101 protein-coding genes (1 of these 101 only partly in view) are annotated in these 115,343 nt (G+C 36.3%); 48 read left to right on the top strand and 53 right to left on the bottom strand.

Annotated elements, in window-relative coordinates; genetic code table 11:
- Positions 1-353, bottom strand: partial view of a hypothetical protein gene (locus O4O04_RS18330; protein WP_272533298.1) — the 5' portion only. It extends 343 nt beyond the left edge of the window; 353 of the gene's 696 nt are visible here — the first part of the coding sequence; it begins with the start codon at positions 351-353; its stop codon lies off the left edge, out of view.
- A gap of 169 nt (positions 354-522) precedes the next feature.
- Between O4O04_RS18330 and O4O04_RS18325 the strand changes: the two genes are divergently transcribed.
- Complete coding sequence (locus tag O4O04_RS18325) at positions 523-1,914, top strand: DNA gyrase subunit A (protein WP_272533297.1); 1,392 nt, start codon at positions 523-525, stop codon at positions 1,912-1,914.
- Complete coding sequence (locus O4O04_RS18320; protein WP_272533295.1) at positions 1,899-4,028, top strand: toprim domain-containing protein; 2,130 nt, start codon at positions 1,899-1,901, stop codon at positions 4,026-4,028. Before O4O04_RS18325 ends, O4O04_RS18320 begins: the two co-directional genes overlap by 16 nt.
- A gap of 69 nt (positions 4,029-4,097) precedes the next feature.
- Here O4O04_RS18320 and O4O04_RS18315 read toward each other — a convergent pair whose 3' ends face one another.
- Complete coding sequence (locus O4O04_RS18315; RefSeq protein WP_272533294.1) at positions 4,098-4,754, bottom strand: TetR/AcrR family transcriptional regulator; 657 nt, start codon at positions 4,752-4,754, stop codon at positions 4,098-4,100.
- Positions 4,755-5,040: 286 nt separating this feature from the next.
- Here O4O04_RS18315 and O4O04_RS18310 point away from each other — a divergent pair, with 286 nt between their 5' ends.
- A complete protein-coding gene (locus O4O04_RS18310) occupies positions 5,041-5,691 on the top strand; it encodes a DAPG hydrolase family protein (protein ID WP_272533293.1) in 651 nt (216 codons plus the stop codon).
- A 256-nt stretch (positions 5,692-5,947) separates the two neighbouring features.
- On the opposite strand, the gene O4O04_RS18305 is transcribed toward O4O04_RS18310, so the two are convergent.
- Positions 5,948-6,892, bottom strand: a complete 945-nt coding sequence (locus O4O04_RS18305) for a tRNA dihydrouridine synthase (protein ID WP_272533292.1) — start codon at positions 6,890-6,892, stop codon at positions 5,948-5,950.
- Positions 6,893-7,061: 169 nt separating this feature from the next.
- Between O4O04_RS18305 and O4O04_RS18300 the strand changes: the two genes are divergently transcribed.
- Positions 7,062-7,538 (top strand): hypothetical protein, encoded by a 477-nt coding sequence (locus tag O4O04_RS18300; protein ID WP_272533291.1) that lies wholly within the window; start codon positions 7,062-7,064, stop codon positions 7,536-7,538.
- Positions 7,539-7,781: 243 nt separating this feature from the next.
- Here the strand turns inward: O4O04_RS18300 and O4O04_RS18295 are convergent, their stop codons facing one another.
- From O4O04_RS18295 to O4O04_RS18285, 3 genes are all read right to left on the bottom strand, one after another.
- Positions 7,782-8,915 carry an N-acetylneuraminate synthase family protein gene (locus tag O4O04_RS18295; protein WP_272533290.1) on the bottom strand — a complete coding sequence of 378 codons (1,134 nt, stop codon included), beginning with the start codon at positions 8,913-8,915 and terminating at the stop codon, positions 7,782-7,784.
- A 71-nt stretch (positions 8,916-8,986) separates the two neighbouring features.
- Positions 8,987-9,781 (bottom strand): 3-methyl-2-oxobutanoate hydroxymethyltransferase, encoded by a 795-nt coding sequence (gene panB / locus O4O04_RS18290; RefSeq protein WP_272533288.1) that lies wholly within the window; start codon positions 9,779-9,781, stop codon positions 8,987-8,989.
- 9 nt (positions 9,782-9,790) lie between these two features.
- A complete protein-coding gene (locus tag O4O04_RS18285) occupies positions 9,791-11,002 on the bottom strand; it encodes an MFS transporter (RefSeq protein WP_272533287.1) in 1,212 nt (403 codons plus the stop codon).
- A gap of 28 nt (positions 11,003-11,030) precedes the next feature.
- Here O4O04_RS18285 and O4O04_RS18280 point away from each other — a divergent pair, with 28 nt between their 5' ends.
- Positions 11,031-12,338, top strand: a complete 1,308-nt coding sequence (locus tag O4O04_RS18280; protein WP_272533285.1) for a pyridoxal phosphate-dependent aminotransferase — start codon at positions 11,031-11,033, stop codon at positions 12,336-12,338.
- Positions 12,339-12,515: 177 nt separating this feature from the next.
- Here the strand turns inward: O4O04_RS18280 and O4O04_RS18275 are convergent, their stop codons facing one another.
- Positions 12,516-13,109, bottom strand: a complete 594-nt coding sequence (locus O4O04_RS18275) for an OmpA family protein (RefSeq protein WP_272533284.1) — start codon at positions 13,107-13,109, stop codon at positions 12,516-12,518.
- A 98-nt stretch (positions 13,110-13,207) separates the two neighbouring features.
- Here O4O04_RS18275 and O4O04_RS18270 point away from each other — a divergent pair, with 98 nt between their 5' ends.
- The 8 genes from O4O04_RS18270 (at position 13,208) to O4O04_RS18235 (ending at position 20,049) form a co-directional block, all read left to right on the top strand.
- On the top strand, positions 13,208-14,140 hold the full coding sequence (locus O4O04_RS18270; RefSeq protein ID WP_272533283.1) for an RluA family pseudouridine synthase: 933 nt from the start codon (positions 13,208-13,210) through the stop codon (positions 14,138-14,140).
- Between the two features lie 71 nt (positions 14,141-14,211).
- On the top strand, positions 14,212-14,502 hold the full coding sequence (locus tag O4O04_RS18265; protein WP_272533282.1) for an LIC_11321 family protein: 291 nt from the start codon (positions 14,212-14,214) through the stop codon (positions 14,500-14,502).
- On the top strand, positions 14,481-15,440 hold the full coding sequence (locus tag O4O04_RS18260) for a patatin-like phospholipase family protein (protein WP_272533281.1): 960 nt from the start codon (positions 14,481-14,483) through the stop codon (positions 15,438-15,440). The genes O4O04_RS18265 and O4O04_RS18260 overlap by 22 nt, the downstream gene beginning before the upstream one ends.
- 189 nt (positions 15,441-15,629) lie before the next feature.
- Positions 15,630-16,106: a hypothetical protein gene (locus O4O04_RS18255; RefSeq protein ID WP_272533280.1), complete on the top strand. Its 477-nt coding sequence runs from the start codon at positions 15,630-15,632 to the stop codon at positions 16,104-16,106.
- Complete coding sequence (locus tag O4O04_RS18250; protein WP_272533279.1) at positions 16,107-16,283, top strand: hypothetical protein; 177 nt, start codon at positions 16,107-16,109, stop codon at positions 16,281-16,283.
- 161 nt (positions 16,284-16,444) lie between these two features.
- Entirely contained in the window at positions 16,445-18,991 is a 2,547-nt protein-coding gene (locus tag O4O04_RS18245) for a SpoIIE family protein phosphatase (RefSeq protein WP_272533278.1), read from the top strand.
- Positions 18,992-19,135: 144 nt separating this feature from the next.
- A complete protein-coding gene (locus tag O4O04_RS18240) occupies positions 19,136-19,573 on the top strand; it encodes a MarR family winged helix-turn-helix transcriptional regulator (RefSeq protein ID WP_272533277.1) in 438 nt (145 codons plus the stop codon).
- 95 nt (positions 19,574-19,668) lie between these two features.
- Positions 19,669-20,049 carry a nuclear transport factor 2 family protein gene (locus O4O04_RS18235; RefSeq protein ID WP_272533275.1) on the top strand — a complete coding sequence of 127 codons (381 nt, stop codon included), beginning with the start codon at positions 19,669-19,671 and terminating at the stop codon, positions 20,047-20,049.
- Positions 20,050-20,175: 126 nt separating this feature from the next.
- Here the strand turns inward: O4O04_RS18235 and O4O04_RS18230 are convergent, their stop codons facing one another.
- From O4O04_RS18230 to O4O04_RS18210, 5 genes are all read right to left on the bottom strand, one after another.
- Positions 20,176-21,189: an LIC11086 family outer membrane transporter gene (locus O4O04_RS18230; RefSeq protein ID WP_272533270.1), complete on the bottom strand. Its 1,014-nt coding sequence runs from the start codon at positions 21,187-21,189 to the stop codon at positions 20,176-20,178.
- A 62-nt stretch (positions 21,190-21,251) separates the two neighbouring features.
- The gene (locus tag O4O04_RS18225; protein ID WP_272533269.1) at positions 21,252-22,166 is read right to left on the bottom strand and encodes a hypothetical protein; all 915 of its coding nucleotides are present in this window, start codon (positions 22,164-22,166) and stop codon (positions 21,252-21,254) included.
- Positions 22,163-23,401, bottom strand: coding sequence for an MbnH family di-heme enzyme (locus O4O04_RS18220; RefSeq protein WP_272533267.1), 1,239 nt, complete (start codon positions 23,399-23,401; stop codon positions 22,163-22,165). Before O4O04_RS18220 ends, O4O04_RS18225 begins: the two co-directional genes overlap by 4 nt.
- Before the next feature lie 109 nt (positions 23,402-23,510).
- Positions 23,511-24,539, bottom strand: a complete 1,029-nt coding sequence (locus tag O4O04_RS18215) for an MbnP family copper-binding protein (protein ID WP_272533266.1) — start codon at positions 24,537-24,539, stop codon at positions 23,511-23,513.
- A gap of 263 nt (positions 24,540-24,802) precedes the next feature.
- A complete protein-coding gene (locus tag O4O04_RS18210) occupies positions 24,803-25,330 on the bottom strand; it encodes an LIC_11090 family protein (protein WP_272533264.1) in 528 nt (175 codons plus the stop codon).
- Positions 25,331-25,435: 105 nt separating this feature from the next.
- Between O4O04_RS18210 and O4O04_RS18205 the strand changes: the two genes are divergently transcribed.
- Entirely contained in the window at positions 25,436-25,765 is a 330-nt protein-coding gene (locus tag O4O04_RS18205) for an LB_289 family protein (RefSeq protein WP_272533262.1), read from the top strand.
- A 137-nt stretch (positions 25,766-25,902) separates the two neighbouring features.
- The gene (locus O4O04_RS18200) at positions 25,903-27,876 is read left to right on the top strand and encodes a SpoIIE family protein phosphatase (protein ID WP_272533261.1); all 1,974 of its coding nucleotides are present in this window, start codon (positions 25,903-25,905) and stop codon (positions 27,874-27,876) included.
- Between the two features lie 12 nt (positions 27,877-27,888).
- On the opposite strand, the gene O4O04_RS18195 is transcribed toward O4O04_RS18200, so the two are convergent.
- The 4 genes from O4O04_RS18195 to O4O04_RS18180 all read right to left on the bottom strand — a co-directional run bounded on the left by O4O04_RS18195 (position 27,889) and on the right by O4O04_RS18180 (position 30,139).
- Positions 27,889-28,323 (bottom strand): DUF1801 domain-containing protein, encoded by a 435-nt coding sequence (locus O4O04_RS18195; RefSeq protein WP_272533260.1) that lies wholly within the window; start codon positions 28,321-28,323, stop codon positions 27,889-27,891.
- Complete coding sequence (locus O4O04_RS18190) at positions 28,320-28,910, bottom strand: hypothetical protein (protein ID WP_272533258.1); 591 nt, start codon at positions 28,908-28,910, stop codon at positions 28,320-28,322. Before O4O04_RS18190 ends, O4O04_RS18195 begins: the two co-directional genes overlap by 4 nt.
- A 265-nt stretch (positions 28,911-29,175) precedes the next feature.
- Positions 29,176-29,463: a hypothetical protein gene (locus O4O04_RS18185; protein ID WP_272533257.1), complete on the bottom strand. Its 288-nt coding sequence runs from the start codon at positions 29,461-29,463 to the stop codon at positions 29,176-29,178.
- Positions 29,464-29,779: 316 nt separating this feature from the next.
- A complete protein-coding gene (locus O4O04_RS18180; RefSeq protein WP_272533255.1) occupies positions 29,780-30,139 on the bottom strand; it encodes a winged helix-turn-helix transcriptional regulator in 360 nt (119 codons plus the stop codon).
- A gap of 81 nt (positions 30,140-30,220) precedes the next feature.
- Here O4O04_RS18180 and O4O04_RS18175 point away from each other — a divergent pair, with 81 nt between their 5' ends.
- Positions 30,221-30,583 (top strand): DoxX family protein, encoded by a 363-nt coding sequence (locus O4O04_RS18175; protein ID WP_272533253.1) that lies wholly within the window; start codon positions 30,221-30,223, stop codon positions 30,581-30,583.
- Between the two features lie 124 nt (positions 30,584-30,707).
- Here O4O04_RS18175 and O4O04_RS18170 read toward each other — a convergent pair whose 3' ends face one another.
- The gene (locus tag O4O04_RS18170; protein ID WP_272533251.1) at positions 30,708-32,387 is read right to left on the bottom strand and encodes a Na/Pi cotransporter family protein; all 1,680 of its coding nucleotides are present in this window, start codon (positions 32,385-32,387) and stop codon (positions 30,708-30,710) included.
- A gap of 131 nt (positions 32,388-32,518) precedes the next feature.
- Between O4O04_RS18170 and O4O04_RS18165 the strand changes: the two genes are divergently transcribed.
- A complete protein-coding gene (locus O4O04_RS18165) occupies positions 32,519-32,944 on the top strand; it encodes a DoxX family protein (RefSeq protein WP_272533249.1) in 426 nt (141 codons plus the stop codon).
- Between the two features lie 9 nt (positions 32,945-32,953).
- Here the strand turns inward: O4O04_RS18165 and O4O04_RS18160 are convergent, their stop codons facing one another.
- A complete protein-coding gene (locus O4O04_RS18160) occupies positions 32,954-33,292 on the bottom strand; it encodes an arsenate reductase family protein (RefSeq protein WP_272533247.1) in 339 nt (112 codons plus the stop codon).
- Positions 33,293-33,570: 278 nt separating this feature from the next.
- Between O4O04_RS18160 and O4O04_RS18155 the strand changes: the two genes are divergently transcribed.
- From O4O04_RS18155 to O4O04_RS18115, 9 genes are all read left to right on the top strand, one after another.
- On the top strand, positions 33,571-34,392 hold the full coding sequence (locus tag O4O04_RS18155; RefSeq protein ID WP_272533246.1) for a glycine/sarcosine N-methyltransferase: 822 nt from the start codon (positions 33,571-33,573) through the stop codon (positions 34,390-34,392).
- Position 34,393: 1 nt separating this feature from the next.
- A complete protein-coding gene (locus O4O04_RS18150) occupies positions 34,394-35,230 on the top strand; it encodes an SAM-dependent methyltransferase (protein WP_272533245.1) in 837 nt (278 codons plus the stop codon).
- A gap of 16 nt (positions 35,231-35,246) precedes the next feature.
- On the top strand, positions 35,247-36,737 hold the full coding sequence (locus tag O4O04_RS18145; RefSeq protein ID WP_272533244.1) for a BCCT family transporter: 1,491 nt from the start codon (positions 35,247-35,249) through the stop codon (positions 36,735-36,737).
- Between the two features lie 62 nt (positions 36,738-36,799).
- Positions 36,800-37,174, top strand: a complete 375-nt coding sequence (locus tag O4O04_RS18140) for a hypothetical protein (protein ID WP_272533243.1) — start codon at positions 36,800-36,802, stop codon at positions 37,172-37,174.
- Positions 37,175-37,238: 64 nt separating this feature from the next.
- Positions 37,239-37,682, top strand: coding sequence for a hypothetical protein (locus tag O4O04_RS18135; protein WP_272533242.1), 444 nt, complete (start codon positions 37,239-37,241; stop codon positions 37,680-37,682).
- Positions 37,683-37,817: 135 nt separating this feature from the next.
- The gene (locus O4O04_RS18130) at positions 37,818-39,890 is read left to right on the top strand and encodes a DUF1800 family protein (RefSeq protein ID WP_272533241.1); all 2,073 of its coding nucleotides are present in this window, start codon (positions 37,818-37,820) and stop codon (positions 39,888-39,890) included.
- 18 nt (positions 39,891-39,908) lie between these two features.
- Positions 39,909-41,393, top strand: a complete 1,485-nt coding sequence (locus O4O04_RS18125) for a DUF1501 domain-containing protein (protein WP_272533240.1) — start codon at positions 39,909-39,911, stop codon at positions 41,391-41,393.
- 131 nt (positions 41,394-41,524) lie between these two features.
- Positions 41,525-43,699 carry an HD family phosphohydrolase gene (locus tag O4O04_RS18120; protein WP_272533239.1) on the top strand — a complete coding sequence of 725 codons (2,175 nt, stop codon included), beginning with the start codon at positions 41,525-41,527 and terminating at the stop codon, positions 43,697-43,699.
- A 75-nt stretch (positions 43,700-43,774) separates the two neighbouring features.
- Positions 43,775-45,133, top strand: a complete 1,359-nt coding sequence (locus O4O04_RS18115; RefSeq protein WP_272533238.1) for a dihydroorotase — start codon at positions 43,775-43,777, stop codon at positions 45,131-45,133.
- A gap of 58 nt (positions 45,134-45,191) precedes the next feature.
- On the opposite strand, the gene O4O04_RS18110 is transcribed toward O4O04_RS18115, so the two are convergent.
- From O4O04_RS18110 to O4O04_RS18065, 10 genes are all read right to left on the bottom strand, one after another.
- Positions 45,192-45,518, bottom strand: coding sequence for an LIC_10421 family protein (locus O4O04_RS18110; protein WP_272533237.1), 327 nt, complete (start codon positions 45,516-45,518; stop codon positions 45,192-45,194).
- 415 nt (positions 45,519-45,933) lie between these two features.
- Positions 45,934-47,952 carry a 7TM diverse intracellular signaling domain-containing protein gene (locus O4O04_RS18105; protein ID WP_272533235.1) on the bottom strand — a complete coding sequence of 673 codons (2,019 nt, stop codon included), beginning with the start codon at positions 47,950-47,952 and terminating at the stop codon, positions 45,934-45,936.
- 69 nt (positions 47,953-48,021) lie between these two features.
- Complete coding sequence (locus tag O4O04_RS18100; RefSeq protein WP_272533234.1) at positions 48,022-50,166, bottom strand: cytochrome c biogenesis protein CcdA; 2,145 nt, start codon at positions 50,164-50,166, stop codon at positions 48,022-48,024.
- The gene (locus O4O04_RS18095; protein WP_272533233.1) at positions 50,167-51,195 is read right to left on the bottom strand and encodes an LLM class flavin-dependent oxidoreductase; all 1,029 of its coding nucleotides are present in this window, start codon (positions 51,193-51,195) and stop codon (positions 50,167-50,169) included.
- An 80-nt stretch (positions 51,196-51,275) separates the two neighbouring features.
- Positions 51,276-52,862, bottom strand: coding sequence for a GH3 family acyl-acid amido synthetase (locus tag O4O04_RS18090; RefSeq protein WP_272533231.1), 1,587 nt, complete (start codon positions 52,860-52,862; stop codon positions 51,276-51,278).
- Positions 52,852-53,580 (bottom strand): hypothetical protein, encoded by a 729-nt coding sequence (locus O4O04_RS18085; protein ID WP_272533230.1) that lies wholly within the window; start codon positions 53,578-53,580, stop codon positions 52,852-52,854. The genes O4O04_RS18090 and O4O04_RS18085 overlap by 11 nt, the downstream gene beginning before the upstream one ends.
- Positions 53,571-54,707: a hypothetical protein gene (locus tag O4O04_RS18080; protein WP_272533228.1), complete on the bottom strand. Its 1,137-nt coding sequence runs from the start codon at positions 54,705-54,707 to the stop codon at positions 53,571-53,573. The genes O4O04_RS18085 and O4O04_RS18080 overlap by 10 nt, the downstream gene beginning before the upstream one ends.
- Before the next feature lie 4 nt (positions 54,708-54,711).
- Positions 54,712-56,115, bottom strand: a complete 1,404-nt coding sequence (locus O4O04_RS18075) for a B12-binding domain-containing radical SAM protein (protein WP_272533227.1) — start codon at positions 56,113-56,115, stop codon at positions 54,712-54,714.
- Positions 56,112-57,443 carry a B12-binding domain-containing radical SAM protein gene (locus O4O04_RS18070; protein ID WP_272533225.1) on the bottom strand — a complete coding sequence of 444 codons (1,332 nt, stop codon included), beginning with the start codon at positions 57,441-57,443 and terminating at the stop codon, positions 56,112-56,114. The genes O4O04_RS18075 and O4O04_RS18070 overlap by 4 nt, the downstream gene beginning before the upstream one ends.
- A 12-nt stretch (positions 57,444-57,455) precedes the next feature.
- Positions 57,456-58,052: a YybH family protein gene (locus tag O4O04_RS18065; protein WP_272533224.1), complete on the bottom strand. Its 597-nt coding sequence runs from the start codon at positions 58,050-58,052 to the stop codon at positions 57,456-57,458.
- Positions 58,053-58,222: 170 nt separating this feature from the next.
- Here O4O04_RS18065 and O4O04_RS18060 point away from each other — a divergent pair, with 170 nt between their 5' ends.
- Positions 58,223-59,155, top strand: coding sequence for a fatty acid desaturase (locus O4O04_RS18060; RefSeq protein ID WP_272533223.1), 933 nt, complete (start codon positions 58,223-58,225; stop codon positions 59,153-59,155).
- On the opposite strand, the gene O4O04_RS20500 is transcribed toward O4O04_RS18060, so the two are convergent.
- The 3 genes from O4O04_RS20500 to O4O04_RS18050 are packed head-to-tail and all read right to left on the bottom strand — an operon-like array spanning position 59,096 to position 61,605.
- The gene (locus tag O4O04_RS20500; RefSeq protein WP_442915913.1) at positions 59,096-59,719 is read right to left on the bottom strand and encodes a phosphatase PAP2 family protein; all 624 of its coding nucleotides are present in this window, start codon (positions 59,717-59,719) and stop codon (positions 59,096-59,098) included. The two genes, O4O04_RS18060 and O4O04_RS20500, sit on opposite strands and share 60 nt — an antisense overlap.
- 4 nt (positions 59,720-59,723) lie before the next feature.
- Entirely contained in the window at positions 59,724-60,638 is a 915-nt protein-coding gene (locus O4O04_RS18055) for a Rieske 2Fe-2S domain-containing protein (RefSeq protein WP_272533221.1), read from the bottom strand.
- 1 nt (position 60,639) lies between these two features.
- Positions 60,640-61,605: a hypothetical protein gene (locus O4O04_RS18050; RefSeq protein WP_272533220.1), complete on the bottom strand. Its 966-nt coding sequence runs from the start codon at positions 61,603-61,605 to the stop codon at positions 60,640-60,642.
- A 66-nt stretch (positions 61,606-61,671) separates the two neighbouring features.
- On the opposite strand from O4O04_RS18050, the gene O4O04_RS18045 reads away from it, so the two are divergent.
- A complete protein-coding gene (locus tag O4O04_RS18045) occupies positions 61,672-63,345 on the top strand; it encodes a B12-binding domain-containing radical SAM protein (RefSeq protein WP_272533218.1) in 1,674 nt (557 codons plus the stop codon).
- 84 nt (positions 63,346-63,429) lie between these two features.
- Positions 63,430-65,499 carry a 7TM diverse intracellular signaling domain-containing protein gene (locus O4O04_RS18040; protein ID WP_272533217.1) on the top strand — a complete coding sequence of 690 codons (2,070 nt, stop codon included), beginning with the start codon at positions 63,430-63,432 and terminating at the stop codon, positions 65,497-65,499.
- 11 nt (positions 65,500-65,510) lie between these two features.
- On the opposite strand, the gene O4O04_RS18035 is transcribed toward O4O04_RS18040, so the two are convergent.
- Positions 65,511-67,457, bottom strand: a complete 1,947-nt coding sequence (locus tag O4O04_RS18035) for a thiamine pyrophosphate-binding protein (RefSeq protein WP_272533215.1) — start codon at positions 67,455-67,457, stop codon at positions 65,511-65,513.
- Between the two features lie 319 nt (positions 67,458-67,776).
- On the opposite strand from O4O04_RS18035, the gene O4O04_RS18030 reads away from it, so the two are divergent.
- Complete coding sequence (locus tag O4O04_RS18030) at positions 67,777-69,732, top strand: adenylate/guanylate cyclase domain-containing protein (RefSeq protein ID WP_272533213.1); 1,956 nt, start codon at positions 67,777-67,779, stop codon at positions 69,730-69,732.
- Between the two features lie 68 nt (positions 69,733-69,800).
- Positions 69,801-70,793, top strand: a complete 993-nt coding sequence (locus O4O04_RS18025; protein WP_272533212.1) for an aldo/keto reductase — start codon at positions 69,801-69,803, stop codon at positions 70,791-70,793.
- Between the two features lie 13 nt (positions 70,794-70,806).
- Here the strand turns inward: O4O04_RS18025 and O4O04_RS18020 are convergent, their stop codons facing one another.
- Positions 70,807-73,605: a phosphoenolpyruvate carboxylase gene (locus O4O04_RS18020; protein ID WP_272533211.1), complete on the bottom strand. Its 2,799-nt coding sequence runs from the start codon at positions 73,603-73,605 to the stop codon at positions 70,807-70,809.
- Between the two features lie 132 nt (positions 73,606-73,737).
- Between O4O04_RS18020 and O4O04_RS18015 the strand changes: the two genes are divergently transcribed.
- Positions 73,738-75,828 carry a DUF2207 domain-containing protein gene (locus O4O04_RS18015; RefSeq protein ID WP_272533210.1) on the top strand — a complete coding sequence of 697 codons (2,091 nt, stop codon included), beginning with the start codon at positions 73,738-73,740 and terminating at the stop codon, positions 75,826-75,828.
- 6 nt (positions 75,829-75,834) lie between these two features.
- Here the strand turns inward: O4O04_RS18015 and O4O04_RS18010 are convergent, their stop codons facing one another.
- Positions 75,835-76,419 (bottom strand): hypothetical protein, encoded by a 585-nt coding sequence (locus O4O04_RS18010; RefSeq protein WP_272533209.1) that lies wholly within the window; start codon positions 76,417-76,419, stop codon positions 75,835-75,837.
- 208 nt (positions 76,420-76,627) lie between these two features.
- Positions 76,628-79,090 (bottom strand): hypothetical protein, encoded by a 2,463-nt coding sequence (locus tag O4O04_RS18005; protein WP_272533208.1) that lies wholly within the window; start codon positions 79,088-79,090, stop codon positions 76,628-76,630.
- A gap of 356 nt (positions 79,091-79,446) precedes the next feature.
- Here O4O04_RS18005 and O4O04_RS18000 point away from each other — a divergent pair, with 356 nt between their 5' ends.
- Entirely contained in the window at positions 79,447-80,394 is a 948-nt protein-coding gene (locus tag O4O04_RS18000) for a ZIP family metal transporter (protein ID WP_272533200.1), read from the top strand.
- Between the two features lie 167 nt (positions 80,395-80,561).
- Here O4O04_RS18000 and O4O04_RS17995 read toward each other — a convergent pair whose 3' ends face one another.
- The 6 genes from O4O04_RS17995 to O4O04_RS17970 all read right to left on the bottom strand — a co-directional run bounded on the left by O4O04_RS17995 (position 80,562) and on the right by O4O04_RS17970 (position 87,907).
- Positions 80,562-81,050 (bottom strand): L,D-transpeptidase family protein, encoded by a 489-nt coding sequence (locus tag O4O04_RS17995; protein ID WP_272533199.1) that lies wholly within the window; start codon positions 81,048-81,050, stop codon positions 80,562-80,564.
- 86 nt (positions 81,051-81,136) lie between these two features.
- Complete coding sequence (locus O4O04_RS17990) at positions 81,137-82,249, bottom strand: Lsa36 family surface (lipo)protein (RefSeq protein WP_272533197.1); 1,113 nt, start codon at positions 82,247-82,249, stop codon at positions 81,137-81,139.
- A 44-nt stretch (positions 82,250-82,293) separates the two neighbouring features.
- Positions 82,294-83,457 (bottom strand): Fic family protein, encoded by a 1,164-nt coding sequence (locus O4O04_RS17985; protein ID WP_272533195.1) that lies wholly within the window; start codon positions 83,455-83,457, stop codon positions 82,294-82,296.
- 231 nt (positions 83,458-83,688) lie between these two features.
- Positions 83,689-85,005: a hypothetical protein gene (locus O4O04_RS17980; RefSeq protein WP_272533194.1), complete on the bottom strand. Its 1,317-nt coding sequence runs from the start codon at positions 85,003-85,005 to the stop codon at positions 83,689-83,691.
- Between the two features lie 295 nt (positions 85,006-85,300).
- Positions 85,301-87,502 (bottom strand): heme lyase CcmF/NrfE family subunit, encoded by a 2,202-nt coding sequence (locus O4O04_RS17975; protein ID WP_272533193.1) that lies wholly within the window; start codon positions 87,500-87,502, stop codon positions 85,301-85,303.
- A 3-nt stretch (positions 87,503-87,505) separates the two neighbouring features.
- A complete protein-coding gene (locus O4O04_RS17970; RefSeq protein ID WP_272533192.1) occupies positions 87,506-87,907 on the bottom strand; it encodes a cytochrome c maturation protein CcmE domain-containing protein in 402 nt (133 codons plus the stop codon).
- Positions 87,908-88,153: 246 nt separating this feature from the next.
- Between O4O04_RS17970 and O4O04_RS17965 the strand changes: the two genes are divergently transcribed.
- Both O4O04_RS17965 and O4O04_RS17960 read left to right on the top strand, forming a co-directional pair.
- The gene (locus O4O04_RS17965) at positions 88,154-89,635 is read left to right on the top strand and encodes a pectin acetylesterase-family hydrolase (RefSeq protein WP_272533191.1); all 1,482 of its coding nucleotides are present in this window, start codon (positions 88,154-88,156) and stop codon (positions 89,633-89,635) included.
- Positions 89,636-89,640: 5 nt separating this feature from the next.
- Positions 89,641-90,327, top strand: a complete 687-nt coding sequence (locus O4O04_RS17960) for a DUF4334 domain-containing protein (RefSeq protein WP_272533190.1) — start codon at positions 89,641-89,643, stop codon at positions 90,325-90,327.
- Positions 90,328-90,411: 84 nt separating this feature from the next.
- Here the strand turns inward: O4O04_RS17960 and O4O04_RS17955 are convergent, their stop codons facing one another.
- Positions 90,412-91,179: a YdcF family protein gene (locus tag O4O04_RS17955; protein WP_272533189.1), complete on the bottom strand. Its 768-nt coding sequence runs from the start codon at positions 91,177-91,179 to the stop codon at positions 90,412-90,414.
- A gap of 119 nt (positions 91,180-91,298) precedes the next feature.
- Positions 91,299-92,135, bottom strand: a complete 837-nt coding sequence (locus O4O04_RS17950) for an alpha/beta fold hydrolase (protein WP_272533187.1) — start codon at positions 92,133-92,135, stop codon at positions 91,299-91,301.
- A 44-nt stretch (positions 92,136-92,179) separates the two neighbouring features.
- Between O4O04_RS17950 and O4O04_RS17945 the strand changes: the two genes are divergently transcribed.
- The 3 genes from O4O04_RS17945 (at position 92,180) to O4O04_RS17935 (ending at position 96,483) form a co-directional block, all read left to right on the top strand.
- Complete coding sequence (locus O4O04_RS17945) at positions 92,180-92,572, top strand: DMT family transporter (protein ID WP_272533186.1); 393 nt, start codon at positions 92,180-92,182, stop codon at positions 92,570-92,572.
- Positions 92,569-94,824, top strand: a complete 2,256-nt coding sequence (locus O4O04_RS17940; protein ID WP_272533185.1) for a sulfatase — start codon at positions 92,569-92,571, stop codon at positions 94,822-94,824. The genes O4O04_RS17945 and O4O04_RS17940 overlap by 4 nt, the downstream gene beginning before the upstream one ends.
- A gap of 465 nt (positions 94,825-95,289) precedes the next feature.
- The gene (locus O4O04_RS17935) at positions 95,290-96,483 is read left to right on the top strand and encodes a CaiB/BaiF CoA transferase family protein (RefSeq protein WP_272533184.1); all 1,194 of its coding nucleotides are present in this window, start codon (positions 95,290-95,292) and stop codon (positions 96,481-96,483) included.
- Between the two features lie 50 nt (positions 96,484-96,533).
- On the opposite strand, the gene O4O04_RS17930 is transcribed toward O4O04_RS17935, so the two are convergent.
- Positions 96,534-97,889 (bottom strand): DUF389 domain-containing protein, encoded by a 1,356-nt coding sequence (locus tag O4O04_RS17930; RefSeq protein WP_272533183.1) that lies wholly within the window; start codon positions 97,887-97,889, stop codon positions 96,534-96,536.
- 144 nt (positions 97,890-98,033) lie between these two features.
- Entirely contained in the window at positions 98,034-99,242 is a 1,209-nt protein-coding gene (locus O4O04_RS17925; RefSeq protein ID WP_272533182.1) for an adenylate/guanylate cyclase domain-containing protein, read from the bottom strand.
- A 108-nt stretch (positions 99,243-99,350) separates the two neighbouring features.
- On the opposite strand from O4O04_RS17925, the gene O4O04_RS17920 reads away from it, so the two are divergent.
- Both O4O04_RS17920 and O4O04_RS17915 read left to right on the top strand, forming a co-directional pair.
- On the top strand, positions 99,351-99,716 hold the full coding sequence (locus tag O4O04_RS17920) for a DUF2200 domain-containing protein (protein ID WP_272533181.1): 366 nt from the start codon (positions 99,351-99,353) through the stop codon (positions 99,714-99,716).
- Positions 99,717-99,840: 124 nt separating this feature from the next.
- Positions 99,841-100,470 (top strand): hypothetical protein, encoded by a 630-nt coding sequence (locus tag O4O04_RS17915; protein WP_272533180.1) that lies wholly within the window; start codon positions 99,841-99,843, stop codon positions 100,468-100,470.
- Positions 100,471-100,479: 9 nt separating this feature from the next.
- On the opposite strand, the gene lpxD is transcribed toward O4O04_RS17915, so the two are convergent.
- The gene (gene lpxD / locus O4O04_RS17910) at positions 100,480-101,502 is read right to left on the bottom strand and encodes a UDP-3-O-(3-hydroxymyristoyl)glucosamine N-acyltransferase (protein ID WP_272533179.1); all 1,023 of its coding nucleotides are present in this window, start codon (positions 101,500-101,502) and stop codon (positions 100,480-100,482) included.
- A 167-nt stretch (positions 101,503-101,669) separates the two neighbouring features.
- Here lpxD and O4O04_RS17905 point away from each other — a divergent pair, with 167 nt between their 5' ends.
- Together O4O04_RS17905 and O4O04_RS17900 are read left to right on the top strand one after the other, a co-directional pair.
- Positions 101,670-103,652 carry an OmpA family protein gene (locus tag O4O04_RS17905; protein WP_272533178.1) on the top strand — a complete coding sequence of 661 codons (1,983 nt, stop codon included), beginning with the start codon at positions 101,670-101,672 and terminating at the stop codon, positions 103,650-103,652.
- Positions 103,645-105,114: a potassium/proton antiporter gene (locus O4O04_RS17900; RefSeq protein ID WP_272533176.1), complete on the top strand. Its 1,470-nt coding sequence runs from the start codon at positions 103,645-103,647 to the stop codon at positions 105,112-105,114. Before O4O04_RS17905 ends, O4O04_RS17900 begins: the two co-directional genes overlap by 8 nt.
- Before the next feature lie 64 nt (positions 105,115-105,178).
- On the opposite strand, the gene O4O04_RS17895 is transcribed toward O4O04_RS17900, so the two are convergent.
- The 5 genes from O4O04_RS17895 to O4O04_RS17875 all read right to left on the bottom strand — a co-directional run bounded on the left by O4O04_RS17895 (position 105,179) and on the right by O4O04_RS17875 (position 108,687).
- Complete coding sequence (locus O4O04_RS17895; protein ID WP_272533175.1) at positions 105,179-105,502, bottom strand: hypothetical protein; 324 nt, start codon at positions 105,500-105,502, stop codon at positions 105,179-105,181.
- Positions 105,499-106,701 carry a serine hydrolase domain-containing protein gene (locus O4O04_RS17890; protein ID WP_272533174.1) on the bottom strand — a complete coding sequence of 401 codons (1,203 nt, stop codon included), beginning with the start codon at positions 106,699-106,701 and terminating at the stop codon, positions 105,499-105,501. Before O4O04_RS17890 ends, O4O04_RS17895 begins: the two co-directional genes overlap by 4 nt.
- A gap of 69 nt (positions 106,702-106,770) precedes the next feature.
- Entirely contained in the window at positions 106,771-107,178 is a 408-nt protein-coding gene (locus O4O04_RS17885; protein ID WP_272533172.1) for a SufE family protein, read from the bottom strand.
- Positions 107,175-107,519: a hypothetical protein gene (locus O4O04_RS17880; RefSeq protein WP_272533171.1), complete on the bottom strand. Its 345-nt coding sequence runs from the start codon at positions 107,517-107,519 to the stop codon at positions 107,175-107,177. Before O4O04_RS17880 ends, O4O04_RS17885 begins: the two co-directional genes overlap by 4 nt.
- Positions 107,520-107,655: 136 nt before the next feature.
- The gene (locus O4O04_RS17875; RefSeq protein ID WP_272533169.1) at positions 107,656-108,687 is read right to left on the bottom strand and encodes a hypothetical protein; all 1,032 of its coding nucleotides are present in this window, start codon (positions 108,685-108,687) and stop codon (positions 107,656-107,658) included.
- Positions 108,688-108,777: 90 nt separating this feature from the next.
- On the opposite strand from O4O04_RS17875, the gene O4O04_RS17870 reads away from it, so the two are divergent.
- The 6 genes from O4O04_RS17870 (at position 108,778) to O4O04_RS17845 (ending at position 114,256) form a co-directional block, all read left to right on the top strand.
- Positions 108,778-108,933: a hypothetical protein gene (locus O4O04_RS17870; RefSeq protein ID WP_272533168.1), complete on the top strand. Its 156-nt coding sequence runs from the start codon at positions 108,778-108,780 to the stop codon at positions 108,931-108,933.
- The gene (locus O4O04_RS17865) at positions 108,930-109,529 is read left to right on the top strand and encodes a hypothetical protein (protein WP_272533166.1); all 600 of its coding nucleotides are present in this window, start codon (positions 108,930-108,932) and stop codon (positions 109,527-109,529) included. Before O4O04_RS17870 ends, O4O04_RS17865 begins: the two co-directional genes overlap by 4 nt.
- On the top strand, positions 109,526-110,122 hold the full coding sequence (locus O4O04_RS17860) for an RsmD family RNA methyltransferase (RefSeq protein WP_272533165.1): 597 nt from the start codon (positions 109,526-109,528) through the stop codon (positions 110,120-110,122). Before O4O04_RS17865 ends, O4O04_RS17860 begins: the two co-directional genes overlap by 4 nt.
- A 276-nt stretch (positions 110,123-110,398) precedes the next feature.
- Entirely contained in the window at positions 110,399-110,815 is a 417-nt protein-coding gene (locus O4O04_RS17855; RefSeq protein ID WP_272533164.1) for an acyl-CoA thioesterase, read from the top strand.
- Between the two features lie 9 nt (positions 110,816-110,824).
- On the top strand, positions 110,825-112,126 hold the full coding sequence (locus O4O04_RS17850) for a PP2C family protein-serine/threonine phosphatase (RefSeq protein WP_272533162.1): 1,302 nt from the start codon (positions 110,825-110,827) through the stop codon (positions 112,124-112,126).
- A gap of 108 nt (positions 112,127-112,234) precedes the next feature.
- Complete coding sequence (locus O4O04_RS17845) at positions 112,235-114,256, top strand: sensor histidine kinase (protein ID WP_272533161.1); 2,022 nt, start codon at positions 112,235-112,237, stop codon at positions 114,254-114,256.
- Between the two features lie 122 nt (positions 114,257-114,378).
- On the opposite strand, the gene O4O04_RS17840 is transcribed toward O4O04_RS17845, so the two are convergent.
- Together O4O04_RS17840 and O4O04_RS17835 are read right to left on the bottom strand one after the other, a co-directional pair.
- Positions 114,379-114,684, bottom strand: coding sequence for an LIC_10421 family protein (locus O4O04_RS17840; protein WP_272533159.1), 306 nt, complete (start codon positions 114,682-114,684; stop codon positions 114,379-114,381).
- 169 nt (positions 114,685-114,853) lie between these two features.
- A complete protein-coding gene (locus tag O4O04_RS17835; RefSeq protein WP_272533158.1) occupies positions 114,854-115,249 on the bottom strand; it encodes a TIGR04452 family lipoprotein in 396 nt (131 codons plus the stop codon).
- Between the last annotated feature and the right edge of the window lie 94 nt (positions 115,250-115,343).

Raw genomic sequence — 115,343 nt, 5'->3', positions numbered from 1 at the left:
GCTTCTTCGAGAGAGTTGCCATAACCGAACTTACTCTGTAGAGTTTCATATTGCACGGTAAATCCTGTGGGTCCGGGACTTCCTTTTACTTTGCCAGAGATTTTGTTGATCTTTATGGAGAATGGTTTCGGCTGATTCTGAAAAAAATTATTCTGATCTGATACAAAGTCATCTTGGTATTCAACTATAACAAGCTCTGTTTTGTATATTTTGGAGTCTTCTTCAATGATTCTTACATCAATATAAGTCTGCGCAGATGAACCTTCTTTGAAGAATCTTGTGTTGAAATCTGTGAATCGTTGAGAGCTATAAGTTCCTGATAAACTGGAGGAATAATCACTGGAATTTCTCATTTTTATCGGTGAAATTGAACAGTGAGAAAAAAAAGTGAAAATGGCTAGGAATAGGCAATTGGTTGCAGTTTTCATGGGGTTGTGGTAGTTAACCGATCAGGCATTTCCAATGTCTCAAATGAAAAATCGTTGACAAGCGATTTCGCTGTTCTTTTCTGACCCCAAGGTCATGAAGAATAAAAATTCGAATCCTCCTCCCAAGGATAACTTTCCATCCAAGCCTTTTGAAGACCAAGTTCATGATGATCAGAGAAAATACTCTCGTTATGTATGTGACTCTCGTGCAATACCCAATGAAATTGACGGACTTAAGCCCGTTCAGCGTAGAATTTTATGGGCGATGTGGAACTCAGATGCTAGAAATCGTTACACGAAAACTGTAAAAGTTGCAGGTCTCGCAATGGGTTACCACCCTCATGGTGACAGATCCATCCAAGATGCGCTCTCGCAGATGGCTCAAAACTTCACTTTTGCAAATAATATCCCACTTGTTTCAGGTGAAGGTACCTTTGGTGACGTACTAGATCCGTCGGCGATCGCGAGTCCTCGTTATACAGAAGTTAAATTAAGTGATTTTGTTAAAGATTTAGGATTTTTTGAATCTCTTCCAGACATTGATTATGTCCAGAATTACGATGAGACCGAAGAAGAACCAATCCATTTTGTTGGGAAGGTTCCCGTTGTTCTTCTGAATAATATTCAAGGAATTGCAACTGGATTCAGATGCTTTATACCAGCGCACAAACTCTCAGATATTATTGATTCACAAGTAGCTTATCTAACCAAAGGAAAAGCGAAGAAAATCACACCGTGGTACCAAGGTTTCAATGGCAATGTTAGGTTGTATACCAATGACAACGGTTCAGAAATTCTCACAACATCCTTTGGATTTCGTAGAGAAAATGGAGTAATCTATCTTTCTGATGCGCCAATGAATTGGAACCGTGAGAAAGTAGTTGTCTATCTTGATGACATCATCGAAAGAAAAGACAACTGGTTAAAGGAATACATAGATCATTCGAGTCAGACTTTTAAGATTGAATTGATTTCTAGAAAAGGGGAAGAGCCAACGGATGCAGAAATCATGGCACTTCTCAACAAAGAAAACAATGAGACTCTTGCTTACAACGTAATCACTCATGAAGGGAAATTGAGAAATTTCTCGCCAGAAGAAATTATCAAAAGGTTCTGTGATTTTCGTAAACTGCATTTGATCAGAAGATTCAAACGACTTGCGGGACTAGAAAGCGAGAAAATTGAGAGAAATTCAGAATTAATCCGTTTCATAAAAGAAAGATGGAATGAGAAAGTTACAACCATCAAGTCTAAGAAAGAATTCGAAGATAAACTCAAAACAGCAAAATTTGTTTATTTTGAATGGTTGTCTACAATTCCAGTTTATCGGATGACACTTGAAGAAGTTCGTAAATGTGAAGAGGCGATCGTCGAAGCAAAAACGAAATTCACAGAATACACTGCATTGTACAAAGAAGACAAAAAGCTAACTAGCTTTATGACTGTAGAACTCGAGGAGTTAAAGACGAAATGGGATCCCAAGTGAAGAAGGCAGGCACTTCCTCAGAAAGAAATTTTAAGAAGTTATCGAATGTAGAACATGTTCGGATGCGAACTGGAATGTGGCTTGGACAGAACTCTATGTCCAATTTTCACCAACATTTTTTCCAGAAGAATAAAGAGGGAGTCTATGAAATTTTCCATGAGGAAATTTCTGATATTCCCGCAAAAATCAAATGTTTGGATGAGACTTGCATGAATGCGGTGGATGAATACCGCAAGAATCAGAATGATAAGGCGATTCCAGAAAAAGACAAAATGTCCAAGCTCATCGTGGGATTGTCTGCGGATCGTAAAAGAGTAACAGTATCTGATAATGGTCGTGGTATTCCTGCAAGTAACGCAGAAGGCGTCTATCTCCATCTAATGTATGGCGAAAACTTCGATGATAAAGTTAAAGAAGACCATGTAGCGGGACAAAATGGTGTGGGAATTTCACTTGTTCGTATGGTTTCTACCTTCTTTAGAGTGAAGACAGTCAACAAAGGTGTCGCATACAAGAAGCAATTTACACTGACCGAAGAAATCAAAAGAAATATTCGAGGATTCAAATATTCTAAAGATGAAACGGATCGTATTTATTTATATTTTGATGAGCATGGTAAATTTGATGAATGTCCTTTACTGACCGCTGACCAAATCTCAAAATTAGCCCCATTAATGAAGAAGAGTAATCTTCTCGAAGTGATTGAAAAGACTAAACCCGAAGATCATGGAACAACTGTGGAATTCGAATTGGATCCTCAGTATTTCAATAATTTGGATGTTTCATTCAATGCTGATTTGGTTAGACAATACGTTCAAGATATTGCTATGACCAACCCAGGTCTAGAAGTTCAATTTCATACTAAGCAAGGCAAAGAGAAATTCAAATTCAAGAAAGGATTGGATGAGATATTCGCTCAATCTGACCAAGTCTATTACAAAATGGATTATAATGACAAAGCTTCAGCTTCACAGATAAGCATGGAGAATTTTGTTGTTGTTGGTCAGAATAAAACTCTATCTTGGGTGAATTCGATTTTTGCTCCGTTAGGTGGTTCTGCAATCGAATATCTTGAGAATAGAATCTGTGATGAAGTGCGGAAGAAAGGATCGATTCTTGCACTTGAGAAAAAATTGAAAACACAATGTACGCGTAATGATGTTCGAAATTGTTTTCATATGTATACCAATCTACGAATTCTCAATCCACGATTTAAGTCTCAGGACAAATCGTACCTAATCAATGATTTGAATGAGGATATGAGAAATGCGGTTGATAAACATCTAGACAAAATGCTCAAGAAAACTGGGCTACTTGATGAGATCAAGATGCAGATGGAAAATCGTACTCAGATGAAGGCATTGGAAGATGCTCAAAAGGGTCTACGTAAAGCATCTAAGAACAATATTCCGAAATTAATTCCTCCTACTGGCAAGCCGAATGATGAGGGGAGAGTTTTGTTTGTTGCTGAAGGTGATTCCGCTATTGCAGGACTTCGTCCAGCTCGTAATCCAAAATACCATGGCCTTTTCCCACTTCGTGGAAAACCACTCAACTGCAAAGGCATGTCACTAGCGAAAGCTCTAGCGAACGAAGAATTAAAAAATATAGTTGCGATCATTGGATTGCCATTGAACGAAAAAGTAAAATCCATCTCTGAATTGAACTATGATAAAGTATCGATTATCACAGATGCGGATTTTGATGGTTATGCGATTCGATCTCTTATGCTATCATTCTTTTATGAATATTGGCCAGAATTGTATGATTTGGGTTTTGTTCATATTTCGAGTGCTCCATTGTTCGAGGTTGATATCAAGACTAAGGACAGCAAAAAAGAAACTATTTTCTGTATTGATGACGCAGAGTATGATAAGCTAATGGCTCGTCTCAAAAAAGACGGTGGTGAGATTACAAGAAAGAAGCGAAACAAAGGATTGGGAGAGACAGGTCTACCAGCTATGCGTTTTGCAGTGAATGAATGTATGACCAAAATTACTATTGGCAATAAGAAATCAGCTAAGAATATTCAAGATTTATGGTTTCATAAAGATTTAGCGGAAGATAGACGAAAAGCTATATCCGAATATTCGATGAGTGTAATACAAGACTAGAAATAGTTGAGCCATGGGTGCATGCCCATGGTTTTTTGAATTATCCTCACAAACTCTCCAAGGATAATTTTATTTTCGTTCGCCAATTCCTTGGATGAAGATATTGATTAGGGATAAAGCTTCGGCTTCATCAGTATGATCGATATCGATTCCAAGAGCGAATCGATATACTATAAAACTTGCCATAAGACTATAAGATGCTCTCGCAACAGCAGTAGGATCAAGCTCGCCTCTAATCTCGCCTTTATTTTGGAAATGTTCTATAGCCTTGACAGATGAATCAAATAGATTCTCCTTCCAAAGTTTGCCAAAAATCTTGGCGAAAGATTTCTCATGCAAAAGGGCATCGATGAGCAATTTGACTTTGTCTCGATTCTGAGATGCTGCTTGAAATCGTGCTCTAATAAGACTTAAATACCATTCTTTATAACTTCCTTCAATCTTAGTTAGTCGATCCTTTAGATCTTGCATATGATTCGGAAGAATGGTCATATACAAAAGACCTGACAGGATACGAAGGTAAAGCAACGATTTATTAGGAAAATATTTAAATAGAGTTCTTTCTGTTACGGAAGCTAGTTTAGCCAATTCTGCCGTTGTCGTAGCTGCATATCCTTTCTGTGAAAATAACTTTTCCCCTGCTTGGATGATAAGAATTTCCTTCTCTGACTGCGGATTTTTATATTTCTCAAACTCTTTCTTTAGTATTTTCTCAGTAATTTGCATGATTAGAGATTGCCATTTTCTCAGTAAAACGCTTACGTTCCTTGAAATCACGCCTTTTTTGGATCATTCTTTCAAAACCAAATCTTGAATCCAAGATTGAGTGTTTATAAATTCTAGTGAGTATAGTAATTACTATACATTTTGCTTGACTAGATTTGAAACTGTTATTTAGATGTTTTTATTGGTATAGTAAATACTATACCAATCCGGCGAGTAAAAATTCTCATAAATTGATAAATATTTATGAATAGGTAAAATTTTAAGATCTTGTGAAAAGGAGATTAATATGAAAAAAGTTGATATAGAATTAAAAGAACCACTTCCCGTTCAATGGAATCGTAAATCGGTTGATTCAGCAGAATCTGGAAGGCGAATACTTCCAGACGGTCGGATCGAATTCTGGATTAAGCATTCTATTGTAAAAAATGTCTCACCAAAAATGCTCGTGTGGTGGTTTAAAAATATTGAAGGTGATATTAGTTATAAAGGTGGAATCTACAATCGCTATCGAGTATGGCATCCAGAAGATCATGTCCACAATAGTTACCAAGAAAGACTACCGGATGGATCTATCGGTGTTGGTGCGGTCTTAAGGATAGTTGAATACTTGGGTCGCAACAAAAAGTACATTGTAAACATCACAACCAAAATTGAAAAGTTGGATGAAGAAGGTTTTATCCATAATCCTAAATTGCACGGGATACTTCCTATGGCTAAAATGGTTTACAGTTTTAAAGAAACGGAACAGGGGACCATCTATGAAAATTCTTTAATCTTGGGATGGAAAGGGTGGACATGGAAATTGCTTCGCTTTTTTATTGAGCCAGTATTTTTTCCACCTGTTAGAGGTTATGCGTGGATAAAACATAATATTGAAGAGGTTGGTCAATTTGAAGATTTTCTACCTGAGCTTTACAATAAAGAAGTGAGGCAATAATCTATCCTCAGCATTTTATTCTGAAAATTATGTAGATTGTGACAAATCACTTGAATTGCATAAATATTGCTGGCGATTGATAGTTGCTAGATTCGAATCAAATAAGGATGTTCTCCGAAGCGATTGTGAAGTTTCGGTTATAAGATAAAATCTGATATAAGATAGATAATATTCACTCAGCCAGGGGCTTAAGCCCATGGCTGAATTCTTTTGATATCAACACAAAATACTTTCCTGCTCAAGAACTGAAATTTCTCTACCCAATCAAAGATTGCGTTCGTAAAGATTCTTTGATATCGACTAAATTTGTTAGGCGTTTTACGTAATCAAACTCTTCTAAAGCTTGTGTGTATTGTCTTGAAAGATAATGGTACCATTGTTTAATCCGGCCTCCAATATTTTGAATATCTCCTGACTCTTCCATAATCAGATAGAATTCGAAAAGGAGGTTTTTCATTTCATGCCAAGAAAGTGGATCTGATCTCAATCCGCGAATCATGAGGGCTAGGGCTGGGTTAGATACTGCTCCACGTCCAATCATAATATCTTCACATCCTGAAATTTCTTGACATCTGCGTGCTGATTCAATATCCCAGATTTCACCGTTGGCTACGATTGGAATGGTCGTGATTTCTCTAATCTTTGCAATCCATTCCCAGTAAGCAGGCGGTTTGTAACCATCTGTTTTGGTACGAGCGTGTACGACAATCTCTTCAGCTCCGCCATCGGTTAGTGCTTCTGCACATTCCATTGCGTGAATCGGAGTGTCGTATCCCAATCGCATTTTTGCTGTAACAGGAATATTTGATGGTACTGCTTTTCTGACTGCCTCAACAATTTTACGCATGAGTTCGGGCTCTTTCAAAAGGATAGCTCCACCTCGGTTTCGGTTCACGGTAGGTGCAGGACATCCAAAGTTTATATCAATTCCGTATGCACCCAAGCTTGCAACTTTTGCTGCGTTCTCGGCCATACAATTAGGATCTGAGCCTAAAATCTGCACTCGAACGGGTGTTCCAGATTGTGTATGACAGCCATTCAGTAGTTCAGGAACGATTCTGTAAAATCTTCGATCTGGTAAAACTGTATCATTGATTCGTATGAATTCACTAACACATAGATCAATTCCACCTACCTTTGTTAATAAATCTCGCAAAGTAAAATCGAGCAGGCCTTCCATCGGAGCAAGTAGTATTCGCATGATTTAATTTAATTCTATTGTCAAGTTTTTCGATAAAAGGTTTATTTCATAAGATATTTTATGAAAAACCATTGCATTATTATAAAAGTTTAATTTCATAAGATATTTTATGAAAAACCATTGCATTATTATAAAAGTTTAATAGAATATCCCTTCAGAAACTCACTCTATGGAATTTACAGGAAAATTAATAATCGATAGTAAGTTAGCATCTGACAATTCGGAAATTATTGTGTTCTCATCTTATTTGAAAAAGAATTTTCTCGATCGTCAGCTTAAGATCATTTTAAACAACTTTTCGATCGACCGTTTAGAATTTTATTCAAATCGATACGGTATATGTAAATGGAATCTCAAGAATAAAATATACGAATCCAATTCTTGGGAGACCGAATCACAAGTACAAGACTCTTCACCACTTTTGAAGCATTACCCATCAATGAGTTTGAATTCTGAAACATCTAGTAGCTATGCACTTGGCAAAATTATTCCAAACGTTTTAGAACAAATTTTAAATCCGGATCTCAAAGATTTGATAGAAAAAGCTCTTGTATCGGATACAAGATTATCATTGGATCCTTCTATAATTGATAGTTACGAGAAACTTGAAAAAGCTTATCTAGAGACTAAAGGATATTCAAAGTAAAATTTAGAAATGTCGCAAAAGTATCCGCAATCTGTGCATAATATGCTCAATAGCGAAATTCAATAAATCCGATTTTTGTAGATAGATTTGCTAGGTTTTGGAAATCTTGATCGAAGTTGGATGAATGGAATATCGGAGATTCTAAGCCTGTTCCAACTGGGCTGGGCTTAAGCCCAGGGCTGGTGGACGTGAACGAGAAGCCAAAATTCATTGGCAACTCAAACTCAATGACAGATCAACATTCTATTTTCGATTATCGAAATAACTATCTATCTTCTTCGTAATAGATTGAATTTTTGATTCATATTCCAAAATCGCTTCGACTGCATGTTCATATACACTCATGACAAGTGCTTGGCCAGCATCACATTTTTGTTCCTTACGGAAAGCTTCTTCATGCAAAGTTTCTGTAATCGAACCATCTGGATCAAATGGTAAGCTCGCAAGAAGATTCTTGATTACGATCTTATCATCTCCAGCAACATGTGACGGATCGAATATACATGGCAAAATAGTTTTCTTCTTAATATGTGTTAGAACATTTAAATCAGGAGTATTGCGGCAATATCCTTCTTTGATAAAAAGAGTTTTGACTCCGCGTTCACATAAAATAATATTTAGATTACCTTGGTTGGCGATATATTCCGCAGCAGAAAACCATTCTTCTGCTTCATTACCAAATCCTCTTTTGAGAATCACAGGCTTCATTGTTGCACCGACTGCTTCTAGTAGTTCAAAATCTTGTGCATTGCGAGTTCCAATCTGAATCATATCAGCATGTTTAGAAACTTCTTCAGCCATAGTATGATCCATAACTTCTGTTACGTATGGAATTCCTGTAGCTTCTCTTGCTTGGTCAAGCATCTTGATGCCTTCCCATCCCATACCGCGCCAATCAGTCGGGCGAGTTCTAGGTTTGAATGCACCACCACGAAGAATAATTCTATCTAAGATTCCATACTTTTCACCAAGAGCTTTTGCTTGTTTGGCGATGGTCATAGTTTGTTCTTCTGTCTGAGGAGAATCGGGACCAACAATGAAAATATGTTTACCAGCACCAAATTTACGAACTAAACCATCAGGTCCTTTTACTTCTACAGTGCGAGTTTCCCGATGAACGACTTCTCCGTTTTTGCCAGTTGCTACTTTCGCAATATTTTTATAAGGAACGGATACATTCCAAATCTTCACTACACCTGGAAGTTCTTTTACATATCCTGCTTTGGTTGCGATTTTTCTTGTATCGCCGATGATATGGATTGTGTCGGACACTGCACCGCCTCGAATGATCTCGACGGAATTGCCATGCTCAGATGCGAGCTTCTTGATATTTTCTTCTGTTTGTGAGAATCCCTTCTCTAGTTCTATAATGTCCAACTGTTCCAATCCTCAAGTCTTATAATGAATCTTTGCTTTCCATTAAAAGAATCGGACAGACAGGGTCAAACCTAAAAGCAATTCTTTTCTTCTGGAAACTTCTTTCCAACGACTTCTTCGTGGTATGTTTGTATTGCGGACTTAGTTGTCGTTGAAAGGTCAGCATACTTCTTCAAAAATTTGGGTGTAAACTCTGAATTCATTCCTAATAAATCATTGATAACCAAAACCTGACCATCTGTATATCGACCAGCACCAATACCAATGGTAGGGATAAAGATCTTCTCAGAAACTTTTTTACCAACCGATTCTGGAATCATTTCCAGTACGATTGAAAATGCTCCTGCTTCTTCTAGACTCATTGAGTCTTCTAATAGAATTTCTGCGGAAGCATCATCCTTCGCTTGAACTTTGTATCCACCCAAAGTTTGATAAGACTGCGGAGTCAGTCCTAAATGTCCCATCACTGGAATTCCACATTCTACCAATCTGTGAACGAGTTCGAAGCAATCGTCATTGCCACCTTCCAATTTCACAGCGTCTGCTCCGGATTCTTTCATGATTTTGCCAGCTGAACGTATACCTTCCTCTAAAGAAGTTTGGTATGATAGAAATGGCATATCAGCAATAATGAATTTCTCAGGTGCTCCGCGACGCACTGCCTTAGTATGATAGATCATCTCGTCCAGGGTAACAGGTAGTGTGCTATTGTGGCCTTGAATCACCATTCCTAGTGAGTCACCAACTAGAATACAATCAATATCGGTTGCGGCAACTAGCTTCGCAAAAGTATAATCATAGCATGTTACAACCGAGATCGGAGATTTATTCTTCTTTTCTTGAAAAAAATTGACAATATTCTTCATATCACTATCCTAATGTGCCGTCTTTAATTTCCAAACCAAAAAAACCGAAATCATCGAAGCTATCACCGCGATATAACCAACAATATTATAATTTACCAGTGTGTGATTGCCTACTTCATAAATTATTGTCCCTGCAAGAAAAGATGCGAGTCCCGAGGCAAGTTGTTGAACGGAAGAAGTGATGCTCATAAAGCTACCTCTAAGTTGTGGTTCAACGGTTGAAGTGATGATTGCAAATGCAGGAACAATTCTACCAGACACCAATACCATAAAAATAGTGGTGACTGTGAGGGTTAAGGCAAGTGGTGTGGTAGTCATATTTGTAACAAAAAGTACGGGTGCCCAGGAAAGTATTGCAACAAATGTAAATATCTTTTGTTTACCAAATCTATCTGATAATTTGCCAATGATATTCATTGAGAAAAAAGTAAACAATCCACCGAATAAATAAATATATTTCAATTCATTCATTTGCAAACCAACATTCCCAACCATGTAAGGTGTAAGAAATGGAATTATTGTAAAGCCACCAAACATAAGGCAGGTTAAAAAAAGAAATACAAGATAACTATTCTTTCGAGAAAGAACAATAGAGATCGAATTCCAGGCTGGCTTAGTTGAGTCGATTCCTTCGAGATGAAGTCTCATGGTTGGCAAGATTTTATATGACAAAGGAATAAATGCTAAGCTAAGGATGCCAAGGGCAAGGAATGGTGCATGCCATCCAAAATTTTCCGCAAGGATCATCCCAATTGGAATACCAATAACCGAAGCAATTGAGAATGCCGACATCACAGCACCAGTCGCTTTACCTCTTCTAAAGAAGGGAATTATATCTCCGATGATTGCAAGAACCACTGCACCTATGATTCCACCGAAGCCTCCAGCGACTGCTCGTGCTACAAGAAGTGTATTGTAGTCGGGGGCAAAGGCGCAAAATATCGTTCCAAAAGTAAAGCCTGAGAATACAAAAATTGCTGCAAATTTTCGATCATATCGATCTAGATAAAATGCTCCAAGCAATCCGAATATACCAGCACTGAAAGTATATACAGAAACAAGTATTCCGAATTGTAAGGAATTGATTTTGAATTCCTGCATGAAAAATGGGCCTAATGGCATCATGATTACGAAATCTAGAATATGCGCAAATTGCATAAATGCAAGTATCACTATAATCCATCTTTCTTGCTTATGGTCGTGGAGATTTTGTTCTTCCATATAGTGCCACTAAATGGATATTCATTCTATGAGTCATTTTCAATCTAAGCGCTTTCAGGATTTATCTGAAAATTATGAAGAGATCAATCCAATCATCGAGCTTAAGAAAAATCGGGAAAATTCCAAACTAAAAGTTCTAGACTTAACTGAGACCAACCCGACTAAGCTTGGTTTTAACTATCCGAAAGAAATGATGCTCCATGAAATAGCGAATGAATTTTCTTGGATATATGAACCAAATCCTCAAGGTTTACAATCTGCACGAGAAGCAATACAGAACTATTACATAGAGAGACTATCGACCAATGTAACCAATCAATTCGATGTTAGTGAACTATTTCATCCAGATAAATTTTACTTAACATCTGGAACTTCTGAAGCCTATGCTTTAGTTCTAAAATCAATCACCAATCCATCAGATGAAATTTTAGTTCAATCACCAGGGTATCCGCTTTTGGATTTTTTGGCGAGGTGGGAACTTGTTGAGCCAGTCTCATTTGAATCGATTGCAGATATTGAGTCGAAAATTACAAAAAGAACCAGAGCTATTATGATTGTGCAGCCCAATAATCCCAATGGCTATACTTTAAGTTTAGATGAAATACAAGCATATGAGAGCATTGCATACAAATACAATCTAGTTGTCATCATAGATGAGGTTTTTGCTGATTACGTAAATTCGAATATACTATATCATTATTTTATTTCCAATAGAGTGCCTGTGATAACTGTGAATGGTCTGTCTAAATTGGCTGGTCTTCCGGGATGGAAACTTGCATGGATTCATCTTCAGATTCCCGAAGATCCTGAGAGCTTATGGAATGAGATTCCAAAAAGATTGGAATGGCTCACGGATTCCTATCTATCAGTGAATTCCATTGTGCAAGAAGTCCTTCCAACTATATTAAGTTCCAGACATATGATTCAGAATCAAATTAGAAGTCGTATACGGAGAAATTATGGAAAGGCAATGGAGATTCTAGCAGATAAAGAAGACATTAATATTCCTGAATACAATGGCGGATGGTATATCAATATTTCAATAGAATTGAATCGAGAAAAACTGGAATCATTGAATCAGAACCTTTTGTCAAATGGGATAAGTAAGGATGATTTAGATTCCATTGGACATCCGGATGAACTTTTTGCCATTACACTTCTGCAGCAATATGGAATCTATCTTCATACTGGATCCATGTTCAATTTTAGTAAGGAAATGAATGAAGATTCGAATGATAAAATAAGGATTATTCTTATCCTTAGCTTGATTGTAAAGGAAGAGGACTTTCATGAAGCGATTTTAGGTCTGAGTTCGCTTTGTTCCAGTAGGGTATAATCCCCTATTGAATGAAGTACTTAATTATTCAGTTATTCTTGACTTGATTTTTTTTTCAATATAAGCTAACTAAAAATTTGGAGATAAATCATTACGTAGATACAAAAAAACTCGGGTGCCAAAAGCACTCCGAGTTTTGTAATTCCTAACTAAAGGAAATCTTGAAGTTAAGGTTTCTTATTCTACTGTAGAATCTTCTGCTGGTTCAACAGCAATTACTTGAAAAGTAACACGTCTGTTGATCTCGTCTTGCTCATCATATCCGCTCACTGGCTCAGCTGAACCAACGGCTTTGATTGCAATTCTTTCTGCAGGAATTCCTTGTTGAACAAGAGCAGTCTTAACTGCTTCAGCACGGATTTGTGAGTAATAAGCATTACCTTTCTTCGCACCTTCAGCTTCTTCAGGTCCTGTTGAGTCCGCATGTCCAATAACTTGAACAGCATACTCTGCTGGCAATTTATCGAGTGCTTCTTTAATGAAGTTTACGTTTTCTTTTGCCCAAAGATTGAAGTCTTCTTTAGTAACATCAGCTTTCTTGTAGCTGAAACCTCTTCTACGAACACCATCTGGATATCTGTATTCTTTTAGAGTAATGTTAATTTCATCTAATATGTTCATATCAAAAGAACGAGTTTTTGGCTCTTCAACTTCTGTATTCTCTGCAACTGGTTCTGTTTCAGGTTGCTTTGTTTCTGTTGATGAACAAAGAACTAGTGTAGATGATACTAGAGCAATAATAAGAAGATTTATAAGATTTTTAAAATTCATGGATTGACCTTCCTTCCAGTGTCAAAATTACTGTTTCTAAGCAGAGATTCAAGTTTAAAAACAACCATCCGCTCTTTTTTTCTTAAAAAAACTACTCCATGGAATTAACCGCAACCGTTCTCGAAGAATACAATGATCAAAGGCTTGATATATTTCTATTGGAAGCCGTTGGCGATGACCTAACTAGGTCAGCAATCCAGAAATGGATTCGTAGCGAATGCGTGCAATTAGACGACAAGCCCATAACTAAAACGGGACATAAGGTATATACCGGAGAGATTTATAAAATCTTGGTGCCCGCAAAACCAAAACCCTTTCTAGAACCGGTAAAAATGGAAATACCCATTGTATGGGAAGATGAGCATATTCGAATTGTTCATAAAGCGCCAGGGATTGCAACTCATCCTGGTCCTGGGGACAGATCCATTACATTAGTAAATGGACTTCTATACCAATTCAACAATTTGTCAGCTGGAACTGGTACAGATCGTCCAGGAATCGTGCATAGATTGGATAAACCTACGGAAGGTTTGTTGGTCGTTGCAAAAAATGATCGTGCACATGCAGCTATGGCAAAACTTTTTATGGATAGGCAAATCCATAAGACCTATTATGCATGGGTACTTCAAGCTCCTCAAGAATCTAAAGGAACAATTGATCTTCCAATCGGAAGACATCCAAAAGAAAGATTGAAAATGACTGTGAGAGAAGATGGAAGACCATCAATAACTCATTATGAAACGTTGCAAGTGGTCTGTACTAAACGTGGACGAAAATTTAGCTTCGTAAAAATTCAATTAGAGACAGGACGCACCCATCAGATAAGGGTACATTTTCAACATATTGGTTGTCCAGTTGTGGGTGATTTACTTTATTCAAGATCTGGAAATGATTACAAAAAATACGGATTGCTACTTCTCGCAAGAACAATTCAATTTGTACATCCGTTTACTCAAGAAGAAATATCTGCAGAGATTCCTTTGCCAACACGCTTTCTAGATTTTGAGAAAAACTGCGTGAATATCTTTTAGAAAAATTATTGCAATAATTTGTAAATAATCATGAATGATGAGGAGTCTAAAAATTGAATTAACTCATCTATATGAAAAAGAAAAATTTAGTTTTTATACAAGCGACTCTATTAGGAATCGTTCTAATTGTTCCTATCCTATCTCAATCTAGTAGAGATGTGAATCCACGTCAGGGTGATTTGAAGGATGATGATAAATCCATTCGTTATGTTGATAAGAATAAAAAGGGATGCTGTAAGATAAAGTATCCTTCTGGCGGATATGATTTTTTTGTTTCGTCTGAAGATGATTGTAGATCTAATTTATATTTTGATAGATTTCTCGGTGATAACAATTCCTTATGTTTCCACTGGAAAGAATAGTCCATAATTTTATAGAAATCTTCTCACCTCCTGAAGTAGCACTCGCTATCGCAGGCGGAGGATGCAAAGCTTTGTACGGATTGGGTGTGGGCTACGAGATGAAGCAGTGGGGACTCGCGTTAAAGGAAGTTTCTGGTGTGAGTGCTGGATCTGCTATGGCGCTCTGTCTCATCGGCGGAAGTGAAGAAGAAACAGTTGAGTACTTCGAGGAAATTACAAGAAGAAACGATAGCAATTTTAAATTGAGCAATCTTTTCTTCGGTGAGCGAGTGTTTCCTCATGAATCCATGTATCGTAGAACCATTCGTTTTGCTGCAAATTGGGATGCGATCAAAAATTCTTCAAGCAAAGTTTTCATCTTAACTGTTCGAGCTAAACCCAAAGTCGAAGAAAAGTTCAAAGCACGAGTAGAGCTAGGTAAGCTAATTGCAGAAACTGCTCAAGCCTATACTAAAGATGAGAGAGATCGTCTAGCTGGAATTGTTTGTAACCGAACGCAAGAAGTATTAAAGAAATGGAATATGACAGAAATCGTATATACTGAAAAAGATTTCCATAGCCCAGAAGTTCTAGAACAGATAATTATGAATTCATCTAGTATTCCTCCAGTTGTATCTATGCAAAGTAAAGAAAATGAATATTATATTGATGGCGGACTAACCAATAACTTAGCTTTGGAATTTTTCTCTGATCATCTTCCAAAGATTGGAATTTATTATGAAGACTCAACATTAATCGGTAAGAATCCAGATATTTTGAACAATACCTATCTTATCAAGCCATCCGAACCTCTTCCGATCACTTCCTTTGATTATACCAATCCTAAAGGCGTTCGAGCCGCTTATGAATTGGGCAAGAAAGATGCAAGAAACCAAAAAGAAAAGATTATGGAACATATCCGATTTAAACGAGGTCAGTCTTTTCCTAGGTTGTGGTAAAGTTAGGGAGCAGTGTAGGGAGGGACAGGTCGAGTAATCCTCTACCAAAATTTTCGATCAATTTTGCACGACTCGTGCAAAATTATCTACAATAAGCTAATCATCGTTAAGTGATATTCTGGAATTAAATTGAAATTTCTTGATAATTTCCAAGTTGACAGATAATCGTGAACTCAGTATTTTACAACCATGATTCTTTCTCGGATTCTACCGCTGCTTGCTTCTGCAAAAATACAGTATTGTATTGTTGGTGGATATGCTGTTGCTCTTCACGGTGTTGCTCGGGGAACATTGGATCTTGATATCATTACTGAATTGACGGAATCTAATCTTATTAAAGTCGAAGAGCTTCTTCTAACTATCGGAATGAAATCTTCCTTACCAATTGATGCTCGCATGATTGTAGCTAATCGAGAAAACTATATCAAAGATAAAAATTTAATAGCGTGGAATTTTATTCATGCTGAAAGGAAGATGGACATCTTGGATATCCTGATAACTGAGGATGTTAGAAATTACAAAACGGTTGTAGTAAGTTCTCAATGGGGAGATATTCCTGTTATCGATTTCGATGGATTGATTCAATTAAAATCAAAAACTCGCAGAAGTCAAGATATTGAAGATGTAAATGCACTAAAATCTATACAGGGAAAAAGAAAATCTTAGTTGAGAGCTTTACAAATATTAACGGATGAATATATTGATCAATGCTCTAAACTTACTCCGATCGAAAGATTGGAATGGTTAGAAGATTACAAATTTCTTATACCTTTATCTGCTTATCAAGAAAGAATTGATGAAGTAGTAAGATTGTGGGAAGAGTCGAATTTAAAGACCAAATAAGCTTGGAATAGTTTTCCACAAATCAATTCAAATAAAGAAAACCTATTAGTTGATATTGTCGCATTTAAAAATATAAAAAGTTTTAAAAAAGTTGAATAATAAAAACTTCTAATGGTTTACAAAATTCAGCTCTTCGTTGATAATAATCCGCGAGGTTGATCATGCCAAAAAGTCTTCTGATCGTATCGTTTATATTATTTATTTCCTTATCTAATTGTTCCAATGGAAACAAAAATATCCAGAATTTACCTTCGGAATGGGAGTTTGCAATCGGTGATCCCAATGATACAGTTGAGGATGTTGCCAATTATGATTTTCTACCATTAACTAATGAACAAAAAGGAAAATTAGAATCCATTTTACCATCTGGAATTGGTTACATTTGGCTTCGTAAAACTTTTGCATTGGATATCAATACTGATCAATCTTTAGTTTATTCCATTTCACCCGGAAGGATAGCTTGGGCTGATAAAACATTTCTCAATGGTGAAATGATCGGGCGTGGAGGAGAATTTCCACCGGACGATTGGTCTGCTTGGAATACAATAAGAGATTATTCGATTGCAAAAGGGCTTCTAAAAAAATCTGAACAGAATGTTCTATTAATTAAAATTTATGTAAATCAAGAAGGTTTTGTTTATAACGAAGCATTGCTTGGTGAGACAATAGAATTGGGAAATCATTTATTTTTATCTAAATTTTTCAATAGCTACATCAATGCGTTCGTTGCCTTCCTATTCATTATCATATCCATGTATCATTTACTGATCTATTTGAAACGTAAAAAAGATAGAGAAAATTGGTACTATGCAATCTTTGCAATGTTCTATGCAATTTATTGTACGAACTTTTTTAATGAGTTTTTCTATAATTATATTGGCATTAGCTACCTTACTTATCAGAAGATTATATTTCTCGTACAGGCAGGATCCGCTTACTACTTATTGAGATTCTTTTCCATATTTTTCAAAAATGATCTCAATCGAAATCTGAAAATCTTCTTTATCTCTGTGATAACAATTCCGGGAATCATATCGTTGTTTTTTCCAGATTACGGTACTCTTCAAAAATTCCGTGGCTTAGTAAATATATTTCAGATATTGCCAGTTCTGTCGTTTATAATTTATTCAGTTGCGCGCGGATTGATTCGAAAAGAAAAAGATGCGAAAGCAATGGTTTATGGACTGATTCCAATGATCATCGCAGTCATTCATGATATTGGTTTGGGAATATTGGATGTGAAGGGTGCTATTTTTCTAGCAGGTCTAGGATTTCCCATTTTTCTTGGTTCGATTATGTTCATTCTCGCAAGTAAGTTTGTAAAAGTACAAAATGAAACTGATGATCTGAATGCAAACTTAGAAAAAAAGGTAGAAGAAAGAACTGTTGAAGTGACTCAGAGAATGGAAGAAGTTCAAAAGTTAAAAGTTCAACAAGATGGAGATTATTTCTTAACTTCTCTCATTGAGAAACCTCTTGCTACGAATTATAATAAATCAAAACTCGTAAGTACGATTTTCCATTTAGATCAAAAGAAAAAATTTGCATTTAGAAACAAAAAAGCAGAATTAGGTGGAGATCTATGTATTTCTGGTAACTTGCGATTCGGTGATGGTAAAGATCGTTGGATTATTTTCTTTAATGCAGATGCAATGGGTAAATCTATGCAAGGTGCTGGAGGTGCGATTGTTGCTGGTACTGCAATGAATAATATCTTGAGTCGGTCTGCTCGTGATAATCGGGTTCTAACTGTCACTCCAGAAGAGTGGATTAGCGAGACATTTTTTGAATTGGATTCAATTTTCAAAACTTTCAACGGTTCAATGTTGATTTCTTGTGTATTAGGAGTATTGAATGAAAGAACAGGCGAGCTATTTTATTTCAATGCAGAACATCCGTGGACAGTTGTTTATCGTGATGGGAAAGCGTCCTTTATTGAGAATGAACTCACATTGCGAAAGTTAGGTTCTGAGTCTGAATTCACTTTCAAAGTACATAAAGCAAAAATATTTGCGGGAGATGTATTGTTTGTTGGGTCTGACGGTCGGGATGATATCAATCTTTCAGAACAAGGAGAGCGAGTAATCAATGAAGACGAGACTTTATTTTTGCGACTTGTTGAAGAATCTAGAGGTGAATTGGATAAATTGGTTCAGTTGATTGAATTCCAAGGAGAACTAACCGATGATCTGAGTTTGATTCGAGTTGGATTCCAAGAACATTATTCTGTCGAAGAATATCAAGAAGATGACCAGGAAATTGTAAATCTTGAATCTGCTCAAGAAGCAATTCAATCTGGAAATAAAACGAAAGCGAAGTATATTTTGGATTCGATTTGGGAAAAAGATCGGAACAATCTGTCCGCTTTAAAGCTCCTCGTTAAATTGTATTTCGATGATAAAAAATATAAAGATACCGTTGATCGAATCAATGAATTCCACAATTTCAGCAAAGATAGTTCGTTATTTTGGTTTGAGAAGAGTGTGTGTTACAAGCAGTTGCAAGATTTCGAAAATGCAAAAAAGGCAGGTGAGGTTTGCAGAAAATACCAACCAGAACGTGTCGCAAACTTAATCAACCTAGCGGACTCTTATCGAATGTTAGGTGATGATGAAAATGCGAGAAAAATTCTTCGTGAGGCAATGGATCAAGAACCCGACAATCAATCTGCAATAAAACTAGCGCGAATTTTGAGTCTCGGAGTTTGAAAGCCGTTGTAATTTTTTTGAAGATGCATTTTTCAGAATATGATTTTCATGTAGAGAATATCTAAAAATCATTTTGTCATTGAAATTTTTTTCTATTTTCATTGACAGATTGAATATTAGGAATATTGTTGTCATAGCAACATAATGAAAGAACGGTTTCAGTTAGAAGATTCTTATGCTTATCTAATCTATCGTACGGTGCGAGCTCTACGTAGACAGTTTGTTCGGTTGGCAGCGGAAGTTGGATACGAATTGTATCCGGAACAATGGTTTGTTTTAGTCCGAATCTATAACAATCCAGGATGCAGTCAGATTGAGCTAGCTAAAGATTTTGAGGACAGACCATCAATGACTAGGGCTTTACGTTCTATGAAGGAAAAGGGTTGGTTGTCTATCAGTGATGATCCAGAAGATCGTCGAAAGCATAGAATAGAGTTGACAGAAGCAGGTTTGAAACTTTTTGAGCTAATGGTAAAAGCCGTATCTAAAGAGCGAAATCGAATGTTTGAAACTTTGGATGAAAAGGATTTTAAACATTTTCGTAGAATTATGGATACAATTTTTACAAATGCAATGGAGTAAAAAAATCATTATTGTTGTTATGACAACTAAAGGAGAGATCTATGAAGGATAGATTCATTTTTTTATTAAAACTAATTGTAGTAGGAGTGTTATCAATGAGTACTTTACAGGCTGAGGATTTAAAGGTTTCATTAAAAAAAGATTTTATAAAGCTTATGTCAGAGATAGACAAGCAAAATGTTGATTATGTAGAGAAAGCTATGCATGATGATTATCATGATAGTTTTGTATTTAAAGGAAGTCCAGGTGCGATAAGTTCAACAAAGAAAGATTATGTGAAATTTTTATCCGAAGGTAAAATTGGAGGAATGGATAGAAAGGTCGAAATATCTTCACTAGAGATTATGGATCAGTTTGGAATCGTTAAATCTAAGTTAGAGAGCAAAGTAATGAAATTTGATGGTAACTTTACTTTCTATTTGAACGGGAAAACTTGGGTCTTGATTAAGTCGATCATCGTGGCGGAAAAAAAATAATATAATCTTTTGTGGCTCAAAATTATGAATGCAAATGTAAAACTTAAGATTGCTTTAATTTTTACGATTAATTGCTGTTTTGCATTTGCATTGCTTATCTCAGAAAATTTGAGTCCAAATATCGAATTATAGGTCCACCGGATCAGATTCCGATATATCTTCTTTGCTCACTTCTAAATTTTCTTTCTTAACTGTCTCCTCCTTACCCCACTCCATGGAAACGGCAACTGTCCAAGCGGCATCGTAGAGTCTATGGTCGGGATTTCTATACAAGGGATGCCGATAAGCAAGAGTTATATTGTATTTCTCTGAAAAATTGTAAGATGTTCCCATGCTTATTTCTCGAAAAAAGCGTGGAATCGTATCTCTAGTTTCAGTATCGAAGTCTACGCCTTGATAAGGAGTTCTAAAAATATAACCCAGGAAAAAAGATATTTCTGGCTTCCAGAGATATGTAACATAGCTTTGAAGTAGAGTTGTGTTCTTCAGTTCGTATTGTTGTTCAGGTGGAACTGCCGATGGCTCTCGAAGCCAATAGGGAATACCATCATTGTTTCTGAGATTTGTTGGTTCCAGTCTCGAAAGTGGTTTGATCCCTCCCGCTTTGAGAACAAAACTAAAATCGTTCCAAAGGTATCCCAAAGTAAGATTTCCTTGGCCTGCGTAGTAATTGCCTCCAGTAAACCGATCAGTGTCGGGCCCGGAAGGAAACCCAACTGCACCTTCAACAACGATGAAATAATTTCTTTCAAAATCTCCAAGTGGCAACCACTTTCCGCCAAGATAAGTTTTCCCTATTCTTGCTGCATCGGATCGATCCTTTTGTTGGAAATAAGTATACGGAACACTGATATTCATCGCAAACTTTCCATCGTAGAAAGGAATTTCAACGAAAGCTGACGTGGTAAAAATATTGCTATTTTCATTTGTTGCTTTATAATAATCTTGAGTTAATACAAGATAGTTGGCAGGTTGTTCTCTTTTTCCAGTAAATGGGTCAATGAATCTTGTGGTAGAATTGGGATTGTCGGAACTTCCTGTGTGATGTGCGCTAAGAGAAGAAGTTGAGAATTGATATATTGCAAACAAGATAAGTAAAGTGTTAGTAATTGATTTAGAGAACGTAGAAATAAAAAACATTACACACTTGCTGCTATTATTAATACTACTTGATTTTGAAAATTTAGTTCGTAGTGGAATCATTATAAACAACTTTCCTGTAATAAAACATTATCTTCTTTGGTGAAATTGGTTTGGATATATGAGTATCGTGAATCTAGATCAGAGATTATTATCGTATCACCTGAGTTAGATCCTTGGAATAGAGAATTCACAACGGATACATTCTGACCCGGTTCTATTATATCGCGAAACAAGTTAGAATAACGAAGTCCTAAAATCCATTCCTGAGTCTGCGAACTCGTGAGTTCGATTCGACATCTTGGTGGAAATGAAACTGCAATATTGCGTAGAGAAATAACCACTTCTCTTTGAGAGCTATCATTTGATCGAATGATTGTTGCATATAAATCCAATCGATCAAAATATGCAATCGTTGATGATAGAATTCCCTGAGGAGGATTGATGAGGGGATTTAAATTTGCACGAAAGACAGATCCAAATCCAATGCCATCAGAGTTTTTAGAAGAATAACCATCTATTCGTTTCGTAGAACTTGAATAGATTTTACCGTACGGATCGTCCGATGGTAAATCCAATGGAACGGTATAGGGAGTATGGGTTTTGCTAGTATCAGATCGGACATTGAATACACCTCCAATTTTATCGCCTGGATTGAATCGAAAATCGATCCGATTCAATATTAGAAAATTGAGATTCGTCTTCATTTGAATGTTGTAGTTACCACCAACGTTGGAAAGTATGGTGAAATTTTGAAGGTTATCATCTATCTGATTGTCATAAGCATGAAGGAAAGGATTGAATCCGCTTGGCACTGCGCGACTTGTTCGAATCAAACTTTCTAAAATTATTGCTTCCTCTTCTTGCGAATTGCCAACGCTACCAAAAGTACAATTTGTAACTATCATAAAACAAAACAAAACTGGAACCACGCAACTTGGATGACGAAGGAATTTCTTGTGAATCAATGTTTTCATCTTGGGTTTGAAAATTTGGGATTTCTTAGAAATTCATCATCCGTTAAAGATAGAAGAAAATTAATCAGATCTTCTTTCTCGCTAGGTTGTATTGGGAAAGGTCGGATCAGAGTACCATCTTTTGCGGGATGCGCAGCGCCTCCACTAGAATATTGATCTACCACTTTACCTAAAGCATTTCTTGCACACGTTGATAGGCTTGCTCCATTTGCGATCCCATCTGGATGGTTGGGGTTCTGATTGTTATCACACATAATTGAACCATCATGCATGTAAGGAAATGTAACTGCAACATTGCGTAGAGAAGGTGCACGAAATTTTCCTTGGTCTGAATCTTGTAGAGTAATTTCCTTTAGGCCTTCCTTATGAATATCTCCTAGACTATTATAATATGCTACAGTATGCGTACCATTATTGTGATAGGCAAATTCTTCCTCAGCTTGTGTTCCGTGAAGATTTGTATCGGTAAAATTAAAACCACCATGACAATGGAAGCATTCAGCAATTTCGCTATTAAAAAAAGATGCACCCCTTGCAGCCGATGGAGTAATCGCAGTTCTGTTACCATTCTGTGCACGGTCAAATGGTGAATTTCCCGAAATCATACTCCTCTGAAAACTTGCTAGAGCAAAACGAACATTTTGTTCGGTAATGGAGCCATCTCCTCCGCCAAAAGCCTGATTGAAAAGTTCAGGATAGAGACTATCTAGTTTTAGTTTACTTAAGAAAGATTCATCTTGGAGTCCAAGTTCAATTGGACTTTCGCCAAACATAGGAACTCTCGCTTGTTGTTCAAGAGTGCGTAGATTGGGATTATTCCAAGTCAATCGTGAATGATAAGCTGCATTGGTTAGATGCTGAGCATTTCTTGGATGAACTTGTCCGGTTATGCCTGAAGGCAATGCTTTTCCGTCGGAGAAAGCTAAGGATTGAAAATGACAACTTGAACATGCTTTAGTTTCGTCTTGGGACAATCGCCTATCATAGAATAAATGACGACCCAGTTCAACTTTCTCGATCGACATTGGATTCTCAGCCGGAACTCTTGGTTCGGGAAAACCTGGAGGAAGATTCCAATTGTAGCTTGACCTTTGACTTAGCAGAGCAAGACCTAATAGTAGTTCATTGTCGCTATTCGATTTTTGATCATTCAATAATGGAATATCGCATGCAAAAAACAATAGATTCGAAAAAATCAAAATGATTTTTGTAAAAAACGAAATATTTTTCTTCATAAAAACCTCGAATAAAAAAACATTAAATATTCCCAATTCTCCTGCTCAATGGCCTTCAATTGTAGCAATGGACAAAGAGCAGGAAGAATCGCAATCTAGTTGTCTTGAATTATCTCAATGTAAAAACTTTTTGACTGAAATCTGTATTAACAGATCCAACTCCAGCATCAAGATCGGTTTGGTTGATTGCAGAGGCTCCGTTTGATACACGTCCTTTCAATCCTAAATTCTGAATCAATGGATTGCATCGATTGAATTCACCGGCATTGGCTGCACCCGGAGATATCGGCATACAAATACCAAATCCATCTGCATCGGCTGCGCCGACATGGGTGTAACCTTTGAGAAGCTCATCAATATTCATTTGTATTTTCTGTGATCCTGGATTGATTGCTCCATTAATTGTAATTCTAGGTCGGAATTTTGCAGGGCAGTTTCCAAATTCCCCAGCAATCACATCCGATTTACATGCAGTAGCTGCAGGTGATGTTCCAAAACCAGTGGAGCCAAGATGCATATTTGTCCATTTTGTTGTGTTAGGTGTTGTGTCTGCTGAGAATTCAATCTTTGCATGTTTGTAACCACTAGCCCAAGCCCAATACATTGCGCTATTGTTCAAAGGAGCTCTTGAATCATTGATTTGTAAATGGTTTAAATCTTCAGGGACACCAATTGTGAACTGGATACCTACATAATTTCCTTGAGGAACCGAACCAACAATTTTTGAATTCATTCCAGTGCTTGTTCCTCCATGAGACCCAGTAGTAGCTTTACCATTTTCGAAATCTAACAAAGCTAAGTTTTTAGTTTGCCAAATCCCATCATCAGTGAGTGTCGCATCAGTTGTAGTTCCATCTGCACGCAGAAATTTTACTTCCGATACATAGAATCGAAAATCGCGAAACACAACATTTGATACACCGTTCACAGTGATCGCTTTATTGGATTCAAAAGCTGTTCCGTTCGCTGTAACATCAAATTCCAAATTAACGGATTGTGGTGCAGTGGCAAGGGCAGCCAGTCCCAAAAACAGGGTATCGTCATCATTTTTCGAATTTTCGGTGTCACAACTCGTTAGGTTCAGCATGGAAATCAAAGCAACCAATGCTAGAATCAAATATTTTTTGGATAAAATCATATTATAATAACCTCATATATTAATTGAATAAAAAGAACTGAAATTCAAGAGAATCCATCTCATACCAATTAAGATGTCCTAATAGCTAAGAAATGACCGGATCTGAACTCAATTCGAACGCTTCTAATGCGTAAATGTTTAGAAATTTGGATAGTCTTCCCGATTAGAATGTCTCAGATTGATTGAACCAAAAATATTCAAAAATCGGGAATCAGAGATTGTGATAAGTTAGAAAAAAATTCCTAAATATTACAATTCTTTTGTTAACTGATGCGTGGAGGCTTGAAAATGCTGAGAGCATAACCATCCATTTTAGAAATTAAGAAAAAAGAATAAGTATAAATTGAATCTATTTTTGGATTAAAGAATTCCGATAATCTATGAATAAAGAAAGTTTGCCTATGGGATAACAACATTTGCGCAGTCTTCTCTGATTTTTTGCAATTGCAGAGATGGGCTTCACCAGCCTTCGAATCATGGCAACTTGGAAGCGAATCGGATTCCAAAACATTCAACTTCTGTGATTTCTGGACGCTGTGTGGTGCCGTCATGGATTTGTTAGACGAAATTGTCTGGCGATTGATTGCCTTATCACCAATCACTGGTTTACTTGCGAAGATTTCATCTTCTGCAGAGACGTGTTTTTCTTTCTTAGAAGAATGGTTGCATTGGCAAATTTTGGCACCTTCGGACAGAATAAAACCAAAGAGACCACTAGAGAAGACCAGACATTGAAATAGGAGACATAAACTTAACAATCCTGTTTGAATTTGAAAAAGCCCTGATCTCACAATTCCATTCCGGGTTTTGAAGGTGGGCTATCAATCATATTTTGCTTTGCAAAATTGGCTTTTTTTAAAAAATGGTAAGAGAACCCAATTCGGGGGGACAAATCCATGAAACGAACAGAACTAGAACGTAGAGAACGAGAGCTCCGTAGAATGGAGAAAAAATCCAAAGCTCTGGAGAAAGGTGAGAGAGAAGTACTGAGTGTAGGCGGCTACATTGATGCTTTGTTCGCACTTTTTCGCTATGACACGGTTGAGATTTTCAATACTGCGGAAGACGTTGATATTCTGGAATTATTAGAAGATATGAAAGATGATCATCCTGAGAAACAATGGGACGTAATCATCCGTAAGTCTGTCAATAAAACTAAAGTAGTTGAGAAAGAGAGAGCATACGAAGAATTGCGTGAGCTCGCTGGAATTACATTAGTAGCTTAATTGATTTTTTACTTCTAAAATAATTCAAAAAAACTTCTAAATTTTCTGAGAGCATTCGCTCTCAGAGCTTACATTATTTTTCCCTAAACTCCTATTAAATATCGTCTAATGATCCGATTCTGAATCCGGAGCCATTTGTGATAATTGCAAAAAATCATCTTAATAAGATTATTCTTCTGTGTTATATACTAAATGGAATATGTTCTACTTCGATTTTTGCGGACGGTCAGAATCCTCGTATCATTGAATCAACAGATATTGAAGATGGGATGGAACTATCTCCGTACTTTACCATCATAGAAGATCGTAAGCAAAAGTACAAACCTCAAGATCTACTGCAAGAATTACCACTCAACGGATTCATAATTTCTGATGGTAGAATTCCAAACTACGGATCAACATCATCAGCTTATTGGTTTCGTTGGAGAATCCACAATTCATCAGAAGAGACTCAAGAGTATATAGTCAAAATTCGGTATCCACTTTTGGATCAGATAAATTTATATTACAACACGGATGAAGGTTTGGTTGAGAAGAAATCAGGAAGAATCATTCGATCCATTGATAAAGAAATTCCTTATCGCGGATCAGCTTTCACGCTAACCATTCCTCCAAGTTCCATTCGAAGTTTTATACTCAGAGTTGAGACAAGATCATCAATGTCAGTTCCTGTGAATCTCTGGACTAAACGTGGATTCTATGAGTCGGTGACCAGTGAGCAAATGCTTCAAGGATTGTTTTTTGGAGCAATCATCGTAATGCTATTCTATAATTTATTTCTCTATGTGAGCTTGCGGGATAGAGGTTATCTTTATTATGTTATCTATCTTAGTTTTGCAAGTTTTCTTTTCCAACTTGCGATGAATGGATATCTAGGTTTATATCTATTCCCTGAGTCGACCTATGTGCAGATGAATCTCCACAATACGATTTATATTCTATCTTTGCTAACCGTATTTCCCTTGATACGATATGTCCTCAATATGAAAAAATATTTTCCATTGATGGATCGAATATTGGGTTATATGTTTTTCCTTTGTTTTATAGCAATCGCGCTGGATTTTGTTCTGCCATATTCTTGGGTCAATCAAGGAATGGATATATTTGCGATGACAACAATCATACTTTCAATTATTGCATGTTATGTTGTTACGGCAAAAGGTTACCGTCCTGCATACTATTTTTTCTGCGCTTTTATTCTTGTGATGATAGGTGGAATGCTTGCCTTATTCAAATACATGGGCGCACTTCCAGTCAATTTTTTTACAGAGAATACATACCAGATGTCAATGGGACTTGAAGTTATTTTGATGGGATTTGCTTTGGCCGATCGAATCCAATTGATGGAAAGAGAGAAGCAGACCAATCGCAAGCAACTCCAAACATACCAGAGCGAATTGGAAATCGCACGAAAACTCCAAGAGTCAACATTGCCTGCGACTTTTCCTTCAATGACAAATCTCCAAATTTCCGTTAAATACAAACCAATGTCCTATGTTGGCGGAGATTTTTATGATTTTCACCAGATCAATGACCACCAGCTGATGGTTTTAATTGCTGATGTTACTGGGCACGGAATTCCAGCAGCATTTGAAGCAGCCATGTTAAAAGTTGCGTTCTCCGTTGAGAAAAATAGCGGCAAATCTCCCTCAGAGATTCTTCAGAATCTAAACACGATACTGATTCATAGCTATAACAATCAATTGTTGACAGCGACTCTTGCACTACTTGATTTAGATGAACGAAAACTGGTAGTCGCAAATGCTGGTCATCCCTCTATGTTGCTTCGCAAAAGAAAGAATGATGAGCTAATAGAACTTCGTCCCAAAGGTTCATTGATTGGATTCAAAGACGTATTGGAATTGGATGAGGTAGAGCATAAGTTTGAATCGGGAGACCGTCTCGTTCTATATACAGATGGTTTAGTCGATGGAATTCATCCTTTCACAAAAGAAATGTTTGGTGAAGATAGATTGATTGAGATCATCAAGGATAGCGATCAAAATGCAGCAGCAGAAGCGGTAGATCGAATCATCAATGCTGCAGGTCAATGGGCACAGAAAGAAACCCCTGATGATGATATGACTCTAATTGTGATTGATATACTTTGATTTTAGAATAGTTTAAGTGTTATCCACAATATTGCCAAGGGACTTTTTGATTGAATGGTAAGTCAGCGCCATTTTGATGCAATTTTTCAATTGGACTATCGGAATCTTATCGTTCATACCAAAAACAATCGCTCTGTTTCCTTCATAATGAAAATCATGCGGATAGATTTTTTTGAAAGTTGGTACTAGTAGAGAATTGCATTGGAAATACATTGCATATTGATTCGGACTTGTAGGTTTCCAATCCATTCTAAATGTGCTTCCTTTTTTTGTTATATAACTCGGTTCACCCCATCTTAGTGTTTCTTCCAGTTCTTCTGCACATTCGGATTGTTTTGCCGTCTCAAAAATAATTTTCCTAAGATTCAGCAATTTATTTCTGATTTTTGGAGGATAATTTTCAAAAATACTTTCCACCTCTGCATTTGTGAAGATATTGTTGTTCATTGAGATTGTTTTGGTAAAAAATAGCCTATTATACATTTAGGATTTCGAATGCAGATTTGTATGTGATTCTTTTCATGGAAGCCAGCATTAGGATAAATCTCCTTACCTTCTCGAAAGTATCCTCTAACAGAATCAAATGAGATTAATTTTTCTTGTTCCCTCATTGAATGTAAATTTTCAATGACAGCGCAATCTAAATTTCTCAATAATAGGTCATTCTCGCTATCAATTGGTTTGTTAATCGGCATTGGAAATCCAGAATTTTGAATTGTTTCAAGAAGCAATTTGTGGCTCAATTTCAAGAATTGAATATTTTCAGAATTGAGAAGATTTAAACAATTTCTTAGATCAATAACAGCTCCAATCACTGAAGGATTTGAAATTTTACTTTTACTTTTATTGAGATGTTTCGCGTATTCTAATGCTCTGGAGTAATTCCCTTCCCAAAAATATATTCCGTGTCCAAGCCAATCATACTTATTTTCGCTTTTCTTTAAGTCGCTCTTTCCCAGGACAACATCTTCAGCAACTTTTTTGTCAGTTCCATGGAATCCAAGGACAAGACCTGGAATGTAGGAATCGATCATTTTTTATAGATAGTTTTAAGATTTCCAGAATTTGTATAGATCCCTGTTTTTTTTAAATAATTTTCGCTGGCAGATTTTGAGGAAGTTACTTTCTTCGAAAATTCTTTAAGTTTTTTTACCTCTTCTTGAATGGTTAGAATCCTTGCTTTTTTCCCTTCCATATGTATACTCTATTTATAAATAAAATTAAATCAATTAAAAATCATGCTTTCAACGAGTTATTGAGTTTAGCAAAAGCTTGTCTCACAATAAAAAATTTGATTATTTAGGTAAACTCGTCTCCAATGTAAACCATCTGATCAATCTCAGAATCCGTCTTCGTTATCACTTCCTCAATAGAATTTGCCTTAGCTTTTTCCTTTTCAAAAAAATCCATCCACTTGGACTTTTGTTCGCATCTCAATGCGATTTTTTTCTTCTTGAGTTCGGCTAAGAAATCATCCCAGGAGAGTTTGTTCCAAGCGATCAATTTATTGGATACTTCAAATGTATCAGCAAGTAAAAGTCCTAGAGGGAACATTACCATCAATACAGTCATAAGTAGCCTTCTCATTGTAATTTCCTAAAAATTTAATATTCTTAAATTACGGATTAATCTAAGGGTAGAATAGCGAACATTAATCTATTCAAATAATTCAATCCAGTTAATTAGTCTGCTTATAACGGATCTAAATTATTGGCTTGTCAATGTATTTTTTATAGGTATTATAAAATAGTCTAGATTATAGATTAAAGGAAAATTAGTAAATCATAACTCTAAAAAAGTTATTACTTTGTTTGCGACTTTTCCTTTATGATTACTTTATAAATATCAGTTAGAAAAAACTCCATATATTGATCAATTTAGAGAAGAACGATCTTATTGATAATTAAGAAATTTTCATCCAGCCATTTTTATCACTCCATTTACGGATGGCTTTAAATACTGAGCTCAGATCTCTGCCAGATAGCGTTAATTTATAGATATTTTTGGGTGGATTTGTCGCGATTGTTTCCTTTCGAACCAGATTCAATTTTTCGAGGGTCTGCATTCTAGATGAAAGAGTCCTTGGATTAACCTGTTTAGCACGTCTCGAAAGTTCATTAAACCCCATGGGAGTTTTTAAGAGCGCTTCAAGGATAAATAGATACCATTTTTCTTGGAATAAAAGCAAAGCATTTCCAAATTTGAGATCACTTTTATTCACAGGCTGACAAGGATTAGAATGAACTTTATTTGTTTTCTTCATAACAAATTTTATTTTTTGACATTTAAAAGGCAATCCTTAAAGTCAATAAAGCGCTATATTTAATATAGTGAATGGAGATATATGAAGAAACAAACTTTGATTTACTGGCTTACAATACTACCATTTGGTTTATTTGCTTTAGCTGGAATTGCTGAACTAATATTTATAGAACATACGATTGATTCAGTCGGATCGCTAGGATACCCCTGGTATGTGGCTTATATTGTTGGATCGGCGAAAATAATCGGTGGAATCGTAATTGTATTTGGAAACCGATTTTCTACTCTCAAAGAGTGGGCTTATGCTGGATTCACAATAGAGTTTACAGGAGCTTTAGTGTCTCACTTGGTGATAGGTGGCAATCGAGAGATTGTGATTCTAATTCTTGTTATAGCTATAACGATATACTCGCATAGATACTGGCAGAGAAATGTAAAGAAATAATTTATTTCTGATTTTTGGAGGATAGTTTTCAAAAATACTTTCCACCTCTGCATTTGTGAAAGTATTTTTATCCATTGAGCTCTACCATTGGGTTAATAGTGTTCACTACAGCCGCCCTCTAACCTCAGTTATCTGCACTGATCGCAACATTCAGTTGGCGAGATACGTTATCAATATTTCTGGATAGGTCTTTGTAGTGTAAAATAGGAAGAAATTTGACTTTTTTCTGGAATTTCTTTTTCTTTGCACGATTCTCCATATGATTGATCATCTTGATTGCTTGTTCTCTCAGCCTACGGGATTCAGTTCGGACTTTTGGATCACCCAGTGCAAGGAAGTTATCATCTCGATCTTGATTGTTGCAGAGAAGATCATAATGTTCTAGAACAAGATTTACTTGGTCAACAAGGTCGTCCACTAGGCTATCATCTAACTCAATTTTGTCTCTATGAGCCTTGCGAATTTTTCTTGCAGCGTTTGCAAAGTTATCACCGATTTCTTCGATAGCTTTGATTCTTTCCATGATTCCGACAATGGTTTTTGCATAGCTTCCGTGAACTCCCGCTTCTTGGGTTTCGCTGAGATAGACAAGGATTTGTGCACGGAGACGATCCAGTTCTTCTTCTTTGGCAAAAATTTGATCCACTTTCTTCGAATCATAAGGATCTCGGATCAAGGATTTCAATTCAACGAATAGGTTTCTAGTCTCACGGATGATTTTCTTTGTATAGTTGCTAAGTTCAGCAATGGCAATGTCTGTTGTTCGAATGGAACCAGCAGATAGAAATTTGATCTCACTCAAACCATCTTCCGTCTGTTTGCCGGTGATTTTGTTGACCAATCCATTGACCATTAATGCAATCTGTGGAATAAACCATACTAGCAATATCGTATTCGTTATGTTAAAGAGTGAATGGAACGCAGAGATATGAAAGCGAGTACTTTGGACATCAGCAATTGGATCTCCAGGAATCAATTTATCAATGCCCGCCATAATAGGATTGAATAGTATCAATACCCATATTACACCAAATACGTTGAAGATGGTATGTGCAAGAGCCGCTTTTTTTGCATTCGCATTTCCTGGAATGGCAGCAAGATTCGCAGTGATTGTAGTTCCTATATTTTCTCCGAGTATCATACCATATGCCGCTTCAAGTGGAATGATTCCGCTGAATGCTAATGTGATTGTAATGGTTGTGGAAGCTGAGGAAGATTGAACAACAATAGTAAGTAATGTACCAACAACAACAAAAATCAAAACGGTCATAAACCCGAGATTGCTGTACTGTTGGAGAAAATTGAAAGCATCGGGACTTTTAGCTGAATCAGGAATCGAATTCTTCATAAAGTCCAAACCAAGAAATAGAAGACCGAATCCGATTAAGAAATCTCCCCAACCTTGTAGAGTGTTTCTTTTGAAAAAATGCAATGAGATTCCAACAATGATTGCGGGTAGTGCAAATAGGGAGACATTCATTTTGAATCCCACGAAAGATATGATCCAAGCTGTAATCGTCGTCCCAATATTGGCACCCATGATCACACCGATCGCTTGAACTAAATTGAGTAGAGCAGCATTGACAAAGCCAACAACTAGAACGGTTGTAGCAGAGGATGATTGAATTGCACAGGTTACAAAGATTCCGCTTATGATAGCAGTGAATCTATTCTTAGTCATCTTAGCTAAAAAGTTGCGAAGATTCTCACCAGCAACATATTGAAGCGCCTCACTGAGCAATTTCATTCCATACAGAAAAATTCCCAGTCCACCAAGCAGATTGATCCAGTTCGAGGATTCCATTCTAATATCCTTATTTTTTAAAAAGCCTAGTTTTGTATGGAACAGTCAAGGTCGATCTTCTGTCATGCAAAACTGATTTCTTTTTTATTACAATTCTGTGAAAGTAAAGTCTAAACCAAGGGGTTTTTAGGATGATTTTAACTTATTGGAATCGATATCAGGATACCGGATTGTTTTTGGTTCGGGTTGGCTTGGGGATCATGTTCATTTTGCACGGTCTACCAAAACTTACAGGCGGCGTTGAAGCTTGGACTAAAATCGGTTCTGCAATGGGATTTATAGGTGTCTCTGCCTATCCAGCATTCTGGGGACTTATGGCAGGACTTGCGGAATTCGGCGGTGGAATACTACTGATTGCGGGATTTCTTTTTAGACCGGCTTGTCTTGCACTTGCGTTCACAATGTTCGTTGCAACTGTTTATCATGTGAACACGGGAGATGGTTTCAATAAATTTTCCCACGCAATGGAAGATGGAATCGTATTTCTAGGTCTTTTCATCATAGGCCCAGGCAAATATGCTATCGATCAGAAATTCGTAATTCACAGAACAAGCTGAAGCAAATAGTTAGATTGATAACCAAGTTTTCCAAACTTCTGGTTTGAATCCAATCGTTGCCCTTTTGCCATCGCGAACTATGGGTGTCTTAAGGAGCAACGGATTGTCAAGCAACATTTCGAGCTTATCATACTTCATGTATTGTAGATTTTTATCTTTATAAACTTTTGATTCAGTATCGATTAGATCATCGAGAGTTATGTTCCCTAAAATTGCAGTAATCTCGCCTTTGCTCATTGGCTTCTCAGCTAGATTGATCAATTGGAACTTAGTCCGTCTTTCTTTGAAAAACATCTCTGCTTTTTTGGTTTCTTTGCATTTTTTTGTTCCAAATATCTGAAGATTCAATATAGCCGCTCCGCGTCAAATTTTGCACTCTTAGCCCAATCTAAGCAATTATTTTGTTCTAGTGAATGGCATCCAACTTCTTTTTAGAACATAATTCTAAAAAAAGTCTTTGACTTATCTGTCCAAAATTATTGCATGAAATCAAGACCAAATCTGGTTCATAACTACAATTTAACATTAGTTTATTCTAATATTAATTGCCACTGGTATACGTTACCATCGTATTGCACCTTCCATGTATATTATGCACTCGGTGCAATGTAATACAAGGAGGACTTATGAAGTCAAATGTAGATAACAATCAAGCAACACAAGATTTTGGATTAGAACCCATTAAAACTCGCGAAACAGATCACTATACCCAAGAGTATATTCACTCTTTTGTGGAAAAATGGGATCAACTTATAGATTGGGAAGCCCGTGCCAAAAGTGAAGGTTATTTTTTTATTGATGAACTGAAAAAACGTGGTAAGCATAAAATTCTGGATGTTGCTACGGGCACAGGATTTCACTCTGTTAGGTTATGGAAAGAGGATTTTGAAGTTACTTCTGTGGATGGAAGTCCTGCTATGCTTGCTAAAGCATTTCAAAATGGAAGAAAACATGATCTTATTCTAAGAACCGTTCAAGCAGATTGGAGATGGCTCAACAAAGATGTTCATGGTAAGTTCGATGCTGTAATCTGTCTTGGTAATTCTTTTACACATCTATTTGATGAGAATGATCGAAGAAAAGCGCTCGCAGAATTCTATGCTGCATTAAGACATGATGGTATTCTGATTATCGATCAGCGTAACTATGATTCTATTTTGGACAATGGTTTTTCAAGCAAACACACTTATTACTATTGTGGTGACAATGTAAAAGCAGAACCAGAATATATTGATGATGGTCTTGCTAGATTTCAATACACATTTCCGGATCAATCTAAATTTCATTTAAATATGTATCCTATTCGAAAGAATTACTTTAGCAATCTCTTGAAGGAAGTCGGATTCCAAACTGTATCAACTTATGGAGATTTCCAAGAAACTTATCACCAAGATGAACCTGATTTCTATGTTCATATTGCTGAGAAAACATATTCGGGTAAAGGTTGAAATGAGTAGCCAAGCTTCATCTATCGACAAGGCCAAGAATTATTACAATAGTTCTGATGCAGATGAATTCTATTTTCATGTGTGGGGTGGTGAAGACATTCATATTGGTTTGTATGATCCTCCTGGAATTCCGATTCGGCAAGCTTCGAGAAACACCGTTTCGAAGATGGCAAAGCTTGTTGAAGCCAACCTAAAGCCTGCAAGCAAAGTCCTTGATCTTGGCGCGGGATATGGCGGTGCAGCAAGGTATCTTGCTAAGACTTACGGTTGCCATGTAACTTGCCTCAACCTCAGTGAAGTCGAGAACGATCGCAATCGAGATATGTCTCAAAAGGCTGGTCTTTCGGAACTAATCACTGTTATAGATGGAAATTTTGAAAATTTACCATTTGAAGATTCTAGTTTTGATGTAATTTGGTCTGAAGATGCGATTTTGCACAGTGGCAACAAACCAAAAGTATTTCAAGAAGTGTCTCGCGTATTGTCGCAGAAAGGAGATTTTGTTTTTACAGATCCTATGCAATCGCAGAATTGTCCAGAGGGCGTCTTACAACCAATATACGATCGTATTCATTTGGATTCACTCGGAAGCTTTGATTACTACGGAGAATTGGCTAAAGAATCTGGAATGACTCAATCTGCGACTTTGGATTATTCTATATATCTTCCAATTCACTATCAATCAGTCAGAGATAATTTGGTCGTGAATAGAAATAAATTATTGAAAAATATATCGGAAGAATTCTTAAATCGAATGATAACCGGTTTGGGTCACTGGATTGATGGTGGCAACAAAGGTTACCTCGCTTGGGGAATTCTCCATTTTCGAAAAAGTTAGCTCGGAAAGAATAAAATTGAATGTAAAAAATCTTTCTCTTTTTTTTCTTTCAGGGTTCCTATTTTTAGCATTTGCCTTTCCCAATAGATTTCGAATATTTACGGGATCTTCATTAAATTTCATTATTTCTAAATTCGGTTGGTTCTACCTCCTTGTCTGTATTCTGTTACTAGCTTATTGTATTTTTCTTACTATCAGTCGTTTCGGCAATATTAAGTTAGGTGAAGATGGCGAAGAACCTCAGTATTCTTATACCTCTTGGCTAGCAATGTTGTTCTCGGCGGGCATGGGAATCGGATTGGTTTTCTATGGAATGGCGGAACCACTCTCGCATTTTGCTGAGCCACCTCTAGGGCAGGCAGATCCCAAAACTCCGCAAGCTGCTTTTCTTGCTCTAAGGTATACTTTTTTTCATTGGGGTCTACATCCTTGGGCAATCTATGCAATTGTTGGAATGAGTCTTGCCTACTTTCAATTTCGAAAAAAAGACCAATCTTTGATTTCATCTCTCTTTCAGCCTATCGGACTCAAACCCAATTCTATGGGAGCAACACTCATTGATGCGATTTCTATTTGCGGAGTTGCGTTTGGTGTTGCAACATCTCTCGGTCTAGGTAGCTTGCAGATTCATTCAGGATTGACTCGACTATTTGGTCTGCCTTCTGGGATCTCAGTTACTCTTATCCTCATTGCCATAACGACAATACTCTATCTAATATCAGCTTGTACGGGATTGGATCGGGGAATTAGAATATTAAGTAATACAAATATGTTTCTCGCTGGCTTTTTGATTCTCTTTGTACTTTTTGCTGGGCCTACAAACTTTTTGGTTGAACTATTCTTCACATCAATTGGCAATTATTTGCAGAATTTTCTTGCGATGAGTTTTCGGATGGCACCATTTACAGATTCCACATGGTTGCAAGATTGGACGCTTTTCTATTGGGCATGGTGGATTTCTTGGGCTCCTTTCGTTGGGACATTCATTGCTAGAATCTCAAGAGGAAGAACCATCCGAGAATTTATGATTGGAACGCTTCTTGTTCCAACTATTATATCTGCAATTTGGTTTTCTATTCTCGGTGGAACAGGAATCTATTTGGAGATGTTCAATGGAATAGAATTGGTTGCAAATTCTTCCACCGATCCATCATCAACTTTGTTCCTGGGTTTAGAAAATCTTCCATTAGGTAACTATATCAACTTTCTTGCAATTGTGTTAGTTCTCATATTCTTCGTTACAAGTGCTGATTCGGCAACTTTTGTTTTGGGGATGATGGCATCCAAAGGCGTACCCAATCCAACTCTGATTTCAAAGTTGATCTGGGGAACTATTATATCCTTAATCGCATCTGGTCTATTATTGAACGGAGGTTTGGATGCGCTTCAAACACTTGCCATCATTATCTCACTGCCTTTTGCCTTTTTACTTTTTCTACTCATGTTTTCGATTCATAAAGCATTGCACCAAGATTTAGAATCTTCGAAAGGGAAAAAAAATATCTAGCTCTAAAAGACCAATTTATTGCATAGTCTAAGAATAAATTTTTAGAAAGGTTTGGTTTCTGGATGATATCCTATCAAGTTTACAAGTTAATTCATCTATTGGGAATTTTTTGCGTAATTGCATCACTTGCAGGTTTAGCTTTTTATACTGCGAATGGTGGACTCAAATCCAATAATAAATTGCGAAAGCAATCTGGAATTTTTCATGGAGTTGGCTTGTTGCTAATCCTTGTCGCAGGTTTTGGAATGTTGGCAAGATTGGGAATCACGCAATTTCCTTGGCCAGGTTGGGTCTTCGCGAAGTTTGGAGTATGGATTATATTTGGTGGCTTGTACGCTGCTGTAATGAAGAATCCTACGATTGCAAAAGTTATGTGGTTGATCATTCCATTTCTTGGATTGCTTTCGGCTTATATTGCAGTGATGAAACCTTTTTGATTACATTACAAATCTTATCTAATCATTAGAGAACAAATTACGAAAAGAGAATACTCAACAATCAGTGATTCTATATTCTATAAATAAAATGTTTACTCTCAATGTTTTAGAAAAGATATTCTTCTTATTAATTATTGGATTGGTTGCATTATCTTGCGATCAATTCAATAAAAAAGAAGATAACAGTGTAGATGAACTCATTACGAGTGCGATTCTTTTGGATCAGCTCAATCCATCATTGTATGATTGTTCAGGAACCAACTGGAATTTTGAAGCATTTCTTGATTCAGGACCAAGAACAGTATGTACGCAATGCCACAATGATATAGCAAGAACGCAGGGACTAGTTATCACAGATTACAGTCTTGTTCGAAATCGAGTGGTTCCTGGCAATCCTACAGGTAGTCTGCTATATATCAAAATTACAGAAGGCAATATGAGAGCCTATGCAACTTCTTCAATCCAACGCGGTGCTTATTGTTGGATTCGAGCGGGTGCCCAAAATTAATTCTGAATTGATAAATTCAATTCTTCTAGAATAAGACTTTTTTATCCGTCCAATTAAAAATCTGTTCAAGAGAAAATAAATTTTGAAATACTGAGAAATTCATCTCTTTCAAAATGTTATCATAGTAGAGGTTCTATGAAATTCACAAGAGTCTTAAAAATCTGTCAATCGTTAATCGTCCTTATTCTTCTTTCGGCTTTTTCTCAAGGTTGTTTAACAAATCTAATTAAATGCGGAAGTTTTCACGAATGCCGAGATGACTCTGATCTCCAGAAGCTATTGATGTTATTGCTCGCTTCAAGAGATCGAAACTATGGAGTAGAAGTAAAAGCAGTCAATGCGTCTGGTGCAAGCGATGATCCGGCTATTTACAATTCAGGCGTGGGCCGAGTATCGGATAGTGATTGGAATGAAGCGGCTGTTAGACGAGTTCTACATGCTTTTGCCTATGGTGGAGGAACTACCGATGTCCAAATCAAAGCTTGGGCAGATATGACTCCTGGAGAAGCTATTGTAAAAATGTTAGGAATGTGGAGCCAAAATCCGGACCTCGCAATCGCTTATGAAGGAGGAAATGCTCCATTGTCGCCTGAGGATTCATCAATTTCTATTATGGCAAACTTTTTTGGTCGAGGTAATTTTTCTTATAACCAACTGGATTTTAGGACTGCTGTTCGATCGAATAATTCTCCGGGTCATACTTGGATCAACGCTGTTAAACTTAGAGGAATCAATCCTGTTCGACAGAAACTAGGATTATTTGAAACTAACTATCATTTGGTTGCAAATCTAGACAAGAACGTGGACTCGCAACAGATGGTTTATTACTATGATGTAACTGCAAATGATATTGCTCGTGGTAGACCCTACCATCAAGTTCTAGGAAATGCAGCGATCACGGCTGCAATTGCAACACAATACAATCATAGAAGGAATGTTTTCGAAAATGGCGCATTTAGAGGCAATGAAGACTTTGCTCGAGAATACCACCAATTGTTCTTTGGGATTCTTGGAACTGGTGTCAGCGGGAATTGTGTAACTGGACAAGCAAGTTGTCCTGGAAATCCAGAGAGTTTTGATGATCATGAACTAAAAACCATTCGTCAAACTGCAGAAGCTCTCACGGATATACGTGTAGAGAGCAGTGGAAATTTATTGCCTTATGAAGCTCAATTCGGATCCGAGAGACATTTTCCTGGACAAGTATCTATCTATGGATCTCTATATGGTGGCAACAATGCACGAGAAAGATTCACTGCAATCTCACCTGCATCAATTGCGCATCCAGAAAGTTTTGCTTTTCTCCCTCTAATCATAGTTAGGGGATTAGCAGATGAGAATCTTGATTCAAGCTATGCAGTTGAGGGATGCAATGCAACCTGTCAATCTCTGATCTCAGCTAAGGTTTCACTGATTCGGGAAATTTGGAGATCATCAACCGCATCTAATGGAGAAATCAATTTTATAGAGTTCTTGCGAAGATATGCTATATCTTACGCATTCCATAATGCAAGTCGAATCAAATATTTAGATTCGATTAATCGAATTATGATAATCACGAACCAAATAGCAGTTAATAATTTAGAGATTGGATCCAATACGATTCCCAATTTTCAAAAGATTCGCAATGATAATATAACACCATTTCGGCCAGAACATGATGTCTTCGGTGGACAGACAGGATTAGAGGCAGCAAATACGGACGATGTGTTCACAAATGCTTACAATTCGGTGAGATCTTCTCGGTTCGGGGCAGTCAGTTTTTGGAACGGTGGAGCCAATGTAGTTCAGAAGAATTTCAAATCTATGCTTGATCGGGAATTTCCTGGAAATGGTGGAGGATACAATGTTCGATTGGTAAGTGAATTCCTATGGAGAAGAATTACAGCAGATCATAATCTAACCTATTTTTCTAGTTCAGCTCGTTTACAGGTTTATTCACTTCTTGCAAATGGTAATGATTTTTTATTCTATAAAAACGAAGAATGCAGAAACTCACAAAACAATTGTAGAGAAACTTCTTTGAATTCTTCAGCTCCGGTAGCCTCAGATATGGATGAGAACAATAATAATTTTCGTGCATTAAGTAGTTCCCAATTATTTCGAGGCAATGATCCAGCAACTATGCAAAGAGACAATGAACGAATTGGATATGCGATTGATTTTATCGCAGCAACACCGTTTGCTTTTGTGCAAACTGGAAATTAAAAAAGGAGCAATATTAAAATGAAATCATATTCGAGAAAACAATTTTTAGGACTTATGGGATTGGGGGCTTTGAGTTTCACGGGTTTAGGTCGCTATTCCTCTCTTCTTGCTGCTCCGACAGGTGCAAGGACTTTGATTCATGTTCTACTAGAAGGAGGACCAGACTTTCGCCATCTTATGGTGCCTCCTCCCAATTCTAATCCAAGCAGTTATGGTTACAAGTTTTGGAACAATCGTATAACATCTATTGGTCGGGGATCGTCAGCGAATAATCCAAGCAGTTGGCAGAATATTTATAATAACTACTATGAACAAATTACTTTAGGTGGGCCTTCTGGAACAACAATCGGTGTACTTCGTGATAACAATGGAACAGCTAACGCTAACGGCTGGTTACGTCAAATGATGAAGAATGGAAAGGTTGCGATTGTAAACAATGTCTTTCACACAACAAGTCGTGATCACTCACATGGCTTACTGATCACTCAATCAGGAGTTTATGAAACTAAAGCTGGCTCGGCAAATGCTGGAGGTTGGGGAGGCCGTTTAATCTCACAACTAGGAAATCCGAACAGATTGTTATCCATTTCGAATCAGATCCGTCCATTTTGTAACACTGTAAATAAGGAGAGGATTTTATCTTTTACCAATTCTAGAAACTTTGGATTGAATTTACCTTCCGTTCGAAGCAACGGAACACTTGATATAAATGATCGAGGCCTTCGAGCACTGCAAGGATATTACAGTAATTTAGAATCGAGTATTGGATCTCCAAGCTTAGCTAATACTCCATATTCTAAATTTCAGAACCAGCGACTCAAGATTTCCAATCTTACAAATAGTATCAAAGCAGCTTTGCCACCTCCTGCTCAAGGGCAGAGAATCAATGATTTATATTCATCTCGAATGCAGAATTTATTTACTGGAAATGCTCGATTGCGCAACCAGAATTTTGCAAATCAGATTCGTAATCTACGTGATGCCTTCCAAGTTCAAGATATATTGAATATGCGGGTTGCTTCTTTGAACTATGGTGGATGGGACAGTCATAAAAATCAACTCACAGACATTGAACCGCAATTTGATGATTTATTTGGAATTGATAAAGGATTCGATACACTATTCAATGAATTTGGTGGAAATGTTTTCGATAATACGACATTGGTCTTCAGTGGAGAATTTGGGCGTCAACTTAAATCGAATGGTGATAATGGTACGGATCATGGTCGAGCCAATTCTGTGATTGTGATTGGTGGTCAAGTTAACGGTGGAATCTACGGCGAAATGTTTCCAGCAATTGAAGCGGCGAATGATGGATCAGGTAGAGCACCTTTTGATAATTTCAACCGAGACATTGAAGGAAGGACAATTTTTGACAATGTGTACGGAAGAATTTGTACTTGGATGGGAGCGGGTGGCGGAATATTTGCTAACGGGATTCCAACCGAACTCAAGAATCACACAGGTGGCATCGAAAACGGAACCAATATGAATTTTATCTAACTCTAATACGGATATTCTGTATTTTAAAAAGCTATAAAATCTTTCCAAAAATTTCCATTGTTACAACCTATCAGTCAATTATGACTTGCCTTGGATTTTTATCAGAGGCAAAGTGGTAGACAAGAACTCTGATGGATATACAATCTTGCTCTGTTTTTATTTCGAATTCACTGACAGGTCTTGTCAACAAAAGTCAGAATTATAAAATTGTTGATACGAATTTTTCTCAAGAGATCAATGATTTCAATTTAGAAGGCATCAATCACTCTCTCTTTGTTTTGAACCTAGAAGAATTCCTTACGCATGGAAAGAATATCTGGAATCAGATCAGAATTCGGCCTGAGCTTAACAGTAAATTCGTTCTTTTGACCGATAAGCCTTTCGACGAAAAAAGTCTTTCTATTGTTCCCAGTGATATTGTCTATTTAGTTTTACCAACCAATGTTTCCAAGATGCAAATGCTCAAAGTCGTTGAGTCTAGTTTTGCAATCATGGATCTAGAGATTCGAAATGTCTTACTCCAGTCCAGTCTTTATATCAATACTCAAGACATTCGCCGTATAACAACTGTTGGTCAAGCTCTAGCAACAGAACATGATTTCGGTAAATTGATTGAGCTAATTCTCTTAAAAGCACGCGAACTTACATCAGCAGATGGTGGATCCATCTATCTTGGTGAGCGTCCGTCAAATGGAGGAGAGCCAACACATTTACGATTTATGCGTTCGGTTCTATTGCTTGATGCAGATGAATTCTTGTTACCAATTGACTCTAAGTCAATTGCGGGTCATGTTGCACTGACTAAGAAACCCTTATTGATCGATGATGTACATACGATTCCCAATACTTCCGAATACAATTATAATTCTGATTTTGATAAAGCTCATAATTATTATACCAAATCCATGATGACCATTCCGATGACGAATCCAGCAGGAGAGATCATCGGTGTCATTCAATTGATCAATCGTAAGAAGAATTTTAATAAAAAGCTAACCATCGAAGAGATGCAAGGCGATGAAGTGATTCCTTTCTCTGAGAAAGATTATGAATTGGTCAGCTCAGTTGCGGGTCAAGCTGCCGTTGCAATTGACAACCAGAGACTATTGAATGATCAGAGACTTTTACTAGAGAGCTTTATTCAATTGATCGCTGGTGCCATTGACTCTAAATCACCATATACAGGCGCACATTGCGAACGTGTCCCCATTCTAACAATGATGCTCGCCGAAGCTGCATGCAATGCAAATAATGGAGTCTTTCGGTACTTCAACTTGAATGATACCGAACGATATGAACTCAAGATTGCAGCCTGGTTGCACGATTGCGGTAAAGTAACAACGCCTGTGCATGTGATGGACAAAGCAACGAAGCTTGAGACAATTTTTGATAGAATCGAACTTGTTCGAGCAAGAATTGAGATATTGCGACGTGATGCGGAGATCGAATTTCTCAAATCACAAATCTCATCACAACAACCTAACGGAAATAATGCTACTAGCTCCCATACTGAATTGCAGACCAGTAACAATTCACTATCTCAGCGATATGAATTTCGCCTCAAAGAGATTGATGAGATGGAAAAATTGTTGGTTAAGACGAACGAGGGCACCGAATTCTTGCCCGATGAGGTCGTGGAAAGAATCAAAAAAATCTCTGGTATAGAGATCAAAGTTGGCGGACAGATTGAACCATTATTATCCAAGAATGAGACAGAGAACCTTGTAATTCGAAAAGGTACCCTGATTGAGGATGAGCGATTGATCATTAACGGGCATATGGTCGAAACGATAAAAATGTTAGAAGCTCTTCCATTTCCATCCAACCTGAAGCGGGTTCCAGAATATGCTGGCGGTCATCATGAAAAGATGGATGGTAAGGGATATCCAAAAGGCTTGTATGGAGGCGATATGTCAATTCCTGCACGGATTATGGCGATCGCGGATGTTTTTGAAGCGCTCACAGCCCAAGATAGACCTTATAAAAAGGGTAAACCACTTTCAGAAACTATGAAGATCATGGGATATATGAAAATGGACAATCATCTTGATCCAGATCTTTTGGATCTATTTATTACTTCTGGTGTCTATCGTGAGTATGCGAAGAAATTCTTACCGGAAGATTTGATTGATGAAGTTGATGAGTCAGCAATTCTATCCATCATTCCGAAGCCATTTAATCTTCCACCGAAACCAGAACGGGATCAGAGATGGGTTGGATTTCTTCCAGAATATCAGAGTCGGCTTACGAAGGGCAGCAGTCCTTTTACTTATAGCCGGGATGATATGAAGCAGATTCAATCTTAAATTTTTAGTCATACAATTAGTTTTCAGACTTGAGGGCGAAGTGGCTTTTTACATAATGTAAGAAGGTAAAACCTTATGAAAAGAACCTTGATCACTAACGCTCAATGCATCAATGAAAACAAAATTTATACAGCTGATGTTCTCATAGAAGGGGAGAGAATATCTAAGATCGATAGAAATGGAATCGATCCATCCAAATATCCTGGATCTACTGTGATTGATGCATCAGGCAAGTATTTATTGCCAGGTGTGATAGACACACAAGTTCATTTTCGCGAACCCGGACTAGAATACAAAGAAGATTTATGGTATGGTTCACACTCGGCAGTATCGGGTGGAACGACCTCCTTTATGGAAATGCCGAACACCAATCCTCAGACTCTAACTCAAGAGTTACTCGAGAAAAAATACGAAGCAGCGTCAAAGAGATCATTTTGCAACTATTCATTCTTTATGGGAACTTCGAATAACAATCTGGAAGAAGTTCTTAAAACGGATCCGACCAATGTGTGCGGGATCAAAATTTTTATGGGGGCGTCGACTGGTAATATGTTAGTCGACAATCCAGAAATTTTAAGATCACTGTTCTCGAAAAACAATCCTGATATTCCAATCTCTCTCCACTGCGAAGATGAACCTACTATTAGAAGAAATATCGAAGAGATGAAAGCAAAATATGGAGAGAATGTTCCAATCGAAATGCATCCGATCATTCGATCCGAAGAAGCCTGCTATCTATCTTCGTCCTTTGCTGTTTCTATGGCAAAAGAATTCAATACTAGAATTCATATTCTCCATTTAACGACCGAGAAAGAAATGGCGCTTCTTGATCCAAACCAAAACTTACGTGAGAAAAGAATCACAGCAGAAGTTTGTGTTCACCATTTGTGGTTCTCGGAGAAAGATTATAAAACAAAAGGAGCCTATATCAAATGGAACCCCGCGATAAAAAAAGAATCAGATAGGCTTGGTCTATGGAAAGCTCTAAAAGAAGGCAAAATCGATGTTATAGCAACCGATCATGCACCGCATACGATTGAAGAAAAGGAGAATACCTATTTCAAAGCACCAGGTGGTGGTCCATTGGTTGCCCATTCACTTATAGCAATGCTAGAATTTTATAAAAAGGGTGAGATTCAGTTAGAATTCATTGTCAATAAAATGTGTCACGCACCAGCTGAGATTTTTCGAATCAAAGAACGAGGTTATCTTAGAGAAGGATATTTTGCGGACCTCACTCTAGTTGATTTGGAGGCGGAATGGCAAGTAAGCAAATCCAATATCAATTACAAATGTGGTTGGTCGCCATTTGAAGGGGATAGTTTTCATTCGAAAGTGGTTGGAACATTTGTGAACGGGAATCTTGTTTATAAAGAGGGAGTATGGTCTGAGCCTGGTCTTGGCAAAAGATTGGAATTTGATAGAAGCAAATAAAAGGGCCGGGATGTCCCGGCCTTTGAATGTTCTTTGAATTTATATTGAAGTTCTGGACTTAGAAGTTTTGGTAATTTTTTGCTTCTGCTTCTAGTCTTGCAGCTTTCTTGAGAAGGTCTCTTTTTTCTGCATTTTTGTAAGCTACTTTACCTGCTTTAGGACTGTTAGCTCTGTCACGTAGGCTTTGAGCCAACTCTAGTTTTTCTTTAGCTACATTGTTCATGTAGTTAGAAACAACTGATTTTTGAGCTGGTGTTGCAGCTGATTCCACGATTGCTTCTTCCATCATTTTAAGCTTAGTGCTTTGATCGATAGCTGACAAGCTTGTGAAGGAAAGTCCGAGAGCAACTATAGTTGCGATTGTTGTTTTGATTAGGTTTTTCATCTTTGTTATCCTCGTTTTTTATTTTAGGAGCTTTCGCTCTCTACACCATTTAGACTGATTTCAATCATTTTGTTCGATTGAAATTAATCTTTTTTTATCCGATTTTTTATTTTTTTCGTAAGTTGCGGAAAAATCAAGCGATTTAATGAGTTTTCTTACCATTTCACCTTGATTTATCAGCATTATTAGCCTAAAAAGTCAAAAAATCGCGAAAATTCTTCTAAATTCAGCATGCCATCAGACGCAATGATTAAAAATAATCATTGCAGGCTTCGGAATAGGCTATTGGGAACAGTAGAATTCGAACATTTTGTCGATAGAGCAAATTGTCCCGAAACATTTTTAGAGACCATTTATTCTCTGAATTTAGCAAAATTGGGATATATCGATAAGTTTGAGATAAGAATGCGTATTTTTAAAATTCTAAAATTAGCAAAGTTAGATCATCTTCAAAGCCATTGTAAAGACCAGAGAAATTCTTAAGAGTTTGCAAGAGTTCACTTACGAAGTCATCGGTTGGAAGGGAGGCATGATCTCTAATGAACCGCGAAAAATTTTCTTCTCCCCATACTTCACCTACCGACCGCCGAACATCTGTTATTCCATCAGTAAAAAGAAAAATCTTATCACCTTTAGATAATTGAATGCTGTCTGCCTTATTCAAGGAATCATCCATCCAACCTAGTATTTTACCTTCAGGATAGTAACTCTCAACTTCCATTTTCTTCTTACGCCAGACGAGTAAAGGTGGATGACCAGAGTTTGCATAATTGACCAAGCGAGTTTTGGTATCGATATAGAGATAAGCAGCTGTCACCATTTGGTTATTGTGAGTTTCCAGTAAGGTTCCGTTCATTTCTCGGAGAAGTCTATCGGGCTTGCTAATCCATTTTTTGTGAAAGGTAAAAATTGCTTTTACCATCGAAGACACTTGTGCTGCAGGAATTCCATGTCCAGTTACATCGGCAACGAGAACGCCTAAGTTTCCAGTGTTCTCTTCTTCGATGAATTCGTATAAATCTCCACCAATTTCTTCTTTTGGTTCATAGCAGACAGTGATTTTGAGGGTTGGTAATTTGGGAATTTTCTGAGGAAGGATTGCTTGATGAATCTCTCTTGCGATCTTCATTTCCTGGTTAATTGCAATTAGGTGCTCTTGTTGTTTCTGAGTTGTTTTTATATTCTCGATTGCAATTTTTTGCATTCGGATGACTTCTTCTTGAGTTGATTCATTTTCTCTACGAATTAGGTTGATTCGATCAGCTAGAGCCAATGCAAATAATATGACTTCGACTGATGCACCAATATGAATAGACCAATAGATCCCATTGGATTGTGACAGCCATCCAAAAGAATGCATCTGATAAACTAAAATTCCAGCAAGAAAACCAGTCCATGACCAAAGGAAATATTTTGCTGGGACTTTCTCTTTTCTATAAACTACTATAGCAACGATAAGAATAAGAACTAGCTCAACGCAGACAAGGGCGAGTGCAATTCTTAAGCTGTAGATGTAATCTACAATAAATGGAACTGCAATTCCCACAGCGTTTACATATACTAATGAATTGAGTATTCGATCGAAAAAATAAGTAAATTCTTTCGTATTTAATATAGATCTTGTGAACAAAAGTGCCCAGACAGAAGTGAAAAAAATCGCTATAGGGAAATTATAATTTGCCCACCAGATTGAATTGGGCCATAGATATTGAAAAGAAATTCCATTGAGAGTACCCATCACAAGTAACCAACCGCAGAGGAATAAAACATAATACAAATAATGAAGCTCTCGAATAAAACTAAACAAGAAGCCATTGTATAGGATCATTACAATGACAATGCCAAAAAAGACTCCAAGAATGAGCTGATCAATTTGGATCTTTTCAATGAGCTTGTCGCTGCTCCACGCATAGAGTGGGATGTTGAGAGCGCCGCCATTTGTGACACGAATATAGAAACTCAAGCTAGAATTTTTTTTGATAGTGATTGGAAATAAAAAATTTCTATAAACAATACTTCTTTGCAGAAAAGGATAATTATCACCAGATCTTGATTCTTGAAATCCTCCTTTTCTACCTGGCGTGAAGAATCGAATATCATCCAAAAGTGGATAAGGGATCTCTATAAAAAAATCTACTTCTTCGGGAACATTGTTCTGAGCAGAACAACGAAGCCATATTGCGGAGTGCGAATATCCGAAAGCTGGTTGACTCAATTCAATTTTTCGAAATGACTCTTGGAAAGAAGAAGATGCAACTTGATCAATCGTATACAAACGATCGGCATCATCTAAGTAATCACAGTTCTCACCAAAACCCGCCTCAATCGACGAACTGGAAATAATAAAAGGATTCGCCTGCGCAAACATTTTCGTATTGGCAAAGCATAAAAGAACAATCAGTATATATCGAAAAAGATGTGACAACTTAGCCAAAATATATGGCAACTGAATGTTAAAACAAGGAATATTTTCTAATCAGGAAAAGAATTTAATCTGTCATTTCTATTGAGTTAGTCTCATCTCTTGCGTTAAGATTTCTTTCGTGAGAATCTGGGGCAAAATTTTGGGGTTCTTTCGATTTCGTTCTGGAAAAAAGACATAAAGTGGAACACCGTTGCGTCCGTAGCTTTCCAATGCTTCTGTGATAGCAGGATCTTCATTGGTCCAATCTGCCTTTATTACGATTACTTCATTTGTTAGAAATTTGTTTTTTACTGAATGTAAATTGAAGACTGTCTTCTCATTGTATTTGCAAGTAACACACCAGTCTGCAGTGAAGTAGAAGAAGACAGGAGACTTGGTCTTGAGAGCAGACATTAAAATTTGTTTGGAGTAGGGAGTCGCGTTATCGAATCCATATGCAAATTCTGAGTTCTCATTGGAATTGCCAAAATTCAAAATGCTATCTGGATTGGTTAATAAATTTTTGCCAGACAGACTCGATTGTTTAGATGAATGGCTTATCACTAAATCATAGCTTAGAGATACTATTGTTGCAAGAAAGCTTGCAAAGAGTATGGCTTTGATTGCGGGTCTCTGTACTTTTTTGACCGCCCACAAAATAAAGACCAGAATGATGATTCCTGCCAAGACAAAAAATCCCTGATTGCGATCTGTGATACCAGTCAATATCCATAGCAACCAAACGGCTGTTAAGAATAGGGGGAATGCTAAGAACTCCTTGAATGTTTCCATCCAAGGACCAGGTTTTGGAATCCTTTTTGCAATAAAGGAACTATTCTGTAGGACTACAATTGGAATTGCCATTCCAAGACCTAGTGCTGTAAAAATTGGAAACCCAATCCATATAGATTCGGATAAAGCAAAAGCAAGTGCCGTACCCATAAACGGTGCCGTGCACGGTGTTGCAACTAGAACTGCTAAGCCGCCCGAGAAGAAGGATCCGCTTCCTCCTTTCTTCTCTGTCAATTGAGATATTTTGCCAGATACTCCGACGCTGAATTCAAGCCAGCCTAACATCTGAAAACCCATAAATACAAAAAGTAAAACTAGCAAAAACAAAAATGCTGGATTCTGCAATTGGAATCCCCATCCAAGTGCAGATCCTCCCGACTTCAAGGCTGCAAAAACGAAAAATAGAATCCAGAAAAACACAATGATTCCCATTGCATAAAAGAATGAATCTTTTCGTCTATCTTTTGTTAGAAGATTGTTAGAGCCAACTACCGACATCGCTTTCATCGCGAGAATTGGAAATACACAAGGCATTAAGTTCAGCAATAATCCACCCAAAAAAGCGAATATAATTGCTTGAATAAAAAAGTATGATGATTCCTTACCTATTGAAATATCAAAAGATTTATCCCCAATAACCAATAGACCGCTCAAGATTTCCGGTTCTGATTCTAAATGATCTGGCTTAGATAGATCCATTTCCCATACGGAATCAGAAACTTTTCGAATATTTAAAAGCTTCGCAGAAACTGATCCAGGATCATCAGGAAAAAAATCGATATTGGGATTCTCTGATTGTTTGATATCCAAATCACTATTCTGGAAATCCAATTCAATAATATATTTATCTGATGTAGTTCGAAATCCAAACTTCCAATTTGGATCTTTCTGAATAGGATAGTGATGGGACAGATTAGAAATCTCGGAATTGAGCTTAGATAGCATTCCTGGATTTTTCGATATATCTAGGGCAGTTATTTCGGCGTTCTCTGTTTCGCATTCTTCCTTACAGACCATCCAACGAAATTCACCACTGAGCGTTTTCTCGGAATTTGTAATATTATTATGCGCTGAATCAGAAATTAAGTAAATAGAATCTTTATATCCAAAATTTACTTCTTCATTCGTTTGAATTCTGTTAGGTTGTGGCCACTTCCAATTCCCGTTCCAGCCTTCCGGATATTGCATCCAATTGATTTTCAATGGTGAACCAGAATCACCCGGATTCTTCCAAAAGATTCGCCATCCAGCATTTGGTTTTAAATGAAGTATATAAGAATCAGTAGTTGCATATAACTCAATTGATGAGTGCCTACCCTGATAGGAATAATTTTTGAATTCCTTTTTCGTCGGTGTTGAAACTCCTGAACTTTGCGCAGATAATCTATCAGTCTGTGCAATTGTTATAAAGAAAATACATATCAAGAGAACAAAATTTATGTTTCTAATCATTTAGGCATGTTCCAAAATTTTATCGGATGTTTTCAATGAGTGGATAATCTCATACGACTTTATCTGGGCATCAAGATCATAAATCATAGAATGGATGATTAACTCATCTGCTTGCGTAGAATCCACAAAATTTATCAGTTCGTCCTGAATTTTGTCCCGCGATCCAATAAAAGTAGTTTGAAGCTTGGATTGAATGATACTTTTCTCCATGGGTGACCAAAGCTTTGTGAGATCATCGAATGGAATTGGTTTCGCGAGAGGTTGCGGGTTGCCTCTGATTAGATGTAAGAAGCTCATAAATTGCGATGTTGCTAAATCTTTTGCCTCATCAGTTTTCTCTGCAGCTATGACATTGACACCTAACATTAGATAGGGTTCATCTAAGCATTGAGAAGGTTGGAATACTTTTCTATAAACTTCTATAGCTTCATTCATTAGCTCTGGAGCAAAATGTGCAGCAAAACTAAAAGGAAGTCCAAGTCTTCCAGCTAGTTCTGCACTGTATAAACTGGAGCCAAGTAACCAAATGGGAATTTGGATTCCGTAGCCGGGAACTGCCCGTACTTTCTGTCCAGGACTTGCCTCTGCAAAAAAGAACATCAACTCATCTAAAAGTTCTGGAAATTCTTGTCCTCCAATAGTTTGCTCTCTTCTTAATGCTTTGGTTGTCAGTCCGTCTGTTCCTGGAGCTCGACCAAGTCCTAGATCAATTCTTCCAGGATACATAGATTCCAGTGTTCCAAATTGTTCGGCTATGACGAGAGGTGGATGGTTCGGTAGCATGATTCCACCGGAACCAACTCGAATCGAATGAGTACCTGAAGCAAGATAGCCGATTAATACAGAAGTTGCCGAACTTGCAATTCCTGGCATATTGTGATGTTCAGCGACCCAGAACCGATTGAAGCCTAGTTCTTCAGCTCGCTTGGCAAGTGTGAGACTTCTTCGAAAGGATTCAGTCGCATTGCTTCCTTCTACTATAGGGGATAGATCCAGAACGGAAAATGGAATTGTTTGTAATGATTTCATTTTGTACTCAGGGAATTTGAAGTTCATAGTCCCTTACAAATATTAGACAGCGAACCAATTGATAATATCAAGACTAAAATTCACTCAATGATTTCTTGATTGTTTTTCGGGGATCTCAAAATTCGATTCTTAAAAGTTGCAATTCGTCCAGTTTTCGCAATTTCCATAAATTCAATTAATTTGATTCGAAGTTTTTCTAATTGGTTGAGTTCTCTCGCATATTTATAATGCGGATTCGTCTGTAATATACGTTCTGCAAGATTCGATAATTCTAGTAATTTTTCCTGTGAAAATTTAGCATTTGATAAAATGCAAAGATTATAATAAGCCTTTGTGTATTCTATATTTCCTTGAATATAGAAATCTTTCTCAAGGATTCCTAATTGTTTTAATTTCGGGACGAGATTTATCAATAAAAAATTCTCATTAATTTTCTCGCCACATAGATCTGAAATGAATTCTTCTCGACCAATAAATTCCATGCTTGGAAGATTTCCGATCTTAGCATTGATTCGAAACCAATCACCGATTGCATATCGATGAAAACCATTTCCAAGGCTCATAATCACTTCTACTTCGTCTCCGATCGATAAGTCATCTATCAAAAGTATCTCGGATTTTCTATTTCTAAATTCATAAAAATGAGAAGTATAACTCAACAAATTGATCGGTTTGTTCTGGGAATTGTAGAACGGAACCGAGATGAATCCTTCTGTTGCCACAACTCCTTTTGTTTCGAATTCTACATTTGGAAGATAACTCTTAAGGTTTTGGAAAAATGGAAAAGCGTGATTTTCTGTCCAAGTGCTTACTATCTTTAATTGGGGCCAGATAGAAAGCCAATCCACTTCGTTTGCTTTCCTTGCGTTATTTAAAGTTTGTTCAATAAACTGAATTCTTTTCGAAATTTTATCTCTAAATACAATTCTCATTGTTTGGAAAACTAGCTTTCTATTGTAGAAAATATAATCCAAAATTCTTTGTAAAAAGCTAGGATTCCAAATTGATATAAGGACTAAATCTGTAGTTTGAAGAAGATAACAAACTGTGTATAGAATCACTTGATTCAAATCTTTTATTTTAGAAATGGAATCAGGAGTTACCATTATCAATTGGCTTATATGTTTTTCTATAATTCCGAAATAATCACTGTCGTTATCAAAACCTACATTTACTCCATTTTTATTATAACTATCCATTCCTGATGGTGTAATTGAGAAATAAAATTTGCCACCTACATTTAATTTTCTATATTCAATCAAGCCATACATCCATACTCCAATGGATTTAGCAAATTCTTCTGCGCTGTAGTCCGTATATGGAATTAGTTTTGATGCATCGGAACTTCCACTCGTTAGGTTAATTTTTCGTATTTTGGATTTAGATAGTGCATTTTGTTCACCATTCATAATTCTTTCAATATAAGGTTTAAGATCATCATATTTCTGAATTGGAACTTGTTTTGAATATTCCCGGTAGTTCATTTTCGGATTTAAATCATAGTCCCGAGAGAAAGCTGTGTTGTTAGAATTTACAAGTAGATTTTTGAGATTTGTATTTTGAATAGATTGTACATTGTGAATATTATTTCTAAAAAAAGTATAATTTTTTTTTGCTAAAGTCTTCCATGCGAAGATTGCAAGCCTTCTTATGAATCTACTGCTCATTTTTATTCAATAGAATTTTTTTTATAAATGGTTTGATATTGTCCATTGAAAATTCTGCAAGGCAGACAAGTTCATCACCGTTAGAGAAGTTTGGATTTTTAGTTAAAAAATATTTTACAAAAGGATCTTTCTTTCTGTTGATATATGCCAAATCTTCTTCTACTTTTCGGATTGTTTGAACATTCGTTTTTCTCTCTAGAATTCCTCGAGAATCATCGAAATCGAAACCGAACAATCTTTTACCAAAATGTTTGCATAAGTTTTCTAGTTTAGAATCCATAAGAACCGGGCTTGGATAGAAATTATAAAAAAATACGGGAAGATAACGGTAAGTTCTAATTCCTTTTGTCGTTAATAACCAATAGATTTTGGTATTTCGCGATAGAGATTCCCGAAGCATAATTATTCCCCATTGTATTGGAAGATTTAGATCGCCTCGAAACTGTGGATCTATTACTGTATCGCCAGAAAAGCAAACCGTTAATTTCTGCTCCGGATTCTCCAGATCATCTATTTCATGAAATTTGAATGTAGTAAATCCAATAATCTTGTCTAATTTCCTAATAATTAAAATTTTATCTTTTGATTGAAGATCTGTGATAAATATATTTTTCTGAACTCCAAAATACGAATCATCCATTAATCGGAACATGGAATCAATATCTGCAGCGTTCAATTCGTTCGGTGAAATGGATACGGATTCAGATATTATAGACATCCGATTTCCCATATCCTATTTCCAGCTTGAATTTTATTGTAGATTTCTTGGGATTTGGCTTTACCTTCCCAATACACAAAGTAGGCACGAGAATGAATAACCCAAGCGGGTATTTTTTTTAAAATCTGATTCAAGTTATGACTTGAATCCAAAGTAAATGTATATATACTATCGCGGATACGAGGAGGACTGAAATTGGAATAACTTCGAATCGCAAAATCCAAAAGACCGAGCAATTCACTTGATGCCTCCACTGCATCCTGTCTTGAGTTTAAAAAAGAAATATACATATTAGGAATCGAAGAATTTTCTTTTGGCATTTTGGGATATGAATTGAAATTTGAAAAACCATTGTAAAAAGGTCTTATAAAATTTAGGGGAAGGTTGTATTTTTTTACAATCCAATTTTTTCCATTACCTTGATTCCATAGACATAAACAAAATTTAATTCCTTTATCATCTTCCATTGTATAAAATATTTTTTCGCCAAAATCCAAACCAAACAATCGTGAATAGTCTGGACATACGGAAGTATGTTTGGATTGATCTGTAAGAAAATTTAGAATTCTAGGAACGATTGATGGATCATCGATCGAATTGAAAATTTTAAATTTAGTTGTGAGATTCCTATTTGCATATTTATTAAAAGAATTTTTCGAGAATGTATAGGTAATCAGATTCGAAATAAATTGATATTTTGGAAGTCCAGCCTTTCCTGATTCCAAGACTTGAATGGAATGATAATTCTCAGATTGTATTGTTGTAAAGTATCCTAGAGATTTGCCTTCCGAATCTAAGTCACGAAAGTATTTATATCCGCGGGGTAGGGCAGTAGTCGATTTGTATTTTGGATCTAATTTTAATCCACTGAGCATTCCTAATCTAGTTTTATTTCCATTAATCAAGAAATTGCTTTCGGTACGGTGACCAACTCCAATGATCTCATTCGATTCTAAATCTCGTCCAATCACAACTTGTTTTATTTCTCCCTCTGGTGTGAGTGAGTCGTAATAATTTGGAGAGCGATCTTGATACAGAGAAATTTGACCAATGGATGGATGCTTTTTACTAAAAGATAATAAACTGGAGTTATCTCTTGGAAATTCTGCTAATTCAATTTTAACCAATGGATCAACTTACTTTTGCTTCCAATTTGTTATGAAAATACTCGCGATGCTGCTCGATATCGACTGGGAGTAATTCTCCTTTGAATGTAGTATCACCTAAGGGGTATAAGTCTCTAAGCTCAGCTTCTTTTCTTAATAATAAATTGATAAACCAATATGCATAGAACATAAAGAATCCACCAGAATTGGTTTTGGAGAACATTCTTTTGATTATTGATGGAACAGAATAGAATTCTTTTCTAGCTTTAACGCATTCAAGGCGAATCACTTCTGGATCAATCTTTGTTCTAAATGGAACTTGTCCATATTTATACTCATCTGCAAGCCACCATTTTTTATAAATCAATCTTCCTTCGGATTCCAATTTTTTATACAATGGGGTTCCAGGAAATGGAGTTAGATGATTGAATGCAACCATAAATATTTTGTGGTTTATACAAAAATCTATTGTTTCTCGAAAAGATAGCATTGTATCTTCATCATATCCAAAAATAAATGTAGCGTATAATCGAATTCCGTATTTATGCAATCTTTTTGTAGCTTCTTCTATTCCGCCTTTGGTGGTATTGAAAGTTTTGTTCATTGCTTTGAGATTAACGGGATTCAGAGACTCAAATCCAATTAGCACGCCTTGACAACCACTGTCTCGAAGTATCTCTAACATTTCTACATCATGGGTCATCGTTATTGCAGCTTGACTCACCCATTTAATTTTTAACGGAATTAATGCTTTATAAAACTCTTTAGCTTCCTTAGGATGTGATACGATATTGTCATCTACAAAGAAAATCAATTTACGTTTATCAGTAATTGATTTTATCTCATCAATAACTGTTTGCGTGCTTCTACGATTCTGAGTGGATGAGAAAAAAGTTTGAATCACACAGAAGTCACATTTGAACGTGCAACCCCTCGCAGACTCAACAAGACCAATAGGCAGATATTTTTTACCTTGAAAAATACTTCGATCAGGGCTTGCTTTTGCTATATCAGGACGGGTTGCTGATTTATAAATTCTTTGCAGAGATTTGTTCTTGAAGTCAGCAATTACTTGTTGCCAAATGTCTTCAGCTTCACCAATCACTACTACATCAGCATATTCTAATACTTCATCAGAAACCAATGTTGCATGGAAGCCACCCATAACAACTATTACGCCCCTCTTTCTATATTCTGATGCAATCTGATAGGCTCTTTTTGCAGTGTAAGTCTCAATAGAAATAGCAACAAGATCTGTTGCCTCATCAAAAGGTATCAGCTCCATTCTATCATCATAAAACTTTATATCAACATCATCTGGTGTAAGTCCTGATAGATGTGCAGCTGGTAAAGGTTCCATCTGCCAGCCTTTGATGTATTTTTTTCCTGGGATCCTTCCAATGCATGGATGAATGATGGTAAGTCTCACACCAAACCCCCTCTACATGTGTAGAACTTCGTTAGATTATTAGCATAGAATCGATATGAGGAATTAGCAGCGAGAACGATCGGAAATATTGAAGTTAAATTACCAAAAACTCTCTTGCAAATATTTTTATAAGAATATACATCTTTCCATATATTCTCATGTTCTACTTGAAGTTGATCAATAGTAAGATTCTTAGGTTGGAAAACAACATGTTGTCCATCGTATTTGCTCCAGTCCTTAGTAACTATTCTGTTCTCTGACTCTAGTCTTTTGAATAATGGAGTTCCAGGAAATGGAGTCAATATAGAGAATCTAGGGAGTCCAATTCGATTGTCGATTACAAACTGCCTAACATTTTGAAATGAATCTATGTTGTCCTCATCGTTACCGAATACAAATGTTCCATTGATAACTATTCCAGCTTGATGAAGTGTCTTTATCAAACTCGCATAGTTATCCGGATTGTTGAATGATTTTTTTGTACCGCGAAGAGTTTCTTTGGATACGCTTTCAAAGCCTATCAATAATCCTTTGCATCCTGAACGAATTAGTAAATTCAATAGTTCAGGATCTTTGTCAATCAGCGTAGTCGATAATCCAACCCAATAAATTTTGAGAGGAATCAATGCTTCAAATAATCTTTTTGCATATTCACGATCCGCAATTAAGTTTAAATCATAGAATAAAACAGTTTTGGTTTTTCTTCTTTTGATATCTTCGATGATATGCTCAATAGGCTTTTGGAAAGGCTTTCTTCCCCAAGCAACGGGAACTACGCAGAAGTCACAGCTATGAATGCAACCACGAGTCGCTTCAAAAGTTTCTAGAGTTTTATATCCTTTTTTCTGAAGCAGATCTCTCCTCGGAAACGGAATTGATTCAAGCCGATCGAAAGAAAATTCTTTAGACATATCGTAGCGGTTCTTTAGATTTCCATTAGCATAGTCACGAAGCATTTGCGGCCATGTCTCTTCTGCATAGCCAGTTGCAATTGAATCTGCATACTGAATTGATTCTTCTGGAATTAAAGTAACATGAGGTCCACCGAGAATAACTTTTTTACCATCTCTCCTAAACCGTTCACTTAGTTCGTACGTTCTGTTCGCTGATCCTGTAATTACAGTCATCGCAACCAAATCCGCATCTAGATTATTTGGAATATCCTCTATGCCTTCATCATAGATTTTTACATCTATATCCAAATCTTTTGGAACGAGAGATGCGAGTGTAGTTAAGGTAAGAGGTGCCGCACGAAGATCTTTTCGAAAGATTCCTGTCTTATGCCTATACAAAGGACCTTTTGGCGATATCAAAGCTAGACGAATCATATGGATTGAAACTTATTTTCTCGATTGGATAAATCTGAAGATTCCATATCCAAGACCCGTTCCAAGAATAAAAGAAATAAGTGCCCAAATATATATCGAATTCTTAGCGGCAGTGAGAAGCGGATTCTTAAACATATCAACCGAGACATGTGCAGATGCTATTAGCCATTTGTTATTCTCCTTCACTAGAGTAGCCGTCCATCGACTTTTTGAATGAAATTCCAATCCTTCTGTCAGGTTGAAATAATCATCAGACGAACCAAATGAAATTCCCACATTATTATTACCATACATAATCGTTAGCTCATCGACATCGATTTTAGTATTAAAATTTTTTATCAGTCTAGACGGACCTTTTAGTAAACGATTTAAATAATCACTGAGCTCTGTATGTCCTCGCAAAGCTTGCGCATCTACAAAAGTTATAACCACATTTGGATGAACAAATTCGAGCATTTTGGCAATATCTCTGGTTTCTACCGCTTCTTCGAACTCAACTTTAAATTTTCTCAGTTCATTATGAACGGAATCTTCCGAGAAGAGCGTAGAGGGAAGAAGAGATGAGAAAAAAATAAATATAACTAAACATTTAAAATTAAATTTGCCCATAGCGATATACCTTCATTGGTATCTAAAAATTGTCAATAATAGAATGAATATTTCAAAAGATAAAAAAATATTTATTTACCGGAGAATTCGAATTATCCGCATTTTATGCAATAAATTAGAATTTACAATTTATGATACTTGTTCTAAATCCATTAAAGTAGACAATTTTGATGAAAGAAAATCCTATTCCGAACCAACTCAATTGGATTCTATCCATTTCTTATTTTGTTTGCAATATTGGCTTGCTGATTTTTGCATCGAGGCTAAGTCTTTTAGAAACAATTCCAGTAGGTATTCTGTTTTCCTTTTTACTATTAGGTTCTTATGCTCTGATGCACGAAGCAACACATATGAATTTGCATTCGAATCCAAACTTGAATCGTGTATTTGGAATTTTGAATGCAATTCTTTTTCCGACATCATTTACTATGGTCAAAATTACACATATCAAGCATCACTGTTGCAATCGGACAGAACATGAGATGTTCGATTTATATGAAGAAAATAAATTAAAATACTTTCAAATTCTAAGATGGTATTTAGTTTTACTCGGCGGCTTTTGGTTTATGGTTCCCATTGGCCCAATTCTATTATCCATTTATCCAAATTTTACTAAGCTCAGTATAGTTCAGAATATTAAAAGCTCACAAGTAATGTTCGAAGATATGAAGGATGAAGATATTCTAAGTATTCGATTAGAGACTTTGCTTATGATGTTATTATGGTTAGTTTTGTTTTTTATAGTAGGGATCCAGTGGCAACAAACACTTATTTTGTATTTATGTTTTGCTTTTAATTGGTCTACAAGACAATATATCACACATGCATTTACTAAGCGTGATGTAATAGAAGGCGCACATAATCTAACAACGAATATCGTCTTAGAAAAGCTCTTATTGCATAGCAACTGGGATTACGAACACCATCTTGATCCTAACCTTCCTTGGATCTATCTAAAAGAATCCGGACTGAAGAATCAAAAAATCAAACCCATAAGTTATCTGAAGCAATATTTTAGGCTCTGGACTGGTCCAAAGCTGAATTTAGAAATTGCGCCGACTCCGCTTCCGAAAACCGAATATGTAAAAGCTTACGAAGGCTAGAAATATTCCAGATATAATATCGATTAGATGATGTTGATGGATAACCAATACTGATATACAAATCAGAATTATCCAAATAATATAAAGATTATGAAACAAAGAATTTTTTTCTTTAGGGTAAATCCAGAGAAAAATTAAAAAGCTATATGTTATATGAAGTGAAGGAACTAAATTGTATGGTCTATCTAAAAGATGGATGATCTTAAATAAAAAATTGTAACTATCTACTTCAGTCTTTCGATCATAACCAATTTCTGCTGGAATTAATAGAAATAGAAATCCAGCGATCATGGTTGCAAAAGATAAAGACTTTGAAAGTTCAGATAATTCATGCTGATCTAGATAAAACAAAGTAATTATAAATAATCCGACGATTGAGAAATAAATAAATATAAATTCTGGTAAAAAAGGAATCAACAGCTCGTATTCCAAAAATAGTTGTAAATGGCTGTCTCTTAAAGATGCCAACCAATTCGTGATTCCATAGACTATAACAAAAAGTATTCCTTGAGCAATGAAATGAATTGAAAATGTAATTATTTCCTTTCGACTTGGAATTTTCATGAATCTATATTTGTTTTAGATTTTGTAAATATTTATGATAATTTTTAAGTACTGGATCAAGTTTCATATTTTCGATTCTCAATTTCATTTTACTCAATGGTTTTATATCTTTGAAGAGAAATTTTTTAAAAAAGTAAGCTGAAATATATTTCTTAAAAAAATCCACAAAGAATATACTTCTTCGAATCCCGGCTATAGCTATGATATTCACATTATCTTTATTTGGTTGTAAGAAGACCAATAACAATGTTTGTCTAGTATGTAAATTCGATTCTAAGACTATGAATACACCTCCAAAAGATGAGATCTTTGCTGTAATTGAATCCTTCGAAATAAATTTGATAATTCTATCCGATATATTTTTACCTTCAACGAATGCTTTCGTTTCCATGATAAAAATATGCTTTTCTGGAAAAGTAAGGATCGGCTCTTCTTTCAACCCGCGTTTATGAACAATAGATAAATGCAGGGTGTCATAGCCGTTCGCTCCAACTGTAAACCAATCGGTTTCTAGATTTACTTTAGGTAAAGATTTGAAAATAAAATTTTCAAAATTCGGAACCATAGGAAATTGAAAAAAATCATCTCCAAGGAAAACAAAAATTGATCCAAAAGCTTCTTGCGTTGGAAATTTGGTTTGCTTAAATTGAATATTCTTATTTTTGCATGAGTTTTTTATGCAATTACCATCTTCATCAAAATGCCAATGGTGCAATGGGCAGACCAATTCGTCTTTCTCTATGAAACCATTACTGAGGTTTGTCCCAAGATGTGAACACCTTGATTCAAGAGCTATAATCAAATTTCTAGAATTTCGATACAGGACAATTGAATATTGAGCTATTTCGAAGGAGTGCAGTTTTTTTCTTTTTATAGATCTGCTGCTAGAAACATAATACCAGGAAGACGGTAAATTCAAATCAATTCTCCAATTCCGAAATATAAATCAATAATTTATATATTAACTCAGAAATTCCTTTGAATCTAAAATAATGATCTCCACCCCAAATTGGATAGACATTAGAATTAGGAATTATGGAATCAAGGCTAAGGGAAATTCCATCATTTGGTCCATATGTTGCTAAGGTACGAAATCGTTTTAGTAAATTGCCCCGCAGATGTGACTCAATGGGAATTCCTATAACGCTTATTAGGTTTTTTACATTCAATGTCTCGCTGTTAGATAACACACCACCAGAATGCGAAAATTCTGGTAAGAAATTTTTATGAATACCTAGTGATTTGAAAATACCATCCTGTACTAAGCGTCCAACGCCTCTTCTTTGAAGGAATTGATCAGCTAGTCTAGTACCATTAAAAAGTCCGCAAATGGACACCCAAACAAAAATTTTATTCTGTATTGAAGGTTGATTCTTTAATGCTAGCATTAAATCTGAACCACCTTTACTTAATGAGAATATTATGATTTTATCATCCTTTTGTTGACTTAAGAATTTAATTATTGTTTCAGAATTTTGAGATATCGAGCCTTTTGTATCAATGGGAATCAATTCAGATTCTAAGTTGAATTTTTCTGCGATCTCACGAATCAACGATCCATCGCCGGCATACTCTGGCAATTCTTTGTAAAAGCCTGATGGAACGATCAGCAATTTTCCTTCAATTTTTGGAAGATTGAATAGGTTCGGTTCTAATGAATCTATACTTTTTATAAAAGCACTACTCTTGGATTCCGATACTAGCTTATTGTAAAATATTGCGGAAGTTTCTGTGATTCCGTATTTATTGATTAGTTCGATTAGGCTTTCGTGATTGAACTTCTCAAAATTTATTCCTGGAAGTGATGTTTTTGAATTCTCCAGAATACTAAACTCATCAACGACTTTTTCCAATACTTCGGTCTGAAGAAATCTAAATAAGGACATTTTGTATCTATAGGAAAATTGAATCATATCTAAGGCAAGATTAATTCTTGACAGAATAAGAATAGCTTGGCAAAAAAAATTATGACAGAAGCCAAAGTATTGGTTGTTACAGGGAGCTTCCTTGTTGATCATAAATCCACTGCTAAAAGCTTTATCGTCAAACAATTCGCTAAATTTGGATTTGATAGCCATCAATGGTTGGAGCATCGAATCAAAACAATTATTGCAGAAGTAGTGCTTGCCGGTGAAATAAAAAAAATATTCTTACGAAAGACAAAAGAATTCAAAGATCAGTTTAATGATTTTTTTAATAAAAAAAATCAAAATGATTCTCCATACTTAACCGAAGTAATACTTACTACACTTTTGGAAAAAGAACAAATCCAATGTACATCCATAACACTTGATGAAATTTTTTTAAATCAATCACTGTTTAGTGATTTGCTCGAAGAGCACGAAGTTGTTTTTATCTCCTCAACTTATCTAAAGGATCTAGGTGAGTTGAAATCTATAATTAAATTATTCAAAACTAAGCACAATCGTTTAGTAATTGGTGGTGCACTTGCAGGAAGCATATACAAGTATTGGGAAGGAGAAAAAGATCTAGATATCTTGGCAATTGGTTACGGAGAATATCTGGTGCCAGCAATCGCCGAATGGATTCGATCTAGTTTTAAAGAAATTCACCCTCCAAAGAATGGACGAATTGTTAGAACTCAACATAGTATATTCTTATTTAGCGGTGTTCCCGATACGTTGTCTTTAGATAAGCTTACAGTTCCAAATTGGGCTCTTTCTGAAGTGAAAAATAATAGAAAATTCAATCTTATTTATTATGAAAGTGTTCGAGGTTGTCCTTATCGATGTGCATTTTGTAACTATCCATTCCTTTTTGATGATACAAAGTTTAGGATGAAATCTGCAGAAAAAATATTTGAGGATTGGAAATATTATATTAACGAACTTAATATAGAATTTATTGTTTGTTTAGATTCTTTATTCACAATGCCTAAGCAAAGATTGGTTAAGTTATGCAATCTTATTATAGGAGAAAATCTGAAGATAAAATGGACTTGTTATGCAAGAGCAGACGATCTTTGTGATGAAACCGTGGTTTTGCTTTTAAAGGAAGCTGGATGTATACAAGTCCAAATTGGAATTGAATCTGGTGATCCTACTATTTTAAAGAATATGAATAAAAAATTAGGTATAGAAAAAAATCATTTGGCACTTTCCTTATGTAGAAAGCATGGATTAACAACAGTCGCCTCAATTATTGTTGGGTTTCCTGGAGAAAATAAAGATACGATTTACAATACTTTAAATTTTTTAAAAAAATCACCTCCTGATTTTATATTCGTAGCTGTATTTAGCGTAAGAATAAGAGAGGTACCGATCCTGTCTGAGATAAATAGGAATAAATTCAATCTTAAGATTATTGAATCTAACCAAAGCATGTCACCTTATTGGAAACATGAAACTATGGATTGTTATGAAGCAGTCCATTGGACATCGTTTCTTGTTAAACAATTGATTCTAAACAAAATTTCCCTAGATGCAGCTCTATTTCAGAAAGAGATGCTTTATTATGATTCAACAATGAGAGAAGCACTTTTGGATTTTCAAAAAAGCGCTTGGAATGGCAGGTTTATTTCAAAAATTATGTTTAAAATTTTAAATTTTGTTATAGATCACTATTTGAGGCGGGATTTGAGAAAAAGCGATATGCTTCGTTTTTAATATTTGTAGTTCAATAAATTATTTACATTTTTGATCTTTTTCAATTAATATCGTGAGATCGGAATTATCATGTAAAGAGGTTCTATGTCTCGTTCGTTCAGCCTGTCTTTTAGTTTATTTTTTTACTTATTCATTGGAATTTTTCCTATTCACAATTTGTTTTCTGAATCTGTGAAATCCAATTTACTCAATAACATTGAAGTCGATGGAGAATCAATAAACCCAGATTTCATTTTCTTGGAGGATAAGACAGCAAAGCTTGGTTACGAAGAAATAAAATCATTAAAGACCTCCAATGAATTCCGAATATCACCTTCCAAATCTCCTAATTTCGGTTACACAAATTCTAGATATTGGATACATTTTGATTTATACAATTCATTAGATAGAAATGAGAATCTGATCCTGGAAATAACATCTATTCTTGATTATATAGATTTATATTATGAGAAGGATGGCGAATTGATTCATAAGCAAGCCGGCAAGTGGAAGGAAGTTGAATCAAGAGATTTAATACATAGAAATTTCCTCTTTTACATTCCTATGGATGCAAGTGAGTCTCTATCAATATTTATGAGTTTTGAAAGTGAAGGCGCTATGTTACTTCCGATTACAATTCATACTCAGAATTCGTTTATACTAAAAGATCATAAAGAGCAATATTTATACGGTATTTATTTTGGTATAATGTTTGTAATGGTTTTCTATAATTTATTTTTATATCTATCTGTTAAAGATGTTTCATATATTTATTATGTTTTTTATATAACGTGTTTTGGATTCTTTCAAGCGGGTATGTGGGGATTCGGACATGAAATTTTCTGGAGTTGGAATCTATGGTGGGCGGCTCACAGTCTTCCTTTTTTTGTAGCTTCCGCATCACTATTTGCATCGTTGTTTGCTGCAAGTTTTCTCCAACTCAAATCTCGATCTCCGCGTTTTTTCAAAATTTTTATTGGTATTGAGTCAATTGCTTTTGGATTGATGATTTACTCTATACTCGGCAAGTATTTACTCGCAATTCAGCTATCGATATTTCTTGGAGTTTTTACTTCCGTATTGTTGATAGGAACGGGAATTTATTCTTGGAAAAAAGGATATAGGGCAGCTCGGTTTTTTGTATTCGCATGGATGATGTTAGTATTAGGAGTCGTTGCGATTGGGTTTAGAAATTTTGGCCTGCTTCCATATATTCCAATAATAAATATAAGTCCTCAGATCGGTTCAGCACTGGAGGTGATTCTTCTTTCATTTGCCCTTGCTGATCGAATCAATATTCTGAAAAGAGAAAAGGAAGCCTTGCAGAAAAATGCATTGGAATTACAGAAGCGAATGACTGACTCTTTTGCGAGATTCGTCCCAGTTGAGTTTATTAGATATCTAGGCAAAACTGATCTCGTAAGTGTAGAATTAGGTGATGCATCTGAGAAAACCATGACTGTATTATTTTCTGATATTCGATCTTTCACGTCCATTTCAGAACTAATGACTCCAGAAGAAAATTTTCGTTTTCTAAATGGTTATCTAAGTCGCGTTGGTCCAACGATTCGACGTGAGAGAGGGTTTATAGATAAATACATCGGTGATTCTATTATGGCGTTATTTCCCGAAAATCCAGATGATGCAATCAGAGCATCTCTGGATATATTTAGAGAATTAAATGATTATAATATTTGGATGCAAGAAAAAAATCAACAACCGATAGCGATTGGAACAGCTTTACATACTGGCAATCTGATCATCGGAACTATAGGCGAGACGCTACGTATGGATACGACTGTGATTTCCGATGCTGTAAATCTTACTTCCAGATTGGAAAGTTTGACACGTGACTACGGAGTTCCCATGATTATTAGTAGTGACACTTTGAACGCACTGAATGAAAATATTTGGACAATGAGGAGTTTGGGAATTACAAGAGTTAAGGGCAAAATGGAGCCAATCCGCATATATGAAGTGATAGATGCCGAGAAGTCAGAATTGAAATCTCAGAAATTAGAATATTTGAATCAATTTAATAATGCTCTGGAGCATTTTAATAATAAGGAATATGAGAAATCCTACGAGCTTTTTAGTGTGATTGCAACAAAGGTTCCAAATGACAAGCCAGCTATTTTATTTGCTGAAAAGTCTAAAGTCGCAATTAAAAACTAGGAAATGGATTTCTATATTAGATCAACGTCGGAATGGATTTCCAATAGACCAGGACCTTTCACTTTGAATAATCTTTGGATTGCATCACTGACTTCTTGATTTTTGGAAATACTTTCACCATAGGCTCCGCAACTTTTAGCGAATTCAGAAAAATTCGGATTCACAAGTTCTGTTGCCCATTTGTCCCATCCACCTGATCGTTGTTCTTTCGAGATTTTCCCTAATTCATTATTATTTAAGACAATGATTTTGATGGGCATTTTGTATTTGACTATTGTCGTAATTTCAGCAAGATATTGACTGATTCCCCCATCACCTGCAACCACAACTATTTGACGTTCATCTCCAACAGCTGCCCATGCTCCCAAGGATGCAGGTAAAGCAAATCCTATGGAACCCAGATATCCTGACATAAGAAATGTCTGAGATTTACATTCGAAATAGCGTCCTAATGAATAGGCATTATTTCCCACATCGACGCAGATTATAGCATCGTCCGATATATGCTTAGTAAGTGATTCAAAAATTCTAATTGAACTTACTCCCTTGTTGTTGTCCTCTAATAATCTTCTCTCTTTTTCTTCTCTCCAAATCTCCCATCTTTTTTTGATCTCAGATCTTTGGTCAATTTGACTTGCGACAAATTTTTCTTTGGATTGAATAATTAATTTCATTGTTTCGGAAATTTCACCAAACACTGGCAAGTCGATTTTGTGAAATTTTGCCAAAGCCATTGGATCGAAATCAATTTGGATAATTGGTTTCTTAGGAGTAATACCTGTATGATTAGAAAAAGAAGAGCCAATTACAATCAGTAGGTCTGATTCATTCATAAAATAGGAAGCTATCGGGGTTCCCGATCTACCGAGAACGCCACAACCAAGAGGGTGAGCGTCGGAAATCTGACCTTTACCCTTAAAAGTAGTCATCACAGGTGCATGGATTGTTTCTGCAAATCCAATAATTTCTTTCATATTAAACCTTGCACCATGTCCTACTATAATCGTAGGCTTCTTAGATGATTTAATTTTGCTGATTAGTTCATTGATTATATCCTCGGCTGGTAATATTCTCAATGAGGTCATTCTCTTATTCAATGATTTGGGATGGAAGCTTTCAGCGGGAATTGTTTGAACTTGATCTGGAAATGTTAGATGAGAAACATCTCTTTTTATTATGGCATGCTTGATTGCGAGCATCATTAGTTCTGTGTGCTTGGAAGTATTCTCCACTCTATGATTGAATTCGGCTACAGTTTGAAAAGCTCGTACCAAATCCACTTCTTGAAAATTGCCAGTTCCGACTACCTGTGTTGCAACCTGTCCGGTTAGTGCAAGAATGGGAGCTCGATCGACTTTTGCATCCCAGAGTCCTGTAAACATATTCGTACTTCCAGGACCAGCAATTGCAAAACATGCAGCAGGCTTTCCAGTTAACTTTCCATAGGCGGAAGCTGCAAATGAAGCTGCTCCTTCATGACGAATCCCAATAAACTTCAATTTATCTTGCTCTTCTAATCGACGAAAGGCATCTGCGAGTCCCAGATTTGAATGTCCAACCATTCCAAAAACTCGATTCACTCCGCATCTTACCATAGTCTCTGCCATGAGATCCGAAACAGTTAATTTGTGTTCCGGTTCTTCTTCCATTCCGACAAAAATACTATTGCCTTCGATTTTGATTGGATATGCAGCTAGACCATCATCAAAACCATCTGAATTTCCACCCTTAGGATTGAAGTCCCATCCATGCCAAGGACATCTCAGTAAACCATTTTCAATTGAGCCTTCTCCTAGCGGACCACCTTGGTGAGGACATTTATTCGATATTGCATGAAAGCCTCCATCAAAATGCGATAGGCAAACTTGTTTATGTCCAGCCGATACAGTCATTACTCTATTTTCTTTTAGAAAATTACGATCTTCTAAAACCTTATGCCATATAATTTTATGATCCATCAGTTCTCCAGAGACTTTAATATCGATATCGGTAAAATTTTTATATCTTAGTTTAATTCAAGCTTATTTATTTTGAAGATATACCATTATAATAAAAAATATTTATAATTTTCTAAATCTTCTTCCATTTATAAATAAAAAGATTATTGACTCAAGTATTTTTATTTAACTAAATAATTTTATTGTTATCTGCTTTTAAATACCTAAGAAATTATATTAAATATCTTACTTTAGAGATTATATAATTGAATTACATAGATTATTGAAAGTTTAAAAATAGATATTTAATGAATACAAAAATCGACCGGAATAATGATCAATGAATTCAAAAACCATAAAAGCAAATAATAAATACGAATTGCAACTCCAATTAGTTGAAATTTATAAGGCTTCCTTTAAAGCAAGTCTGGCTTTTGTATTTATTCAAGATAAATCCTTAAGCCTGGAGCTTATAACACCATTTTATGATTATGATATTGAAATTTTTGGATCCTGTTCCGCTGAGTTGATTTATAATGAAGGAAAATCAGAATTTGCAATCATCGCTTTACTTTTGGATATTCCAAAGCAATACTTTCGTTTAAAGGTCTATAATGAAATTATCAATTCGTTTGAAATGGGTAATAATATCGCAGATTTTTCTTTAACAACCTTTCAAAAACCATCGATTCTTATTCTTGCTGCACTCAAAGATAACAGTTTCGAAATCGAGAAACTGCTTGGCGGAATACTTGCTCGAGATAAAGAATTAAAAATATTTGGAGGAATTGCAAGTAGTTTTGGTGAAATTGAAAATCCTCCTTTTGTCTCAAGTGAAGGCTTTGAAAATAAAGGTGTTTGCGTATTAATTTTAGATGAACAAAAAATTCAAATCAATGGACTAGCTGTCAGCGGATGGCAAGAATTAGGAACCCCCAAGAAAGTAACAAAGTCACAAGGAAGAAAAGTTTTTGAAATAGAAGGAATTGCAGCCACAGATTTTTATGCCAGATACTTCGGGTTCAAGCAGAATGGAAAAGGAATCAGAAAAAATCATATTGATCCTGATTTGCTTGCTGCAAGTGAATTCCCTTTATTGATTCACAATGAAGATGGATCAACAGTTATGCGAATTGCAATTCAAATGGATTTTGAAGAGAAGTCTGTTTCGTATGGAGGTGACATTCCGCAGGGATCCTCTGTACGCTTCTGTTCACCTAACACAATGGATACAATTCAACATTCATATGAAGAAATGTCATCATTTCGGAATAATATCAAGGCTGAGATACCCGATTTTATACTTATGTTTAATTGTGCTGTTAGATCCAGATCACTTGGTTCTTATATGAATACTGAGCTAAAAGCTATACATAATCTTTGGAAGAAACCGATTATCGGCTTTAGTTCATGGGGAGAAATTGGAAACTCTAAAAATAGTACATGTGGATTACATAATACAGTAATTTCGATTGTAGCTATTAGGGATGTTACCAATAAAATTGATGATCTAACTCAAAGTGATTTTCCTAAGCAGGAGGAATTTTTGTATGAGCCTTCTCAAGAAAATTTAAGTGAACTTGATATGAAAAAAGAAATTGAACAACTCCGAAGAGATAAGAGAATTTTAGGTCATTTTCTACGCTTAACTTCAGACGATTTAGATAAGGAAGAAACCAAATCAAGTAAATTATTATTAAATATTCTTCCGGAAGAAACAGCTAGTCGTTTAAAGGCGGGAGAGATCAATATTTCCCAGCGAGTTGAATCAGCCTCCGTCCTATTTGCGGATATAGTTGGTTTTACATCACTTGCAGCAAAGACAGATCCAGAAGATTTGATTGCAATGCTCAATAAAATATTCACGAAATTCGATGATTTAACATTAAGTTATGGAATCGAAAAAATTAAAACGATCGGAGATGCTTATATGGTTGCGGCTGGAGTTCCAAACCAAGTAGACAAACATGCTGATTTATGTGTTTACTTGGGCAAAGATATGATAACATTCATGAAAGAGTTTTCATTGCAGGAAGGACTGGATCTAAAGATTCGCATTGGAATTAACTCGGGTGTGGTCACTGCGGGTGTGATTGGAAAACATAAGTTTACTTATGATCTCTGGGGAGATACTGTAAATTTAGCACAACGAATGGAATCGAATAGTGATCCGAATTCAATTTTACTATCAGAAAATACTTTTCAGCTGATTCAAGATAAATCGTATTTTATTTCAAAAACCATAGACGTGAAAGGAAAAGGTTTAATGGAGGCTTATTTATATTCAATGTTATAAATAACTTATTTTCTTAACATTATTAAGTTCTTGTATGACTCAAATCTAAAATACTATTATCAATTATTATGAATTTACGAACAGCAAGTAATAAAGATATTTCCAAATTAGGTTTAGGACTGATGGGAATGAGCGAATTCTATGGTGATTCGAACGATATAGAAAGTACCAAAACCATACACTACGCTTTGAATCAAGGAATTAACTTTTTAGATACTGCTGATATGTATGGAAGTGGACATAATGAAAAACTTCTAGGTTCTGCAATCAAATCTTGGTCGGGTAATAGAGATGATATTTTCGTATGCACTAAGTTCGGAATTCAGAGATCACCTACCGATCCAAAAGCAAGAGCTATAAATGGAAGACCTGAATATGTTAAGCAAGCTTGCGATGCAAGCTTACAAAGATTAGAAATCGAAACTATAGATTTATATTATCAACACCGAGTGGATCCTACTGTACCGATCGAAGATACTGTTGGCGCCATGAAAGATTTGGTTGAGGCTGGCAAAGTAAGATATCTTGGATTGTCGGAAGCATCAGTTGGAACAATTTCGAAGGCTCTGACCGTTCATCCAATTGCAGCTTTGCAGTCCGAATACTCTTTATGGTCACGCCACTTAGAAAAAGAAATACTTCCTTATTTAGAATCAAAAGGTATCCGTCTTGTCGCGTACAGTCCGTTAGGTCGTGGATTTTTGACAGGCAGTATAAAAGACACATCTACGTTAGCTGAGAATGATTTTCGCAGAAATAACCCTAGATTTCAGGATAAGAATCTAGATCAAAATCTCAAGCTCATCAAAGACTTAGAAGAAATAGCGAACAATTTGAACCTTAGCCCAGGGCAAGTTGCGCTATCTTGGATTATTTCACAGAACAAAGGCATACTTCCCATTCCAGGAACTAGAAAAATATCTCGTATTGATGAGAATCTTAAAGCATCAGCAGCAACACTTGATGATGCCACAATACATCAGCTCAATGAAATTTTTGCCGCTGAGAAAGTTGCAGGATTTCGATACGCCGAAGCTGTAATGAAAAATTTAGATCTCTAGAAAATGGAAATGATTATCCTGTAGTTCTCAGTCCGCCAGCGATTGCATTGACTGTAAGCAACAGAGGTATGATGATTTTTTCCCTTTCATCTGCAGTATTGTCTTGGATCGGAATTGCTCTCCATTTGCGGAGCAGCTCAATCTGGTGATCATGCAATAATTTCAATGATTTTGCTCGCATTTGAATTGTCTGAATCATCTTGGGCCTTCGTTCTAGAGCTGTTTTATTTGCAAAAAGTTCTTGAACAATTCTTTTGGTTCTATCATATTCTTGGATAATGGATTGAGTGAAATTTTCGCGTAGTACCGCATCTTCTACTAATTTAGAATATTCTAACATTATATCTGGGCTAGCACTATAAATTCCAGTCTCTATATTTAGCATAGAATATTTTAGAAAATGCCATTCATCCATATCGGATTTCAATATTTCAAAATCTTTGGGAGATTGAATTTTCAATTCCTCAAGAGCAGTTCCAGCTCCATACCAATTGGGTAGATAGAACCGAGCCTGATTCCAACTGAAGACCCAAGGAATTGCTCTTAGATCTTCGATACTTCGCTTGCCAGTTCTACGACTTGGTCTTGAACCGATTCTACTATTCTCGATCACGTCAATTGGAGTAACTTGCGAATAATAAGTAATAAAATTATCCCGATGAATCAGTTCGGCGTAAACTTCTGCCGATCTTTTCGCAATCGACTCAACTAAATTTTCTGAAGGGTGATGTTTTCTGGGTCTGTATTTATGTCTTGCAGTTACTTTTGTAGCTGTAGCCGTTAGGAGTTCCAGATTGTAGACAGCATTGATTTTATTGGCATATTTCTGAGCTATAGTTTCACCTTGAACAGTCATTCGTACAGATCCCGTTAGGCTAGAATGTGGAAGTGCATCAAGGAAACGATGATTTTTGCCACCGCCTCTACTGATTGTCCCGCCTCTACCATGAAAGAATCGAAGATTCACACCGAAGCTATCGGAAATTTTGGTTAGTTTTTTCTGTGCAGAATATAAATTCCATTGGCTTGCAAGTATTCCTCCATCTTTATTTGAATCACTATAGCCTAACATAACTTGAACGATAGGTTTTATGGATTTTGCAAGACTCTTTTGATAGTGAATGCTTCTAATGGTCAAAGGATGAGATATATATCTTTCCAATATTTTAGGAGAATCCATAAGATCATCGATTGTCTCGAATAGTGGAACTATGGGAAAAGCACTAACCAAATTAGTTGATTGCTGGCTTTTCTCTGGAATCGAATACCGTAATAATTGTTCGGAATCAAAAAGTTCCATAAGTCCGACTTCTCTTAGGAAAAGATAAACCAAAAGTAGATCTGAAACAGACCTAGTCATACTAACAATAAAAGCACCAATTGATTCTTTTCCATAAGAGTCTGTAAATTTTTTAATGACTCGGTAAGCGGAAAGTAAGGAATCCGATTCGGAATCTAGTTTGGTATCTGGTAAAAGAAAAGGTCTGGGACTTGCCAACTCCTGATTGAGAAATTCCAATCTTTTTTCTTCATTCCATTTGCTATATTCCCAATCTTCAAATCCTGCAGCCTTCAAAATCTGTTCAATCACCTTTTCATGGTAAGCTGAGTTTTGTCGAATATCCAAAGTGGCTGTATGGAATCCGTAGGAAGATACAAGTCTTTCCAATGGAAAAAGATCTCTTTCTATCAAACGATTTGCATGAACATATTCCAAAGATTTACGAAGAAGTTTTAAGTCTTCTGAGAATTCGAGTGAATTTTTATAAATGAATTCTGATGGAACAGAATTCACATTTTCTTCAAGAGGTAATCTGCGCTGAATTAAATTGACAAATTGTCTCCAAGGTTCGTCATTATTTCGGGTGATGCAAGATTGACCAATCTCACCCATTCGACTTGAATAATCTTGAATAGCATTCAATAAAAATTCTGGTGGGGTCTGTAAATAATCAGAAAGACTAATTTTTCGAGTTAGATCTATGCATTTATCAGAATACAATTGAATACTGATACTTCGAAATTTTTCCAATACGTATTTTGTTATGTCAGAAGTTACAAATGGATGACCATCGCGATCTCCTCCAACCCAATCTCCAAAACTGACTTTAGGATAATCGCTAGGTTCTCGAAGTTTATCTTTGGAGAGTCCAGCTTCTGTCCAAGCCTGCTTGAAACGCGTATCCAATAATTGTAGAGCATTTGGAAAAACATTCTTGAGATAATGCTCGATATTCCGAATCTCAGAGAGAACATCCGGTTTCTTCAGATATATTTCGCCAGTTCTCCATAATCTTTCAATGACCGATTCAATATCATTGATAATTTCTTTCCTTTCATACGGAGTCCACATTTGATTTTCTAATTTAACCAAATGCAAATAGAGTTCACGGTGTTGTTCAAGTACAGTCGCTCTTTTTGCTTCAGTTGGATGAGCTGTAAGAACTGGTTCGACATGGATTGTTCTTAGTGTATCCAGAATCTGTTCTTCACTGAGACCATAATTGATCATCTTAGATATACTTTGTCCCCATAGTCCCGGAATTGTTGCAAGTCCTTGATTCGTCTCAACCGATCGACGGTATTGGGCGGCTACATTTTCCTCTGTCATATTCAATAGCTGAAAAGAAAGACTTAATAATTCGGAAGTTTTTTCTGGATATGTAGAAGGATTGTCCTGAGGTTGATTCGAATCTTGTATGAGACTGGATAAATTCTTTTCACCTAGATCTTGTAGAACTTTAATTAAACTTTTGTTTAACGATTGATAATCTTGATACAATCTATCTTGAGAAAAGTTGGCTTTATCCATGGTTCTAATTTTTACGTTCCAAAGTTTCTGTCAATGAAATCAATTGTTCTTATAAAAGGAATTCCTTTGGAAATTAGAATTAAGTAAAAAAATAGTTTACTCAAAATTTACAAACATGCAAAATATCCCATTATGAAAAACTTTTGGCAAGTCTCCAATTTATTTAGAAAGATTGTAATTTTTACATTTATATTTCAAGTTTTAGTTATTTTATTTATTAATAATTCAACTTTAATTGCTCAGGAAAAATATTTAGATTGGGATAAGATTCATGTTGATGCCTTTATTGATGAAGATGGAAGCATGTTGATCCAAGAAATTCAAAGTATTCGGTTTAACGGAGATTGGAACGGAGGATATCGATATTTTGATATTGGCTTTGGACAGAGCTTTGATTTTATTTCAATAGAACGTAAGAATAGCGAAGGAGAATGGATCAAATTAAAAGACGGTGATCTAGACAATTTGGACCATTACGATTGGAATCGATCTGAGAATCAAATAAAATGGAGGAGCAGAAGTATATCCGATCCACCTTTCGATAATAAGGTTATAGAATATCGTATTACTGGAAGGTATTACAATATCCTAGATCGCAAATTCAATGGAAAATTTGCATTGGATCATGATTTTGGATTTGCTGATAGAAATGGAGACATTCGTCAGATGACTGTGGATCTGAGGTGGCATGCAAATTGGGAGCCTGATGACCTGTCCAGTCATGAATCTTCTGATCGCTTGATTCGTTTCAGATCTGAGGCAAGCCTTGCACCTGGAAAGAAAATGATATGCAAATCCAATTTTAGTTTTATCGGTGCGAATGCAGACATATTACCTCCTTCAATTCTAAAAGTCTATTTAGTAAGATTTTTCTATCTTATTTTATTGGCTTGCTTACTGGCAGTTTTCCAATTTGGAATGTATGTATATTCCAAGAAGAAAGGTGTTTTTGCGAATCCTTTTAAAATCACGGACTGGAAAGATTTTGCAATTGTGTTAGGTGATTTATCTCCGGAAGATATTGCAATTCTTTCTGAAAAGGGAATTGTCTCGGCTTGGATGACAAGGTTGTTCCTAGAAAAGAAAATTTTAAAATTCCATGACAAGAATAATGAATTTGGTTTAAAGAAATTGGTTTCAGATTCAGAATTTTCTCTATTGGATCAGAAGATTATTCCAGATCTTTTTGTGAATAATAAAGAACAAGTTACTCCAGTTGATATAAAACAGCATTATGGAATTCAAGGGATTTCCTATTCTTTGAAATCTGACATTGAGTCCGTTTATAGAAATGCTTTATTAGAAAGAGGAGTATTATCTGAAAGAAAAACTTTTATGGGAACCCTATTGAATGTATTCTTAGATAAAATTATCTTCAAATTGTTTCTTTTTATTCCTTTTGTTTTAGTATCGATTGGTTTGTATTTTTATTTTTTGGATTCCTATTTGGCTTCGAACGGAATTGTTGCACCGCAGTTTTTTATTTCATTAATTGCGATTCTTTTTTCAACCATAGTAATTTCTGTGATTGAGGATGATCACTATGGCTTTGCTGATTTGGAAAGAAATCGCAAACGATATTTTTATACTCGCTATTTAAGATCATTGATTCCATCTATTTTTGTTATCGCTTTTTATTTTTGGAGTTTGCATCTAACTGAACAATTTGTTTATATCTGTTTGAGTTTGATGGGCTTGATCAGTATTCGTCATTTGTTTCACTATTCCCCGCACCATTATATCAACCAAATCAATTGGTCGCTTAAGGCACTCGCTCTTAAGAATTATATGGATGCCAAGCTTAGCTCCGACGATGAATGTGATATCCCGATTGTTTACTCAAGTTATATTCCTGCATTTGATTTGATTTTTGATCTTGAATATAGAATCAAACATATGAAAAAGAATGACTGTCTTTATTTGCTTCCTGAAAATTTTCCAAAATTTCAATATGCAACTCCAACATCATTTCGCAAAAGCCAATCCGGTGATTTTGATATATCGAATTCAGAAAAAACTTCTACGGCTCCGAACCAGAGCTCTAATACTGCGAGAAATGCAGCAATTGCCGGTGCTGGAGGATTGTTTGCAGGAGCTGGTGCTGTAGCATCCTGGAGTCAAATGAATGACTTTTCGTCTACAGCAAGTTATTCGCCGCCATCCAGATCTTCGTCCAGTGGAGGATCAAGTTCATCGGGTGGAGGCGGTGGTGGAGGCTGGTAATATTCTTTAAGAGAATATTCTTGCGAAGAATCCTTTCTTCTCGGCTGGCTTTTTCGATTTTTTCTTCGCTGTAGATTTCTTTGTAATCTTCTTTTTTACAACTTTTTTCTTAATGATTTTTTTCTTAGCTGTTTTCTTTTTAGCAGCTTTTTTCTTCACAGCTTTCTTTTTATCTTTGATTTCTTGTTTACCACGAACAGAATCTTTTGCTTCAGCGAGTGATACTTTGAAGAATGTCTTATGAAAATTTCTTTTCTTAAAGGACACAAGAGTTCTTCCGATCAAATCATCTAGTGGAATCTGGCTATAAGTGGATTCGATAAAGTTAAAACATAAATGAGCAAGTCCGACTCTTAGATAGCTTGTAAGTTTTTCTTGACTTGCTCCTTTTTTATAGAGAAGCATAAGCCATGATCTCAATTCAGCATCACCTTTTGAAAAGGTTTCCTCAGTCAAAATTTTACCATTCTTACGAACATGACTATTCAGAAAAGAGTGAACTTTCTTGTAATCTCCAAGTAAGTTTGAATCAATGAGTTTGTCTGCTATTAAGCGTTGATCTAATTTTGTTATATTTTTTGTATCAGCCATTTCTATTCTCCTGAAGATGATAATTGCGTAGTGACCTTCACCAATTAACAATCTAAATTGTAAATGTCTAGCAGAATAATATAATGTTATAAAAAAGTTTTGTTATACAAGCTTTTCCATTTATAGATACTTATAGATAGAGTTTTATATTTGATCGATTGTCAATGTTCCAAAATAAAATGAGTGAATCGAGAAAGTTCGATCCATGTTATGGTGTACAAGCTCCATTGTATTGAATTGCACCTATACTTACAGTATCTGGAGGTCCAAATAATGGTCTTATAGAATCTTGAAACCTATCATCATTGATTCCAATGAAGTTTTCCAATCTTGCGATCGAACAAGGTGTGCTGGATGTTGGAGAAAAGTTAAAAGGCTCTGTAAATGGATTGGAAAGATTTGGGTTGGAGAGATTATTGAATCGAAAGTTTAAAATACCATCTCCCACAATATCTGAAGTAGGAGTAGTGCAAGAATTTTTGCCAAGATACCCGATGGTGCATATCTCGTTAAATTCATCTAAAGTAGCTGAATTTATTAAAGGAATCGAACAATTTGCAAAGACATTCCCCTGAATTGCCCCCGTTAAATTGGGAATTCCATCTAGGTTCAAGCATATAGGAATTGTTGGACTATTCAGAAATATATTATTTCTAATTTCTGTATCTCCTATACCATTGACAATACTCAATCCAAAACCTTTATCCACTGGATCTGCAGTTCCACTAACAATTGTATTGTGGAGAATTCTAATATCCAAACCATTGTTTTCAATCAGAATTCCGCCCGCTTTACGATTGCAAATTCCGCCGTAGACAAGATTGTTTGCGATTAGGCCATCGCTTTGACCTACCCAGCGAATCCCATAATTGGAACCTTGATATGTAGGAGCCACTGCAACATTTGCCATCCTAATTGAACTGTTCGTTATACTACTTGCACTATCTTCGCTTCCCGAATAAATTCCGATTGCATCTGCATCTCCTGAAGTGGATGTTACAGAATTCATTAATATTGTAATTCTATTGAATTCGATTGACATGCCGGCATCTGCTGCGCTGATTCCGTATACCACGATTGAGCCAGAGCCAGTATTAGAAGTTTCTCCTAACCTAACGGTTGCATATTGCAGATTAGCATTTAAAATTGATGATCCATCAAGCAGAATTCCTCCATTTTCGAAGGTTGCATTACCTGTTTCTATTGTAATATGGCTTCCACTAATGCCCACTTTCACTCCAGAACCGCTCAGTGATAAACCGTAGACAACTGATCCGTTTCCAGATCGAAAGCTATTGTTACCATAAAGCTCAATGCCATAATTTGATTTTAATCCTATAGAACTTCCATTCGATAGATTTGTGTCCCCAGCTTGGAAAGTCGAATCATTAATATTCGTTAAAGCAATGAATGCAGGACCAGTTGATTCAGATGCAAGGCCAATGGATGTTGAACCATCAGTTACGCAATTACCGGCATTCACTGTGACATTGTTAAGTTCAGGAGCAATACCAATTCCAGAACTATTCTCATCGATCCGGAAACCATAAGAAAAAGAGTTATCTTCTAAACAAATTCCACTTTCGATAAGAGAATTACTAACGGATACATTGCCTTGGCTTACAATTAGAAACCCGCCCGTTCTCGGATAAACCGTACCATTTGTATCTCCGCTTCGAATTGTATTGTTCATGAGTAAGGGATTGCCCGATGATACAACGCCATAAGTCCATTCGGAATTGGCTGATTGAATAGTAAAACCTTCGAGACTAGTAACCTCCGTAACGCTCGAAGGAATAAAAACTGGACTACAGTATTCTAGTAGTGCTATTCCACAAATTGCCGCCGGTGGTGATGGAAAATGAATGGTTGAACTTCGTGCACTTGTATTCCGTTCTTGAAAATTACTACCCGCCGTATAACTTCCAACTATTGATATACCATTTTCTAGAACAATCTGATCTCCATCCGCTGCTGCATCATAATTGCCTGCTTCAACAAGAACTAGGCAAGCGCTGTCTGCACAAGGTGTCATATCAGATATGGCTGGCTGGATATTTCGAAAGGAAGCAGAAGGGGTGGTTCCATCATTGGCATCATTACCATTTGAAGAAACATATCGAATCATAGATGCGATAGTGAGAAATAGAATATCTTCTTCTACTGCGAGAGGTTTTCCATCCGCATTCTGAAATTTATAACCGACAAATTTTCCAACACCAGAATTCCATCCCGTTCCCGCAGGAGTGATTCTGATTTTGTCATCTGGCTTCAATTCGTTCTCAAGAGTAAAGTTTGGACCCGAGTCTGCTTCGAGATTCACCGAGGTAAATGATGCATCAATATCTGCTATATTGAAATTCGTTGAATCAGAAAATACAAATACCAAAGACTCGCTTGGCGCAAGTATGCCGCCGTTCGGTGGAATTGTCGATAAAACTGAGAAACAATTTATTTCAAGAATGGATTCCGCAGAATAAACATCGGATGGATTCACCAAGGCACAACGATGGTTCGTAGGCTGACTTGTGATTCGGAATTCAAATTTACCATCTGACAATTGAGTCACTTGGATCTCTTCAGTTCCATTTTCTCGAATTACTATCGGATCTTCTTCTAAATTCTGAATGGTAATTTCACCATAGGCTTTACTGTAGAGATTGACTCTCATTGGAGATGGTTCGACGTTGGTAGGGGAATTATTGCCCAGGCTATTCAGCCAATTCAAAAGATTCAAAGATTCAAAAATACTTTTCTCAAGGCTTGGGAAGCAATTGGAAAAGAGAAAAAAATGAAAAATGAGTGAAGTGTAGAATATTGTTCTAGAAAATCTTAGCATGGAATTAAATTATTTAACAGCTGAAATATTTGAAATTTGCATATATTCGAATAATAAATTCATGAAAATTAAATTCTGTCAATTCTACACGTTTAAATTTCGCCTTTTTTTGTCGATAGATTGCAGTTTTTGAATTCATCTTTTTGACTATCTTTATAATGTGATTGCTCGCGAAGTGAACAAAAGTTATGAAAATTCAGCCTAAAAATGAAAAAAAAAGTTTCCTAATCAATGCAGTATTTAATTTCCATATTCTGTTCAAGAACAACCCCGTAAGTTTTTCATTTTTGGGTTTTATTCTTTTAATTTTAATCTATTTGTTATCTAGAAGTTTTTTACTTTTGAATACAGGTCAATATAATGATATTCTAATATTTGCTATGATTGGAAGTGGAATTAGTTTTCTTGCGACGGCAATTGGTGCCCTGCCTGCATTTTTTCTTTCCAAGATTCAACACCGAACAGAAGATATCATGCTAGGATTCTCTGCAGGAATGATGCTTTCTGCATCCACTTTCTCCTTGATCATACCTGGGTTGGATTCTGGCCGCCAATTGTTTGGAAGCTCAGGTCTTGGATCAATGGTAGTTGTATTCGGTATGGGATTGGGGGTTGCATTGATGATGGGACTTGAGCAGCTGATCCCGCATGAACATGAGAAGACGGGAACTTTTGGATTAGGACAAGAGAGAGTAAGCCGCATATGGTTATTTGTTTTTGCAATCGCACTTCATAATATACCGGAAGGTATGGCAATCGGAGTCGGATTTTCCCAAGGAGATTTCTCTGTAGGATTGCCACTAACGATAGCTATAGCATTACAAAATCTTCCAGAAGGACTTGCCGTTGCGATTACACTAAGAGGAGTAGGAGTTCCAGTGAATAGAGCTGTTATGGTTGCAGCCATTACAGGACTACTTGAACCTGTGGGAGCGGTATTAGGAGTTGGACTCGCGGTAGGTAATCCGATTGCATATCCAATTGGGCTAGGACTTGCCGGCGGTGCTATGATTTTTGTTGTATCTCATGAAGTGATACCTGAGACGCATCGAAACGGTCATCAGACAGCATCAACTGTTGGACTCATGATTGGTTTTGCCGTAATGATGGTGTTAGATACAGCATTTGGAGGATAGTTGAATTTCTAATTTTAAATTCTGAATTGCGTTCCTATTTTGTACAATTCTTTCAAGCAATCCAGCAGGAGGGCAAGTAACGGATATTACAGTAAGAATTAGGTAATACGTAGTTATTAATTTTGTGCTATAAATCGATTCAGTAGCGACAATTTAAATTTCTAATACTATGGATCTATAATAATGCTTGATCCGACCGGAACAAGTTTAAACAGTTGATCCATTTCTTCATTGGTAACTGCTATACAACCATGAGTCCAATTGATAAAACTATGCAAACGTCCAACCCAGTTCCACCTTGGTCTCATACCATGAATGAGAATGCCTCCTCCTGGATTGATATTCTTTTTCTTTGCCTCGGCGATCTGAGTCGCATTTGGGTAGGATATATGCATTGCTTTATAATAATCCCAATCGTTGATCACATAATCTATCTTATACTTTCCCTCAGGTGTTTTGCCATCGCCTTCCTCTTTTTTTGCACCAGAGGGTTCGAAGCCAAGGGAAATGGGAATTTCTAGGACTATTTCCGAGCTTTTTTTGACTTGTAAAATTTTATTCGTCTTATTGACAATAACAATAGTATGACTATCGGCTAATAAATTATTTATTGGAATTGCAAATATTAGGATGAGAAAACTGACTAATAGTTTCATAATTTTCGAATAATTCTCTTTATTTTAATATGGTTTGCAGAAAGGTATGATCAGTAATAAATTTCTTATTGGATCAAATTTTACAATCAGAATCGGTAACGCATTCCTAAGCTAATGGATTCGGAATCTATATTTCTTAGATATTCGATTGCTAATCCATAATCTGACCAATTCAATTCAACTCCAAAAATTCCATAGAAACCTGAACTGTTTATACTTTCTTTTCTCACGATATCAATGCCAAGCCCGCTTGGATTGCTTGTGAAATCATCCCGATTACTCGAAGACGAAATACTTGCATATCGCTCAAGTCGAATAGAATTAGCCCCATGGTTATGCATCAAGCCCAATCCAGTAAAGAAGGAAAAATTCGAAAGAGAATAAGAATACCTCGTATCTGCCGTTAGGGTATTTATTGTGGATTCATATTTGGCTTGATTGGTACCAAGCCATCTTCTTCTTTCTCCCTCCAACCGAAATTGTGTCAGACTGCGATCATATGAGCTCAAAATAATTTCTTGATTTGTATGGAAGATTCCAAATCCAAAAGACAATCCCTTCCATATCCGATCGTCGTCATTTTCGGAAGCAAAAGGAAAATATCGCAGATTGAGACTTGCGTTCAGTATATTTCCATCAAGTTCCGCATTCTTTAGATTCAAATACGGTAAATTATTCTTCGAAGGATAATATGAGAAGAATTGAATATGCAGATTCCATTTATTCCAATCACCATTCTGATTGAACAAATATCCTAAGTTTGTTGAATAAGAAATTGATGGAGACGCAGCAACTCCCAAATTTGGTAATTGATTCAACTCCGTAGATCCAAAATAGAAATCTCGTCCTGTAAGGTAAGTTCTAGCCACCGAATATCCTAGGCTTACTCGGTTTTTTTGAATGAAAGATCCACCGAGCAAAGCGGAGTTTATGTTCTGCAGAACGCCGCTTTCTGCCATTCCAGTCAAGAAATCATCAGTGTAAATCTCTCCAAGAACTGGATTAATAAGATTGCCAGCAAGTATTGTTTCGTTTGATATATTAGTACATTCTAAACCCACGCAGACGAAGTTTGCATAGATTCGCATTGGTGTAACAACAGTTAGCATGAATGCGAAGATGATTGGAATAATGCGAATATTATAAATAAAAGGAAAGGAGCCATTGAGTGACAATTGTCGATTTAGTGTAGTTTTCATGATGTTGTTGAAATTCGTTTTGGGCGGTATATTTTCTTTGAACCTTAAATTGGTTCCTGATTTTTCTTTAGACTAAACATTTTGAGATATTCATCAAAGACAAAAACTCGATTTCGAATCTGTCCAGTCATTTCTTTAAGAATATTTTGCTCTACGAAATCATTAATCAAATCGTTTGCTGATTTATAACTCAAATCCAAAATTGATTGAACTTGTTTTACATGAACGACCGGATTTAAAAACAAATTTTGTAATAATAAATTAGCATTAGCGGCTCTTTTTCCAAAGGTTTTGGATAAAGTAATTTCCAATCGTGATTTTAATTCTAATATGGAAGAAAGAGTTCGTGTAGCATTTTCTGCTGTTTCGGCAATTCCGATTAGAAAGTATTTTAGCCATTGAAGTAAGTCATTTGAATTCCTCACAATTGTAAGTTTATCGTAATAAAGCCCCTTGTTCTGTTCAAAGAATGCAGAAAGATATAATAGAGGTTTTTGCAGAACTTTTTTGTCTACCAAAAATAAAGTGATCAATAATCTGCCAATTCGTCCGTTCCCATCTAGAAATGGATGTATCGTTTCAAATTGATAGTGAGCAATACCAATTTTAATGAGTGCCGGGACATTAATTTCTTCATTGTGAAGGAACTTTTCTAGGTCACTCATTAATTCATTGACATAATCTTGATTAGGTGGAATGAAAACAGCATCTAGAAGAGAAGCGCCACCAATCCAGTTCTGGCTATTGCGGAATTCTCCTGGTAATTTATTTTCCCCCCTTACACTACTGAGTAGAATTTTATGAGTTTGTTTTATAAGTCTTGAAGATATAGGAAGTGATTCCAGTTCTTGAATAGCTTGGTTAATAGCGTTGATATAGTTTTTAACTTCGATCCAGTCATTTCTTCTTTCAGGAGAAATTTCCTCTTCCTCAAGTAGCGCTTCTTCCATTTCTGTTTGAGTTCCCTCAATACGGCTGGAAATCACAGCCTCTTTTGTGACATGTAGCTGAATAAATAAATCAATATTAGGAACCAGTCGGGCAAATGAATTCAATTCTCCTAGTTTGATAGCTGCTTTTTCTAATAGCAAATTGAGAGTTTGATCACCCCATTGCCAATGGTCGTTAATTGGGGTGGGTAGAAAATAGGAGTATACTGTAGGATGTTTTTCCAAACTTCCAGAGCGGTAGGTTTCTAGTTTAATCATCTTTGTAATTTACCCAAAGTAACATAAGAAAAGTCTTATTTTACTTTACTACCCTCAAAGTAACATAAGAAAAGTCTTATTTTACTTTACTACCCCCAAAGTAACATAAGAACGAAGATTTTTCGCTTTTTGCCAGTCTGTAGGGGTGGTCTTACCCCTGACCGCGCTTTACGCTTCAATCTTTTGCTTAGCAAAAGGATTTCCGCTGCAATCTCTGGCGCGGGACATTTCTTATCTCTTCAAGCAATCGGAGGAAACTAAATCTAGTATTGAATTTGTTGAAATTTGATTTTCTCTCAAGCCGTATTTGATGAGAAACTGAAATGACTTTTGTTTTCCATTTACCTCTTTATCGAGAACAAAAGTAACGAGATAGTTTATATCAAAAATCTCTGTTTCTTCCCTTGGATCTGCATCACGAAGGCGAATGTTCTCCGGTTGGATTTCAATCTGAGTTGTTTTGTGCTGGTAGAGATCATTCAATCCGCAAAAGGAATTTTCCTTTCGTGAAATTTGATTATCAATGTTTTCTTGGATTAGCCTTAATGTATCGCCTGGATCCCAGTCAAGGTATTCTACGCCAAGTTGATCGGCAGAGTATTTTAAAAATTTATATCCAAGTCGTTCTACGAGTTGAGGTACAGAGCCCAGTTCAAAAGAATGTTTTAGTCCGTTTGCTTGTTTCGCAACATGGATTTTTGCAACTTCACGCGGGTCAATATGATTGATCAAAAATTTTTCTTTTACAAAAGGAGTTGGTTTCTTAAAAAATATACCTGGTTCCAATTCTTCCCTTTCAGGTCCATTTTCCGAATACCATTTTATATTGCCAACATCAGAGTTGTGAATTGGGCAATGATTGATATACCGCGTTAGAAAATGAAAATTATAGTTATTAGAATTATGGAAAGTTGTATTCACCAAGAAAGAATGGGGGGTTAGAGAATTCGGATTGATTTGGATTAAGTAAGTCACGTTGTATTGAGTGAATTTTTCGTTTGAGTCGACGTCTACGGAAATTGGCTCGTTCATCTCATAAGGAAGAATTGACATTTCTTCAAATTTAGTATTTAAGAATTGATCATATCCACAATAAGGATCCTTCCCATAATTTTTATAAAAGGTCTTCCATTCTTTTTCGAGAGATTCGGAATCGTTTGTCTCATTCTGACCGGTTACCTTAAGCTTTTTTCTCAGTTCTCGAGGAAGAATATTTGTCTTGCTGATCAAGGAATCAAAATCTTTTTTTTCTAAGATTCCCTTAATCCAATTCTTGAAGGGTAGGAGCTTCGTTTTTGCAATCTCACGGGGATTCAAATCGTATTTGAAAAATTCTTTTTCGGCATCCTTGTCGAGTAAATATATGACTCCTGGTGCCAGTATTTCCTTTTTTTGAATGTCTGGTTTGGATAATTTAAAACTTTGGGTTGAAACCTCCAATGTCATAAATAAAATAATCAAGATAAGGATTTTACGATTCATATTGTAGATCAAGTTGTATGTTGGATATTTTCTACTGAATGCCAGTTTTAGTCTATAAAATTCCATGCTGGTTTTCGTAGCCAGCCACCTAAGAAACAGCCATCGAAACCCGTAGAGCTTAAATCTAAGCTGATAGAGCAAATTCGTTATTTGCAGTTATTGTTTTGATGGTGAGTTTCGGTACTTTGCCAATCAGGAAAAAGTGAAGTTCTATCTGAATATAGAAAAGTAAATGGCAACTTGAGTTTCCTGTTGAAAAATCTGGATCATATCTTCTCGTTTTATCTTATTTTCCACCAAGCCATCCAGCAGGCGGGCAAGTAACAGATATTACTGTGAGAATCAGGTAGGATCGAAAACCTTAGCCTTGATCGCGTTTTTTGCCTTCGCCGATAGGAAGTAAGATAAACAATCCTGAGAGAAAATACATCAAGCTGCCAACCCATACAAACTTCACTAGTGGATTGACCCAAATTTCTAGATTCGCAATGATCTGCTTTGGAAACCTTCCATAGAATCCAATCTTCTCTTCTAGATTTCTTGCAGAGAACAAATAGTCCATAAATAGCATAGGTAAGTCTGGATTCTCGCCCGAAAGATCGGCATGCTCCATTGCACCAAGTTGGATGTACAAATCTTCTTTTGCTTTGGACAGAATTGCTGGCTCACTTGTTGGTATATGCGTTTCAAAATCACCCGATAAATGGGAAATCTGCGGATAGAATCTACGCTCTGTGATAAGATCACCTTGGCTGGTATTTTGAATCTTGATACTAAATGTTGCTTCTTGCGAAACGATTGTATTCTGGATTAAATATTCTGCTTTGGTATCGTCTGATGTAGATAGAGGTTTGATCTTGAGATAAGATGCTTCTATCTGATAGTTTCCAAGTATCGCTTTATCTTGACTTGCATACACAATCTCGTCTCCCTTGGGAGGAAGAAGATTGTAAAAGAATCGAACAGATGTATTTTGTTTAAAAGCATTTCCCGCATAACCAATAAATATGAGAACTAAGGAAATATGAACAAGATATCCGCCGTATCTTCGTTTATTTTTTGTTAGAAGGAGATACGGCGACATCCATATTTTCTCATCAGGGAAGGCTTCTCTTCTTGCTTTGATTCCTCTATAGTATTCTTGAATAACACCTGCAATTACAAATACACCTACGCCGACCGTTACAATCGAATAGATCTCTGCAAGTAAGTCACCATAAGAATATACATCTCTCGTGAAAATATTAGAATAAACTAATATATAAATGGCACCGCCAATTATTCCAACAATTGTTGGCTTGAGTAATGTCGAAAAGAATACTGAATCGGCTGCTTTTCGCCAGGCAAGCAGGGGAGATGCACCCATCAAAATCAAGAGCATTATTCCCGCAGGAATTCCCCATGAGTTGAACCAAGGAGCTTTGAATTCTGTGCCATAGAGCAATGGACTAAAAACACCCAGAAGAATAGCCATACATCCCATAACGAGCAAGAAGTTGTTGAGTAGAAAACTTCCTTCTTTGGAAGTGATCGCTTCTAGATTTCTTTCGGGCTTGAGAGCATTTCTTCTATAAATCACGACTCCCATAAAGAAAACAAAACTCAAACCAATGAGGATAATAAATGGTGTTCCGATACTGGACTTAGAAAAACTGTGCGGTCCTTCTAAAACTCCGCTTCTTGTTATCCAAGTACCTAACAAGGAAAAATGGAAGGCAAGTATTATCAAAACCATATTCCAAAATTTGAGCATTCCTCTGCGCTCTTGGATGATGATCGAATGTATGAATGCAGATGATAGTAGCCAAGGCATGAGAGATGCGTTCTCTACTGGATCCCAAGCCCAATATCCTCCCCATCCCAATTCTTCGTAAGCCCATTTGGAACCGAGGAGGATTCCTGTTCCGAGAAAAAACCAAGAGAAAATCGACCATCGACGAATGAATTTCATCCATTCTTGAGAAAGTTGTCCCGTGATTAGTGCCGACATCGCTATCGCAAAAGGAATTCCAATACTCACATAACCTACGTACAAAATCGGTGGATGGATGATCATTGCCCAATGTTGGAGGAGTGGATTGAGACCACGTCCAGTAGCTGCTGCTGGTTGAAATTCGCGGAAGGGTTGTGCATCTGCGAAAAATACTGCAAGAAAACTAAAGAACATGGAGAGAACTGCGAGGATCGCATTCATCACAGGGATTCGATCATGAACTGCTTTACGCGTCTGCCAGAGAACAATAAAGGTAAAAAGATTTAGTAGTAGATTCCAAAAAAGTAAGGAACCAGATGATCCACCCCAAACAGCTGTAAGCCTGTAGAAGAGTGCAATATGTTCAGATGAATGCATCGCAACATAATAATTGGAATAATCTGATCGCAGTAGTTGAGTGAGAAGAATCACGAAAGCGAGAAGTATAAGAAAAAAATTCGACATGAGCGCAACACGCCCAAGTTCAATTGCACTTCGATCATTCCGAATGATTCCGTAGAAAGTCTGCGCGAAAGAAAAAATTAATGTAGCAAAAGATGCGACAATGACCAGAGTTCCAAGGTCATTCATGGATCAGTAACTCTCGTTTCCTTCAGCGTAACCAGCTTCATATTTTGAAGCGCATTTGGCTTCAACATGATTGGCAACTAGAGTTCCATTTTCCCAATGTCCATCCACTCGTGCGCGAGCTCCTTCTTTGAAAGCATCAGGCAGAAGGTTTTCACCTGTAAAAAAAACTGGGACATTTCTGTCTTCCAATTCCAATTCAAATTTTGCCGTGCGACCCTCGCGAACAAGCGATCCGAGTTTTACAAAACCTCGAACACGAAGATTGTCACCTTTATAACGAGCTGGGTTTGCCGCGAGTTCCGATGCATCCAATAATTTATAAGCCGTTTCCTGAGCCGAAAAAAAAGCAATTCCAGCCAATGAGAAACCAATTATGAGTGTGAGAATAAGAAATTTGCGATTCATTCTATACCTTAGACCTCTCAATATTAGCGAGGCAACCTTGCTTCCCAGTTTTTTATCGGGCTTAGAATTCGCTAGGATTTTATGAAGAGCTTTCTATTGAGTGCATTTTATACTTATGTTCAAAAATAACTTTTTGAACCGCAAAAAAGATCTTTCTTTTTTATCATTCGATCTTGAATATAAAGTACCATCCAAATTCTATTTGCACTGAATGATTTTTGGATAAAATGTTTAAGGAAAATATTGATGTTTGATTTTTTTAGTAAGAAGAAATTCTATAATTTTGCAATTTTAATTCTGAGCGTCCTGCTTTTGAATATGGCATGTGCTTCTAAAGATGATTCAGAGGATGAAGAAAATATAGTTACATTGCTTGCGTTACTTGTTGCATCTCCTTGGGAGCAAGTGAAACCTTCCTCTGATGGCAATATAACTATTCGGAATAAAACTTTTCGCTACCAAGCTAAATGCTCGGGTCACTCTTTCGGAGGCGGTTCCAATTCTGAATTTTTTTACTATATTCGTCGTGGTGATCCTAAGAAATTGTTAATCAATTTTATGGGTGGTGGATCTTGCTTCAACCAAGCCAATTGTTTTGGCTCGAATACAACCACCTACTTCAATGGTCTGAGTCAATTGTCGCCAACTGCCATGAAATTTGTATTTGGTGGAGGAATTTTTGACAATAGCAAAACTACCAATCCTTTCTCGTCCTATACAGTAATTTTCATTCCATATTGTACGGGTGACCTTCATTGGGGTTCTAATGATGTTGTGTATTCGCCCACTTCAAACAATTTTACAGGCAATACGAATCCGGGTGGAACCTTTTCACATCGTGGATTCGACAATACACTTTCTGTCCTCAAAGACCTACAAACTTCCTATCCATCACCAGAAAAAGTTTTTATAACTGGGCAAAGTGCTGGTGGGTACGGAGCAATTTTCAATTCACCTTATATCATCGAAGCCATGGGTGGACTTGGATCAACAACTGATTATGCTGTTGTGAGTGATGCTGCAGCCGGAGTGACAATTGCAAACAATAACAATTTTATCAATTCCTTATGGGGAGTGACCGCAGCGTTTTCTAAGGCTGGTGGAGGAGTATTCAGCAATCTTCCAGATTGGATTCCAGGAATAAATGACGGAGTTTTCAACAATCTTCAATTAGGTGACCTAGTTAAGTCAATTGCTCAAGCTTATCCAAATGTAAGATTTGGACAATACACTTCTGCACTTGATACGACCCAAGCATTCTTCTTAAATGTTACAAGAATTGTTCGCGATCAACCGGTATCCTATACTAATGAGACAACTTCTTCTGGAGGTTCAGACTGCAGTGTTCTATGGGGCAATGCCAATGGACTGAGTGGTGGCGACTTTGCCGGATGCTCAAGCAATGCAACAGCACCTCTTATTAGTTTATGGAGAAATGGAGGAACAGATCCAAAGAATGGCTCCACCGTAATTGGCATGATATCTCAGATAGTAAATCTGCCAGTGGGTGTCAATAATTACTCATACTATATCGCACCGGGTCCTAGTCATACAATAACTATGAGCAGCAATTTCTATTCAACATCAACTAACAATCGTAGTTTGCTTGACTGGTATTCAGCAATTGCGAATAAGCAACAGCCAAGCTCGGTTCAGTGCAACGGCGAAAGCTGTCTCTGTGGAAGCGGAACAGACTCCAACAAATGCGCGACGGCCAATTCTTTATAAAAAATATGAATAACAAAACACTATCACAAAACAAAATGCAAACTAAGAAATCAGCCAGTAAATCTGGGGTAAAAACAAAATTAACCAAGAAAATGGACAGCTCACGCAAGGTCTCAAATTCTAATCTGCCAACCAAAAAACCGATCTCTAAAAATGATTTGGTTTCAAAATTTCAAGAAATGAGAAATGCCGATTCCAATTCGACAGAAGAAGCTTTTGATCTTTATGATCGATTGGAAACCGTTTCTCTCATTGATATCATTGGGCGCTGGCATGGATCAGGTTTCAAAACCAAACATACGATGGATGGTGCATTGGAAACCTTCAATTGGTATGGCAAGGAATTCATCAATACAGAAAATGTCCATCCGTTGGTGTTCAAGGGATGGGGTGGAAAATTATTTACGGTCAATCCTTCTCTTATGCCCGTGGGTCTCGCGACCAAAATTCCTTCGACGAATCTTGGATTTCTTACACCAATTTTTTTATTGTTTCGGTTTCTTTTTACAACTAGCAAGTCCAAAGCAAGAATCCGAATGCTTGAGTTTCGAGGCAAAACGACGGCAACTATGATCTACGACAATCTGCCAATCAATGATGTATTTAGAAAAGTTGACGACAACACTCTAATGGGTTGTATGGATTTCAAAAAAATGGAGCAACCATTCTTTTTTGTATTAGAAAGAGATTGAGATTTTCGATTTCTCAATCTCTCAATCTCTGAGCCTTGACTTGTTGTCGATTGGCCTAATTAGAATTTATTTATGAAATTGTTTTCAGAAAATATCCTTTAGGCTATAGACAAAAATCCCAACCCACTCCTTGATCGCTGCGGTGGATGTGTCCAATGCCCCCACGGAGGGAGTGAGTTGTTCCCAGCTACTAACTGTTGAATTGAGAGTTCGGTAATCAGTTGGAAAGGGAATGATCTCTATATCTTCCCGCTCAAATTCGGTCATAGAACGTCTCATATGAAATGCTGATGTAACGAGAATGATTTTCTTAGCTCCCATTTCTCTCAGTAAAATTCCAGAGTAGATCGCATTCTCTCTTGTGTTGCGAGATTCGCCCTCGAGAACTATATCATTTTCCGGTACTCCCAGAGATCTATAGAATCGTTTTGCTTGGTCCGCTTCTGCTTCTCCTTCATGGAAAAGTATTCCAGACCCACCAGTAAATAGGATTCTTGGTGCCTTTTTGTTTTTATACAGAAAATAACCTTCTGTTAGGCGATCTGCGGCTGTAGTCAATTCTACCGTGTTGGGAATTCGTGTGAGGTTATTGATCATACCGCCAAGTACAACGATAGCATCAGCTTTTTCGATCTCTTGGATCTGCCTTGGTGGAACAAAATCTTCCAGAGGTTGTATCAGTGCTTCAGTTACGGGATAGGTGGAGAATGCCCATAGAACCAACCAAGGCATAATTAGAATTAGGCGAAATCTTCCTCGTCCGTATCGAATTCCTAGAAAAATTCCAAACAATATTGCAAGAGGCAATGGAAAAAGAAAAATTGTTAATAATTTAGAAAATACAAAAAACATCGAGTGAATCCTTATTGGTTTGTAATTATCTTAGTATTTTCAATCAATCAAAAAGTAAAAGCGCGAAAATGATTGTCATTGTAGCTGAGATCATTGAATCAAAATTGAAATCGTATGATTCATAATTTGGATTCAATAAATTCAAGAGTTTTGGCAGGCAATTCGAAAGGAAAAAAATGAGTTGCATCCTTCCAAATACTTACCGACGACAAAGGATTTCTTTTTGTGATGAGTCGGGCATGTCTTGGACTACATACTTCGTATTTTTCTGGAATCGCTACATGTACTTCTGTTTTGATTCCGTGGAATCTTGAGAACACTCTGTAACTAGAAAGAGAAAAAATCCGAGCTTCGACCTCTGGATCACAACACAACTCAACTTCCTTTTTGTTGCCTGTGGGTCTTAGGCATGAATCCAAATAATCCTGGAACACAGATTCTTCCCAATTCGCAAAGGCTGGAAAATTACGGAAAGCTCTTCGAACCAATTCAATAGATTGAAATTGTTTTCTTCTTTTTTTTGCTACTTTCGCAAGTGGATTCCCAAATATTTTTGCTAGTGTTGTTATGCGAAAACCTAATACAACTGGATCTAGAACGATCGCTTTCTCAAATAATTCAGGTGCTTCTTTGCAAGAAAGTAAGGTACTTGCGCCGCCAAGAGAATGCCCGATTCCAATTGCTTTTTCTCCTGGAGAAATTCTGCTCTTTAGAACTTCGAGCAATTGATCTCGAAAAAAAAGCCAGTTTGAAAAATTCAAAGTGGATTCTGATTTGCCATGCCCAACGAAATCAAAGGCAATGATTCGGAATTTTTTTTGGAGAGCTTGGTGGTAGTATTTATAACATCCGGCAGAATATCCATTTGCGTGAGCGAATATGATTGTTCGACCAGGAGTCTCAGAATCCAAAACATTTAAATTAAAATCGCGAAAGGAGAGAGTATTTTCTTTCATTTTACATTTGACCTAAAGAGCTTAGAATTTATTCTGTGGGGTACATGTCAGTCCAGATCCTCATAATTTTTTGTATAGCTGTTATCTTCAATGCTCTAGCCAATATTCTGATCAAGACAAGTTCGCTCAATGATGCAGTGACCCCACCTGAATCTCAAGGATTGACAGGACTTATCGTATACTTTCTCAATCCAGTGTTTATTGGTGGTCTTGCATGTTTTGGATTGGCATTGGTTGGATATAGATTTGTTCTCGGCAAAGGATTGAAGTTGTCACTTGCATATCCTGTGTTTACAAGTTCTGGATTTATCATTGTGTTGATTGCTTCCGCTATCTTCTTCAAGGAAAGATTGACTTGGTCACAATGGACAGGCATCGCTTTTATTATGATAGGTGTTTGGCTTACAGCCTTACATATGTTTGATGTAAAAGGGTGATTGTCAAGATTTTTTTCATTTTAGTAATTTCTTTATTCAGCTCAATTTTATTTTGTAAACCAATCACTCTCAAACCAGATCCACAATTGATCTATGCAAGCGAGACGATATCCTTGCTTAGACCGCAATCATTTGTGACATCAGGTTTTACGGGAGAAAAGGTTGGGCAAGATAATCGAATCAAATCTGATCCATGGAATAATTCAGCAATACCTGTCTACTTAGAATATTCAACTAAGAACCTAATAGAAAATGTGGATCGGAATATTTTTATAACACCGCAGTCTAAAATATTCTATAATTTTCCTTTTGGATTGAATCATTTTATAATCAATTCTCAAGAAAGTTTTCCGGACGGTTTGGAAATTTATTGCAATCAAAGTATGGTCGATCTATCGGCTAGACCTTTGGTGGTTCAATGCGGGGTAGAGTCTGCAATATTAGAGATTTATAACCCTGGCTCGGAAAGCATTTCACTTTCTGCTACCTGGCTCAATCCTATAGATCAAGGATTCAATGAGCTTCGAGAATCCATTGAAAAGGTTGATGTTATTTTTGTTGTAATTGATTCGTTGAGACATGATGTTTTAGGTCAATATTCTGTGACACCCAATTTGGATTCCTTAAGATCAGACTCCATTTCATTTGATAAACATTTTGTGAATGCTGCCTGGACTAGACCATCTACTTCAATATTCTTTACGGGACGATATGCCTCAGAAAATTTTTTGAATTTCTGGGATTATCCTGTTGGATCGGATGAGACGGACAATTTGTACAATTCTGATCTTATTCCATTACCTCTGTTAGTTGGCTCAAAAGGTTATATGACTCAGATGATTGGCAATAATCCTTTTCTCAGTGAGCATCGAAAAATTGGAGCCGATTATGGTTTCCAGTCGCTTCACGATTACTCAAGGTCGGGAGAAGACACAATTAGAATAACACAAGAATCTTTATCTTATTTAAAAAACACGAAGAAGCTTCCAATTCCTAGATTTTTGTTTTTGAATTATAATGATCCGCATAAGCCATACACTCCTCCAGAAAAATATCGATCTCAAGTGATTATTCCAGAAAAGGAACTGAAGGCAATAGACGGAAGAAAAATTGATTATCTTGGTGAAGTTGCTTTTGTTGATGCGGAGTTGGGGAAAATACTGTCTGAATTAAAATCATCGGGCAGGTGGGATCAAACGATGCTTATTATAACGTCCGATCATGGTGAAGTAATGGATCCATTTCATGAGATTTCTCCTTTTACCGGAACGAACACTTTGTTCGGACATGGACAAAGTTTGTTTAGAGAAGATATTCATGTTCCACTTATAATTAAATTCCCAGCTAATTCAAATTATGCGAAATTGCATGGATTGAAAGTTGGAAAAATGACTCGCTCAATTGATATTTTGCCTACAATTCTAGAAGAGTTGGGTATTGATTCAGCGCATGATTTGCGTGGAGTTGCGATACAGTCCATGCTCGCTGGAAGAGAAACTTCAGAAAGAGAATACTACGGTGAGACTAGGGCAACTCAAGCAGTCGAGGTCGGAGATTGGAAGCTTATGAAGAAATCATATAGATTTCATAGGCTTGGATTCTGGCAGGGAAATGTAGGAGAAGAGAGAGAATTTCTCTACAATACAAAACAAGATCCAGAAGAACACAATCCTTACATTTTGAAGCAAAGTAATTCTATTCCCATCGATTCAGAATATTCAAAACTAAAGAAAATATTGAACGATACAGTTCCACCTAATTCTTATTATACTATTAGAATCCATCGGCCCAAAGGTGATAAAAGATCGAAAATAGAATTTAAGGTACTACTGAACGCTGGAATCATCCGTTCTTACAATCAAGCTACAAAAACAACTCTCCAATCAGTAAGCAAAATTCCAATTGTCAAAGGTTTCAACCAATTCCAGTTTGACTTAAATGAAAACGAAATTGTTGAATGGAATTTTCATGTTTATCCAGATGTTTCCTTTCCTCAATTTAAAATAAATATTGATGGGATTCAAGCAAGTAAGTATGATTGGGGAGTGGGAACTTATGATTTGAATCCTGGTGATTGCGTTGATTTAGAATGTGATAATTTCTTTCGCGCAATTTCTGGACCGCCATCACTATCGAAAGATTTCCGAATCCAAATCTGGAGAAATGGAAGTGGATTCCAGAGTCCTATTATCCAAGAAAATCTCGGATCAGAGGCAATGGATATTCTTAAAAAACAAGGCTATGTGAATTGATTTTATTCAGGATAGTATAGACTGAACTAAATCTATAGGAAATAATTTTGAATACCAAGATTCTACGATCTTTAAAGCTAAGAATCTAAATTTCCATTTGTATTTGGATGAAGAGAATATATTTACTGGAATGGAGATAGTTCAAATAGAGTCGCGATCGGAGCTGTGTTATGGAAGGACGGATCAGATGGAGATCTGGTTCAGGCTAGGGTAGACGTAGATCAAGGTCGTGTTGAGGATGCCTAGGTTAGAGCAGAGATCATGGTTTAGTTGAGGATGTTCCAGGGTGGGCTATAGAGTGGGGCTTAAGCCCCCAGCTAGGATCAATCACATTTATTGAAAAGCATCTTCCATTTTCAATCATTTTCGCATGAGAAGAATTAGGTCATCATGGTTTGAATGTATAGAATACAGAGAAATTCTTGGAAAAATGGAAGGGAATATTAAAAACTTAAGGTTGCAAGTATGAAAATTGAATTAGAAAAACAAGCGAGTGGGCCACTTAAAGGAATCAAAGTTCTGGATCTCAGTCTTCTTTTGCCTGGGCCACTCTGCTCAATGCATCTTGGTGATATGGGTGCCGATGTTATAAAGATTGAGAATCCAAGAGCGGCCGATGCGTCAAGAGTAATGTACAAATCTGAGTTAGGTGTGCCAGGTTTGTTCATGATGCTCAATCGAAATAAGAAAGCAATCACGCTAAATTTTAAGCGACCTCAAGCAAAAGAAATTCTATTTAAATTATTAGAAGATGCTGATATTCTATTGGAAGGCTTTCGTCCTGATGGTATGGACAAGATGGGAATTGGGTATGATGTGCTGAAGGAAAAATTCCCAAAGTTGATTTATTGTGGAATATCTGGATATGGAATTTCTGGAAAATACGTAGACTATGCTGGACATGATTCCAACTATCTGGCATTAGCTGGACTTCTTCATCAGTCAGGTTCGAATCCTGTTCTTGGCGGGTATCAACTTGCTGATGTGGGTGGCGGAACATTAACGGCTCTCTCGGCAATTCTTGCAGCATTGTACAGTCGGGAGAAAACTGGTAAGGGGCAAAGAATCGACATTTCAATGATGGACGGAAGTCTACAATTCCTATCATTGTACGCTGGAATATTTTCTGCTGAGAAAAAAGTTCCCGAACCAGGAAATGCAGTCCTTTCAGGAAAATTACCGAATTACAATATTTATAAAACTCAGGACAATCGTCATGTTGCGTTAGGTGCACTTGAAGATATGTTTTTTAAAACATTTCTTCGCCAAGCAGGACTAAACCATATTTTGGATGCTCTGCCCATAAGTGAAGAAAATTTGAAATCGATCGAAAGTAAATTAACTGAATTTTTTGGATCTAAAACGCTAGATGATTTGAATCCAATATTTCAAAACGAAGATTCTTGTCTTACTCCGATTCGAAATTTAGAAGAAGTTGTCGCAGATCCACATCTACGTGACCGCGGAATGATATTGGAAGTGGAACATCCTCGTTATGGCAGAATTTTGCAATTTGGATCGCCTTTTCATTTACTTGGAACACCTACAAACTACAGATTGCATCCTCCGGAGCATGGAGAACACAACAACGACATCTATTCTAAGTTAGGTTATTCCAATGATGAATTGGAGAATCTAAAGAAAGAAAGAGTAATTTAAAATTATCATCTAGTATAGAAATAAATCTATACTAGGATTATTCTCTTAAACTAAAATTCATTATGAACGGTGAGGTCTTCAAGGTTCAGCCTGGATTTAAGATACAACTCGACTCTTTTTATCTGGATATCAGCCACTTTGTTCTTCCATTTAATAAGAATGCTTACAGATTTCTGATTGGAGAAATTATCAGTGCTCTGAACGAGTAGATCTCCGAAGGATATAGATTCAATTTCTGGAAATAAGATATTGATCTCTTTTGCAACCTTGGGAATCATTTTCTCAGTATCTTTCATATTACTCAATTCAGCTTCCAAATATCGTATCTTCTCATCTTTTGTTTTGAGATTGTCTAGAACTTCATTGCGATTTACGTTCATAGCTTTAGATAATTTCTCTGAATCAGAGTTTTGAATAATATTCAACTCAACATCTTCCAAACCATATTGAGAAAGTTTCGACTTAATATGACCTATCAACTCTTCTGAAATAGGTTCTCCAATCAATGTGACATCGATCGATTTATTTCTCGGATTGCGAACTATATTGGTCGTGAGAATTTTTGTTTTTGGTAAATTGAAATTGCTTTGGATAAATTGATTCGCATTCTTTCGAAAATTGGATTGTGAGATCACATCATAAGCCATATAAATACTGGGAATTATGATGGTAAAAGATATTATATAAATATATTTCTGGATTCTTTTCTTAGTCTCTTGATTCACATATTCAACACTACGAAATCCAAGATAGCTCACAATAAACCAAGTAGATACGCAGATAAATACGCTATTTATAATATAAAGATATAGAGCACCAGCAAAGTATTTTGGATTCCCATTTGCAATTCCAAATCCAGCAGTACAAAGAGGTGGCATCAAGGCAGTTGCAATTGCAACACCAGGTATTGCATTTGACATTCTATTCTTACGAGAAGATGCAACTATCCCTGTCAATCCTCCAAATAAAGCAATCAGAACATCATAGATTGTCGGATACGTTCTTGCAAGGAGTTCAGAGTCAGCTTCAGTCAAAGGTGAAATAAAAAAATATAAAGTAGAAGTACAAATGCTTATCACAGTCATTACTAGGAAATTTCTAAATGACTTTTTAAGTAAATCAAAGTCGTAGATTCCAAGTGATAGACCAATGCCCATGATCGGACCCATTAAAGGAGAGATCAACATGGCACCAATTATGACAGCAGTCGAGTTGGTATTCAATCCAATAGATGCGATAAATATTGCGAAAATCAATGTCCAAACGGAAATTCCCTTGAATTCAGCAGCGGACGTAATGTACTCAATCGTTCCCTTCTGATCGGTGCCAAGCTTGATTTGGAAAAGATCTCGTATATAGTCAAAGACAAGGATTTGAATTTCTTTTTTCTGATTTTCTGTTTCCATAAAATTATTGTAACCAACTTCTGAAATAAAATCTCATATCAACTGAACATTTATTGTTGAAAAGATTGTGAGATGAACTTCGCTTCCTGGGTTTTATTTGTCTATATTTTTTCTTGTATGATTATGAATTCAAAGTAAATAAATCTATTCATAACAAATTTCAAAAATAGTAATAGGTTCTAGTTTACCTTTGACTCTAACTCTATCGATCTCTCGATAAACAAAATTTAAATTGAAATTATTTTCGGCAAGATCAGCAATTATAAATTCAGAAACAAGAATTTTACATTTATAAAGTTTTGTAAGACTTTCTATACGTGATGTTAAATTCACTGTGTCGCCGATCGCTGTATAATCGAATCTTTTTTCCGAGCCAATATTTCCTAGTATGACATCTCCATTGTGTATTCCGATTCCTATTTCAATCGGATGAGAGAGTTTAGAAAGGGATTTTTGTATTTTTATTGCAGCTTGAATAGCGTTCAAAGATCTATTAGGAGAATCCTGCAGTCCAAATGTTGCAAAAATTGCATCACCAATAAATTTATCTATCATACCTTTTTCTGTGAGGATTTGATCAGTCATTATGGAAAGATATTGATTTAAGAATTGAACAGTTTCATTCGGCTGTAATTTTTCCGTTAGAGTAGTGAATCCACGAATATCAGAAAAAAGTACTGTTAGATTTTGAATCTTTCCTAATCCAATTTCTTCTATTTTTCCTTTATCCAAGTTCCCAACCAGTTCAGAAGAGAGATACCTCTCCATAATTTTTTTTGTACCAATTTCTTGAATCATTTCATAATTAGCTTTTGTAATTGCATATCCCAAGAAGAGAATAATACTCAATGCAACACGTAGCATCGGAATTAAACCTTCAGTATCTTCGGAGATAAACAAAAAACGATTACCTTCGAAAAAAATAATTGCGGTGAAGATCGCAAAGATTGTTCCTTTCTGAGAGTAGCGCAATAAATTGAGCAAGTAAATGTAAATTGCAGAAAGGAAAATCGTATATAGCCCACTGCTTCCTTGCAGTGGTACTGTAGTATCAAAGTTAAACATAAGAAATATAATGCAATAATCTGCAAAAATCATTGCAAATTTAAAATTGGGAAGATAGGTATTTCTTTTCAAAATGAAAAGTGCGGTTAGTGCAAAAATTAATAATCCAAAATCTAATAAAATGGTTATACGATTGGCAGGTACTGCAGTGAATTGCACTATATTAAAATAGGCTAGAAAATCAAAAAGAGTGAATAGACTGGATGCGGAAAATCGGAACCAGGACAATATTTTCTCATTTTTCCATTCACGCTCGTGGATCGTTTTCTCAATAAATTCTAAAGACATTGATTGAACTTATTGAAAGGTCAAGTTTGGTAAATGCAAATTCAATATATATATGATTAGCAATAAATTTTTAATTGAACTTTAGTCGATTTTTATAAAACTAATTATATGAAAGTGACTCCCGAACACAATGAACGAATGGCTAAAATGAGCTTTGCAACAGTGTATCCCCTTTATATAACAAAGGTTGAAAGAAAGGGAAGGACAGTTGAAGAATTGAATCATGTTATTAAATGGTTAACCGGCTTTGATGAGAAAGCAATAAAAGCCCTGGTTAATAAGGGAGTTAGTTTTGAGGAATTTTTCAAGAAGGCAAAACTCAATCCGAATGCAAATCTAATTACTGGTGTAATTTGTGGATATAGAATTGAAGAGCTAGAAAATCCACTGACTAAGAAAATTCGATATATGGATAAGCTTGTAGATGAACTTGCGAAAGGCAAGAAAATGGAAAAAATCCTTCGCAACGGATAGATATATGGATGAAGCGAATAAAATAGCAATGTGAATTATCTTTGTTCAAACTGTAAGATATTGCAAATTCAAGAATATGAAAGGCAAGAGATTCGAAATTTTGTATTTGGATAAGGAATTCTTCATGACAAATTTAAAATTTTGTTTAGGGATTATTTTTATCCTTGCATCTCTTATTGCGATGCTTTCTTGCCATACAAATGTAACGCGGAGTTCAGTTCCTATGAAGTCCTGGAAAATTCTATCAGATCGATCCGAAAATCCTTGGGCAGGCTTTACAAACTCCTGGGAAGAGGAAGAGAAGTCAAAAATTGTACAATCTGCACAACCAAATAGTAGTTATACTGGATTGATTCAATCTAATGAAATGTTATTTGAAAATAAACCAATTCTTTATAGGAGTGAAAAGGAAAGAAAAGTGATTGTGGACAGAAGATTTTTTTCTGATTTAGTGCGAGTGGATGCTACAAAATTAGGTTCATCGGAAAAAATCATTATTGGGCAGGCTCGAGATCTTGGAATCATGGAGCCTGCATTCATTCTTCGTTTTTTAATTCGTTCCCAGATCATCCAAACTTATATTCATACAGATTCCGAATTGGAATTTATACGAGAAGAAGAAAAAGGAATGGAGAAGTGGTATCATTTCCAAGGTGAACATCATTATTATACTAATTCTAAGAATACAGGAATTCTTAAATTTATTATTATATTGAATTTTAAAACAATGGAAATCGCAACTTTAGGATATTAGAATAAAGAATTATTCGGATTCATTTTTCTTAGCCTTTTTCCATTCGCGAACCATTTCAGGAAGTGAAGACATCGCATTGTGGATTCGATGCATCTCAATGGCTGGTCTACCAGGAATTCCAAAATAAGCAGTTTTTGCCTCAGCATCACTTGTCTGACCTGTAAGTCCCATAACGATACTACCTTTCTTGAGTGTTAGGTGCTCTGCTACAGCTGCTTGGCCGCCAACAATAACATAGTCTTCTGCAGTTACTGATCCTGCTAGTCCTGCCGTACCTGCAAGGTAAATATAGTTACCCAATCGACAGTTGTGTCCAATATGAACTTGGTCGTCTAGTTTCGTATAATTACCGATAGTTGTTGATTCAATGGCCGCTCGATCTATAGTACAACCTGCACCGATTTCGACATGATCACCAATGATCACATTCCCAATCTGAGGAATTTTATAGCGAATGCCGTTGGCATCATGGAAACCGAATCCATCCGCACCAATCACAGTATTACCATGAATCAAATTGTTGGATCCGATCACGCATTCATAGCAGATTTGCACCCCACCTTTGATTACAGTATTTGCTCCGATTTTCGCTCGATCTTCAATAACAACATGTGGGAAAATCACACAATTATCACCGATCTCTACATCATCCATAATCACGGCAAAATCCATGATGGTTACATTCTTTCCAATTTTTGCAGTATCAGCAACACTTGCTTTGGGAGAGATTTGTTGTTTATATACAGGTTTCTTTTCGAATAGACCAAGCAATTGTATAAAGGAAACTTTTGTATCTTTGTCTGGAGCTATGATTGCATTTGCGTATTGATCTTTGAGAGAGTCAATTGTAAGAACGACCTTTGCTTTTTGCGCCTTTTCAAATTTATTTAAATATTTTTTCGATGAGACAAAATAGATTGAATTGGGATCAGCTGGACTTGTATGTTCTAAGTCTCCAACAGAGTTAATTGGGTAGTTGGCGTCGCCTTGGAAAGGTAGATTAAGAGTCTTTGCTAGTTCTGATAATTTCATTGATCTATCTGTCCTTTGTTTAATTTAAAAGGCAAGAATTTTTTCCCTGAAATTCGCGAACGATAACCTTGCATGTTCTAAAGTTCGAGAGCTTTTCAAAACTGGAAGATGCAGAATTTTTGGTTTGCGAATGGATAGCAAAAGTAATTTATTGGAGGAAGATTATCATGAAAATTTCTAAAGCTATCATTATTTTATTTCTTAATATTTTCTTCTACTCAACTCATATTCATTCGGAGTCGGTCACAGACATCCAATGGCGTGAAACTCTAAGTCTTGAACAATTCAATGAACTCGAAAACTATCGTAAGAATTCCAACCAGATTCGGGAATTTCTAGATAATAAAAAAGGTAAATGGTCATATTTCGAATTTCGACTCGTGGAAATTCTTGTGGGCGAAGAATTAGAATCGAATCGATTAGAGAATGCAAAACTCTTATGGCAAAAATACAAACCAAAATTACCAAACCAAGACAAACGAATTGAAAGTTTAATTGGATTGCTTTCCAAGGAAAAAGATCAACCTGTTCTAAAAAATATTGGACCTGCATTAAATTCAGAATTTGCTGAATACCTTCCCGTGATAGAGTTAAGTGGAGATCGATTCTATTTTACTGCACTGAATCGTCCTGGAGGCAGTGGTGGAGAGGACATTTGGTACTCAGAATACAACAGAGCCAGTTCCAAGTGGGAAAGTGCATTACCTCTCAAAGAAATCAACACGCCTGATGATGAAAGTCTTATCTCCATTTCTGCAGATGGAACCACGCTCATTGTAAGTAGAAAAATTCGAAACCAAGGTACAAAATCATCAGTCTTTATGGTTCGTCTAACGGAGAACGGGTGGAGTAAGCCTCAAGTTCTTCCCGCTTTTTTGAATTCGGAATCATTTGATGGAGACTTTTTCCTTACAGCGGACGGAAGAGCAATTTTATTTGCAAGTGATCGTGATGATACAATTTTCAAGCCATGGAAAAGAGGAGTTTATCGAGCTGGTGATTATCATGGAAACAGCGATATTTATGTATCACTCATTGAAGATGATGGTACAATATCTCAACCTAAGAATCTAGGCCTATCGATTAACACGGAGTTTGCGGAGAGATTTCCTCATTTGGATTCAGATGGCAAAACTTTGTATTTTAGTTCCAATGGGTATTCCGGTTTTGGTGATCTCGATGTTTATAAATCGGAAAAGTTGGAAGAGAGTTGGGATAAATGGAGCACGCCCGTTAATCTAGGACCGATCGTGAACAGCCTAGGAACTGATATTGGTTTTCGAACAGATTCAACTGGATCGAAGGCTTATTTTGCTGGACTTAGATCGGATAGCTTGGGTGAGACTGATATTTATGAATTGAGTTCGATGCCGGATGATATAGCACCGGTCGGAAAGATTGTTATGCTAGCTGGAAAAGTCACGAACCAAAAGAGCAAAGCACTCAGTGCAATGGTTCAGTGGAAGAGAGAGGCATCTCAGGAATATGAAGGGAAATTGTTCTCTAAACCTTCAATTGGAAATTATGCTATTCCTCTGCTTACAAAGAATATTTATAATATTCTAATAACAGCGAATGGCTTCGAAAATGTAGAGTTTAAATTGGACATATCGGAAGTGAGTGAGTTCCAAGAAATAAAAAAAGATTTTATTATGGAAACAATTAAAACTGATCAATTGGTATTGAATGATACTCTAAAAAATCAATCTTCAATTTCGAATGATTCCATTGACAACGAACGTCCGATTATCAATTCAATTGGAATTGCAAAACCGGCAACTAATGATGGCAAATTTGTTCAAACCGAAAAACCATTTCCTTTGGAAGAAATTTATTTTGAGAAGAGATCTGATAAAATTCCAAGCTTCTCATTCGATTATCTTCGCAAAATTTCGGAATACTTAGTTGAGAATCCTGATAAAAAGATTCTGATTAGGGGATTTGGCAACGAAGGCCAGAATATCAATGACGATCTCTTGTGGAGTAATAAGCGTGCAGAGAATGTCAGAAAATTTTTATTGATACAGGGAGTATCGTCAAAACAAATTATTTCACTAGGTGTCGGTCGGCTTGAGTCTAAAGATCGTTATCTCAATGACTATCAAAATCCTCGTTTCCAAAGAAAAGCAGTCTTAAGCTTCCATGAATAGTTTCGAGGTATCCGCATTTGCTCTATCATTTCTCATCCTTTTATCGATTATGGTTAGTAAATTATCATTTCGATTTGGGATTCCAACTTTATTATTATTCTTGCTTATGGGTATGCTTGCTGGTTCTGAGGGAATCGGAAAAATTGATTTTAACGACTACAATTTAGCTCAGTCATTGGGAGTAGTTGCCCTCTCGTATATCTTGCTCGCTGGTGGTATGGAGACGGAATGGAAAGTCATCCGACCTGTCTTAAGAGAAGGAATTGTGCTCTCCACATTCGGGGTCGTTGTAACTGCAACAGCTGTCGGATTTTTCTCACATTGGCTATTGGGTTTAGGATTGATTGAATCTTTACTTCTAGGATCTGTTGTATCATCAACGGATGCAGCTTCAGTCTTCAATCTGCTTAGAACAAGCGGAATTGGATTAAAGGGAAGATTGAAACCTCTTCTTGAACTTGAATCTGGATCTAATGATCCAATGGCTGTAATCTTAACCCTCACATTCATTTCATTATTGGGATTTGAATCCAAAAATATGATCGATATCGCAAGCATGGTTCTCTGGCAAGTGATGGTTGGTGCGATCATGGGATTGATTCTAGGGAAATTATTTGTTGAATTTGTAAATAAAATAAATTTGGAATACGATGGACTTTATACTGTTATAATATTAGCTACAGGTATTTTTATTTATTCCGCAACTACATTGTTAAACGGAAACGGATTTTTGGCAGTGTACTTGGCGGGTTTGTATATGGGCAACCGTTACTTTGTTCATAAGAAAAGTATAATTCGTTTTATGGATGGAATGGGATGGTTGATGCAAATTGTCATGTTCTTAACTTTGGGTTTGCTTGTTTTTCCATCTGAACTCAATAAGATTGCTTTGCCAGGAGTCGTTTTCTCAATCTTTCTAATTTTTATCGCGAGACCTTTAGGTGTGATGCTCAGCCTGAGCTTATCTTCCTTTAGCTTTAAAGAAAGGATTTTTATTTCTTGGGTTGGTCTACGAGGAGCAGCTCCTATTATCCTTGCAACATTTCCTCTGACTGCAGGTGTACCAAATTCTGGAGTCATTTTCAATTTAGTATTTTTTACAGTATTGAGTTCGCTTCTGATTCAAGGATCTACGATCAAAATGGTAGCTAAATTTTTAAAATTGGATGCTGCGATAGATAAGAAATCCCTGTATCCATTTGAGTTTGAAAATCGAGAGAATAGTGATTCCAAGCTCGAAGAATATCTAATGCCATTCAATTCTCCAGCTGAAGGACGAACTGTTCGTGAGTTGCAGATTCCTGAGGATGCGCTGATCACTCTAATCTGTCGGGGCGATAATTACATTGTTCCAACTGGTCGAACCCAAGTAGAAGGAGGAGATGTGCTCCTAATACTTGTTAATAAAGCGAATGAAGCAAGGGTTGCCGAAAGTCTACGCGGAGCGAATCTAAAAACTTAATCAAAAAGATTTTTAAATTTCTTTGAGTCAGCGAATCGTAATTCGTTTACTTATAATTAATTGATCAATCCAATTCTTCGAGAACACATCCATATTTTGATCCAGTAAATTTGGCTGAATTGGTTCTGCCCAATCCAGATACTATGATTCTTTTGTTTTCTTCGTCTATTTTGAAATCACTGATGGGAACCCATTGACGTGCGTAATTATGGCAGAAATCTTCGTCTCTCTCAACAACATAGTAACAAGAACAGAATTCTTTGGAATAGAAAGAAGAGATGATTGAAGGAAATGCCCGAAGATTATTCCAATTGGAAACACTCCAAAACAAAGCTAGATCAAAAATTACAAAAAGTATAACAGCGATTATAATAGTTTTAGTTTTCATTGGATACTCTCAACGATGTATTTAATAAATAAGTTATTGTCAAAAAATTTCACATTTCTATCATCTCCAACCCGCACAATAACTAGGTCAAGACTGGGAATTACAAAGAGGCGTTGACCCCAATGTCCAGAACCGTAGAAAGTGTCCGCTGGAGCATCTGGCATTGGCTTAGGTATTCCAGCTTCTGGAACACCAGTATTAGCATACCATTGAGCTGTATAATTATCCTCTTCTAGTTTAGTGTAATAAGGAGTGCTTTTGTAAGCTGGTGATGGGGTTCTTGATAGCGTTACCCAACCTTGCGGAAGGATTCTTTTGTTCTCCCAGATACCGTCATTTAAATATAGGTAACCGAATTTTGCCATATCCCTTGGAGTTGTATAAATATAAGAAGATCCGACAAAAACATCATTGCCATCCCGCTCGTATGTAACATTTTTAATTCCCAATGGATTGAAAATATCTTTCCAAGGCAGATCAGAATAAACCTCTTTGCCATATATGTTTTGTAATGCGAGTGACAAAATGTTCGTATCACACGAAGAATAATAAACGAAGCTACCAGGCTCTGCTCGTAAGCCAAGGGAAGCCGAGTAAGCTCCCATATTCGCTCGACCCTTAGTATAGAGCATTGCAATCACTGTCGACACTAGTGGACTACTTTCATAGCCTTCACTTGCCTCAAGTCCAGATGACATATTCAAAATATGACGAATTGTGATCTTCTTATGTTCTTCGCTATGCCCTAGTTCTGGAACATATTTATAAGCTGGATCGTCAAGTTGCACCAATCCTTTGCTAACTGCAACTCCAACCAAAGCATTTGTATAGCTCTTTGCGATGGACCAGATTAAATGTTTTTGTTCGGCGGAATATCCACGTCCGTAATTTTCGTACACAAGGTAGCCATTCCGAATAATAACCACACCGTCCGTTCTCGTACCTTGACGGTCTTCTGGCGTTCCTTCAATAGTAAATGCATATTTTTCCATTTCAAGGAGTTTTGAGGAATTCATTCCTTGCGCTTCTGGTTTGGAAACTCTCCAAGCTTGAGTTGGCCAGTAATCACGTCTTGGTGGTTTGAGATCTTCTAAAACAATGGGATCACCATACGGCTTTAATTCAATCGATGGTTTACCACAATTACTCGATAAGAGAATGATTGTTACAAAAAGAACGGATAAAAAGAATCGAAGCATAGAACCACCTTTTCTTCTAGAATCAAGATACAATTCTAAAATATTCAGAAATGGAGTGCTAGCATTATTTTAGGTTTTTGCGTAATTCATGACAATTTGAATCATGTTGCTCAATCCATTGCGTCTGCTGATGGATAGAAATTTCTGAAGTCCAATCTGTTCAATAAAGTCCAGATTGCTATTGGAAATTTCTTCTGGACTATGACCACTGAACACTTTAACAAGAATGGCTATTAATCCTTTCGTAAGAGAAGTATCGCTGTCAGCATAGAAAAACAATTTGCCATCCACAATTTCAGGCGCAACCCAGACTCGAGACTGACAACCTGGAACTAGATAATCATCTTTTTTCTTGTCTTCAGGATAAGGCGGAAGTGCTTCTCCCATCTCAATTAAAATTTGAAATCTTTCTTCCCAATCAATAACATCTTCGAATTCTTCAATAACTTCTGCTTGCAGTTCAGATATAGATTTCATCTTTTTACTTTCCTTCGAAGATAAAATTTCCCATCAGACAATTGTATTCGATTTTCTGAATGTAAATCTAAATTGATGATGGAGTCATTTCTATTGAAACTGTACTGAACTCGATTGATCATTGTAAGTGGATATTTTTCTTCTTCGGAGAAATTTATTTTCAGTTCTTTAAAATCTACATTTATACATTCAGGAGGTTTGACTAAGACATTGCAGAATTCACCGCCTGGAGGAATTTTTTTTTCAAAAAGTCCACAGCTTCCAATTAGAAGAACGAATACGAAAACTTTTACAATTTTGAAGATCAATGATGATGTATTGCTTAAATGAAAATTTTGCATTATGGAATTCCTTAATATTTTAAATTGAATCAATCAAATTAACAGATATATGTTCTCTCAATGATTTTCTATCTCGTTTATTGGATTAAACAAATACATCATTTTCGACTTGGATGCGTTATCGATAAGATCGTATTTAATCAATCTCATCATTGATTTCTTGAGGCTCTTCTTCAAAGGTAATTTTGATTTTTAGATCGGGTCTAAGCCCTGACCAAGTTTTGAGAAGAGGAAGAAATTCCTTATGGCTCTTTCCAAAGTTTTCGTAGGAATCTGATAATAGATCGACCGCTTTTTGAGGAAGATTCTGAGCATAGAAAATTTTTGCCTCCGTCAAAATTGCATTCTTCGTAATAATATCAGGAGTGGACGTCTTAACTTGTCTCAAGCTATTTAAAGCTGACACATAGTCTTTGGCATGGAAATAACAATTTCCTTTGAGATAATTTTCTTCTCGTTCGGTAAATAGAAGTTTGCCTTTGAAGTCATCTTTTGCATTTTCAAGTAAAAGATTTTCTAGGTCTTTTTGGTTCCCATTTCGAATAGTTGTATAAAACAAAAGCCAGACATACGGATGTTGAAGTTCCACATCTATATTTTCCAATTTTATGCCAGCGTAATCTTTATAAATGGATTGTGGTTTCTTGACTTCTCTAACCAATTCTCCGAGCATAAGCAGAAATTGGTTGGAAGCAGATTCGTGAAAGTCCGGATTCGTAGCTTGTGCTTTCCTTGCATATTCGAACATTTCCTTGAGATCAGAAACAGTTTTCTGGTTGTCTCCAAATATTGTTTTAATTGGATTTGTAAGATTTGAAACTAACGATGATGAGTCGAATCGCACTCCCGTAAGCAAAAGTTCATAATAGTGAGCCCTTGCCCGAAAGTGGAAAGCACTAGCTTCTAAAGGTTCCTTGTCGAGATAATCGACACTGTAGGTTTGGAAATCTCTTACATATACATCTGTCAGTTCGTTTTTATCAAGAGAATTGATGATTTTACCTTTTTGCTTCTCTAGCTTTTGTCTTTGGTCTTTGGCAAAAAACAGCCTAATCTCACGATACTGCGTGATTCCAAGGCCAACCAAACCGAGGAATAGTAAAATGAGGATTATCGGGGCTTTGGATTTTTTCTTACGATGGCTTTCATGCCTTGGTAAATAGACCATAAATACCAGATTTATAGTTTTTTCTCAAGATTCATCTTTTTTTTATCCAACCCCCTTGACACTTATTCCGAAATATGGTTATAAAATACTATGAGCATTGATGATGATGATTTTGAAGTAGCGGACGATTTTGACCTAGAAGGTGTTACCTATGCATGTGAAGATTGCGATCACCGATGGGAACCAGGGGATTTGGATGAGATGATCTGTCCCATGTGCGGATCGGAGAACGTAGTGGAGCTTTGAGACCTTTCGGTAATTTCTTTGCATCGTTTATGATTCTCATCATATTCGGGTATCTTGGAAGTTCGGGAATTCTTGGTCAGACTGAAGCTTCTGCGAAAGAATCCATAACATATTGGAGTCTACTCACCGAGTTCAAGAAGGGCAATTACTCATATGTAGCAAATAGATCTCGTCAAGAAATTATTGCACAAACCTGTGACGCAATAGATGAGAGGTTCATACTTATCTATATTTCTTCCGCGAGTGATCTAAAGGAAATGGATTCGACTTTAGAAACTTGTTATTCAGATAAGAAAGTTAAAAATGCAATTTTTTATAATGCAATCTACCTTGTATTGGAAAGGTTGATTGTTGCTGGCAATGATAGCAATGCAGAAAAATGGGGATTTCGATTTCGCAAAGATGGAACAACATCGTCACGATATGCGGAAGGATTGTATCTTTATGCTATCTACTTTTATCAAAACCAAAGATGGAGAGATTCTCTTTTTGTTCTTCAATTAGCAGAGCAGGCGAACCCTCAACAATCTTTAGTTAGTCGAATTCAAAAGTTAAAAACGACTCTTACATCTAAAATCAGTGGAGCAACTCCTTGAGTCAATCATCTGGACTTCGTGTTCAGGCAGGTAAATGGAAAGGGCGAGCGATTCCTATACCAGCTCCAATCAAAGGCCATTCTCATTTCACTCCAGCTATTGTTAAAAAATCAGTTTTTTCTATATTAGAAGGTTTGCAATTAGATGGAAGTATTCTATTTTCAGAATCTGTGTTTGTAGATTTATTTGCGGGATCCGGTCAGATGGGTGTCGAAGCTTTGAGTCGGGGTTTTGCAAAATCCGTTTTAGTGGAATTAACTAACGAAAGATTCGGTGAACTTGTTCAATTGGCAAAGACATTGGGTGAAAATTGTGTTCTGCATCGTAAGGATAGCTTGCGAGTAGATCCTAAAATTTTTTTAAAGTATGATCCAAAATCTGTTGTTGTATACATTGATCCGCCATATACTTTTTGGACTCCTGATGCAAGCAAGATAAAGAATTACGTAGAAAGTTTATTAGAAAAATCATCTATTCCAATGTATGTTCTTGTTCAAGGACCGGATAAACCAATTGTTGAAGATTGGGAATCACGTGAATTTGGAAGTTCCAAATTGTACATTTTAAAAAATGAAATGTGGAACGTTCTTTAAGTTTATAATGCCGAATATTAAAAATGACTAAAGAAATTTTCAATATGTAAAGATTGCCAATTTCAAAAAATATAAATCAACTGAATTAATCGGAGCTTCTGAAAAATTATTATCTTGTGTATCAAATTATTCTATCAAAGGCTTATAAATCCATCTTAAGATAAAAATTTCGAAAACCTGTCAATGAACTCGTTCTTGATTTTCGATTGTTTAGAGCTTGCCTTATTTTATTTCTTCCTGAGATAATCATTTTAACTCTCTATAAAATGGATTTAAATGGCCAAACCTGTAAAATATTCCTTTTCGTATATTATCAAAGTAGCATGGGGTGAGATGGATGCTTTTGGGCATGTGAATAATGTTACTTATGCAAGGTATTTTGAATCTGCAAGGGCGGAGTATTTCACTGCCTTAGCGATTTGGAATTCTCCACTTCAACCTTCATCAGGTGGTCCATTGTTAACGCATCTGAATTTAGATTACCGTAAGCAAGTTGTTTTCCCAGCGGATCTTGATGTAACCATGGAAGTTACAGCATTGACGAGCCGCGGCTTCCAGATACACACATCAATGTGGAATAAAGATAATGAATGCGTTGTGACAGGTGAAGCAGGCCTAATATGGTATGACTTTCAAACAGGAAGACCGGCAACCCTTCCAAAAATATTCCGCGAAAATTTTCCAAATTTATGAGGTTAAATCTTGCGAGAGAGACAAAATAATAATCGAAGAAGAACTGACAACTTCACTATCGATGAAGATTTATTGAAGATAGCAAGAATTTGTTTATCAGTTTTTTTTGTATTTATTGGATTTGGTCTACTTGCAACGAAAAATGATCTAGGTTTATACGATCCTGATTGGATTAGGCAACTCCATTCTGTGTTTATGTTCTCTGTACTCGCCGCAACATATCTATCCAATTGGGTTAGATTAAAAATTCAGACAATTATGAATTTTCTATTCTATACAATGAGTATACACTCCTTCTTATTACTCTATTGGAACGGTCTGTACATTGGTTACTTAATTGGAATGGTACTTGTTATCACTTGTATTGGCGTAAGCTTTGTTCAGAAGAGATGGTTGATCTACTATTTATTCTTTACGATTCTTGCATCAATACTTGTAGGAATTTTTACAACGAATCCACAAGTAGATTTGTATTTGTATTATCCTACAATAATAACTCCAGCCTTAGTATCGTATCTCACATTAAATGTTAGGTTAAATGCTATTCAGAAACTCAGTGAATCAGAATTAAAATTACAGAATTATTATTCTCGAATGTCAGAAGAACTGGCTATGGCGCAGGAAACTCAGAAAGCATTGGTTGCTTTAGAATTCCCCGAAGGCAAGCAATACAAAATGTACAGTTACTATCGCGCTTACGAAGGTGTTGGTGGTGATGTTCTAAGTGTTGAAGAACGATCGGATGGAAAATTGAATATTTTATTTGCGGATGTGTCTGGACACGGAATAGCTTCTGCTATGGTTTCTGCAATGGCAATACTCGCTTTTAAAATTGTATCGAAATCCAATCTAAAGCCTGCAGAATCTCTTAGAACAATGCATGAGTTAATGAAGCCACTTGTTGCTAATTTACATATAAGTGCGAGTTTATTGGTATTCGACCCTGATAATTTAGTAGTTGAGTATTCTTACGCAGGTCATCCTTGCATACTTTTGCTGCGTGACGGAGAAGTTTCTGAACTGGAAGGACGTGGTAATCTAATACTTACTTTTATGGAACCGACACTTCGGGACTATCAGAAAAATTTGCAACAAGGCGATCGACTCATTTTTTATTCTGATGGATTGGTTGAACTCTTTAATCTATCAGATGACATTTATGGCGATGAGAGTTTCTTCCAATCGGTAAAGAACAATAGGAATAGATACGGTCGCGAATTCTTGGAGTTTCTCGTCATGGAGTCATTGATGTTCTCAAATGGCAAAGTCAGTGATGATATGACTCTATTGAGTTTAGAAATACTTGGTTAATCCCTTTCTTCAGCTCTGGAACAAATAATAGGATAGTCTACAGTGCAATTTCTTTCCAAAAAAGTTTTCTTGACGATATAAATTCAAAATACTACTATAAGCCATCCGATGAAAAGATTTTCATTAATCATTTTTTTGATTCTCATTGGAGTGAGTTCAATTCTTCTTTGTCAACCTCCGTCAAAGCACAAGGAAGATCCTCAAGTTCATGCTGGAATATTGGATCTGAGCAATTGGGATTTTGATAAGAAACCGATCATTAAATTAACTGGTGAATGGATTTTTTCAGAAGGTCTTTTGAATCCAAACGAATTCATATCAATCATCAATCAAAAAGAAGTTTTTACTCAAAATTTTAAATCCATAATTGTTCCGCATCCATGGAATGATAGACTGACAATCAACGATAATGAACCTGGAATAGGTACGGGAACTTATTTTCTCAAAGTCTTATTGACCAAACCTAGTCAGAATCTTGTTCTAAAAATAAATGATATTGGATCATCTAGCCGGATCTATCTATATGATCGATTGATTTATGAGAATGGTAGAGTAGCATCATCCAAAACAGAGTCCATCCCCTCATACAAACATCCCATAATCTTTTTAGACAATGGGCTTAAGGAAATTTTACTGACCATCCAAGTGGCGAACTTCCATCATCCTCGCGGTGGAATCAGAGGAAATATCCAATTAGGAAATGCGATTTCCATTCAAGACAAAGATGAAAGGCAAGTTGCGATGGATTGGATGGTGTTAGGTGGAACTCTCTTTATCGGATTCTATCATTTAGCTTTATTTTTAATGAGGCGTAGTGATCCTTCCGCTCTCTGGTTTGGAATGGTTTGTATTGCGATTAGTTCCCGGTCGTTGTTTGTTGGTTCCGTCTTTGCATACGAGTACAGCGATGACCGCAATTGGTTTTTTGTTCATAAATTGGATCTGCTGTCTTCAGCATTCGCTTTACCATTTTTCTCAATGTATGTAAGATCAATTTTTGATGAATACAAATCCTGGATGAACTGGACTTTCGTGAGCTCAGGTTTAGTATATGCAATTGTTACAATATTTATGAATTCATATCAGTATATGATGATACTTCCCTATTTTCAATTTACGATTGTTGGATGTGTGATTCTTTGTTTGTATTCAGTCTTTTTATCACTCAAAAAGAATACATTAGGTTCAATAGTATTTTTACTAGGTGGTGTAGTCTGGTTTGCAACAATTATCAATGATCTCTTGCATCAGAATCAAATTATTTATACGGAATTTATTGCAACTTGGGGACTCCTTTTCTTCTTATTCTCACAGGCTACATTATTATCAATCCGGTTCTCAAGAGCATTTTATCGATTAGAGGAATTGCAAGTCTCTCTTGAGAAAAAAGTACTGGAACGAACTGCGGAACTCAATAATGCAAAAAGGATTGCAGAAGAAGCGAATGATTTGAAGGACAAATTCATCGCTCTTGTTTCGCATGATTTGCGTGCTCCAACTGCCACTGTTATGAGTCTTTTGAAAATTGTTGAAGAAGAATATGATACAATGGAAGATTCTGAGAAACTAGAATTCATAAAAAGTGCGTATAACACATCATCTCATTCTTTAGAAATGATAAGCTTACTTTTGGATCTCAATCGACTAAGGTCTGGCTCAATCACATTGAGTTATTCTCGAATTGATGTTCATAAAGAAGTTGATACGGTAATTCAAAAATTATGGGGAATTGCTCATGATAAAAAAATATCCATGATCAACCATATACAAGAAGGATCACTTATTAATAGCGATAAAATATTGTTAGGTGAAGTTTTCTTCAATCTTATATCCAATTCTGTAAAGTTTTGCAGGGAAGGTGACAAAGTCGAAGTATTTATGACTGAAGAAAAAGATCGAATTCAATTTCGGGTGTCCGACACTGGGATAGGTATACCACAAGTCTTTATAAATCGAATTTTTAATGCGGAAGATAAAACAACATCGTATGGAACCAAAGGCGAAAAAGGTACAGGCTTGGGTCTACCATTCGTAAATGATATCATCCAAGCATACAAAGGTGGAATCTCGGTTGAGTCTGCTGAAGGAATCGGTACTACTTTCATATTCTGGATTCCGAAGAGTGATTGATTCAATCAGCGAATATCTAAGAGCAATTCAAGGAATTGAATTTATTCATAGAAAAACCCCACTTCATCTATGAAACGAAGTGAGGTTCCAAGTAATTTACAACAGTTCTGTTCTAAATTCTTTTACTTTAATTTTTCTGCTTCTGCGCGGTAGATCTTAGCATCTTCAGCAAATTTATCTGCTAATTCTTCCATTTCAGCTTTTTTGTTGGATTGATAAACAGCCTTACCACCCTTAGTTGCAACGGACATTCTTTTATATCTTTTAGAAAGATCTTCATGCTCCTGAGCAATCTTTAACAAATATTCTTTTACGACTTGTTTCTGCTCTGGAGTCTCCGCCTTTTGAATCAGTACTCTTTCTATATCTTCAATCGCAAATAGCGAGAAACTTGAAAGTAGCATTAAGGTTACTAGTATTTTTTTCATTTTTAATTACCCTCTTGAATCTTTTATTTATAGACAATCTGAGAAAATGATTTGTTCAAAAAAAAATAAAAAATCGTAAATGATTAAGAAAATGAAAGTATATAGAATAGAATGATTATTAAGTATTATAATTAGTCTGATTTTATAATACTTAATAATATAACTTTGATTAGATGCTTGGTAATGGATCTCCCAAGAGAATTCCGTCAGTTTTTAGATCACCGCAAGATAGAACGTTTGCGATTGTGGAGCCAAGTAGAAATCCTGTGAATCCTCTGATACCATCGATACATTCATCAACTGTTGAAGACACATAGTATTTATCGTCTTCGATTCCAGCAATATCATCTGCAATCAAACTCAGAATACTGATTCCAACACCGCGTCCGCCCGATAAAATAACTGTATTAACGATATCGGTTGTTATCGCTGCATCAATAATTCTTCCAGAAGCTTCACTTCCTTTTTCTCGATCCGAGTGTAAACCTAGCGGATTCAAGATCACACAGTTAGTTGCTATGAACCCAGCCAAAAATAAAATTGTTAGTTTTTTCAAAATTTTCACCTTCTTTGATTTTGGAACTTAAGATAGACGAAGACGGCAGGATAGCAACAAAAAAATTAAAATACGACAATTGTTTTAAAAATATGAAAATATA

This window comes from Leptospira sp. GIMC2001 (assembly GCF_028462125.1).
In the GTDB taxonomy this organism is placed as follows: Bacteria; Spirochaetota; Leptospiria; order Leptospirales; family Leptospiraceae.
Note: the sequence above shows the minus strand (reverse complement) of the source record. Positions and strands in the feature narration are given on the sequence as shown.

Excerpts from the sequence above, each read along its gene's own strand:
- O4O04_RS18325 (WP_272533297.1), top strand. The coding sequence starts at position 523 with ATGAAGAATAAAAATTCGAATCCTCCTCCCAAGGATAACTTTCCATCC.
- O4O04_RS18320 (WP_272533295.1), top strand. The coding sequence starts at position 1,899 with ATGGGATCCCAAGTGAAGAAGGCAGGCACTTCCTCAGAAAGAAATTTT.
- O4O04_RS18315 (WP_272533294.1), bottom strand. The coding sequence starts at position 4,754 with ATGCAAATTACTGAGAAAATACTAAAGAAAGAGTTTGAGAAATATAAA.
- O4O04_RS18310 (WP_272533293.1), top strand. The coding sequence starts at position 5,041 with ATGAAAAAAGTTGATATAGAATTAAAAGAACCACTTCCCGTTCAATGG.
- O4O04_RS18305 (WP_272533292.1), bottom strand. The coding sequence starts at position 6,892 with ATGCGAATACTACTTGCTCCGATGGAAGGCCTGCTCGATTTTACTTTG.
- O4O04_RS18300 (WP_272533291.1), top strand. The coding sequence starts at position 7,062 with ATGGAATTTACAGGAAAATTAATAATCGATAGTAAGTTAGCATCTGAC.
- panB (WP_272533288.1), bottom strand. The coding sequence starts at position 9,781 with ATGAAGAATATTGTCAATTTTTTTCAAGAAAAGAAGAATAAATCTCCG.
- O4O04_RS18285 (WP_272533287.1), bottom strand. The coding sequence starts at position 11,002 with ATGGAAGAACAAAATCTCCACGACCATAAGCAAGAAAGATGGATTATA.
- O4O04_RS18280 (WP_272533285.1), top strand. The coding sequence starts at position 11,031 with ATGAGTCATTTTCAATCTAAGCGCTTTCAGGATTTATCTGAAAATTAT.
- O4O04_RS18275 (WP_272533284.1), bottom strand. The coding sequence starts at position 13,109 with ATGAATTTTAAAAATCTTATAAATCTTCTTATTATTGCTCTAGTATCA.
- O4O04_RS18270 (WP_272533283.1), top strand. The coding sequence starts at position 13,208 with ATGGAATTAACCGCAACCGTTCTCGAAGAATACAATGATCAAAGGCTT.
- O4O04_RS18265 (WP_272533282.1), top strand. The coding sequence starts at position 14,212 with ATGAAAAAGAAAAATTTAGTTTTTATACAAGCGACTCTATTAGGAATC.
- O4O04_RS18260 (WP_272533281.1), top strand. The coding sequence starts at position 14,481 with ATGTTTCCACTGGAAAGAATAGTCCATAATTTTATAGAAATCTTCTCA.
- O4O04_RS18255 (WP_272533280.1), top strand. The coding sequence starts at position 15,630 with ATGATTCTTTCTCGGATTCTACCGCTGCTTGCTTCTGCAAAAATACAG.
- O4O04_RS18245 (WP_272533278.1), top strand. The coding sequence starts at position 16,445 with ATGCCAAAAAGTCTTCTGATCGTATCGTTTATATTATTTATTTCCTTA.
- O4O04_RS18240 (WP_272533277.1), top strand. The coding sequence starts at position 19,136 with ATGAAAGAACGGTTTCAGTTAGAAGATTCTTATGCTTATCTAATCTAT.
- O4O04_RS18235 (WP_272533275.1), top strand. The coding sequence starts at position 19,669 with ATGAGTACTTTACAGGCTGAGGATTTAAAGGTTTCATTAAAAAAAGAT.
- O4O04_RS18230 (WP_272533270.1), bottom strand. The coding sequence starts at position 21,189 with ATGTTTTTTATTTCTACGTTCTCTAAATCAATTACTAACACTTTACTT.
- O4O04_RS18225 (WP_272533269.1), bottom strand. The coding sequence starts at position 22,166 with ATGAAAACATTGATTCACAAGAAATTCCTTCGTCATCCAAGTTGCGTG.
- O4O04_RS18220 (WP_272533267.1), bottom strand. The coding sequence starts at position 23,401 with ATGAAGAAAAATATTTCGTTTTTTACAAAAATCATTTTGATTTTTTCG.
- O4O04_RS18215 (WP_272533266.1), bottom strand. The coding sequence starts at position 24,539 with ATGATTTTATCCAAAAAATATTTGATTCTAGCATTGGTTGCTTTGATT.
- O4O04_RS18205 (WP_272533262.1), top strand. The coding sequence starts at position 25,436 with ATGAAACGAACAGAACTAGAACGTAGAGAACGAGAGCTCCGTAGAATG.
- O4O04_RS18195 (WP_272533260.1), bottom strand. The coding sequence starts at position 28,323 with ATGAACAACAATATCTTCACAAATGCAGAGGTGGAAAGTATTTTTGAA.
- O4O04_RS18190 (WP_272533258.1), bottom strand. The coding sequence starts at position 28,910 with ATGATCGATTCCTACATTCCAGGTCTTGTCCTTGGATTCCATGGAACT.
- O4O04_RS18185 (WP_272533257.1), bottom strand. The coding sequence starts at position 29,463 with ATGAGAAGGCTACTTATGACTGTATTGATGGTAATGTTCCCTCTAGGA.
- O4O04_RS18180 (WP_272533255.1), bottom strand. The coding sequence starts at position 30,139 with ATGAAGAAAACAAATAAAGTTCATTCTAATCCTTGTCAGCCTGTGAAT.
- O4O04_RS18175 (WP_272533253.1), top strand. The coding sequence starts at position 30,221 with ATGAAGAAACAAACTTTGATTTACTGGCTTACAATACTACCATTTGGT.
- O4O04_RS18170 (WP_272533251.1), bottom strand. The coding sequence starts at position 32,387 with ATGGAATCCTCGAACTGGATCAATCTGCTTGGTGGACTGGGAATTTTT.
- O4O04_RS18165 (WP_272533249.1), top strand. The coding sequence starts at position 32,519 with ATGATTTTAACTTATTGGAATCGATATCAGGATACCGGATTGTTTTTG.
- O4O04_RS18155 (WP_272533246.1), top strand. The coding sequence starts at position 33,571 with ATGAAGTCAAATGTAGATAACAATCAAGCAACACAAGATTTTGGATTA.
- O4O04_RS18150 (WP_272533245.1), top strand. The coding sequence starts at position 34,394 with ATGAGTAGCCAAGCTTCATCTATCGACAAGGCCAAGAATTATTACAAT.
- O4O04_RS18140 (WP_272533243.1), top strand. The coding sequence starts at position 36,800 with ATGATATCCTATCAAGTTTACAAGTTAATTCATCTATTGGGAATTTTT.
- O4O04_RS18130 (WP_272533241.1), top strand. The coding sequence starts at position 37,818 with ATGAAATTCACAAGAGTCTTAAAAATCTGTCAATCGTTAATCGTCCTT.
- O4O04_RS18125 (WP_272533240.1), top strand. The coding sequence starts at position 39,909 with ATGAAATCATATTCGAGAAAACAATTTTTAGGACTTATGGGATTGGGG.
- O4O04_RS18120 (WP_272533239.1), top strand. The coding sequence starts at position 41,525 with ATGGATATACAATCTTGCTCTGTTTTTATTTCGAATTCACTGACAGGT.
- O4O04_RS18115 (WP_272533238.1), top strand. The coding sequence starts at position 43,775 with ATGAAAAGAACCTTGATCACTAACGCTCAATGCATCAATGAAAACAAA.
- O4O04_RS18110 (WP_272533237.1), bottom strand. The coding sequence starts at position 45,518 with ATGAAAAACCTAATCAAAACAACAATCGCAACTATAGTTGCTCTCGGA.
- O4O04_RS18100 (WP_272533234.1), bottom strand. The coding sequence starts at position 50,166 with ATGATTAGAAACATAAATTTTGTTCTCTTGATATGTATTTTCTTTATA.
- O4O04_RS18095 (WP_272533233.1), bottom strand. The coding sequence starts at position 51,195 with ATGAAATCATTACAAACAATTCCATTTTCCGTTCTGGATCTATCCCCT.
- O4O04_RS18090 (WP_272533231.1), bottom strand. The coding sequence starts at position 52,862 with ATGAGCAGTAGATTCATAAGAAGGCTTGCAATCTTCGCATGGAAGACT.
- O4O04_RS18085 (WP_272533230.1), bottom strand. The coding sequence starts at position 53,580 with ATGTCTATAATATCTGAATCCGTATCCATTTCACCGAACGAATTGAAC.
- O4O04_RS18070 (WP_272533225.1), bottom strand. The coding sequence starts at position 57,443 with ATGATTCGTCTAGCTTTGATATCGCCAAAAGGTCCTTTGTATAGGCAT.
- O4O04_RS18065 (WP_272533224.1), bottom strand. The coding sequence starts at position 58,052 with ATGGGCAAATTTAATTTTAAATGTTTAGTTATATTTATTTTTTTCTCA.
- O4O04_RS18060 (WP_272533223.1), top strand. The coding sequence starts at position 58,223 with ATGAAAGAAAATCCTATTCCGAACCAACTCAATTGGATTCTATCCATT.
- O4O04_RS20500 (WP_442915913.1), bottom strand. The coding sequence starts at position 59,719 with ATGAAAATTCCAAGTCGAAAGGAAATAATTACATTTTCAATTCATTTC.
- O4O04_RS18050 (WP_272533220.1), bottom strand. The coding sequence starts at position 61,605 with ATGTCCTTATTTAGATTTCTTCAGACCGAAGTATTGGAAAAAGTCGTT.
- O4O04_RS18040 (WP_272533217.1), top strand. The coding sequence starts at position 63,430 with ATGTCTCGTTCGTTCAGCCTGTCTTTTAGTTTATTTTTTTACTTATTC.
- O4O04_RS18035 (WP_272533215.1), bottom strand. The coding sequence starts at position 67,457 with ATGGATCATAAAATTATATGGCATAAGGTTTTAGAAGATCGTAATTTT.
- O4O04_RS18030 (WP_272533213.1), top strand. The coding sequence starts at position 67,777 with ATGAATTCAAAAACCATAAAAGCAAATAATAAATACGAATTGCAACTC.
- O4O04_RS18025 (WP_272533212.1), top strand. The coding sequence starts at position 69,801 with ATGAATTTACGAACAGCAAGTAATAAAGATATTTCCAAATTAGGTTTA.
- O4O04_RS18020 (WP_272533211.1), bottom strand. The coding sequence starts at position 73,605 with ATGGATAAAGCCAACTTTTCTCAAGATAGATTGTATCAAGATTATCAA.
- O4O04_RS18015 (WP_272533210.1), top strand. The coding sequence starts at position 73,738 with ATGAAAAACTTTTGGCAAGTCTCCAATTTATTTAGAAAGATTGTAATT.
- O4O04_RS18010 (WP_272533209.1), bottom strand. The coding sequence starts at position 76,419 with ATGGCTGATACAAAAAATATAACAAAATTAGATCAACGCTTAATAGCA.
- O4O04_RS18005 (WP_272533208.1), bottom strand. The coding sequence starts at position 79,090 with ATGAGAGTCAATCTCTACAGTAAAGCCTATGGTGAAATTACCATTCAG.
- O4O04_RS18000 (WP_272533200.1), top strand. The coding sequence starts at position 79,447 with ATGAAAATTCAGCCTAAAAATGAAAAAAAAAGTTTCCTAATCAATGCA.
- O4O04_RS17995 (WP_272533199.1), bottom strand. The coding sequence starts at position 81,050 with ATGAAACTATTAGTCAGTTTTCTCATCCTAATATTTGCAATTCCAATA.
- O4O04_RS17990 (WP_272533197.1), bottom strand. The coding sequence starts at position 82,249 with ATGAAAACTACACTAAATCGACAATTGTCACTCAATGGCTCCTTTCCT.
- O4O04_RS17985 (WP_272533195.1), bottom strand. The coding sequence starts at position 83,457 with ATGATTAAACTAGAAACCTACCGCTCTGGAAGTTTGGAAAAACATCCT.
- O4O04_RS17980 (WP_272533194.1), bottom strand. The coding sequence starts at position 85,005 with ATGGAATTTTATAGACTAAAACTGGCATTCAGTAGAAAATATCCAACA.
- O4O04_RS17975 (WP_272533193.1), bottom strand. The coding sequence starts at position 87,502 with ATGAATGACCTTGGAACTCTGGTCATTGTCGCATCTTTTGCTACATTA.
- O4O04_RS17970 (WP_272533192.1), bottom strand. The coding sequence starts at position 87,907 with ATGAATCGCAAATTTCTTATTCTCACACTCATAATTGGTTTCTCATTG.
- O4O04_RS17965 (WP_272533191.1), top strand. The coding sequence starts at position 88,154 with ATGTTTGATTTTTTTAGTAAGAAGAAATTCTATAATTTTGCAATTTTA.
- O4O04_RS17960 (WP_272533190.1), top strand. The coding sequence starts at position 89,641 with ATGAATAACAAAACACTATCACAAAACAAAATGCAAACTAAGAAATCA.
- O4O04_RS17955 (WP_272533189.1), bottom strand. The coding sequence starts at position 91,179 with ATGTTTTTTGTATTTTCTAAATTATTAACAATTTTTCTTTTTCCATTG.
- O4O04_RS17950 (WP_272533187.1), bottom strand. The coding sequence starts at position 92,135 with ATGAAAGAAAATACTCTCTCCTTTCGCGATTTTAATTTAAATGTTTTG.
- O4O04_RS17945 (WP_272533186.1), top strand. The coding sequence starts at position 92,180 with ATGTCAGTCCAGATCCTCATAATTTTTTGTATAGCTGTTATCTTCAAT.
- O4O04_RS17935 (WP_272533184.1), top strand. The coding sequence starts at position 95,290 with ATGAAAATTGAATTAGAAAAACAAGCGAGTGGGCCACTTAAAGGAATC.
- O4O04_RS17930 (WP_272533183.1), bottom strand. The coding sequence starts at position 97,889 with ATGGAAACAGAAAATCAGAAAAAAGAAATTCAAATCCTTGTCTTTGAC.
- O4O04_RS17925 (WP_272533182.1), bottom strand. The coding sequence starts at position 99,242 with ATGTCTTTAGAATTTATTGAGAAAACGATCCACGAGCGTGAATGGAAA.
- O4O04_RS17920 (WP_272533181.1), top strand. The coding sequence starts at position 99,351 with ATGAAAGTGACTCCCGAACACAATGAACGAATGGCTAAAATGAGCTTT.
- O4O04_RS17915 (WP_272533180.1), top strand. The coding sequence starts at position 99,841 with ATGACAAATTTAAAATTTTGTTTAGGGATTATTTTTATCCTTGCATCT.
- lpxD (WP_272533179.1), bottom strand. The coding sequence starts at position 101,502 with ATGAAATTATCAGAACTAGCAAAGACTCTTAATCTACCTTTCCAAGGC.
- O4O04_RS17905 (WP_272533178.1), top strand. The coding sequence starts at position 101,670 with ATGAAAATTTCTAAAGCTATCATTATTTTATTTCTTAATATTTTCTTC.
- O4O04_RS17900 (WP_272533176.1), top strand. The coding sequence starts at position 103,645 with ATGAATAGTTTCGAGGTATCCGCATTTGCTCTATCATTTCTCATCCTT.
- O4O04_RS17895 (WP_272533175.1), bottom strand. The coding sequence starts at position 105,502 with ATGAAAACTAAAACTATTATAATCGCTGTTATACTTTTTGTAATTTTT.
- O4O04_RS17890 (WP_272533174.1), bottom strand. The coding sequence starts at position 106,701 with ATGCTTCGATTCTTTTTATCCGTTCTTTTTGTAACAATCATTCTCTTA.
- O4O04_RS17885 (WP_272533172.1), bottom strand. The coding sequence starts at position 107,178 with ATGAAATCTATATCTGAACTGCAAGCAGAAGTTATTGAAGAATTCGAA.
- O4O04_RS17880 (WP_272533171.1), bottom strand. The coding sequence starts at position 107,519 with ATGCAAAATTTTCATTTAAGCAATACATCATCATTGATCTTCAAAATT.
- O4O04_RS17875 (WP_272533169.1), bottom strand. The coding sequence starts at position 108,687 with ATGGTCTATTTACCAAGGCATGAAAGCCATCGTAAGAAAAAATCCAAA.
- O4O04_RS17870 (WP_272533168.1), top strand. The coding sequence starts at position 108,778 with ATGAGCATTGATGATGATGATTTTGAAGTAGCGGACGATTTTGACCTA.
- O4O04_RS17855 (WP_272533164.1), top strand. The coding sequence starts at position 110,399 with ATGGCCAAACCTGTAAAATATTCCTTTTCGTATATTATCAAAGTAGCA.
- O4O04_RS17845 (WP_272533161.1), top strand. The coding sequence starts at position 112,235 with ATGAAAAGATTTTCATTAATCATTTTTTTGATTCTCATTGGAGTGAGT.
- O4O04_RS17840 (WP_272533159.1), bottom strand. The coding sequence starts at position 114,684 with ATGAAAAAAATACTAGTAACCTTAATGCTACTTTCAAGTTTCTCGCTA.